This window comes from Paenibacillus sp. RC84 (assembly GCF_041260495.1).
GTDB lineage: Bacteria > Bacillota > Bacilli > Paenibacillales > NBRC-103111 > Paenibacillus_F.
Window position 1 is genome coordinate 346,028 of sequence record NZ_JBGBYL010000002.1, and the last position, 115,343, is coordinate 461,370.

The following is a 115,343-nucleotide window of genomic DNA, read 5'->3' on the forward strand; positions in this document are numbered from 1 at the left end:
TAAGAAAAACATTTTCACATTCATTCTAAAATATTTTACCCTCAACATCAATAGGAAGTCCTAGTGAAAAGCGGAGGAACACCGGAAAAATTTTCCGCGGTCCAAGTTGACAAGCCCGGCACGGTTTGCCATCCTTAAAAAGAAAACCTTTAGGATGTGGAGTCCAGCTATGAATCAGTCCCCTACACCGCAAGCGATGCTTTTTGATTTGGATGGAACGCTCTTCAAAACGGAAACGCTTCTTCTGCCGGCTTATCATGCGGCTTTCGACGCGCTTCGCCGCGAAGGAGTTTATGAAGGGCCGACGCCGTCTGACGAACGTATTCTCGGCGGGCTCGGCATGCTTCTCGAAGAAATCTGGGAGCGGGTTCTGCCCGATGTCCCGGCCGCGGTCCGCAGCCGCGCGGACGAGCTCCTGCTCGCCGAACAGATGGACCGGCTGCTCCAGGGAGAAGGTGTGCTCTACGATGGCGTCGAGGAAACGCTGCAGGCGCTTCATGCCCGCGGGATCCGGCTTTTCGTCGCGAGCAACGGTCTGGAGGATTATGTCCGGGAAGTGATCCGGATGAAGGGGCTGGCGCCTCTATTTACTGGGTTGTACAGTGCGGGCGAATACGCAACGAAGTCCAAAGTGGATCTTGTCAAACTGCTCCTGGAGCAGCACGGCTTACAAAGCGCCTGGATGGTAGGGGACCGCTCTTCCGATGTGGAAGCGGGTCACCGCAACGGGCTTAAGGTGGTCGGCTGCGATTATGCGGGTTTCCGCACCGAGCGTGAGCTCGACGAAGCCGATGTGCGGATTACTGCATTTCCGGAGCTGCTGGGCCTTCTTCCCCGAGACGAAAACTGATCAGACAAGCCATCTTTAAATCAGCTGAATAAGGAAAATCCCCGGCGGGACAAGTTTGTCCACCTGCCGGGGATTTTTGTTTCTTGGCGGAAGTTATTCGGTATATATAGGGTAGACCGTCCCGCGTTCCCCTATTTATTTTTTACGTAAAATTGACCGGACGCAGCATGGCCGTTGACGTTTCTCGGGTATGCTGGTACGACAGGAAGAGCGGCTGCTTGAACGGAATTTCTTATCAATCCTTAAGAAATGAAACCTTTTTAATCCGGTCTCCGTTAAAGGGACAGGAAGAATACGGTAAAGTTGGAGGAGGAAGAAGAGCGTGGGTGCATCCCGGTTATGGAAAAAAATGATGATTGTGTTCGTTCTGGCTTTTGCGCTCGGCCTGAGGCTATTCTACGTACTGGGAGAACAATACGAGCCTGTGGAATACGATCAAAAGAACTATACGACGATGGCGGTACAAATGCTTGAAAAAGGGATTTACGGCTATAACGAGGCCAAGTCCAACACGTTAGTGACCCCCGGCTTCCCCGTATTTCTGGCGGCGATTCTGGCCGTATTCGGATACACGGACATAGAACGAACGTTTATGGTGGTACGGGTTTTACAGGTTTTTATCTCGCTCGGGGCCATCTGGTATATCTACAAGATCGGGCTGAGGCTTTTCAACCGGACGACCGGCCTGATTGCGGCGTTTTTCGCTTCCGTATACGGAACCTTCATTGTCGTGAATTCGTTGATCCTGACGGAGGTCATATTCCTGACGTCGTTTATGGCGCTCATTTATTATCAGGTCAAAATCGTACAGGAAAACCGTACCAGGGATCATCTCCTTGCCGGACTGCTCCTTGCCCTGGCCGTTCTGATCCGCCCGAATACGCTGGTGGTGGCGCCGGTTCCTTATGTTTTCCTGTGGTTTCAGCACAAGAAGCCTTATTTTAAAGAAATCAGCTTCGGGGTCCTCGCTTTTGCGCTGGGGATGCTTCCTTGGTGGATACGCAATGCGATCACCTTTCACGAAATTATTTTCATTTCCAAAGGAGGAGCGGGAAATCCGCTGCTAGGCGGAACCGATCCTTATTACCGGGGAACGCTGGACTGGAGCAAAATCGACTTTAACAACCAGCAGGGAGAGGCGATTAAACGCATCAAAGAAGGGCTGCAGACCGATCCGGCCCTCTGGATCCGCTGGTTTACGGTGGGCAAAATGAAAGAGATGTTTCTGAACAAGCTGTACATAGGAGATTACGGCTCCTCGGTGCCTGCCTGGTATGCGCCCTGGATTCCTAGATTTCACAAGTTTCTGGTCTATGCGGGAATGGGAGGCTCCCTGATTTCCTTCTTTATCCATAAAAGCTATCGGTACCTGATCACCGTATTTATTATCCTGCTGGGGACGCAGCTTATGTTTATCCCGGAAGCACGTTACACGATCGGCATGATGCCGTTTCTTATGCTGATTATTTCCGCGCTGCTGGTTCAGGCGGTTTCCTACGCGGCAGGGCTGGTCCGCGGCCGCAACAAGACGGGAGGCGGAGTCCTGAAGGATGTCCGTTCGGAAACGGACGGAAGTAAGGCTGTCTGAGGCGATGTTGCCGCAAGGACCCTATTCTGTCAAGAGAAAAACCCAGACCGGCGAACTGCGGAGGGTCATGCCGAGATTCCGGTTCGTACCTTCTGCCGGAAAAAGAAAATTAAAAAAGCACTCGCATGGAGTGCTTTTCATTACCTTGGGAGGGCGGCAGCTCTCCGCCCCCCATGTTGATTGATTCCGGCGGGGAGACGATCAGGCCTCGTCCGGCTCGTCTTCCTTGGCGGCGGCGATGGCCCCGGCTGCGGATGCGGGTTCCAGCTCCGCGGTCAGGGGCGCGGGCTTCGCTGCCGGCTTGGCGCTCCTCGACGTCAGGCCTTTGATAAGCTCCTCGACGTCGATTCCGGAGACGTTCTTGAGCATCTCGGGCGCGGTAGCCATCAGCGAGGTGACGTAGTTGCTGATGCGCGCGGCCCCTTCGCCGTGGCCCGTATCGACAACGGTCAGCTTGTCGATGCCTTTGATCGGTTCGGCGACCTTGCCGGCCAGCTCCGGAAGCATCTTGACGATGATGTCCAGCACGGCCGCTTCGCCGAACTTCTCGAACGCCTCGGCGAGCCGCTGTTTCGCTTCGGCCTCGGCCAGACCGCGCAGCCGGATGACGTCGGCTTCGGCCGTACCGCGGGCCCGCTCGGCATCGGCAAGGGCCAGACCGTCAAGCCGCTTCTGCTCGGCCATCGCTTTGGCCTCCGCTTCGATGCGGAACTGGAGCGCTTCCGCTTCGAGCATTTTGCGCGACTTCTCGGCTTCGGCGGCCTGCACGACCGAATACCGGTCCGCGTCGGCTTTCTTCTTCACCTCGGCGTCGTACTGCTTCTCGCGGCGCAAAATCTCTTTGGTTTCGAGGTCGATTTCGCGCTCTTTCCGCACGAGTTCCACGCGCATCTGCTCCTCGACTACGCTTTGCTTGGAGCGCGCTTCCTGGATGTGATAAGCCTGATCGGCTTCGGCCTTGGCCATGTCCTGGTCTTTCTTGAAGGCCGCGACCTTCAGTTCCTTCTCCTTGCTGGCCTCGGCGATGTTCGTATCCCGCAGAAGCTCGGCTTTCTGCCCTTCTTCTTCGGCTTTCGCCTTCTGGATACGGGCGTCCCGCACGGCTTCCGCTTCGGCGATATCCGCATCGCGCTTTACGGCCGCGATTCTCGGTTTCCCGAGGGCATCGAGGTAGCCGTGCTTGTCGCGGACGTCTTTGATCGTAAAGGAGACGATCTGCAGGCCCATTTTTTTGAGGTCCCGCGCCGCAACGCCCTGTACTTCCTGGGCAAACCGGTCCCGGTTGCGGTACACTTCCTCGACCGTCATGGAGCCGAGGATAGCCCGCAGGTGGCCTTCGAGAACCTCCTGGGCTTCGCTTTTCAGCGCTTCGGTCGGTTTGCCGAGAAACTGCTCGGCCGCGGTCGCCACATCTTCGACGGAACCGCCGATTTTAATGATGGCGACGGCATCCGTCATAACCGGCACTCCCTGCTCGGTGTACACTTCCGGCGTCATGACGTCCAGTTTGTGGGAGAGCAGGGAAAGGAACTGAGACTGCTGGAAGATCGGCAGAATAAACGCCCCGCCGCCGCGTACGATTTTCATTTTGCGGCCGGAATCGTCAATGCTGACGTTTTTGCTCCCCAGAAAGGATCCTGTGACGATCATGGCCTCATCGGGGCTGACCGTTTTGTAGCGGGCCCAGAAGGCAATACCGAGAATAAGGATGACGCCGACTACGATACCGGGGATGAGCAGTACATCTGTGTTCAACATGGGCAAAACTCCTTTGCTTGGTTAGTTAAGAGGATCGGAATCCAGCGGGGAGACGAGCAGCACGCTGTTCTTGACCTCCACGACGACAACACGGAGGTGGCCCGGGATACTCCGTCCGTCGAAGCTTTCCGCGATCTGATTGGTCACTCCGCCGCCGGTCCGCACCATGACCTCACCGTAGCCGGAGGCGGGCACGGGCACGGTGACTTCACCGATTTTGCCGACCAGCTCCTGCAGCGAGAAGGCGACCGAATTTTCGCTGTTTTCCATCGGTTTGACGTAGACGAGGTACACGAGGACGGATAAAACGGCGGCTATCAGCAGAGAAAGCCCTCCGCTCTGCCAGGAAGTGAGTTCCGTGTACCTGGAGAGCAGAATGCCGGCCCCTCCGAAGGTTGTAATTCCCCCGACGAGAACCGCCGGCTGCAGGAATGGCAGGTGGTGTCCGGAGGCGGAGTCGAGCATACCCGAGAGATGGCCGAGAACTTCGCCGAAAATGAGGGTAGCCAGGGCAAAAAGAATGCCGGCTATAAAAAGGCCCCAATACCAGGATTCCATGTCGTCCCTCCCTTATCAAATACTGGATATTGGTTATGGGATTCTATACGGGCAAGGCGGAGAAGGGTTTCGGTCCGGAATTAACGGGGTTAATGATTCAGGGGTTGTCCTTTCCAGCAGGAGGGATATCCTTTATACTGAATAGAGCTGATTTTGAACAGAATGATCGGGATGTTAAACCGTAGAGATTTCAATTTAACCGACTGCATAAAATAAATGAACAGCTGGACAAGGTGATTGAAAAGCAATGAAGGAGGAAGCAAGAGGTTATGTCCAGACAAAGTGATGTACTCATTATTATTCCGGCCTATAATGAAGAAGACGCCATCGAACAGACCGTCGATCATTTGCGGAAACACGTTGAGTACGATTATCTGATCGTGGATGACGGCTCCAAAGACCGCACGGCGGCGATTATCCGGGAGCGGGGTTACAACGGTGTGCGTCTGCCCGTCAATCTCGGCATCGGCGGAGCCATGCAGACCGGGTACCGCTATGCCGCGAGACACGGCTATAAATATGCGATCCAGCTTGATGCGGACGGGCAGCACGACGCCCGGGACATAGATAAGCTGGTGCGGGAGATCCGCGAGTCCGGCACCGATATGGTGATCGGTTCCCGTTTTGTCGAGAAGAGTTCTTACAAAAGCAGCCTGCCCAGACGGATCGGCATCTACTATTTCTACATGTTGATCCGCATTCTTACAGGGAACCGGATCTTCGACCCGACGTCGGGATACCGGATCGTCAACAGCAAGATCATTGGGGAATTCGCCACTTATTATCCGGTTGATTATCCGGAAGTGGAAATTCTCGTCTCCATGGCCCGCAGCAAATACCGGATCAAAGAAATCAGCGTGGAAATGAAAAAACGGCAGGGCGGCGTCTCGTCCATTAATCCGGTCCGTTCCGTGTATTACATGCTGAAGGTGACCATGTTTTCGATCATCCGGAGAAGCTTCTAGGGAGGGCAATCATTTTGATTCAGGTTATTACGATCGGAGTTACGGTCATTTTCTTGTTTCAGATTCTTTACTACACCAGCAAGCATAAATTAAGAGACCGCCATGCGTTCACCTGGATTATGATCGCCCTGGCGGGACTTGTCACGGGCATTTGTATCCCGCTGCTCAACCGTTTCGCTCTCTGGATCGGCGTGTCGTACATGCCGTCGCTGATCTTCCTGATCGTGATCGTGGTCACCCTGAGCCTGCTCGTCCATCAGACGATCCTGCTGTCCAAGCAGCAGGAGCAGATCAAGACGCTCGCTCAAGAGCACGCGTACCTGGAGAACGAAGTAATGCTGCTTAAGGAACAAAGCCGAAACCAAGATAGTTACACAGGAGCGGGGAGACGGGAAGCGCCATGAATCCGTTACATATCGGACTGATTTTACTGAATACGCTTATGCTGGTAAGCGGTCAATTTTTGTGGAAATTCGGGCTTTCGCGTAAAGCGGACTCTTTCGAAAGCCTGCAAAGTATCATTCATCTTATGTTTTCCCCGTTTATTCTGGGGGGGCTTTTCATTTACGGGCTTGCAACGGTTTTATGGCTGTTTATCCTGAATAAAGTGGATATCAGCATCGCCTACCCGATGCAGAGCATCGCTTATCTGATTACTGTCATCGGTGCGTATTATATTTTCAACGAACAAATGTCGGTACTTAAAATCGCCGGTTGCGTAGTGATCCTGATCGGCGTGGGAATGATCGGTTTATCGGCGCGTTATTCGTAACGCGCTTTTGATTTTTTTGCGGAAGGCGGGGAATGCATCATGCCGCATAGGCTTCGATCTATACCGGTCCGGGGCTGGCTCTGGATTGTCGTGCTGCTCACGACACTGCTGAAGCTGGCGGTGGTGTTTACACACGGTTCCTCCTACAACTTGGGATCGGACGACCAATCTTATCTGGAAACCGCGCGAATCTGGCTGGAAAAAGGAATGTTTACCTACAATGACCCGTCGAAGCCGACGGTGTTTATTACGCCCGCTCTTCCGGCTTTTATCGCCCTGTTTATGAGCGGACTCGGAACGGGGTACGTGCTGGAGCAGACGATCCGGGTCGTTCAGGTCGTCATGGTTTCTTTCTCGATGATTCTTTTGTTCAAAATCGGAATCCGGCTGTTTAACGAGAGAACCGCGCTTATCGCCGTCGTTTTGACGGCCGTTTATCCGCCGATGTGGAACATTTCGTTTTATATTTTGACGGAAGCCTTGTTTGTGCTCGCTCTGATGCTTCTGGTGCATGGCGCGTTGAAAGCGATGGACAAGCCGACCGCGGGAAATGCCGTCTGGTTCGGGCTGGTGTGGGCGTTTGCCGTTTACGTAAGGCCGACGATCGCGCTTTGGCCGGGTTTTTTTCTGTTGCTGCTCATTTACTGGCGGACGATCCCGTGGAAAAAACTGGCGGCTTGCCTGGCGGTCTCCGCTCTGGTATTTGTCCTCTGCCTCATGTCATGGTGGGTCCGCAACTACGAAGTGTCCGGAGGGCAGTTTATTCCGCTGACGAAATCCAGCGGCAATCCGCTGCTCCTCGGCACGTTTCCTTACGGGCCTCCGCCTGTAGCCGAACAGCGGACGTGGCACGCATCAAGCGATCTGTGGGTCAATGACGCGTTCGACACGCAGTGGGCAAAGGAGCGGATCCGGACGGGCTTTGCGGAGCAGCCGCTGTACTACCTCCAGTGGTATACGATCGGGAAGTTTGCGACCTTCTGGGGGGACGTGTACTATTGGAACGCTGTAAATTGGGCTAGTCTCATTCTGCCCGTAGGGATTCACTATACGATTCTCGGGTTCGGCATCCGGGGAATCTGGCTGGCGAGAGAGAAGCGGCTGGCTTACCTTCTGACCGTGCTGTTCGCCTACATGTCTCTGCTTCATATGATTTATTTGGCGCATTCGCGGTATTCGGCTCCGCTGATGCCGTTTATGGCTCTTTTTGCCGGCTATGCGATTCTCCAGGCGTGGGAAGGCAGAGGAAGAACAGGCGCGGCAGTCGGCCGCAAACATCAAAAACCATCCCTTCCGTAAAGTGAGGGATGGTTTTTTTGTGGGTTCATTTGGTCTTGTTTTTGTTTGCCAGATGCACGCTGTACCCGATAATGCGCGCCAGCGACTTTTTGCGAATGTGGGGTTCGTCGAATTTCATCGGTTTGGAATTGGCTTCGAAAAACCAGATGCGTCCGTCGAGATCGACGCCCAGATCCATCGACATCTCTCCAAGCTTCTGCTTGGAGGTCTGTTCTACGCTGCTTGCCATAAGCAATGCGGTGCTGCGCGTCCTCTGGAGAATCCGCTTGGCCTTGAGCGGCCCGAATGATTTCTCCAGCAGCCGTTCCGGATCGTCGATGGAGCCTCCCCGAGGCACATGTGTCGTAATGCTCTGCCTGCCGGCGACTCTGGCTCCGATTCCGGTTACGCTCCACGTGCCTTTCGACGTTTTCTGAAGAAGTGCTCGCAGATCGAAAGGACGTTTGTTAAAGCTTGAAAGGCGGATCCCCTGCTGAATGATGTAGCTTTCGTCTTTTTTGATCTCGGCAATCCGGTTCCAGACATCGGATAAGTTCGTGAATAACTCGTAATGCGAATTCACAGTTTCCTGCATGGTCAGCTTGTAAGTCTGCGCTCCGCTTTTCTTCGTGATCCGTTCCAGGCGCATGATCCCCTTGCCGGCTTTCCCTTCAACCGGTTTGAGGTAGATGAAAGGGAACCGTTTGAGCATCGACTCCAGGACGGCCTGGCTGCTCAACTGCTTCGTAACCGGCACGTATTTGCGGATTTCGGGAGACTGATCGAGCCATTCGAAGAGCGTCCATTTGTCGAAAAAGAACGGATTGAACAAGTGAACCTGCTTGCTGCGGATGCAGGCCTGGATCGTCCGCTGAACGTCACTCTGAATTTCCAGCCGGCGTGTCGGGATCCGGTTGTAAATGACGTCGGGAAGAGGCATCAGCTGTTTGTTCCATTTTTTCGCGGCCAACTGATAGCAGTAGGCCTGAACATGCTTGCCGCTCAATTTCAGGTCGGATGTAGTGACTACATAAACGAGAGCACCCTGTTCGTAGCCGGCTTTAATCAAATCAATGAAATTTTCACGATTTCCCGAGAATCGGCGTTTTGGATCGGGTGTTGTTAAAATTCCGATGCACAGAGGCTGCTGCTTTTTATGGGCGCTTACGTCCACTAACCATCCCTCCTCGCACGAAAGCGGCTTAAATAGACGCAGTGCTCATAGATATAGTTAAGGGAAGCTTTATCCTGGGCTTTCAACCCCGGGTGTTTGAAGATGGAACGTCCCGGCTTCGCATTGGCTTCGAACATCCACGTTTTCTCGTTCTGGTCGATGCCGAGGTCGAATCCGAGCTCGCCCAGACGGTGATTGTAATTTTTTTCGATCGCTTCCGCAAGCTCGATAGACGTCTCTTTCATCCGGGACAAAACAGCGTCGCTTCTGCTGCCGTACACCTGTTTCAGCGCCTGCTCCGCCGTCATCAGCTGGCCGCCGTTGCGCAGATGGGTCGTGACGCTTCCCTTGCCGGCTTTTTTAGCGCCGATGGCGGCGACGACCCACTGATTGCTTCCGTTCTTGGTCAGATGGAAGCGGAAATCAATGGGGCAGCCGTCGATCTCGATCAGCCGGATTCCCTGCTGGGTCACATAGCTGGTCAGCTTTCCGCGGTTGATGCCGAGCATTTTGACGAGCCCTTCGAATTTGTTGAAGCGCAGCAGTACATTTTTGCCGTTGCGGCGGTAGCGTACGAAATATCCGCGGTCCGTCGAATACGTAATGCGGTAAATGCCGATGCCGAGGCTTCCGGCCGTTGGCTTCAGATAGATAAATTTGTGGCGGGTGAGAAGGTCCTTCAACTGATCCGCCGAAGGATCCAGGACCGATTCCGGCACGTATTTGAAGGCCGGATCGTTTTCAAGAAGCCGGTACACATCCCATTTATCGAAGAAAGCCCAGTTGAATAAAGGGATATTCCGTTTGACGAAGCGCTGCTTGAAGTCCTCCATGGAGACCAATTTCTCCGCTTTGCGGCTGGGAAGACGGTTGTAAACCACATCCGGAAGCGGAACGGTTTTACGGACCCAGCCTCCCTGCGGTTGAAGCATATAGCCGTTTACAGTGCCCTGCTGCCAGTTGACATCCTTAGGCGAAAAGGCGATGTGGAACGATTTGCGTTCCCCCGGCTGCATCAGCGAGCGGATAAACGGAGTTCTCGTTCCGAAAGGACCGGACGTGGTGCTGGCCACATTCGTCAGAATTCCGATTACGGGACCGAGCCGGATATCTTTGCCGCTTCCGCTCACTGCCAGGCACGGACCGATCCGCGGAAGTTTCACGGAAGTAATGACGGACTGGGGCAGATAGAGGTGGAGTCCGCTTTTTTTGATATACCGGGCCGGGAGTGTAATGGATTTGGAGCCGACCTGGAGCTGCAGCGTCTTGCTTTTTGACAAGTGCAGCGCCTTGGCCAGTTCACCGGATACCAAAATATTTTTTTCCTGTTTGGAATTTACGTGAACCGTGCACGTCGTCAAACTCATTGGGTTACCCTCCTAAACTTGTTGCCCCTGCCGGTTCCCGCTGCGTTCTCAGCAAATAGGCGGCGTACCGGACCGGATTAGAGGCGGCTGAGCGGGCGGTTTTCCCGCCGTCAATGCTCTGGAAGGCTGCTCTGCCTGGCTTGGAATTAACCTCCAGAATGTGGATGCGTCCATCCCGGCAAACGCCGAAATCGATGCCCAGCTCGGCCAGACGCCCATGCGACGATTCCAGAATAAGCGCAATTCGATGGGACAAAACGGACAATGTCTTCATCAGCCTGCCGGACGTTCCGCCGGGAAATTGTTCCTTCAGAAAAGCTTCGGCCTCGCAGGCGGTGCCGCCGCCGTGGAGATTGGACGTCACGCTCCCCGGACCGCCCGAGCGCACAACCATCCCGGTCAACTTCCAAAGGCCGTGTCCGTCTTTCTGCATAAGAGAACGAATATCGTAAGCCGTACCGTCCGGTGTAGTCAGCGGCAGGTACTGCTGGAGCAAATAGCGGCGTTTGCCTATGAAACCGCGGATCCAGCGCCGCATCTCCGGCGCCGTGTCGAAATCCCGCTGCACCGGACGGTTTGCCCGGTCGCGGCCGCGTACGCTCCAGGAAAAGTCCGGACCGGGACTGCGGTAAACATGCAGGGCGCCTTTGCCGTGCATGCCTGCTTCGGGCTTCAGAAAAGCGGCCCCGTGCAGCTCAAGCCACGGTTCAAGCTGGTGCGGCGCAGTCAGACGCCGGGTAAGCGGCAAATGCGGGGCGAGAGCCGGGTCGGCCGCCAGCAGGCGCTGGACGTCCCATTTGCCCCGGAGGCCTCCGCCCAGAAACCGGATCCCGGGCAGCTGGTGAAGCCGGTTCAGCTGCCGGCGGTAAAGCCGCTGTTCTGCGTAATTGGAGCAAAAGCAGCGGTCATAAAGGACGGCGGGAAGAGGGAAGGTGCCTTCTCTCCAGGCGGAATCCGAGGGACTGTACAGGAAGCCGTCCACCGTCTCGTACTCGAAAGAGATTCCGTCCGGGCTGAACACGATGACCTCGATTCCTTCGGCCGCCCCGTTCTGGCCCAGCTTCCGGAAAAAGGGTTCGGAATCTCCGGCGGGCGCCGCTTTACCCGGCGAGGCCAGAACGCCCAGACATCGATTCACTGCATAATCCACACAACCCACCGCCTTCTTGTTCTACATAAAGCCGGACAAATAAACGGCATAGTCAAGGAGACGCCGGACGGACGGCCGCACAAGCGGTTCCTCAGCCGCAGAGGGAAGGGAGAATTCCTCGCGGGAAGGCTTGGAGTTCACTTCCAGCAGTTTTACCTGCCCGGCCGCGTCCAGAGCCAGATCCACGCCGAGCTCCCCGAACGTTCCCTTCACGTTCCTGCTGATGGCCTGAGCGACTGTCAGCGCCGTACTTTTTAAAGTACGCTGAATGCTCCCTTTGCGTGAGGCCAAAGAAGTCCCGGCCAGCGCTTCCTGGACGGCCGTCATCGTTCCGCCTCTCGCGAGGTTGGATACGAAGTGCTGCTCCGCCGCGATCCGGGCCACGATGGAGCTCAGAACCCATTCTCCTCCCCCGTCTCTCTGAACGAGGGCACGGAAATCGACGGGGCGGCCGCCGATCGTCAGCAGCTCCAGGCCTTCCTGGATCTGATAAGCCTGTGTCCGGATTTTTCCCGCCATATGGGAGTAAGCCTCGAAGAGATCGGGATAGGGAAGAACGACGGTCCCGCTGAGCGCGGAGAACCGGACTTCACAGCTGCCGTCCTCCAAGACGTGCAGGCGGAAAATTCCTTTGCCGAGACTGCCGGAGGCCGGTTTTATAAATAAGGTCCGGTATCGGCTGGACATGGCCTTCAGCATGTGATAGTTGGAGAACGGATGAGATTCCGGCAGGCAGTCCTGAAGAGCGGTCTCACTGCACAGGGCGGAGAATACGGCGTTCTTATCCAGGTATTTATCGTTGAAAATGTGCGTCTGGTGACGCAGTTGAACGGCTTTGAGGAAATGCTGGATTTCCGGTTTGTTTTCGTATTTGCGTGAAGTCAGCCGGTTATAAATAACGTGCGGGACGGGAAAAATCCCTGTTCTCCATTCCTCGTCGTAATACAGCCCTCCCAGATCGGGAAAAGTGTGTATTTCTTCGGGAGAGAAAAAGAACAGGCTGACCCCGGCTTCCTCGCCTGCTTTGGTCAGCTCCCGGCAGAAGGTTGTCATGGAGCCGAACGGCATTTCCTGAGACGAATAGACCCTGCTGAGCAGAACCCCGACGAGCGGACCCGCGTAAAGCGTGGCGGCGGAAGGCTGATAAACGAGCGAGAGCCTGCATCCTCCGCGAATGCCGAGCCGGCGCCCCAGCGCCGGATGAAGGCATAGCTCTTCGTCCGGACTCGCCCCCGGTTCCGCAGCCGTCCGGACCACCGCTTCGCAGGACGCGGAACCGAAGCGGAGCTTGACGGCGCTGTCCGGGGCCAATCGGTACGCCCGCATTATCCCCGCGCTCAGCTGAATGGTCCGTTCGTCTTCGTAGAGAGCGGGATCGAGGCTGCGGACATGGAAGATGCGGGTCATAGGAAAGCTCCTTCGCTTCGCGGTACCAGCGGTACCAGCGGCTGCAACTAAAGAATTACTTCATCATATGAGGACATATATCCCTTGGTGCAAGGGCGAATGCGGGGTTTCGGCCTTACGTTCGGCATGACTTAGCGGCAGGGGTAAATCCGGCACTAGATGACAAATATGGACAAAGTGTTAACAAAAGGATTGACGAGAGACTAAAGTCCTTGTAAGATGTAAGTAATTTCAATATTATCTTCATCCCGACAACTACATACCCAAACTTTAACATGTTACCGAAAGGGCATAAGTTAAAGAAGTGATTTTGCTTCTTTGACTATGCCCTTTTTTTGTTCTCTCGGGACCACTAAGGAGGTGAGGAACTCCCGGTAAGAAGGCGTTGGTTGACAAAGCATCAGGGGGACCGCTTCAGTTTGTAACCGATTACAAAAGAACCTTTAAGGAGTGTTTGTACACATGAAAAGAAACAAATGGCTCAACATGGGAATTTCTTTGATGATGGTATCCGCAATTGCGGCAGGGTGCAGCAAAACGAACACAACGACTACGCCGGCAGCTACTCCGGGAGCGTCCTCGAACGCGAATTCGGGAGAAGCGGGCGGCAAGAAACTGACCGGCGAGTTCGAGATCCAGTATTTTGTCGGCGGATACGGAGATACCTGGTGGAAAGCGGCGATCGACGAGTTCCAGAAAGCTAATCCCGATCTGAAAATCAAGCAGTCCGCGGGAGCCAAAATCAACGATCAGATGAAACCCCGCTGGATTCAAGGCAATCCGCCGGATGTGGTTTATATCGATGGAGCGGGCGCCAACGCGAGAACCATGTTTCAGGATGGCCAGCTCATGGACATTACCGACTGGTTGAAAACCGCCAAAAACGCGGACGGCAAAAACATTATGGACCTGTTCATTACCAAGCCGGAAGAGTACGAAGCAGGCAAATACTACGATGTTCCGCTCGTTTTCGGATCGTGGGGAACGTTCTGGGATCGTGCCGAGTTCAAGAAAAACAACTGGGAAGAGCCGAAAGACTGGGAGAGCTTCCTTGCGGTAGGCGACAAAATCAAAGCTTCCGGCAAAATGAGCGTCTACATTCACACCGGCGTATACCCGTACTACATTAACGGGGCGTTCCTGGATTCCGCAACCGTGGCGGCGAACAACTACGATACGTCCATTATTAAAAAAATCAACAACATGGAAGAAGGCGTATTCAAAAGCGAACCGGTTATGAAAGCGCTTGACAAGATCATTCAAATGCGCGATAAGGGCTTCATCGACAAGGGTTCCGTCGCTTTGAACCACACGGACTCCCAGACGCAGTTCCTTCAGCACAAAGCGGCCTTTATTCCGAACGGCCTCTGGGTAGAGAACGAAATGAAAAAAGACGTGCCGCAAGGCTTTGAATTCGGATTCATTCCGTCCATTGCCCAGGAAAAAGGCGGCAAAAGCGTAGCCATTCCGACTACGGCCACGATGGGTATCGCAAAAAAAGCGAAAAATCCGGAAGCGGCAAAAGCGTTCATCCAGTTTATTTTTACGGAGAAGCAAGCGGGGAAATGGGCGGAGGCGACAGGCGCTCTGCTTAACGTGAAAACGAATCTCGACAACACGTCCGCAAGCACCTTGGCAAAAACGGCCATCAAATCCTACAGCTCCCCGGAAACGGTTGTAGCACCGGAACCGGTTATCCCGGAAGACCTCAAAAAAGTGCGTAACGATTCCACGCTGGCTCTGACTCAAGGCACGATCACCAAAGAAGAGTGGGCGAAACGTATGGAAGACGAAGCAGCCAAGCAGCGCGCCAAATTGAAAAAATAAGCACCCATATCTCCGGAGTGATAATAAGGGAATGCGAATTCCCTTATTGTCGTTCCCAGGAAAGCGGAGGTTCACGCATGAAAGGAACACCTGTCACTAACCCGGCCGGAGCCATCGTGGCGAAAAAGCCGAAGAGCGGACGCTCCAAGGTAAGACGCAATCTGTTTATTGCTTCTTTTATCCTTCCGACTCTGCTGCTCTATCTCGTATTCACCGTTTACCCGATGCTGAAAGGCATCTATCTCAGCTTGTTCGACTGGTCCGGCGGCTCCATGGATTACAATTTTATCGGGCTGGACAATTTTAAAGAAATGTTCAAGGACCCCATTATACCGAAGGCCCTGCTGAACGATTATTTTCTGGTTGCGGGTAAAGTGATCGGCTTTATGGTGCTTGCCCTGTTTTTTGCAGTCTCGCTTACCCGTCTTAAAATCAAAGGCTCCGGGTTTTACCGGGCTATTTTCTTCCTCCCGAACGTGATTTCCGTCGTAGTCGTCGGCGTGCTGTGGCGCTACGTCTACAACCCGAACCTGGGCTTTCTGAACTCTCTGATCGGTGCGATCAAAAAGGAGGATTTCATATTCCCGTGGCTGGGAGATGCGGCAACGGCGATGTGGGCGCTCCTTCCTCCTTCGATCTGGGCCGGCGTCGGTTTCTGTACCCTGCTTCTCATCGCGGGAATTTTGAGCATCCCGGACTCGCTGTACGAAGCCGCAGGGCTCGACGGCGCCACACAGTGGCAGCAGTTCTGGCACATTACGCTTCCGCTGACATGGGAGCAGATTCAAACCTCCGTCATCTGGATCGTGATGACTACGCTCAACGGCTCCTTTATCATCGTCTCGATTATGACAGAGGGCGGGCCGGACAATGCGACCCAGGTACTGGGCTCCTACTTGTACCAGCAGGGCTTCAGGCAGTATCACCTGAGCTATGCGGCGGCTATCGGCGTATTGACGCTCTTTGTTTCTCTAATCACGACGGTTGCCTTGCAGCGCATTATGAAAAGAGAACCGTTAGAAATTTCGTAGAGGGGTTATATGCATGAGTGATGGACTGAAAAACCCGTTCTGGCGCATAGTCGTCAACCTGCTTTTAATCGTGTGGGCGATTATGGTGCTTTACCCGCTCGTCTGGACTGTCCTGGGTTCCCTGAAGGATAACCAGCAGTTTTTCCAAGGTGACCCGTGGGATCTTCCCAAATTTCCGCTGCTGTTCTCCAACTTCAGTTACGTTTGGGATAAATACCAGTTCGGCGGCTATTTTATGAATTCGATCATCGTTACGGTAGTCAGTGTCCTGGCGGGTCTCGTGCTTTCGGCAATGACGGCGTACATTCTGGCCCGGTTTGCCTTCAAGGGAAGCGGCGTCCTCTATTACGTGTATATCGCTTCGATGATGATTCCCATGTTCCTCGGGATGATTCCCCTGTTCTTCCTGATGAGCGATATGGGATTGACCAATTCCCTTCTTGGGCTTATCATCGTATACACAGTTTCTACCATTCCGTTCAGCGTGTTCGTCCTGGTCGGATTCTTCAAAACTTTGCCGTCCGAAATCGAGGAAGCGGCCATGATGGATGGCGCCTCTTACTACGGCATTTTCTTCCGCATTATGATGCCTCTCGCCAAGCCGGGACTCATTTCCGTTAGCATCATCAACGTGCTGAACACGTGGAATGAATACATTCTCGGCGTCGTACTCAACAGTGAACCTTCCAAATACACCCTTCCTGTGGGCATTGCCGTTATGCAGGGGGAGATGCAGTACCGGACGGAATGGGGTCCGCTGTTTGCGGCGCTTCTCATTTCCATGGTGCCGGTCATGATTTTCTATCTCATTTTTCAGCGTCAAATTGCCAGCGGAATTACAGCGGGTGCGGTTAAATAACGGCCCGCCGCTTTTTCCGCAAGATGAAAAAGGTGAGCAAACATGCTGCATACGCTTCAAAAAATCGGCCGGTCTCTCATGATACCGATTGCCGTCCTGCCGGCCGCCGCAATTTTGCAGCGGCTCGGCGCTTTTACTTTCCAGGATCCGTTTCTGATCTTCATCTCGAAAATATTCAGCACAGGCGGCAATGCCATTGTGGATAACCTTCCTCTGCTGTTTGCGATCGGCATCGCAATCGGCATGACGTCCGGTCAAGGAGTGGCGGCGCTCGCGGCTACGGTAGGGTACGTCGTGTTTGTGAGAGCGCTTGCGACTTTTGAAAGCGTACCCGTAGAGCAGACGACGCCTGGAGCCCATCTGGATATGGGCGTTCTCGGAGGGATGATGACGGGGCTTATCACCGTGATGCTGTTCAACCGGTTTCATAATATCAAGCTTCCGGATTACCTCATGTTTTTCGGGGGCCGGCGTTTTGTGCCCATCATTACCTCGCTCGTTATGGCAGGAATGGGAGGGATTATGGGCTTGATCTGGCCTCCTGTACAGGATGTGATCCGGGATGCGGGCCTCTGGATCGTGGATGCGGGGGGAATCGGCGTATTCATGTACGGCTTTCTGAACCGGCTTCTCCTGGTCACGGGTCTGCACCACATTCTGAACAGTATCGTGTGGTTTCAGGTGGGGGAGTTCATGACAAATGCCGGAACTTATGTTCATGGCGATATGACCCGCTACAACGCGGGCGATCCGAGCGCGGGCATGTTCATGAGCGGCTTTTTCCCGACGATGATTTTCGGCTTGCCTGCTGCCGCTTTGGCGATGATCAAATGCGCGCTGCCGGAGAAGCGGAAGAAAGCGGCCGCTCTGCTTTACAGCGCCGCACTTACCTCGATGCTCACCGGGGTGACGGAACCGCTTGAATTTTCGTTTATGTTTGCGGCGCCGCTGCTGTACGGAGTGCATGCAGTTCTGAACGGTCTTGCGATGCTGCTCATGCATCTGTTTAATATTAAGCTCGGTTTCAGTTTCTCGGGAGGATTTATCGATTTATTGTTGAATTGGAAATTAAAGGAATTTCCTTTTACGTTTCTGATTATAGGAGCTGTCTATTTTGTCGTCTACTACGGGTTGTTCCTGCTTCTGATTAAAGCCTTTAAATTGAAAACCCCGGGCAGGGAAGAAGACTTCCCCGGTTTGACCGCGGCGATCGTATCTTCGGCCCCGCCCCCGGAGGAAGAACGGATTACGGCTATCGTGAACAGCGTGGGCGGCATCGGCAATATCATTAAAGTGGACTCCTGCATAACCCGGCTGAGGCTGTGGCTTAAAGAGGCTGAAGAAGTGGAGGAAGAAAAACTGAAGGAACTGGGTGCATTCGGAATTATGAACATGGGAAAGGGACACGTGCACGTTATTTTCGGGACGGACTCGGAACTGATTAAGGAATCCATTGCCAAACGTTTAGCCGCCTAGATGGAGGAGAACCTTTATGATTCAAAGAAAAATCATTCACGTGCTTTCCCATAATGTAGTCATGACGAAGCTTTCGACCGGCAAAAATTCAATTGCATTCGGTAAAGGAATCGGATTCAAAAAGGAACCGGGCATGATTATACAAGACGCCGATATTTCACAGGAATTTCTGCTGCATACCTCGGAAGTGCTGGAGCACTACGAGCACATTCTTCATGCCGTGGACGTCAAAATTATCGGGATTACGGAAGAAGTGATCGCTTACGCGCAGGGGCATCTGGAAGGGGAATTTTCCGAAACGATCCACGCCGCGCTGGTCGATCACATCAACTTTGCCGTGGAACGCTGCAAGCGGGGGGTTCATATCCTTAATCCGTTCGCTTACGAAATCAAGCACTTGTACGAGGAAGAGTACCGGATAGCCAGCAAGGCGATCGATTTTCTGAATCAGCATCTGGATGTGAGGCTGCCGGACGATGAAATCGCTTTTCTCGCGATGCATTTCCATACCGCCCGGACCAAGGTGGAAAAAGGAACGGCGCTTGCGGTCGTCAGACTGGTCGCCCAGGTAATCGAGAGAGCCAAGGAACTCGGTCTGGATTTTGACAATTCGTTTTCGACCGTTCGTTTTATTTCTCATTTAAAAGCGCTTATCGACCGGATCATGGAACAAAAAACGATACGGAATCCCCTGCTGGGTAAAATCTGCGAGGAATATCCCCTGGCGTTTCAAAAAGCGGTCCTTTTGGCGGAGCTGCTCAAGGCGAATCTCCAAAAACCGATTCCGATGGATGAGATCGGCTTTCTGGCTCTTCACCTCGAACGGCAGATGCAGCGCTCCGGGATGGACTAAACCGCTTCTCTGCTGCCGTAGGGAAAGTGGCGGGCTCCGGTCGGAAGCGGCACCCCGCATTTTCTCGACGGCAGCAATCGTGATAAGATCGGAATGAGGAGGGATGAAGCATGACAGATTCCACATTCCGTGCCTTGCAGGTCGATAAGACCAGGCAGGGCGTTTCACTGGGTATACGCGAAATGAAGGTGGAGGAGCTCCCTGAAGGCGAGCTGCTGGTGAAGGTTGCCTACTCCGGCGTCAACTTCAAGGACGGTCTTGCCTCCACGCCGGAGAGCAAGACCGTCCGTTCTTATCCGATGGTGCTCGGCATCGATTTGTCCGGCACCGTCGTCTCATCGGCCGATCCGCGCTATAAGGAAGGGGACGAAATCCTCGTCACCGGCTACGCGCTCGGGACCGGGCATTTCGGCGGCTACAGCGAGCTGGCCCGGGTGCCGGCGGACTGGGCGGTGCCCGTACCGGACGGCCTGACGCCGAAGGACGTCATGGCGCTCGGCACCGCGGGCTTCACGGCCGCTCTCTCCATCCAGCGGCTGGAAGACAACGGCCTGCGCCCGGGCCAGGGTCCCGTGCTTGTCACGGGAGCTACCGGCGGCGTGGGCAGCACCGCCGTCTCCATGCTGGCGGGTCTCGGCTACGAGGTAGCCGCCAGCACGGGCAAAAGCTCCGAGCACGCATACCTGCGCGGGCTCGGAGCAAGCGAGGTGCTGCCGCGCGAAGCGCTTGCGGCAGAAGACGGCAAACCGCTCCGCCGCGAGCAGTGGAGCGCGGCGGTAGATCCTGTGGGCGGCGCGTCGCTTCCGTACGTGCTCGGCACGGTACGGTACGGCGGCTCCGTCGCCCTCAGCGGGCTCACCGGCGGCGGGGCGTTTCCCGCCACCGTGTACCCGTTCATCCTGCGCGGCGTGAACCTTCTGGGCATAGACTCCGTCTACTGCCCGGCCGATTTGCGCAGGAAGCTGTGGGAGCGGCTTGCCGGCGACCTCAAGCCGCGCAGCCTGGGGGACATGATCCAGCGGGAAATCACGCTGGAGGAAGTGCCTGCGGCGCTGCAGGACATCCTGGCGGGCCGCATGCGCGGACGCGTCGTGGTGCGCCTGTAGCGCACACGGGCCGATGCGGCGATGCTCGCCGCGTATCATCTGCAGGGGTGTGGGCCTAGACGCTCCGCCAAACGGCGGAAGCCCGTTAAAAAGCAGTCAGATGCGGATTCCCGCGGCTGACTGCTTTTTTGTCTATTTATCTTTCTTGCACGGCGGGGCTGCTCCCGTACAGCGCCGTTAGAGGCTCTATGCCACAAGCACATATCTCCCCTGGGATAAAATACACCGCCCGGCGCTGCCGCTCCTCCCGAGCTCAGCGTCTTTTTTTACGGCCGTTCGTCCGCGGAATCCCGGAGACCGCTCTCGTTAACGGTTCTATCTCCCTCGTCATGCGCTTCCTCGCCGGCTCTCTCCCTTAAGAAAAGATGACGGTAATCGACCCATCCCTGGCGGTCTACGCGAACGCCTCCGATCGAGGAGTGAACGGCGACCCGGAACGTTTTTTTTAATAAAAAAAGCAGAGCCGTTTCCGCGTGGAGCATGTCCTCGATTTTCAGCAGCTCCGCAGCCTGCCGTTCAAGGGAGGCCTCACGCTGGATTTGTCCCACCGCGTTTTGTATGCGGCTTTGGAGGGCGGAGCTCATATGCCTGTGGATATAGTTGGTCGTCTGAAGGAGATAGCCGAGAAAACCTAGCGGAGAAGCTGAGACCGGCATGAACATGCACATGTCTGCCTGATGGACATAGTCACGGTCCGTAAAAGCGGCGATAGGCATCGTTTCGACTTTCACGCTCAGGCCGGCTTCCGTAAGCTTTCCGGCTATCCAGCGGGCATCTTCATCGTGCTGGGCGTACGCAAGGAGCAGCAGCGTCTCACCGGCGTATCCCGATGTCCGGATCAGCTCGTCCACGGACAAAGACGCGTTGTCACGCGCATAACCGGCGTTCGAATCCGGCCCTTCCGGACGCCGGGAACCTTGCCGGAGCCGGAAATCCCGCATGATGCCGGACGAAGGCCCGACCCGGTTATCTCCGAGCTCCCGCGCCATGGCTTGTCGGTCGATAAGCCGGTCGATAGCCTGGCGGAGGAGCCGGCTGCGGCACGGACCGCGTCTGGCGTTGAATGTGAGTACAGTGCTTCCGTCGAATAGATGCTCTTCTTTGGCAAGAAAACCTTGATGTTTATATTCTTCCGCAGGCATCGGGACATCCCCGTGGGAGACGATGAGCTTATCTTTCCCTTTCGGACGATAGGCGGCAAGCTGTTCCGGTAAAATCCACATCTCGATCACGTCCAGATGAGGCCGTACGCCGTAATAGCCGTCAAAGGCATGAAGCCGGCAAATATATTTGTCATAAAACTCCATCCGAAAAGGTCCTGTACCTATAGGGGAGCGCCCGAAAAGGGAGGGACTGTCCCGGACGATATCTTCCGGCACGATAGAAGCCGCGGGAAACGTCAGGAAGAAAGGCAGCAGATGATTGGGCCGTTTGAGCACGATCCGAAGCATGTAAGGGGTTATGGGAGTGAGAGACACCACATCCTGGATGAACCAGGACCAGCTGGAGCCGCTGGCGGGATCGGCAAGCCGTTCCAGCGAGTATTTCACATCCCCCGCATCCATTTCCCGGCCGTGATGGAAGTACACTTTTTTGCGCAGATAAAAGGTCCATTCGGTGCCGTCCGCACTGCATTCCCAATAATGGGCAAGCTGGGGGAGCAGATTTCCCGTTGCGGGATCGAGTTCGAGCAGCGTCGAGAACACATGGCTGATAAGTTGGCAGTCCGTGGCAAAAATGGCATGGGCGGGATCGAGCGAAACGGGGTGCCGGAACAAGGGCAGACGCAGAGTATCCAGGACGGCTCCCTCGGAGGAGGCGGTAGTAAAGCCGAAATATCCGGACATCCAGTCTAGAAAACTGTCCTTAAGGGCATAGTGGCGCCCGTAGGTGTGGATCAGTTCGACGGCGGCTTTGAAGTCGCCTTTACGGGTCAGGTCCATCGCGGTCCGGGAGATGAGCTCCGGAGCCGGGATCACGAAAGTAAGCAGCGAAGAACGGCCGCGTCCGCAGCCCGGCTGCCAGCGGATCCAGTCCAGCTGGGTCATTTTCTTAAGCAGCAGCTTCACATTCCGTACGGTGCAGAACCAGTGGCCGGCCAGCAGGTCCAAGGTGATCGGAACCGGCTCGCCTTCGCGCGCGTGCGGCTGGCTGACGCGCAGCTGCAGATAATAATCATAAAGCTGCATAAAGTCCGGTCTCCTTGTAGTTATAAAAAGGGGAAAATATTAAAGGTAATTATACTCTTTTTGTTCCTCTTATTCCATCTATAATCAAAGGTAGCCGGCCGCTTCACACAAAGAAAGGGGTTTGACGCATGTATCCGCAACCATATTATCTGGAAAAAGAAATGGAACAGCACAACCGGGACCTGGATCGCAGACTCCGGGACTATACCAAATTCGGACGTTTTCTCTGCTCGAAGCTTATGAGCAGCAAGGACGGAACGAAGAACGCCAGTACAACCGCTAAATCCGCCGTATAAAACGTACTCATAAAGCTCCTGAGCCTGTCATAGGATGTAGTACAGGACGGCATGTCCTTCAAGCTGCCACGGGCAGAGGCTCGAGGGCGGGATGCCGTCACTTCAGGGGGAGCGTGAATAGCCGTGAAAGGATTCAAAAACGTGATTTTTATGAGCCTCGCGCTTGGTATGCTGCTGTACTCCGTACCGCAGCTTGATATTGGGGGAGGCTTTACCCTGCCGACGGTGTTCGGCGCGATTTGGATCTGTTTCGCCCTGCTTATCATCGCGGCTCATCTGCACGAGCTTCTCGGTGTCGATGAGGAGACCCGGCAGGAGATCGTCCGCGTCAAGCGGATGAAGCGCTGGCGGATGGAGCAGCGGCTGCAGGGGAAGAAAATGCTGGGCCTGCGCAAGTAAAGTATCCGGCGGGCCCGGCGACGGGGTACCGCGAATACCGCAGACACCGTAGACACCGTAGACACCGTAGGTCCCGTGAACACGCGGAGATGATACAGGCAGCGAAGAAAAACCAGACGGACGGCGCTTTCCGCGCTTTTCGTTTGGTTTTTCTTCGTCTATAATAAACTTAACAGACTAATACAGCGAATCGGACGGGGGTAGTACAGTTGGATGAAATGGGAACAGAATCGTTAACGAAGCACGAACAGATTCTTCGCCATATCGAGAGCCTGAAGATCGGAAGCAAGATCAGCGTCCGCAAAATTGCGGACCAGCTCGAAGTGAGCGAAGGCACCGCTTACCGCGCCATCAAAGAAGCGGAAAATCAGGGCCTCGTTTCCACGAAGGAAAGGGTCGGCACGGTCAGGGTCGGCAAGCGGGAACGCCGCAATATCGATAAGCTGACCTTCGAGGAAGTCGTGAACATCGTGGACGGCGAAGTGCTCGGCGGCATGAACGGTCTGGAGAAGACGCTGCACAAATTCGTGATCGGGGCCATGGAACTCGATGCGATGATGCGTTATGTGGAGGCGGGCTCGCTCCTTATCGTGGGCAACCGGGAGGAAGTGCACAGGCTGGCTCTGGAGCAGGGTTCCGGCGTACTGATCACGGGCGGCTTTCACACCAGCCCCGAGATGACGAAGCTGGCGGATAAGCTGGAGCTTCCCATCATATCGAGCAGCTACGATTCCTTCACCGTGGCTTCGATGATTAACCGGGCCATTTACGACCGGCTGATCAAGAAAAAAATTCTTCTCGTCGAGGATATTTTGACGACGAATCCGCATGTGTTCGCTTTGAAAGCGAACAGTTCGGTCAAGGAATGGCGCGCGCTGGTCGAAGAGACGGGGCACAGCCGGTTTCCCGTCACGGACGAGTGGAACCGCGTTATCGGGCTTGTGGCCCCGAAAGATATGCTGGGCGCCGATGCCGGCCAGACCGTCGACCGCCTGATGACGCGGAATCCTCTGACGGTCAGCCCGCAGACCTCCGTCGCTTCCGCCGCCCATATGATGGTGTGGGAAGGGATCGAGCTGCTGCCGGTCGTGGACGGCAACCGCAAAATGCTCGGCGTGATCAACCGCAATGACGTGCTCAAGGCGATGCAGTATATCCAGAAGCAGCCGCAGAACGGGGAAACGTTCGAGGATCTCATCTGGGGAAGGTTCGAGGAATTCCGGGACGAACAAGGGAACGTGGTGTTCCGCGGAACGATAACGCCCCAGATGACGAATCACCTGGGGACGGTATCGGAAGGGGTCCTGACCACTCTCATGACGGAAGCGGCGTACCGCGTCGTGCAGACCGTCAAGAAGGGGGACCTCGTGATGGATAACATGTCGACGTACTTTATCAAACCGGTGCAGATCGAAAGCGAGATCCAGATCCGGCCCAACATTCTGGAAGTGAGCCGTAAATTCGGCAAAATCGATGTGCAGATCTACCATGCGGGCACTTTGGTGTGCCGGGCGATGCTGACGGCCCAGTTTATCGACGGCGTCTGATCAGCGGGACATGCGGGAGAAGTACAAATAATTGCGGATTCCCGCAAACAGATTAAACAGTCCGAGCAGCAGGCAGATCGTCCCGAATATTCGGCGCACCGGCGTGTCCGAGAGGAAGAAAAGCTGCGTCACGGCAATAAGAATAAGCATCAGCCCCATACTGATATTCATCAGCGCGGCGTTGGTGCCTCTTTGCTTTGGATCGGTTTTCCGGCGGGAGCGGAAGCTGAAGACGACCGAGAAGAGCAGGGTAATAAAAATAAGCGTAGACAGTACGATTTGAACCGTTTCTAACATGTACGGAAAGCCCCCTACAGATTGTTTTGCCTTAACTGTACCGATTTTTCCTGGAAAAAGCAACGAAGCCGGGGCCTCCAAGGGCAACCGGCTATCATGAGTAAAGAAGGGATTCAATTCTTTCTGTCGAATACATGTCCTGATTATTAAAGAAGACACAACACGGGTTAGTTGCTTATCTCTAATTTCTGCTGCAGTTTCTCCCAGGAGGATTCCAGCTGCAGCCGTGGTACTTCCACAGTTTCGAACTTTTCGATCAGCGTATCTTTGAGAAGATCTTCAAAAAAGTTATCGAATTGGTACTGGGTCATAAATAACACTCCTAAGTTCTGGTCTATGGATAAAAATGTATACTTTTATATTATCTTTAAAACCTTACAGATTCAGCGCAATTTTGTTTCGCAAGGATGCAAAATAATTTTCACTGATGCGCAAGAAAGAAGGATAATAATGGAATAAAATAACGCCTTATTTAAAGACGTATATAGGAACTTATGTCTTTAAATAAATTCTGATATGACGGTTCTATGCTCTCCCGTGAACAAGTACGCAAACGGGCTTGCGCAGTTGTGCAGTCTAGTGCAGATGAACCATAAAAAAAGATTGCATATCAGCAGTGGGCTGATATGCAATCTTTTTGTTTTTTGCTATGATGTGGATAGGTTTACCACATCATATATCTAACTTCCGGTTTCTCGCTGGAAACCGCTTTTTGCAGTGATTCTACTTCGAGTTTGGACAAGGATGCGGAGGATACGGGAGCCGCTTTGGAACTTACAGCTTCTTTAACAGCTTGCTTCAGTTCACGGGACCATAGTACTGCCGTTTGCATGACAGACACCTCACTTTGAAATTAATATAAAACTTATTTCCTATATTACCTTAAAAACTTGCACTCGAAAAGGTGGATTTTATGAATTCCAAAAAAAAATGGATGATATTGTTTTTTATAGGCATCATCTTCCTTCAGTTCTGGTGTTTAAGGGTAGCTTACCGGTATCCGTACCTGGGTATTATCGTGGATCAGAACCCCAAGCAGGAATGGGTGATCACCCAACTGGAGCGGGTCAGCATCGGTTCCAAGATCGGCTTTAAGCCGGATGACAAGATCCTCAGCGTAGACGGGAAAAGGCCCGAGGAGCATCTGACGGTCAAGAAATATTACAGTATCGAGCAGGCGGACGTCATTACCGTGCTTCGCGGAGACAAAGAATTGACCTTTACGACGAGAGACCATGCCACGTCCATGACGGTCGATATTTTGTCCCTACTGGGCGAGATCATTGCTTTTGTTTTCGCGTTTCTGATTTACAGCCGGCTTTCCAAATCCCGGTCGGCCCTTATGCTGTCCGCCGTATTTCTGAATATCGGGCTTATCTTTATGTGTCTGGGCGCATCGACCCGAACCGATATTCTAGCCAAGGGAATGACGACAAGTCTGGTAGCGTGCCTGCCCTTTCTGTTCCTGCAGTTTCTCATTATGTTTTTCCAGGAACGGTCCAATTTCACTTTCTCGACCCGCTACATGAAATACGTGTACGCCGCCATCGGGTTATCTTCTCTGCTGCAGCTTAGCATGTTTTTCCCGGAGGCCAATTTCAAGTTCTACAAAATCATTTATTACGGCACGATGAGTTTCTTCATAGCCGGGTTTATTATGAATATTTATCTGCTGGTCCATTTATACAAGAAATACAGAAAATCGAACGATTATTTATTTACCATTATTAAAACGATTATATTTTGCTTGGGCCTGTCTTTCTGTCCGCTGGCGTTCCTGAACTTTATCCCGAGGATTCTGTTCCAGACGGAACTGGCATTTTCCTATTACAGCGGCTGGTTCATTCTCTTCTTTCCCGTCACCTTCGGTTATCTCATTATGTCCAAGCAGCTTTACGACCTGGACATTATTTTGCGGCGGGTTTTCTACACGGCTGTGATCTCCGTTCTGCCGAGCGCCGTGCTCGTAGCCGTCAATTATTTTATTTTCCAGAAAGACGCGACGCTGAAACATATGGTGATCAGTTTTACGACCACGATGGTCGTGTTGACGTTCGTCACCTACTCCCTGGAGTATTTCGCGACCCGGCTGGAGAAAATTATGTTTCCCAGGAAATATTACCTCCAGCAGGCGCTCAAGAAAATCGCCGGCGCCCTTGGCAGCATTACGAATTTCCGCGAACTCAGGGATATCGTGCTGGTGGATATCGTGGATATTTTACAAGTATACGGCGGGGCCATCGTCATTCAGTATGCGTCCGGTACTCTCGAAATCATCAGCGAGGGAAATATCGACGAGCAGGATGTAAAAAGGCGGTTCCTTTCCGGCGACTGGTTCGACTCCGAATATACGCGAACGTTGATCAAAGGGCACGAGGAGTACGTGAGCTACCTGGTCATGGCCAAAAAGAAGACCAATACGTTTATGAACCGGGAAGAAACCCAGTGGTTGAGTCTCATTATCTCGTATTTGTCCGTCAGCCTGGAAAACCTGTATCTGATCCGCAGGCTGAACATGAAGCTCCTGGAGCTGGCCTCGGAGCTTCCCAACCAGGAAGGCAGCGAAGAATACGTCTGGTTCCGCAAGACCATGTTCGATCTGCAGGAAAAAGAACGGACGCGGATCGCGACCGATTTGCACGATACGACTATGCAGGATATTTTCTTCGTTCAACGGAAATTGAAAAATCTTCAGAAACAGCTGCTTAATCCCGATGACCACCGGCAGCTTAAAGATATTTTGAACCACCTGGAACTGATCAATATGAATTTGCGGCAGTGCTGCTTCGAACTGAATCCTTATCTGCTTAAAAATATCGGGCTTGTCCGGGCCCTGCAGAATCTCGTGGATACCGAATCGAGTCTCGGCGATTACGAAATTCAGTTCGTGACGGAAGGAAAGACGACGGCGATGGAGAATCTCGATTATGAGGCGAAACGCCATATTTTCCGAGTCATTCAGGAATTGATTACAAATGCGAAGAAACATTCGCAAGCCAGCCGGCTTTTCATCCGGCTTGTCGCAAGCGGAAGCGAGGTTAGCATTCACTATGAGGACGATGGTATCGGGTTTAGACCGAATTCGTCGTCAGGCAAGACAGTCGGCCGTTCCGGTATGGGCCTGGAGCAGATGAAAGGCCGGGTCCTGCATTTAAACGGGCAGTTCACGATGGAGTCCATGACGGGTAAAGGCGTTGAAGTCAGAATTCAGATCCCTATAAAGGAAGGCATACCGACATGAACAAAATACAACATATCCTAATAGTTGATGACCACCCCGCCATGGCTTACGGCACGAAGTTTATTCTGGAGCAGGAGGAGAATATTCAAGTGGTCGGCGTCGCGACGACGGGGGAAATGGGCGTCGAAATGATGGTGCAGTTGAATCCTTCCATCATTTTTCTCGATTTTCACCTTCCGGATTTAACGGGCATGGAAGTTGCCGTCAAGATGAAGGAATTGAATAAGGACGTTCAGATCGTGATTTTTACGGGCATTGATTATATGCCGATTCTGAACAACCTTCTGGAGCTCGGCGTTTGCGGCATCATGTCCAAAGACTCGAGCGAGGATCAGATCCGCAACATGATGCGGGCCTTGAAGGAAGGCCAGTCCGTCATTCCGATCTCCCTCCTGCATCAGATGAGGCTCAGCCACCCGGACGATGATTTGTCGAGCTTGACCGACGAGGAAATCAACATCATGAACCAGATCGTTAAAGGCGCCACCAATGAGCAGATTGCCGATGAGATTCATATGAGCAAGCGATCGGTGGACAACTACGTGCGCAAGATCTACGACAAGTTCGGGGTGAAATCCCGGGCTCAGGCTATCGAGAAGTTTTTACAAATCAAGCGTTGACCAATCCCTAAAAGGCGGTGCAGCATGAAGGCTGAAGTTTGGAGCGATATTCAGAATCTCATTGAAACTTATTTTACCGTACCTTCCTTGAAAGAACTGCTGTTAAAAAGCGTGGCGGACAAGAAAGAAGAGCACTCCATCTGGGGAGAGCTCACCTGGAGTGTTCACGATCTGCTTGGCGGAAGCAATCCGGCCATTCACCGGGCCGCCGCATTGACCGAGCTTATGCTGCTTGCGCTGGATATTATGGACGATCTCCAGGATCAGGACAATACGGAGAAGCCGTGGATGACCGTGCCCCAGGAGCAGGCGCTGAACGTATACACGGGACTCGTGACGGCGTCCGTCTCCGAATTGGGAGCCCTCCGCCGCCAATACCCGGCCTCTCCTCTGCCCGATCCCGCCAAAGTATGCGAATTCATTACGGAGGCGATTAACGGACAGCATCTGGATGTGACGAATGCCGTGCAGACGGAAGAAGACTACGTGGGAATGGTTCAGCGCAAATCCGGTACGCTGGTTCAGCTGGCTTTGTACATGGGCTATGCCTGCACGGATGCGAACGCCGATGAAGATACCGTCGGCAAGCTAAACCGTCTGGCCGTCTATATGGGACTGATGGCTCAGCTCGACAACGATTTGAGCGATCTGCTCCGTTTCGACTACAAGAACGATCTCGTTCAGAAAAAGAAAACCATCCCGGTCCTGTTTCTTCTGGACGAGGAAGATACGGAATTCCCGGTTATCCAGCAGTATTACAACGGTGAAATCGACCAGCCCCAATTTTTAAAACATAAGCCGCAGTGCGTCCAGTATGTCGTGGACTCCGGCTGTATCGAATACACGCGCACGATTCAGAACTTGTATCTGCACCATGCGGACGAGCTGTTTGCCGAAATTCCGGCCGCTTCCGCGAATAAAGAGGCTTTCCGGGAGATCGCGCTGGCCCGTTTCGAGCTGTAACGCCCGGTTTCGGCCTTTCCCTACCTATTTTAATAGGAAGGGCTAGTAAGAGCCGTTGAAGGCGTCATGATCCGGCACGATCGTTCCTTTGTCGGGAAGAGCCTGCTTCTTCGGTTCGTCCGCCGTAATCCACACGGTCAGCTCCGATTGTACGAGCGTCATCGCTTTGACATTGACGATGTAGTCTTTATCGATTACGCCATAATACGTTTTGCTCGCGATGAGGCGTTCATACAATTGGGGCGAATCCCGGATTTCCCCCAGCTTCTGTCCTTCGACGATTTTCAGATCCCTTTTGACCCGGTCCTCCAGCGCTTTCTGAACATGGCTTTCCAGCGGATGCTGAATATCATTGTACAAATGGACGGTCACACGCGTGATCAGTCCTTGTTTGTTCTTGAATTTGTTCAGCGTTTCGATATCCAGTTGAAGCCCGTTGTTTTCTTTTTTCAAATTCCAGTTCTCGATCACGAGCACGTTGTAGGTATGATGATACAAGCTTAGAAACACGGCGCTGCCCACAATCCCTCCCGCCAAAAAAAGCCCGATACCCGCGAGGAAGCGGGGATAACGGTCGAAGCTGGGCATTTTCAAGACTGCCCGCCCCCCTTGCAGATCAGCTGGATGAGCGATGTACCCATGTGCGCCCCGATATAGGCGCTGATGATCAGCAGAATTTGCTTGAAAGCGGGAGAAAGCTGCCCGTCCTGAAAGTTGTCCTGGATCATCCGGATGGGGTCGATCGTGCCCCCGATTGCGGCGACCATCGCCCAAATTTTAATGTTCTCGGCGATAAGCAGCATCTTATAGGTTGGGGGCTGGAGCGACAGAACCGAGCCGATTCCCGCCAGCATGCTGCCTCCCATAACGACGCCGAAAGCTACGAAGAAATTGAGTATCGCGGAAGTGACAAAGCCCGTCACCTGATTCCCTTCTTTCTTTTTTGGACTTCTGTGCGGTTTTAATAGGGTCCCTTTGGTAAAGTCTATGAAGTTCCGTGATCGTTTATGATAGAGAAAAGAGACAAAGCCCGCGATTCTTGCAGAACGGGTCCAGTCTCTATTTTTTTGCTAGAATCTCCGGAAAATTGCGTTATACTGATTAAAAAGAAATTTCACCGGAGATCAAGAGGAGCAAAGGAGGCAGGTTTCTTGTACGCCAAAGCCCACATTCGCAGCATGGCTCCCTACATACCCGGCTTTCAGCCGGAAGCGGAGCAGCAGGTCATCAAGCTCAATTCCAACGAAAATCCTTATCCGCCCTCACCCGATGTGAGGAAGGCGCTGGCCGATTTCGATTACGCTCTGCTGAGGCGCTATCCCAATGCGACGGCCGAGCCCGTAAGGGAAGTGCTGGCGGACATCTACGGTGTGAACCGCAATCAGGTATTCTGCGGCAACGGTTCCGATGAGATCATTTCCCTCCTGTTCAAAGCGTTTCTGGAGGAGGGAAGCACCATCGCCCTGCCGTATCCGACTTATTCGCTTTACCGGACCGCGGCGGACATCCACCGGGTGCACTGCGAATTCGTACCGACCCGGGAAGATTTCAGCATCGATACGGAAGCTCTGCTCGCCGTGCCTTCCCAGGCCATCATTCTCGTAAATCCCAATGCCCCTACGGGATTGCTGGTGTCCGTGGATGCGATCGAAGAGCTTGCCGGCCGTTACAAAGGGCTTCTGATCGTCGATGAAGCCTATATCGATTTTGCCGATGGAGAAGCGAGCGCCTTGAGGCTGATCGGCCGCTGTCCGAATCTGCTGATTCTGCGCACGTTATCTAAATCGTATTCGCTTTGCGGAATTCGCTTCGGCTATGCGTTTGCGGACGAGGCTCTGATCGAGGCGCTCGACAAATGCAAAGATTCCTACAATGTGAGCATGCTCACGCAAACAATCGCGGCCGCCGCGCTGAGAGACCGGTCCTATTTCGGCGAAACCGTCGGCCGTATCCGCGCGTCCAGAAGCAGCTTAGGCGGCAGTCTTCGCAGCCTCGGGTTTGCCGTTCCCGATTCGGAGACGAACTTCCTGCTGTGCACGCCTCCGGCCGGATCGGGTTTATCCGCACGAAGGATTACGGAGTGGCTCGCGGAGCGGTACGTGTACATCCGGCATTTCGAATCCCCGCTGCTTGAGGACAAAATCCGAATCAGCATAGGCACGGAAGAGGAAAACCTTAAGCTGCTGACACTCCTTAAAGAACTGCTTAACAGGCCGGAGGATGAAACGGTTCCATCGGGGGATTAAATCTTCTTTTCGTTTACAAAAATAAAATGTACTAAAGGAGCAACGCTATGACATCTCCAGCGAAAGGCGCAATTTCTGAAAAACTCGCAGGCCAGCTTGAAAAGGGCTCCTGGATCCGCAAGCTCTTCGACGAAGGGAAGCGGCTGATCGACATTTACGGAGCCGATGAAGTGTATGATTTCTCGCTTGGAAATCCGGTAGTCGAGCCGCCCGAGGCTTTCCTGAAAGCACTAGCCGATACGGTAAACAGCGGCGAGCTGGGCAAGCACCAGTACATTCCGAACCAGGGGCTGCCTTCGGCAAGGCAGAAAGTGGCGGACTATCTCAACGGCCGGTACGGGGGCAGCGTCAAGCCCGAACATATCGTCATGACGGTCGGAGCGGGCGGAGGGCTGAACGTAGTCCTGAAAAGCATCCTGAATCCGGGCGATGAAGTGATTCTGCTGACGCCTTACTTCGTGGAATACGACTACTATGCCGACAATCACGGCGGCGTCGCGGTTCATGTTCCCCTCGCCGACGATTTCAGCGTCGATACGGAACGTGTCGCCCGGGCGATCACGGAGAGGACCCGCGCGATCATTATCAACACTCCGGGCAATCCGACCGGCACGCTTCTTACGCAGGACAATTTGAACGAACTGGGAAAAGTGCTTGCCGAAGGCGAGAAAAAACACGGCGGCCTGATCTACATGGTGTACGACGATCCGTACAGCCAACTGGTTTACGACGCGGTCCCGCCGAACCCGTTTGCCGCATACGGGCGTACGATCCTCGTCAGCTCGTTCAGCAAAGACCTCGGAATCGCCGGGGAGCGTCTCGGTTATGTCGCGGTCGACGCTTCGGCAGACGATGCGCAGCTGCTCGCCCAGGCGTTCGTTTTCAGCAACCGCACGCTCGGATTTGTCAACGCGCCGGTTATGATGCAGCGTGTCATTACGCGTATGGATACGCTCGCCGTCGAGCAGCAGGAATACCGCAAGCGGCGTGATCTTATGGTCGGCGTGCTGCAGGAGGCCGGGTATGAATTCACCGTGCCGCAGGGAGGCTTCTTCATCTTCCCGAAGACACCGATTGCAGACGACGTCGAGTTCTGCCTGAAAGCGGTGCAGGAGCATCGTCTTCTGATCGTGCCGGGAAGCGGCTTCGGACGGGGCGGGCATTTCCGTCTGTCCTACAGCGTGCCCATCAAGCAGATCGAGCGCTCCGGCAAAGTATTTAAGGCGCTTCTGGATTCTTACCGGTAATCAAGCGGCGGGAGAGAAGAGTACGGAGAAAGCGGGAGAGGCAGGCTGCTAGCCGTTTCCAGCGTGCTCGGCCGTCGGGTGCGCATTCCGGCACGTATTGCCGCGCGATCGACCCCCAAGCAAAGAGAAGCTCCTGCTGCTGCATGGCAGCAAAAACAATACATAACCGTCTGTGTCCCTACGGGTGCCAGGCGGTTTTTTTAAGATAAAAACGGGCCGGGGGCGAGATTTTTTCGGGGCGAACGCATTTTCGCCTTTTTGAAAATTGTGATAGAATAGAAGAAAGGAAGTTTCGGAGGAGTAATGGCCATGAATTCGTTTATACATCTGCATGTTCACAGTGAATACAGCCTGCTTGACGGGGCCGCCCGCATTCAGGACCTCGTGGAAACCGCCTCGCAGCTGGGTATGAAGTCACTTGCGCTGACGGATCATGGCGTCATGTATGGGGCGGTACCGTTTTATAAGGCGTGCCGGGCCAAGGGCATCAAGCCTATTCTGGGCTGCGAAGCTTATTTTACGGAAGGGACGATCCGCACCAAGGGAACGCGGCAGGAGCAGCCGATCTATCATCTCATTCTGCTGGCCAAAAATATGCAGGGCTATCAGAACCTGATGAAGCTGTGCTCGGTCGGTCATCTGGAAGGATTCCACTATAAACCGCGCATTGATCACGACCATCTCGCCCGTTATTCGGAAGGGCTTGTTTGTCTGAGCGCATGCCTGGGGGGAGAGGTGTCCCAGCATCTGCTCCATGACCGCAAGGAACAGGCGAAAGCGGCCGCCGAGCGGTATCGTTCTATTTTCGGCGAGGACTTTTACCTTGAAATTCAGGATCACGGTTCCATCGAGCAGAAAAAAGTCATGCAAGGCATGATCGAGCTCAGCCGGGAGACGGGCATCCCGCTTGTAGCCACCAACGACGTGCATTACGTCAGGGAACAGGACCATGTGGTGCAGGATGTGCTTCTGTGCATCGGAACCGGCAAGACGGTGGACGATCCCCAGCGCCTTAAGTTCGAGACGAGCCAGCTTTACCTGAAAAGCGAAGACGACATGCGCAAACTGTTTGCACATGTACCCGAAGCGCTTGACAACACGCTCCTTGTGGCGGAAAAGTGCGAACTGGCTTTGAATTTCGACCAGTCCATTTTGCCGAAATTCAAACCGATCCCCGAGGGGCTCGGCGCGGGAGAATACCTCAGGGAGCTGTGCACGGAAGGTCTTGCCCGGCGCTATGAGAACCAGCCGGGCTGGAATGACCTGCAGGGGGAATACCGGCAGACGCTGGAGACGAGGCTTTCATACGAGCTTGGCGTTATCGAGAGCATGGGCTTCTCGGATTATTTTCTCATCGTCTGGGATTTTATCCGTTTCTCGCACGAGCACGGTATTATGACGGGACCCGGAAGGGGGTCTTCGGCAGGAAGTCTCGTTGCGTACGTGCTCCGGATTACCGATGTGGACCCTATTCGGTATAAGCTGCTCTTTGAGCGTTTTCTGAACCAGGAGCGGATCACGATGCCGGATATCGATATCGATTTTAACGACGAGCGGCGGGACGAAGTTATCGATTATGTCGTGGCGAAGTACGGGCAGGAACACGTCGCTCAGATCATCACGTTCGGGACGATGGCCGCCAAGGCCGCCGTACGCGATGTGGGCCGGGTGCTGAACGTTCCGTACAACGAAGTGGACCGTGCCGCGAAAATGATTCCGGGGCAGCTCGGCATGACGCTGGAAGCGGCCCTGAAGGTAAATCCGGATTTGAAGGAGCTGGCCGCGAAACAGCCTAAAACCGCAGAACTGCTGAATATGGCGAAACGTGTCGAGGGTATGCCCCGTCATGCTTCGACACATGCCGCGGGAGTTGTCATTTCGCGCGAACCGCTGACCCATTATGTTCCCTTGCAGGAGGGAACCGGCCAAACACCGCTGACCCAATATTCGATGGAGCATCTGGAAGCCATCGGTCTGCTGAAGATGGATTTTCTCGGTCTGCGGACCTTGTCCATCATCGAACGGACCTTGAAATCCATTGAGGAGCAGGAAGGCATCAAACTGGATTTGGCGAAGCTGGACATGGATAACGACCCTCTAACGTACGAGCTTCTCGGGAAAGGAGAGACAACCGGTATTTTCCAACTGGAGTCTCCGGGAATACGCAAGGTGCTTCGGGATTTGAAGCCGTCGGGATTTGAAGATATCATTTCCGTTAACGCCTTGTATCGTCCGGGTCCGATGGAGTTTATCCCCCGGTACATCGAATGCAAGCACGGACTGACGGAGCCGCAGATTCCGCATGAAGCGCTGGTGCCGATCCTTAAGGATACGTACGGCATTATCGTCTATCAGGAGCAGATCATGCAGATCGCTTCGGTCATGGCGGGATTTTCGCTCGGCGAAGCGGACCTGCTCCGGCGTGCCGTTTCCAAGAAGAAGCGCGAAGTGTTGGATGAGCAGCGCGCACACTTCGTGGAAGGCAGCGTCAGGTTAGGCTATAAGGAGGAAGAGGCGAACGTCGTCTACGACATGATCGTTCGGTTCGCGGATTACGGGTACCCGCGTGCGCATGCAACCGCTTATGGCGTACTGGCTTTCCAGACAGCGTACTTGAAGGCACATTATCCGCGGCATTTTATGGCTTCCATGCTGACGGCCGTCGTCGGTAATCACCGCAAAACGGCCGAGTATGTCGACGAATGCAGACGGATGAAGCTTGAAGTGCTGCCGCCGGATGTGAATGAGAGCGGCGTTAATTTTACGCCTGTCGCTCCTAAAGCATCTTTGCCGGCTGCAGAAGGGGCAGGCGAAGGGCATGCAGGGACGGACAACGGAGATAAGGACCGCGAGGAAGCCGCCGTTACGGCCGAAAGCATTCGTTCTAAGGGAGAAGACCGGATAATTGGGGATTCCGGGGAATCCGCCAAGAACGATGCCGGCGCTTCTCCCGGCGGTAAGGGTGCCATCCGCTTCGGCCTGGCCGCGATCAAAAACGTCGGCACGAACGCTATCGAAGCGATCCTCAAGGAGCGGCGTGAGAAGCCTTACGAGAGTCTGCTCGATTTCTGCCGGAGAGTGGATCTGCGCGTATGCAACAAACGCGTGATCGAATCGCTCATTCAAGGCGGGGCGCTTGACGGCTTTCCCGGTCACCGAGCCCAATTTGTCGCCATGCTGGACGATACGGTGGAGGCGGCTGTGAAATGGAGGAAAGAGCGGGATGATCTGCAGCTTCACTTATTCGGCTTCGTGGAGGAACCGAACTGGGAAGTGGAGATTCCGGAGGTTGCCAGACTTTCCCGCACACAGCAGCTGGAGTATGAACGTGAACTGCTGGGACTCTATATATCCGGTCATCCGCTCGATGACCATCAAGAGCTGCTGCAGGAACTGGAAGCGGACCCTCTGCATTATTTGCAGGATTATGCCGATAACAGTGAAGTTATCGTGGCGGGTATGGTTGTCTCCAGCAAAACGATCGTTACGAAGAAAGGCCAGCCTATGGCCTTCATGGATCTGGAAGATCGGATAGCGCGGGTCGAAGTGGTTTTATTCCCCGAAGCGTGGAAAAAACATGCTCCGCTCGTGCAGAAAGGCAGCGTCGTGCTTGTCAAAGCGAAGCTTCAGCTGCAGGACGAAGACCCGCCGAAGCTGCTGGCGGAGGCAGTGGCCGCGCCGGACGATCCGGCCGTCCGCCGCTGGCAGCGCCGTCCGCTGCGTCCGGGCGGCCAGTCCGCCTCCGGCGGCAGTGCGCCGCGGGGAACCGGGGCTGCGCCGCAAGGAGGGCGCGCCGGAGAGCGCGGCTCTGCGGCCGGGAACGCCCGCAGCGGGCAGCCGGGCGGAAGCCCGGGAGCAGGCAGCGGCGCGAACGTGAGCCCGGGCGCAGGCACGCGCCCCGGCGGAGAAGCCGGCGCCCGAGCGGGCGTAAGCGGCAGCGCACGGCCTGCCGGAGGCAGCAGCCGGGCGGACGCGGCCTCCGGACGCGCGCAGGCGCCCGGCCGTGCCGCAGGCTCTGCGCGCGGCTCCAGCGTGGTGCGCGAGACGCGCCGCGGTGCCGCTGGCTATGGCGCCGGAGAGCCCGGGCCTGCAGCCGGAGAAGCCCTCAGCGGGCAAGACGGAGGCCCGCGTCCGGGCGGCGAAGCCACCGCCCACGCTGGCTCGTCCGGCCGTGCCGCAGACCGCGGCAGTGCGACTCCGCAGCGCTCATCCGCAGCCAAGTCTACGGATGAGTCGCGGCGCCCCGCCGCGCAGGGCACACCCGCCGGGGCGTCCCGGCAGCGGGTGTATGTCAAGATCGCGGCTCACCTGGAGGAGCCGCACAACCTCGTGAAGCTGCAGGAGCTGCTGCAGCTTCATGCGGGGCCGCTGGAGGTCGCGCTGTTCTACGAGCGCACCCAGCGGCTGCTGGCTTTGAGCGGCCAGTACCGCGTCAAGCCTTCTCCGGAACTGTTCCGTTCGATCGAACAGCTGATGGGCAAAGATTGTGTAAAGGTGAAATAATCCTCCTTTTTCCGGCATACATTTGTAAAACCGCCAAAAGCGGCAGCCTGTCCGCAGCTGCGCGGTAACAGCCGGATAAGGGAGGAATGAAGCATGAGTACAGAGCTGGTGCTGCAAATGCTGCGGGAAAGGGGTGTGACCGCGGAGAGTGTTGCCGAAATTGTTCTCCAGCTTCAGAAGCCGTATAACAAGGCTTTAACGATAGAGATTTGCCTGGAGAGCGTGATGACCGTGCTTGCCAAACGCGAAGTGCAGTACACCCTGATGACCGGTATCGCACTGGACGAGCTGGCGGAACGCAAGCTTCTTCCCGAACCGCTGCAAAGCATTCTGGAAGCGGACGAGCCCCTCTACGGGGTGGACGAGACGCTGGCTTTGGGAATTGTACATGTGTATGGTATGATCGGGCTGACGAGCTTCGGTTATCTGGATAAGCAGAAAATAGGCGTGATCCGCGATCTCAACGACCATCAGCGGGAGATTCACGTGTTTCTCGACGATCTCGCGGCCGGGCTGGCCGCAGCGGCATCCGCCAGAATCGCTCATCAAAACAAACCCGTTTCGACTTATTTCGAGGAACTTTGCGAAACTGGCGTGGATACGAAAGAGCCCGCATAGCCCGGCTTTTATCTGCGGCAGGCGTTCGAACGGTCAGGCGCCGTCTCGGCGAATCGGTCGGGACCGCGGCGATAGCGTCCGCGTGTCCGATTCACAAAAACTTCACCAGCCCGTGGGCGTGGGAAGTTTTTTTTGTCGGGTCGATGCGGTCCAGGGAATATTTTACAGAGGAAATGCCTTGGTATCCGGGCGGCGGAAAGCGGTTCGCGGCATGCTCCATCCTTCTTTTTCCATGTTTAATCTCAGGTGTCAGCGGAGCGGAAGCCTCTTAGGGAAGACAACCCTTCCTTGCGGGAAAATTAGAGGTTGTGTTATCATTATTCCATTGTATAGAACTTGAGAGAACGGAAAGTGAAGGCTAGAGATACGCTGCCGCGTCATTTTCATTTTGGCGCTATCCATTTTACCCGGGTACTGTTGAGGAGGTATATCCCCATGTGGACCGTGATTTATATTGCCCCCACCGCCAAAATTGCGGAGCGTATAAAGCAACGCCTGTCGGAGGAGGGGTTTCTGGTCCAAATTCGAGCAATCTCCATGACCAAGAACCAATTTGAAATCGTGGTTCCCGAGGGTGAAGTGGAAGAGGTTCAAGAAGTACTCAACACCATTTTACATCGCTGACCGCAGCGGTTGCGAAGGCGTGTTTTACGAAACCTCCGCAGCGAGACGGCTGGAGCGGAAATTGTAAGCCAGAGAGGTGCAAATGTGCTAAAGGATCTTTTTCAGAAACGCAAATATGCAACGATCCCTTCCGAGAAAGCGAAACGCGATATACCCGAAGGGCTGATGAATAAATGTCCGCGCTGCGGAACTATTCAATACAGTAAAGAGCTTGAGAAAAACTTGAAAGTCTGTACGTCTTGCAATTATCATTACAAATTAAATGCGATGGAACGTATGACGATGACCCTCGATGAAGGGCGTCTGTTCGAGTATGACGAGAATATGATTTCGGAAGACCCGCTCGGATTTCCGGATTACGAGAATAAAATCACCAAAGCGAAGGACAAGACCGGCCTGAAGGATGCCATCGTTACCGGTGAAGGTACGGTCGGCGGATATCCGGTCGTCTTTGGCGCGATGAGTTTTGACTTTATGGGCGGCTCCCTAGGCTCTGTCGTAGGCGAGAAGCTGACGCGCGCCATTGAGAGCGCCATCCAGAAGAAGTATCCGCTCATTCTGTTTTCGACTTCGGGCGGCGCCCGCATGCAGGAGAGTATTCTCAGTTTGATGCAAATGGCAAAAACGAGTGCGGCTATTCAGAAGCTTGACTCGGAAGGCGGCTTGTTTGTCTCCGTCATTACCGATCCGACTTTCGGAGGGGTTTCGGCAAGCTTTGCCATGCTCGGCGATATTATTATCGCGGAACCCGCGGCATCGTTCGGCTTCACCGGCCGACGTGTCATCGAGCAGACGATCAAGCAGAAACTGCCCGACAACTTCCAAACCGCGGAATTCAACCTTCTGCGCGGACAGGTGGACAAGGTTGTGGCACGCAAAGACATGCGGACAACGCTGATCAAACTGCTTGACATGCACGTGATGAAAGGGGATGCGAATTATGGCGGGTGAATTGTCATTTGAGCAGCCACTGACTGAGCTTCGCAGCAAAATTGACGAACTGAAGCGTTTCGGTGAAGAGAAGAAAATCGATTTCACGGATGAAATCAGACGTCTGGAGGAACGGTATGCCGAGCTGCAGCAGGAATTGTATTCGACGATGTCCGCATCGGAGAAAATGCAGTTGGCCCGGCATCCGCAGCGTCCGACGACCATCGACTATATAGAGAGAATCTTTACGGATTTCGTAGAGCTTCACGGAGACCGTCTGTATGGGGACGACCTCGCCATTATCGGAGGCGTCGCCAAGCTGGACGGGCTTCCCGTTACGGTCGTCGGTCATCAGAAGGGCAAGGACACGAAGGACAACATTGCCCGCAATTTCGGCTGTCCGCATCCGGAAGGCTTCCGTAAAGCGCTTCGTCTGATGAAACAGGCGGACAAGTTCGGCCGTCCTGTCATTACGTTCATCGATACGAAAGGGGCGTTTCCCGGCAACGCCGCCGAAGAGAGGGGCCAAGGGGAAGCGATTGCGCGCAATCTGCTTGTCATGGCCGGTCTTCGCGTGCCTGTCGTCTGCGTCGTGATCGGCGAAGGAGGCAGCGGCGGAGCGCTCGCGCTTGGCGTCGGCAACCGGGTGCTGATGCTTGAGAACGCCATTTACTCGGTTATCAGTCCCGAAGGGGCCGCATCCATTTTGTACAACGATGCATCCAAATCCCTGCATGCCGCGGAAGCGATGAAAATCACCGCCAAGGATATTGCGGAATTGGGCGTTATCGATAGCATCGTCTCTGAACCGCAGGGTGGTGCCCATCGTGATCTGGAGCTCCAGTCGGCGAATATTAAAGCGGCCGTTCTGGAGCACATGCAGCCGCTGTTAGCGATGTCGGAAGAGGAACTCAAAGAAGACAGGTACCTCAAATTCAGACAAATAGGCAGATATACATTTACTCAGGAGGGTAACCATGCGTAAGACAAAAATTGTATGTACGATCGGACCGGCAAGCGAGTCCAAAGAAAACCTCAAGAAGCTCGTAACGGCAGGAATGAACGTGATGAGACTGAACTTCTCTCACGGCGATTTTGAAGAGCACGGCGGCCGGATCAAAAACCTCCGCGCTGCCTGCGAAGAACTCGGAGGCCGCAACGTATCCATTTTGCTGGATACGAAGGGGCCTGAGATCCGTCTCGGCAAACTGAAAGAAGAACCGATCGAATTGGCCGCAGGCGAGATGATTACCCTGACGACCGAAGAAATTCTCGGAGATCGTGAACGCGTGTCCGTGACCTATGAAGGCCTGGCGGAAGACGTTAAGCCCGGCGACACGATTCTGATCGACGACGGTCTGATCGGCCTGACGGTTGAAGCCGTTCAAGGAAACGATATCAAATGCCTCATCGTGAACAGCGGTCCGATTAAAAGCAAAAAAGGCGTGAACGTTCCGGGCGTCAGCATCTCGCTGCCGGGTATTACGGAAAAAGACGCTAACGATATCGTATTCGGTATCGAGCAGGGCATCGATTTCATCGCCGCTTCTTTCGTCCGTAAAGCAAGCGACGTGCTTGAAATCCGCGAACTGCTTGAGCGCCACAACGCTTCTCATATCCAGATCATCTCCAAGATCGAGAACCAGGAAGGCGTTGACAACCTGGATGAAATCCTGGAAGTTTCCGACGGCCTGATGGTTGCCCGCGGCGACCTTGGCGTGGAAATTCCGCCGGAAGACGTGCCGGTTGTACAGAAGCAAATGATCAAGAAGTGTAACCTGGTCGGCAAACCGGTTATTACCGCTACGATGATGCTTGACTCCATGCAGCGCAATCCGCGCCCGACCCGTGCCGAAGCAAGTGACGTGGCCAACGCCGTGTTCGACGGCTCCGACGCGGTTATGCTGTCCGGCGAGACGGCTGCCGGGAAATATCCGGTTGAAGCGGTAGAAACCATGTCCCGCATCGCACAGCGTGCGGAAGCGGCTCTGGAATACCGCGAGATTTTCCTGCGTCAAGCGCACGCGCTGCAAACGACGGTAACGGAATCCATTTCCCAATCCGTCGCGAACGCCGCTCTTGAACTGGATGCCAAAGCGATCGTAACCGCTACGGAAAGCGGTTATACCGCAAGAATGGTATCCAAATACCGTCCGAAGGCGCCGATTGTTGCGGTAACACGCAACCCGCAGGTTATGCGCCGTCTGAACCTCGTCTGGGGCGTGCAGCCTGTCCTTCTCCACGGGGACGCGCAAACGACGGACGAGCTGTTTGAGCAAGCGGTCGACGGAAGCATCCGCGAAGGCTATGTGGATCTCGGCGATATCGTCGTGATCACGGCCGGCGTGCCGATCGGAAGCTCCGGTACTACGAATCTGATGAAAGTTCACCAGGTCGGCGAAATGATCGCCAAAGGAACCGGTATCGGCACCCAGCACGCGAAAGGCATTGTCGTGACGGCCGAAACAGCCGAAGAAGCCGTCAGCAAAATGAAAGACGGCGCTATTCTGGTCACCAATACGACCGACAAGGAATATATGCCGGCTATCGAGCGTGCGGCGGGTCTGATCACGGACGTGGGCGGGATCACATCCCACGCCGCGGTAGTAGCTCTCAGCCTGGGCATCCCGGTTATCGTCGGTGTTGAGCGCGCCCTTGACCTGATCAAGGACGACATGGAAATTACCTTGTTCCCTGAAGTAGGGATTGTGTACTCGGGACGTGCGCGCGTCCTGTAAGCGATTCGGATAAGAAAGGAGTGAGTCCGCCTGGTGCGGGTTCACTCTTTTTTTCAAACTATAAGGACAGAGCCTCGAAACCGTTGAAACAAAAGATAGGAGGATGAATCTTGCCGAATGAAGCAACGAATGAGCGCGAATGGTTTCCATACGGCGTCCGGGTCAGGTATCAGGAAACCGACCAGATGGGAGTCGTGTACCATGCCAATTATTTGACCTGGCTGGAAATCGCCCGCACGGAATATATCCGGGACAGAGGATTTCCGTACAAGAGGATGGAGGAGCTGGGACTGCTGCTGCCGGTCGTCGGTGCCGAACTGAAGTATGTGCGTCCGGCCCGCTATGACGACGAGCTTACGATTCTGACCCGCGTTACAAGCTACACGACGGTGAAACTGGAGTTTGAGTACGAAGTGCGGCGCGGAGAAGAACTTCTTGTTACGGGCATCACGAGGCATGCTTGGGTGAATCTTTCCTGGAAGCCTGTACGTATAGATAAAGAAGTGCCTGAATTATACGAATGGCTGCAAAGGGGTGGATAGCCGGTGTTACGCATTGCGCTTGCCGTCTTTATTATTGTTCCGGTCCTTGAGATCGCATGTATCATCGGTATGGCCCATCTGATAGGGGGCTGGATGACGTTCGGGCTGATTCTGCTGACGGGTCTTCTGGGGGCTCTTATCGTGAGAAAGGAAGCGTCCCGTTTCCTGCCTTACGCCCGCAATCAGCTGTCTATGGGCCAGAATCCGACGGATTCCGTGCTGGACAGCGTCTGCGTCTTTGTCGGCGGACTGCTGCTGATCGTTCCGGGCTTCCTTACCGATTTGGCGGGTCTGCTTCTGGTGCTCCCATTTACACGTTCCTTGTTTAAAATGGGGCTGCTCGTCCTGCTGCAGAAGCTGATGAGAAACGGTCGGTTCATGTTTATTAACCGCAGGTAAAACGAAAAACGAAAGCGTCGAAACAGCAAACGGTGCCGTTTCGACGCTTTCGATTAAGCAGGTCGAAGAAAAGCCCGGTCAGCGAACCTACGTGTTCGCGGCCGGGCCATTTTTTATGTAACGGGCAATATCGTGGAAGACGTTCGCTTTATAGACTGCCGTCAGGACCACCATGAGCACGGGGCCGAGGATAAGTCCTACGACGCCGAACAGCTTAAGTCCCACAAACAGGGCAATCAGGGCGGCGAGCGGATCCAGCCCTACACTTGAGGCGAGCACTTTGGGCTCCATTATCTGCCGCACGATGACGATCAGACCGTACAGGACGGACAGTCCGATTCCGAGGAAGAGGTTGCCTTTGAAAAAGCAGTAAATGATCCACGGAACGAGGACGGCGCCGGTGCCGAGATAAGGCATCAGATCGCACAAGCCGATCAGAAGGCCGATGGTGACGGCGAAATCCACACGCAGAATGACCAGTCCGATAATGACCGCGACCGTTGTCAGGGAAATCAGAATAAGCTGAGCGCGCATAAAACCGAACAGCGCCTTCTGCAGATCGCTGGAAATGAGACGGGTCGCTTTGCGGACGGTTTCCGGCACCAGTACGGTGTAGCGCATCACGAGACGGTACCAGTCTTTGCTAATAAAGAAGGTCGCCATCAACACTATAATCGATACGGTCGCGATGTTAGGCAGGGACTGGATGATATGAATCAGCGAGTTGACGATATATTTCAAGGCATTGGAGCTGAAATCGGCAATCGTTCCCGTAACGGAGCTGAGGTTGCTGCTGAGATCCAGATTGTTGGCTCTCATAAAATCATTAAGCTGTCCGACAATCCCTTGAAACCAGGCCGAATTCAAAAATCCGGTCGCCTGATCTTTCCAGCCATTGATCATACTTTGTAAATTTTCAGCCAGTGTTCCCAGCTCTACGATCACTTTCGTCACCAGCAGGGTCATGGCTGTAACCGTGATGGCGATCAATAGAAGGATGACCAGCGTGGCGGACAGCCAACGCGGCATTTTGGCCTTCCGCTGCAGCATGTTGACGATCGGATTGAGCACATAGGCCAGCAGCCAGCCGATGATAAAGGGATAAATCAGCGGGGACACGTACCGCAGCAGCAGCCAGCCCGCCACGAGGCACAGCAGGACCAGAGCTCCCCGGAAAATTTTGTGCAGCAGGTACGGATTGAACACTCTCATAGGCTTCCTCTTTCTCGCTCGAAATGAGTTTACTACAGGACGGGATGAATCCCTAAATCACAAGGAGCAAGTATAGTGTTTCTCTGAACTTCCTTGATTATAGGACCGTGCCTGCCTTAAGTTCTGACTTAAGTTCTGAGAACCAATACCCGCAATAAGCCTCTGCTGAATCTGCCGGCCGCCTTAGACGAAGGACATCGTGAGGTTTCCGGCTCCTCCCGACGCTTTAACTTTCGCAAAAGCTCCGTTCACGAGAGTCAGTTGGGGAGGGACGTGCCCGATGTCGAGGTCATAAAGTACAGGGATGCCGAGCCCGTCGAATACGTGATGAAGCGCATCCTTAAGAGCGAAATTTTTGACGGGGCCGTAGCCGGCGGGTCTTCCGATCAGGATGCCTTTTGCGTGCTCGAACCACCCGCACTGCTTCATCTGCCACAGGTGCCGGTAAATGTCGGCCGCGTTCATTTCACAGCTTTCCAAGTACCAAAGCACGCCTTCCTCGCGGCAGTAGCTCCGGACGAACGGCCGGACGGGAGCGTAGGGAGTGCCGGCAAGGATGGACAGCGTGTCCATGCAGCCTCCCAGCAGACGGCCTTCGAGACTTATCTCATAAGCGAGATCGTCTTCGCTGCCGAGTATTTTCCAGGAAGTCGGGGTATCCAGTTGAAAACCGGGTTTGGAAAAATCCCAGGCCGACTGGAATTTCTCCGACGAGGCTTGTTCCACCGTTTCCCCCTCAGCCGTGCTTAAAACCGCCTCCCATCGTGCGGATGTCCCGTCCAGTTGTCCGGAACTCATGTCGATATAGTTCGTCCCGTGCGCGGTGGCGTGTCCGGTCAGCAGCGTGTACGCAAACATAAACGTGCTGATATCGGAATAGCCGAGAACCCACTTGGGCTTCCGGTTCGCCTTCAATAAGTTCCAGTCCAGCAGTGGCAAAATGTCCATAAGGAACTCACCGCCCCACGGGGGGATTACGGCCGCAACCGTATCGTCCAGCAAAAAGCTTTGAAGCTCATGGGCACGTTCTTCTTTCCCCGTGCTGACGCACTTGTCGTTGGTCCGGATAGTTTGACCCTCCAAAACACGGTATCCCGAATGTTCGAGCGCTTCCTTCGATGCCTTGAGAAGATGATGGAGAGGCTCCTCCACTCCGCTGGAGGGGGCTGTCACGGCGATGCGTCCGCCTTTTTTTAACGGCTGCGGATAAACTATGCGCTTTTTCATACGGATATCTCCTTTCTTGTCGTTTGTTTTGCCTGAAAAAAACCGTAAAGGCTCTGCTTCGTTCTTTTCGCCGTTACCGGAGTAAATCCTTGCCTGAACGCCGAAACGGGCGAATTTAATACGGGGAAAACATTCCGCGAAACTTTTACATAAAATTAACAAAGCAAAAATACAGCGCAAACATGCCCCCCGAACAACCCTTGTACAATAGAGGTATAGAATAGAAATTGCAGATAAGTGGGAGCTGGGGTTTCGTGGAAAACAATCAAAAGCCGGAAGGCGTTAAAAGCAACGATTGCTATAAGTATGTAAACCGTGATTTGAGCTGGATTGAGTTTAACCGCCGCGTGCTGGAAGAAGCTCAGGACCCGACGGCTCCGCTGCTGGAAAGAGCAAAATTTCTGTCCATCGTATCCAGCAATCTGGATGAGTTTATGAGTGTAAGGGTAGCGGGAATTCTGGATCAGATGAAAGCCGGCTATCATAAAAAAGATTTTACCGGCTATACGCCGTCCGGTCTGCTCAAACGCCTGCTGAAGAGAGCGAACCGCATGGTGGCGGACCAGTATAAAGCTTTTCGCGATTTGACGCGCCAACTGGCCCGCGAGGGAATTTTTTTCCCTTCCTACGATGAACTCAACAGCACTCAGCAGAAGGAAATGGACACCTATTTTCATGAAATCGTGTTTCCCGTACTGACGCCGATGGCCGTGGACCAGAGCCGTCCTTTTCCGCTGGTGCATACGCAGTCCAATTATTTGGCCGTCGTTCTGGAAAGCTGTGTGCCGACGGACCTGCGCACGTATTTCGCTATTGTGAGAGTTCCGCTTAATCTGGGCAGGCTTGTCCGGGTGCCCGTGCGCACCAACAGCAAGAAGCTGGAATTTATCCGGATGGAGGAGCTGATCAAGCATCATATCGAGTCTTTGTTCAGCGGGTATAAGCCCATCGCCGTCAACGGCTTCCGGCTCACACGCAATGCGGACCTGACTCTGAACGAGGAAGGCGCGGAGGATCTTCTGGAAGAGATCGAGAAGGAGCTCAAGCAGCGCAGATGGGGGGCGCCTGTCCGGCTCGAGGTGGAGAAAGGAATCCACCCTTATGCCCTGGAGCTATTGCGGGACGAGTTTGAAATCGGAGAAGGCTGTTTCGAAATCGACGGCCCGATCGATTTGACCTATCTGATCAAGCTGCCTCAGTTGGTCGGCGGGCGCGCCCATTTGTACTACCCCGCCCTGGAACAGGTTTACGCCGAAGAGTTTGAGCATACGGACGATTTTTTCGAGGTGATCCGGGAGCGGGATGTGCTGCTTTATCATCCGTACGAGTGCTTCGATACGGTGGCGGATTTTATTTTGCAGGCGTCCGACGATCCCTTTGTGCTTGCCATCAAAATGACGCTGTATCGCGTCAGCGGCAATTCCCCGCTCATCGGGGCGCTGGCCAGAGCGGCCGAATCGGGCAAGCAGGTGACGGTCGTCGTCGAGCTTAAAGCCCGTTTTGACGAGGAGCGGAATATCGCCTGGGCCAGGAAGCTGGAAAAGTCGGGGTGCCACGTCGTGTATGGTTTGGTCGGACTCAAGACCCATGCCAAAATCACGCTGGTCGTCCGGCAGGAGCAGGAAAGCCTCCGGAGATACGTCCATGTCGGAACCGGCAATTACAACGACAACACGGCCAAACTGTACACGGATGTGGGTTTGTTTACGAGCCACCAGGTGATGGGCGAAGACGCTTCGGCCTTGTTCAACGAAATGACCGGCTATTCGTCGCCTCATGACTGGCAGGCGTTTATCGTCGCCCCCGCGGACATGAAGACGCGGCTTATCGAGCTTATCGAAAGAGAAGGACGCCACGCGCTTGCGGGCAAGCCTGCCCGTATCGTGGCCAAGATGAACTCGCTCTCGAACCAGGAAGTGGTGGACGCGCTGTACGAGGCTTCGCAGGCGGGCGTGAAGATCGACCTCATCGTGAGAGGAGTCTGTGTCCTTCGTCCCGGCGTTGCGGATCTGAGCGAAAACATCACCGTGCGGAGTATCGTCGACCGTTTTCTGGAGCATTCGAGACTGTACTGGTTCGAGAACGGAGGCAGTCCCGACGTCTACTTGTCGAGCGCCGACTGGATGACCCGCAACTTGACGCGGCGGATTGAACTGATGTGCCCCGTCCGGGATGAGGAGCTGCAGCAGAGTGTGATCAATCTGCTTGAATTGTGTCTGCGGGACAATGTAAAAGCCCGTTTCCTGCAGCCCGGAGGAAATTATATCCGGGCGGCTGAAAACGGGCCTAAGGTGAGAAGCCAGTTCGATGCGATGACTATTAATCGGTGGAAAGTGCGGAAGCGTGAATATACGCGGTAAAGGACCAGTATTTTCCGGTCTCCTCCGCGGTTTCTTCGATCGTTCCGATTTCCGACGGGTCCTGGTCTTTGCAGAGCAGATGCAGGTGCAGCTCGCCCGGAACGGAACGCACGTCCAGTTCGGCGACGTTCCCGTTCTCGCCGTAATCCAAGGAGGTGGCCAGGCGGAGAAGAGAGCCGAGCTTGGCCGCGATGTCTTCATCGGACCTGTCCAGCACGTTTGCGTAAGGAAGCGCCTGCTGACGGGTCCGGTTTTTGTTTTTGAAGGTGGCGATCAGGGCGCAAAGCACGATCTCCCGGTGGGTAAGGCCGTCGATACGGGATTCCGTGATGAGGTGGAACGTATGGCGCCAGTGCTGGTAGCTGCTCACCGTGTAGCCTATCCGCTGCAGCAGCGCTGCGGCGTGAAGAAGCGAGCGGTGGCGCGGCTGCAGCTCGGGCGCGCTATCCGCGAGCACATCGTACAAGGCTGCCGCATGGGCGGCTGCGCGACGGAGATGATCGTGCGGCAGAGGCGTATGCAGCTTCAGCATGTTTTCCACGCTGAATTCCAGCACATCGGTGATGGGCAGCCGGTCCGGCATGGCCGTTTCGTAGAACAGGCCGTCGCGGAGCCCCGCACTGCTCACGATAATCCGTGAAGCGGCCGTCTGCCGGTAAACGGAGTGAAGGAGGACGACTCCGGCAACAATAATATCGGCGCGTCCCTTGGACAGGCCGTCGAGCTTTTTGCGCTTCTCCACGGGAAGGGACGGGAGAAGGTCCATGTAGCTCTGGAGGTCGTTTTCCTCCAGCTCGTAGTTGTGCATCACCGGGAGCGGGTAATCCACACGCTTCTGGTTAAGCTTCGCCAGCGCCCGCCCGGCGCCCCCCAGGCTGACCAGGGGCAGCTGCGCATGCTCCCGGATCCAGGGGTGAAGGTCGATCGTATCCCGGACGAGCGCCTTGAGCGCCTCGATCCGTTCCGGCCGGACGATTCCGCCCGGAGTGTACTCGCGGGCAGCCGTCACGGCGCCGAACGGGAAGGAAACGCTGTTCACCCGTTTGCGGTCCAGGAAGAGGGTGATCTCGGTGCTTCCGCCGCCGATATCCACGATGAACCCGTCCCGGACGTCGAGCGTGCTGACCACGCCTTGAAACCCGAGGCGGGCTTCTTCTTCGCCGGAGAGGATGTCGATGACGATGCCTGAGCGCTCCGCAAGCTCCCGCGCGATATCTTCGGCGTTCGCGGCATTGCGGATAGCGGCCGTAGCGGCGGCCTTCACCGAATCGACGGAATAGGCACCGCATATCCGTTTGAAACGGCGCAGCAGCGGCACGACGGACAGGATGCCGTCGTGAGTCATCGCTCCGTCTTCGCCGATGCGCTCGGACAGCCGGGCCGTCTCTTTCGTTTCATGCAGAATCCGGTAGGCGCCCGGAGGCGTCACTTCGTAAATGACCAGACGGACCGAGTTCGATCCGATGTCGATAATGGCGTAGCGGCTGCTGTTCATATGCGTTCGGGCTCCTATTTACGAGAAAATTTGTGAATAATATGGTATGATGAATGAATGGCCGATTTTGTTGGCTGCTCTGGTTCCTATTGTACCAATACCGAGTATAGACCACAAACCGGGCGAATGTGCACGAATGATGCAAGAAAGTTTATTTATTGTACTGATAATGAAGTTTTATGGGCTTTTGTTTCACATAATGGTCAAAATCCTTTATTATTAGTAAGAAAGCTACCGCAGTTTTTGTCAATCCAGTGAAATAAGGAGAGGTTTCCATGACAGCTACCAAAGGCTTGGAAGGTATTGTTGCGACAACATCGTCGATCAGCTCCATCGTGGACGGTGTGTTAACTTATCGCGGATTAGATATCGATGATTTGGCTGAGAATGCCTCCTTTGAAGAAGTCATTTACCTGCTCTGGTTCGGTAAATTGCCCAACCAGGCCGAGTTGGACCAGCTCCGCAGCGATTTAAATGCGAGTTCTTCCATTCCGGATCAGGTTCTTGAACAAATTAAATTGTATCCTTCCGATACAAACGCGATGGCAGCGCTCCGTACGGCTGTATCCGCTCTTGCTTTGTATGATAAAGAAGCTAACGAGATGAGCCGCGAATCCAACGTTCGCAAGGCCATCAAGATTCAAGCTCAAATTCCGACGATTATCGCGGCTTTCGCCCGCATCCGTGAAGGCAAAGAGCCTCTTGCTTCCAAAGGATACCCGTCCCTGGCTGCAAACTTCCTCTACATGCTTACTGGAGAAGAGCCGGATGAAACCGCTATCACCGCTTTGGATAAGGCGCTTGTGCTTCATGCCGACCATGAGCTCAACGCTTCCACGTTCGCGGCACGCGTAACCGTGGCGACGCTGACGGACATCTACTCCGGCATCACTTCCGCAATCGGCACCCTCAAAGGGCCTCTGCACGGCGGCGCGAACGAAGCCGTAATGGCGATGCTCGAGGAGATCGGCGAAGTGGAAAACGTCGTTCCTTACATCAACAAGAAGCTGGAAAACAAAGAGAAGATCATGGGCTTCGGACACCGCGTTTACAAGAACGGCGATCCGCGCGCGAAGCATCTGCAGGAGATGTCCCAGCAGCTGACGGAATCGACGGGTCTTGGCAAGTGGTACCAAATGTCCATTCAAATCGACGAGCTTATTACGAGCCTCAAAGGTTTGAAGCCGAACGTTGACTTCTACTCCGCTTCCGTTTATACGTCCTTGAAAATCCCTCGTGATCTGTTCACGCCGATTTTCGCCATCAGCCGCGCATCCGGCTGGACTGCTCACATCTTGGAGCAATACGACAACAACCGTCTGATCCGTCCTCGCGCCGAATACACAGGCCCTACGAATCAGAAGTACATTCCGATCGAAGAACGTTAATTAAGCAGGGCCGGCAACGAAGACGGGCGGCAGCGGAAGAAATGGCTGAGCCATCCCCCGCCCGGACAATCCGGCTTTCTCTTTGCGTGCGCCCGCGGTTAAACCGGGTGCGCAACTATGACCTTATAATCGATTAGGAGGATTTTAACATGCCGAAATTTGAAAATTATGCACTGCCTACCGAAGGACAAGCGATTACGATTGAAAACGGTAAGCTGAACGTTCCGAACAACCCGATCATCCCGTTCATCGAAGGTGACGGCACAGGTCCCGATATCTGGGCAGCTTCCCAACGCGTTCTTGACGCTGCTGTCGAGAAAGCCTACAAAGGCGAGAAGAAAATCGCATGGTACGAAGTATTTGCCGGCGAAAAAGCGTTCAACACCTACAACAGCTGGCTGCCGAACGATACGCTCGAAGCTATCCGCGAGTACATCGTAGCCATCAAAGGACCTCTGACTACACCGGTAGGCGGCGGTATCCGTTCCCTGAACGTAGCGCTTCGCCAAGAACTCGATCTGTACACTTGCCTGCGTCCTGTTCGCTACTTCAACGGTGTGCCTTCCCCGGTAAAACACCCTGAGCTGGTTGACATGGTTATTTTCCGTGAGAACACGGAAGACATCTATGCGGGTATCGAGTATCAAGAAGGTTCCGCAGAAGTGAAAAAAGTGATCGAGTTCCTTCAAAACGAAATGGGCGCGAACAAAATCCGTTTCCCTGAAACTTCCGGTATCGGCATCAAGCCGGTTTCCAAAGAAGGTTCCGAGCGTCTGATCCGCGCGGCTATCGAATATGCAATCAAACACGGCCGCAAGAGCGTTACCCTCGTTCACAAAGGCAACATCATGAAATTCACCGAAGGTGCTTTCAAAAACTGGGGTTACGCGCTTGCCGAGAAAGAGTTCGGCGATAAAGTATTCACATGGACAGAATATGACAGAATCAAAGAAGAGAAAGGTACCGATGCTGCTAACCAGGCTCAAAAAGAAGCCGAAGAAGCCGGCAAAATCGTCGTAAAAGACGCGATTGCCGACATCGCCCTGCAGCAGGTTCTGACTCGTCCGACTGATTTTGAAGTTATCGCAACGCTGAACCTTAACGGCGACTACCTGTCCGACGCTCTGGCGGCACAAGTTGGCGGTATCGGTATCGCACCTGGAGCGAACATTAACTACATGACTGGCCACGCTATTTTCGAAGCCACTCACGGTACGGCTCCGAAGTATGCCGGACTTGACGTGGTTAACCCGGGTTCCGTTATTCTGTCCGGCGTTATGATGCTTGAGCACCTGGGCTGGCAGGAAGCGGCCGACCTGATCTATAAAGGCATCGAGTCCGCAATCGACGCTAAAACCGTTACTTATGACTTCGCACGTCTGATGGACGGCGCGACTAAAATCAAGTGCTCCGAGTTCGGCGACGAAATCATCAAGCACATGGGCTAATTGTTTATGAATAAAAGGACCAGCCGGGCTTGCCCGGCTATTCCTTCTTGTTCCGGCTCCGCTAGCGGAACGGCAGGTAAGGCTGTTTTTACATTTTCCTAAAAACCATGCCCGCTTGTCCAAAGCGTGCAACCATGACCAGGAGGTAACTAAAAATGGCTATCCGCCGCAATAAAATTACGGTTGTAGGTGCAGGTTTCACAGGAGCGACAACGGCTCTTATGCTGGCTCAAAAAGAACTGGGTGACGTTGTCCTCGTTGATATTCCGCAGCTGGAAAACCCGACAAAAGGTAAAGCGCTGGATATGATGGAAGCTAGCCCGGTCCAAGGGTTTGACAGCAACATCGTAGGTACTTCTTCTTACGAAGATGCTGCCGGCTCCGATATCGTGATCATTACGGCAGGCATCGCCCGCAAACCGGGAATGAGCCGTGACGACCTCGTGAATACCAATGCGGGAATCGTAAGATCCGTTTGCGAAAACGTGAAAACACACTGCCCGGATTCCATCGTTATTATCTTGAGCAACCCGGTTGACGCCATGACTTACGTGGCTTACGAAGCACTCGGCTTCGAGAAAAACCGCGTAATCGGCCAATCCGGCGTTCTGGATACAGCCCGTTACTGCACGTTTATCGCGCAAGAACTGAACGTATCCGTAGAAGACGTTCGCGGCTTCGTGCTTGGCGGCCACGGCGACGATATGGTTCCGCTCGTTCGTTACTCCAACGTAGGCGGTATTCCGATCGAGAAGCTGATCCCTTCGGAGCGCATCGAGGCAATCGTACAGCGTACACGTACGGGCGGCGGCGAAATCGTGAACCTGCTCGGCAACGGCAGCGCATATTACGCTCCGGCAGCTTCTCTGGTTCAAATGGCTGAAGCTATCCTGAAAGACAAAAAACGCATTATTCCGGCTATCGCTCTCCTCCAAGGCGAGTACGGCTACGAGAACTTGTTCATGGGCGTACCGACCCTGCTGGGCGCGGGAGGCATCGAGAAAGTATTCGAGCTGGAACTCACAGGAGAAGAGAAAACGGCGCTGGACAAATCCGCGGACTCCGTTCGCAACGTAATTAAAGTCGTAACAGGCGCTTAATTTAAGCCCGGTTAGCGCATATAACCCGAACATTCAAGAAAAGAGCCGATCCGGCTCTTTTCTTCTGCCCGGGTTCAAACGGGTGGAATTCCGGAAGGATGGGTCTTATTGTGCTTTTACTGCAAACTCTATTGTTTTTGCACGTGACAGGAGCTATTACGCTGGGCTTCTATCTGCTGCTTCCGCTTCTGCTGCATTCCAGCCTGAAGCAGAAGGAGGACGCCAGGCTGGGGCAGCTCCGACTGATCCGTCACTTGAACCGGATCGGCCAGTATATTCTGCTTGCGCAGCTTGCGACAGGCGGTTACCTGCTCAGCCTGGGTACCTACTCTACAGCCTGGATGACAGCAGTCATAACGCTGTTTATCGTGGTCGGCGCCGCCGGAGGGATGCTTGGTGTGGCCCTCCGCCGCGTCATCAACGGGCGGGCCGAAGCGATGCGCCAGGCTTTCTGGTACAGCGCGGCCGCGGGGCTGGCTTTTGTGCTGCTTCTGGTGCTGAAGAAGTTCCCGCAGATTTTGTGAGAGACCGGCCGGCGATGAGGCGAGAGCGAGGCCCAAGCAAAAAAACGAGCTGTCCGGCTAACTAATCGGACAGCTCGTCTAGGGTTTTCTCCAGGCTCGGAGCGAGACGCGTCAGGAAGTACTCGACTTCCGGCATGTTCAGCTCCGTGATGGACTGCTCGATCTGCTTCTTGGCGGTGCCGAACTCCCGGTTGCCCGCCGACAGCTCGGCGGTGCATTTGAGGTAGGCATCCAGCAGATCTGCGGCTTTGACAATCCGCGCAAGCTCGGGGTCCGCCGGGCCGAGTATAAGCGGCTCGTAAGCATGCCGGAGCTCGTCCGGGATCATCTGGACGAGCTTGTCGGCCGCCAATTGCTCCAGCTCGCGGAAATTCCGCAGAATGTGCGGGTTGTGATGCTTCACCGGCGTAGGAATATCGCCGGTGATGACTTCCGTCGCATCATGGAACAACGCCATGGATACGACGCGGTCGGTCGGCCAGCTTCGGCCGAACACTTCGTTGCCGATGGTGCAGAGCACGTGGGTGAGAAGAGAGACGTGGAAGGAATGTTCCGCCACGTTCTCCCGCACCGTGCTCCGCATCAGGCTCCATCTTTCTATGTAGCGCATCCGGTACAAGTAGGCGAAGAAATGATGGTCCATCTTACGGCGTTCCTCCCTGATGACGCTTACTGTCTTGGGACGTCAGGATTCGGGGTTCCTGCCGCCAATAGATCTGGCCGGTAGAGCGGTTGTAGGTCACTTCGCGCCCGAGCAGCCGCTGGAGATCGGACAGGCTGATGACCAGCTCGCCGTGCTCGCGGCGCACGGGTTCGGACAGTTCAACGACGGAGGCGGCGGTTTTGAACCGGCGGCTGCCCACCGAACCCGAAAAGACGCGGTCGTCCGAGCGGATCGTCACCGACTGCCCGTCGTCGGTAACGGTACCTCCCAGACGGTCGACGGCATCGGACAGAAGGACGGAGCCGGACGTCTGAGGCTGGGCGACAGCCCGCCGTTTGAGTGTGGTATGCAGCCGTTCCGGCGTGATCCACGGGCTTCCCGCATTGATGCGCGGAATGTGCATCCGGTTGGCATCGCGTGTCGCCATCTGCGGAATGATCGTAAAGCCGTAGCGGAAGCCGGCTTTGCTGTACATCTCCGCGCCTTCATCGGCGATGATGCCGTAAGGATAGGCAACCGTATCGACGGGGAGCTCCTGCAGCGGAGACAGGTTAGACGCGCAGGCGGCGGCATCGTTATAAATCCGGCTGCGGTACTGCTCGTCCGTTTCCTGAACGCCGTTTACCGTATCGCGGCCGACGAGGGCGGCTTCCCCGCTGTCCAGCTTCCGGTGGGAAGCATTGGTGTGGCACTGATTTTCGATGAAATTCGTCTCGTGCGACATTCGGGTCAGTTCTTCCTTGGACATGGACGGAATCATGGTCGCTTTGGGATCGGCCAGCGTTTCGGTAATGATGAAATTGACGGCGGAAATTTTCAGTTCCTTCAGTACGGGGTAGGCATGCGAATACACGCTCTCATAACCATCGTCGAAAGTGACGAGAACGGCATTATCCGGGACGCTCGCACCCGCCAGATACTGTTTGAATTCCTGCAGTGTAATAAAATGATAGCCTTTGGCGAGCAAATAGTTCATCTGATCGCGGAACAGCTTGCTTGTAATGGTGCTGCTGCTTGTGTCCTGATCATGGATGTGGTGGTACATCAGTACGGCTACCTGATCCCTGTACCACAGTTTGTACCGGTCGGCACCGGTCGGTATCAGCAGCGCGCTAAGCCCGAAGACGGCAAGCAGCAGCGCGCTCAGAAGTCTTTTGTACATGAATGGCCATGCTCCTTGTATCATATTTCCGTGGTAACAAGCGGCGTGAACGGTGTGTTATAATTAAAGCATAGTAAGAATAGCGGTGACTACCACAGAAATCACGGTCTTACGGTTGTTCTGATGCGACAAGAGGAGAGGAGACTAACACCATGCAGCATTTTCTACAAAGTGTATATGATTTGATTGTGGAAACGTCCACTAACCTTCCGGCCGACGTCCGCCGGGCGATCCGCAATGCCCAGTCCCTGGAGGATAAGGGTACTCGTGCGGCGCTTTCGTTAAGCACCATTGCGCAAAACATCGAAATGGCGGAAACGAACGTATCGCCGATTTGCCAGGATACGGGAATGCCTACGTTTATTATACACTGTCCGGTCGGAGCTGACCAAATCACGATGAAGCGTCAAATTCGTGAAGCCGTCGCTCAAGCGACCAAAGACAGCAAATTACGGACGAATTCGGTCGATTCCCTGACAGGCGCCAACACGGGCGACAACCTGGGTCCCGGAACCCCGGTCATTCATTTCGAGCAGTGGGAACGCGACGATATCGAAGTCAAGCTCATTCTGAAAGGTGGCGGCTGCGAGAACAAAAACATCCAGTACAGCCTTCCGGCGGAAATCCCCGGCCTGGGCAAAGCGGGACGAGATCTGGACGGAATCCGCAAATGCGTCATGCATTCCGTGTATCAGGCGCAGGGTCAAGGCTGCAGCGCGGGTGTGATCGGAGTCGGCATCGGGGGCGACCGCACGACCGGCTACGAGCTGGCCAAGCATCAGCTGTTCCGTTCCCTGGACGATGTGAATCCGAACGAAGATCTCCGCAAGCTGGAAGATTACGTGATGGAGAACGCCAACAAGCTCGGCATCGGCACGATGGGTTTCGGCGGCCAAGTTACGCTGCTCGGCTGCAAGGCCGGTGTGATGAACCGTCTTCCCGCAAGCTTCTTCGTTTCGATCGCGTATAACTGCTGGGCCTACCGCCGTCAAGGGGTTGTCCTGAACGCCCAAACCGGCGAAATCCAGGATTGGGTGTACGAGCGCGGTTCCGACCAGCCGATGAACGAGGCGGCTCAGCCGGCAGCTGCAGCGGAAGCTTCGCAGCCGGAGGCCGTAGCTGCCGCTCCTGATGCCGACGAATCTGACGAGCGTCGTGAGATCGTTCTGCAAACGCCGATCAGCGAAGAGCAGATCCGCCAGTTGAAAGTGGGCGACGTGGTCATCATCAACGGAATGATGCATACCGGACGCGACGCGCTTCATAAATATTTGATGGATCACAACTCGCCGGTCGATCTGAACGGTGCGGCCATTTATCACTGCGGGCCGGTTATGAGTCAAGATCAAGCGGGCAACTGGAAAGTGAGAGCGGCAGGCCCTACCACAAGTATCCGTGAGGAGCCTTACCAAGGAGATATTATTAAAAAGTTCGGCATCCGCGCCGTCATCGGCAAGGGCGGTATGGGTCCCAAAACGCTGGCTGCCTTGAAGGAGCATGGCGGTGTTTATCTGAATGCGATTGGCGGAGCCGCGCAATACTATGCGAGATGCTTCAAGAAAGTCGAAGGCGTGGACTTTATGGAATTCGGGATTCCGGAAGCCATGTGGCATCTGCAGACCGAGGGTTTTGCGGCCATCGTAACGATGGATTCTCACGGAAACAGTCTTCATGCGGATGTAGAGAAAAATTCGCTGCAAAAGCTGGAGCAGTTCAAGGAGCCTGTTTTCGCCTAAGTTTATCCGTTGGGCGGGCAAGCAATGCCGGTTCGTTCCCGAAAGCGAACGAATCGGGTGAACGGTACGCGAGGATTGCTCAGAATTGTTCGTGAGTTTATGACATTCATAAACGGACTTATTTCGCGGGTGGAAGCCTTCTGCCCGCCGGGCCGGAGGCGGGGAGCCTCCGGTTTTTTTTGCATGCTTATACTGCCGGTCCTCCGGGATTCCTTTACATAATCTTTACTTTTTTTACGTGCGGGGGAAGCGTACACTAAGGATTGATCTCCTGAAGAAAACCGTTATGATGACCTCATGTTTGGAGTGAAGGTAAACTTATGCTCAAATTCAGAGCCCGCTTGACGCTGATTCTTATGCTGATGATCGGAGTTTCCATGCTGATCGCCGGTATTTTCATGGCAAAGCTGCTGGAAGATTCACATATTAAAGAGCTGGAATCCAATCTGGTGCGCGAACTTCGCGTGATCGAGATGACCGGCGACTGGAACAAGGCCGGGGATTTGGCTTTCCTTGTGCCGTATTATACTTCCCAGACAAAGCGGCTGAAGGAATTTACGGATGCCCGAGTGACGTATATCCGGGAAGACGGCAAGGTGCTGGGAGATTCGGATGAAAATCCCGAAGAGCTGGACAACCACGCGGGCCGCAGCGAAATTCAACAGGCAAACCGGGAAGGCGTCGGGTATGCGATCCGGTACAGCGACACACTTAAACGCAACATGCTGTATGCGGCTATCCCGGTACAGACAGCGGGCGGAGAGAAAACGGGATATCTGCGTCTGGCCATGAGCCTCGAGCAGGTGGAGAATACGATCCGCCATTTATGGCTGTTCCTTCTTATCGGTCTGGGTATCCTGTTCCTTATTGCGGGTGCGACCAGCTACCGGATTGCCAAAGGGCTGACACGGCCGATCGAGAACATAACGAATGTGGCGAAGCAGATTACCAACCGCAACTATAAAGCGCGTGTGGAAACGAAAAGCCTGGACGAAGTAGGCCAGTTGGGTCAGGCTATCAACCGGATGGCGGACAGTCTGCATATGCAGATGAACCGGATTCTGGAGAATGAAGGCCGCCTCAAAGGCGTGCTGGAGAATATGGGAAGCGGTATTCTGATGGTAGACCGCGACCAGAGAATCGTGCTCGTCAACCGTTCGGCCGAAGATATTCTCGGTTTTTCTTCCAATGAATTGTACGGAAAAAAGTACGACGAAGCGAAGCAGCAGTTCGAGCTGACGCGGCTCATTCAGGAATGCATCGAAACGAACGAGCATATCCGCGAGGAAATCATTTTCTATTACCCGTCGGAACGGATTCTGGAAATCAACTTGAGCCCCATCTCGCAAGCGGATGGAGAATGGTCGGGCGCGCTCGTCGTTCTGCATGATATTACGGCGATGCGCCGGCTGGAACGGATGCGCAGCGAATTTGTCGCGAACGTTTCCCATGAGCTGAAAACGCCGATTGCCGCGGTGAAGGGCTTTTCCGAAACGCTGCTGGCCGGAGCGCTGGATGACAAGGAAACGGCGAGATCGTTTCTGCAAATTATTTTCGATGAAAGCGAGCGGCTCAACCGGCTGGTCGGGGATATTCTGGAGCTGTCGAAAATCGAATCGAAGCGCATTCCTCTGCAGCTGTCGCCGACTCATCTCCAAAGCATTATTCAAAAATCGCTTCACATGATGGAAGCGGAGGCGGACAAGAAGAAGATCGCGCTCAGCATGAATGTGGATGAAGCGCTGTTCCTGGAAGCGGATGAAGACCGTCTGAGGCAGATTCTGATCAATCTGATGGCGAACGGAATCAACTACACGCCGGAAGGCGGCCGGGTCTCGGTCGCGGCGGAACTCGCGGGATCGGGAACCGAAGGAGAGGACGAGCGGATCCGGATATCCATTAAAGATACGGGAATCGGAATTCCTAAAAAAGATCTTCCGCGGATTTTCGAAAGATTTTACCGGGTGGACAAAGCGCGCTCCCGCAGTTCAGGCGGAACGGGCCTAGGTCTGTCGATTGTGAAGCATCTGGTTGAGATGCATCACGGAACGATCCGGGTCGAGAGCGAGGTCGGCTACGGCACGGAATTTATTATCGAGCTTCCGGTGATTCATCCGTAACGACGGAGGAATTTCATTTTTCGGACAAGTTTACGCGGCGTTAATATTTTATTTACATTCGATTTACATTCCACTGCTATGATAAACTTAAGATAGTAGTATAAGACGTTCAAGCGTGGGGGACACGATGTCACAAAAAATTTTGGTTATCGAGGACGAGCCTACGTTAGCGAGGCTGCTCTCTTATAATTTGACTCAGGAAGGTTACGAAACGAAGGTCGTGGATCACGGGGGAGACGGTCTGCAGGCGGCTATGCAGCAGCCGTACGATCTGATCATTCTGGACATTATGCTTCCGGGGTTGAATGGGTTTGAGGTGCTATCCAAACTGCGGCAGAAGGGCAATGCGACGCCGGTGGTGATTCTGACGGCCCGTAATGCCGAGGAAGAAGTCGTGCAGGGACTGAAGCACGGCGCGGACGACTACATTACGAAGCCGTTCGGCGTCGCCGAGCTTCTGGCGCGCGTGGCGGCGGTTCTGCGCCGCACGCAGGCGGACGAGCCCGGCGGCGAAGGCAAGAAATCGACCGACAAGGTGATTGCGGTCGGCGATCTGCAAATCTTCCCCGAGAAGTACGAAGTCTATCTCGGAGAAGAATCCATCCCGCTGCGCCCGAAGGAGTTCGAGGTGCTGCTTTATCTCGTGCAGCGCCCCGGAGTCGTGATTACGCGGGATGACCTGATGAACATCGTCTGGGGCTTCGATTATATCGGAGGCCAGCGGACGGTGGATGTTCATGTAAGCTCGCTTCGCAAGAAGCTGGAGATGAACCAGCAGTCGGTTCAGATCGAATCCATCCGCGGCGTGGGGTACAAGCTCGTTGCCCACCAGGGCCGCAAGGTGTAGACGGGACCGGTGCGGCTAAGCGCCGCCGGTCTTGAGATCGCGCCGCGCGAGCGATGCGATGGCGCGGCCGATACGGAAAGCCCCGGGCTCTTGCCGGGGCTGTTCCGCGCAGCGGCGCAGCAAGAAGAAAGGCAGGTCCCTATGCGGGCCTGCCTTTCTTCGGTTTGTCTGCGGCGCGCTGGGCGGCTGTCCGCAAATGCCGCGGTTCTGCCGATCCGTGGAGACGGCTGCGTGAAAGCGGCGGGTCCAGCCGAGTGTCGCAGCCGCAGAGCGTGGCATGAGGTAGCCCCGCTGCGGGAGGCGGAGACGCGCGTGGGGCCGGCCGGTAAGTGCAGGGGCGCAGGCTTGACCTGTGCGGCTCCGTTAGGGGCGTCCGGCAAGCTCCCAAACGCCTGGGTTAGTACCAGCCGCATCAAGCGAGCTCTCATTCTGCGTTGCTTCAGCATGACGGTGAGCAACCACGGCTTGCCCGCCTGAAAGCCCATATCCGCCCTTATCGGTTCCACTCCAGCATTTTTTTGCGGAATTCATGGGGGGAGCAGTGGTTGATCTTTTTGAAGGTTTTATAAAAGTGAGCCATGTTCGGCATGCCGATCTGTTCGCCGACCTGGGCGACGCTGATATCCTGAGTCAGCAGGATTTTCTCGGCTTTTTTGATTTTTTTGAAATTCACGTAATCGAGGAAAGAAATGCCGAGTACTTTTTTGAAATATTTCACAAAATAGTAATAGGAAATGTTGGCCGCCTTGCTGGCTTCATCCACGTAAACCTTGCCGTCGATATTCCGGTCGATGTACTCGAAAACCGGCTTCAGCCGGATCAGATCGGCGCTGTTGCCGTAATCGAGCAGGCGCTTCTCGTCGCTGCGGAGCAGAGAGAGCACGATCTGTTTCACGAGGATGGAGATGGCGATTTCATAGCCGACTTTTTTGCCGGCGTACTCGGTATAAATGTTGCGGATACACGCAAATACCTCGTCGCGGATAGCGGGATTTTCCCGGAAAATATAATTCAGCTTGCTTAGCGCGGACTGGGTCTCCGAAAAATAACGCAAATAAGCGATCCCGCTTTCGTCAAAGTAATGCTCCAGGTCGAACTGGAACACATAATAGACGAGTGTGGTATCTGCCGACGAACGGTCCCGGTGGAGCTCGGAGGAACCGATCAGGATAACGTCTCCGGCTTTCAGGCTCACTCTTTCATTTTCAAGGTAAACGTCGAGTTCTCCTTCGACAATGGCAAGCATTTCGACTTCTTTGTGGTAATGCCACGGACTCATCCGCTCGTCGTCACGACGGGCTTGAAAGACCCGCATGGACAAAAAAGGGTTTTCATAATTAATCTGTTCGTTATAGATTTCCACCAGCTCTGCCCCCGAATGACAAAATCGCATATAAGTATCGCCATATCTGTGATTTTATTTTGGCGAGGTATCTTCTATACTTTATTGTAGTACGATCGAGCAGGCAGGGGAAGCCGCTAAATTTTAGAACGCGCGTACATTTTGCCGCCATCCTGTCTGATTGTTAGTTACATATCCATGTTTACCCATTTGAAGGAGGAACTGCAATGTCACAAAAGTACCGGATCGGAATTATCGGATGCGGAGGGATTGCAAACGGCAAACACCTGCCGAGTCTGGCGAAACTGCCTAACGTTGAATTGGTCGCATTCTGCGATATTGTCATCGAACGGGCGGAAAAAGCCAAGGAACAATACGGTTCCGGCGATGCTTGCGTTTACCAAGATTACCGTGAACTGCTGAAAGATTCCTCCCTTGATATAGTTCATGTCTGCACACCGAACGATTCTCACGCGGACATTACCATCGATGCACTGGAAGCCGGCAAACACGTCATGTGTGAAAAGCCGATGGCTAAAACGTCCGTGGACGCCCGCCGCATGGTGGACGCCGCCAAACGGACCGGCAAGAAACTGACGATCGGATATAACAACCGTTTCCGCTCCGATTCCCAGTATTTGAAAAAGCTTTGCGAAGACGGCGAGCTTGGGGAAGTTTACTTCGCCAAAGCACACGCTATCCGCCGCCGGGCCGTTCCGACTTGGGGCGTATTCCTGGATGAAGAAAAGCAGGGCGGAGGCCCGCTGATCGATATCGGGACTCACGCGCTCGACCTCACGTTGTGGATGATGGACAACTACAAACCGAAGGTTGTGCTCGGAACCTCGTACCACAAGTTGTCTCACCGGGCGAACGCGGCGAATGCTTGGGGCCCTTGGGACCCGGCGAAGTTCACGGTTGAAGATTCCGCTTTCGGTATGATCACGATGGAAAACGGCGCGACTATCATGCTTGAATCGAGCTGGGCGCTGAACACCCTTGAAGTCGACGAAGCGAAATGTACGCTGAGCGGAACCGAGGGCGGAGCCGACATGAAGGACGGCCTGCGCATTAACGGCGAGAAAAACAGCCGCCTGTACACGCAGAATATCGAGCTTTCCAGCGGCGGCGTAGCCTTTTACGAGGGTGCTTCCGAGAACGCGCCCGATCTGGAGATGCGGATGTGGATCGACGCGATCGAAAACGACAAAGATCCGGTAGTCACGCCGGAACAGGCACTTGTCGTATCGGAGATTCTCGAAGCCATCTACGAATCGGCGAAAACCGGCAAAGCGGTTTACCTGAACGAAGAGAAGTAAGAGCGGCCGCAGTCTGCTTACAACAAAAAAGTCCGCCTCGTTTTACGGGGCGGCTTTTTCATAAAGTGTCCAACAAAAATAAGCTCGTTTCCATTAGCGGAGAACGGGCTTTTTTGCCGTTTGGAAGGAAGAGGCATGCACGTCAAACAGGAGAGAGTGGACAGAAGAAACGGGGTGTCACATTCATGGGGACCGCACGAGGGTTACTTATTCTTCCTTCTCGTCGGCTGCATCGTCTTCAAACGGTTCGCGATCTTCTTCGTAGTACATCTAGTCGGCACCTCCTTCCGGTAATCTATTCTTACATACTAGTTTATGATCGTTTTCTGCAAATTATCACCATGTAAGCGGCAGGTAAAATAAAAAAGGCGATTCTCTTACGGGAATCGCCTTTCTTTTCGCGAGTGATAAGAAGGGTATGGCTGATCGGTACGGTTAAAGCAGAGAAGGTTCAGCGCATACGCTGCGGACGATCGCCTTCCGGCTCGTCCGTGACATCTTTGGCGCGGGGCGCCCACAGAAACAAGAAGAGCAGCGAGACCGCAACGACAATCGGAGGAGCATACATGATCATAAAATGTTCCACGGCGTCTTCATCCTTTCTTATCCCGGTTTCCTTGAACATAGCTGGCATCAAACAGGAACAGTCTCATCAGCAGAACAAGCGAAGGAATGAGAATCAGCAGGCCGGCGATAAAAGCGATTATAAGCGCCGTGCCCATGGCGGGATTGGTGAAATTTTCATGAATCGTGATGTACGGATACAGAATGTAAGGCAGATGGGAGGCCCCGTACCCGAAAAAAGCAAAGGCGAACTGGAGCAGGACGAAGGTGAAGCCGAGGCCCAAATGTCTTTTTTTCCAGACGGTGTAGACGGCAATCAGGAAGCAGAGGAACGAGACGACGAACATCCAGGCGAGATCGAGCATTTTTGTGAAATGTTCGGGGTTATGCCGGGAGATCGCGAAAAAGACGAGTACGCTGGCCAGAATGGTCGGAACGCTCCAGAAAAGCGCATACCCGCGTACGATTTCAAAAGCGGCCTTGTCCTTCGCTTTATGCGCATAGTAGGCCAGGAACATGGCGGAGATGTACAGCACGCTGACGACAGCGAGCAGCACGACCGACCAGGTATAGACGCTGCCCAGGAGAGCGCTCCAGTCCAGCGTGATTTGGCCGGCGGTTTCCACGATCAGGCCGCCTTCCGAAATGGCCAGCACGGTCGATAAAGCGGCGGGGATCAGCAGCCCGGTAGCTCCGTAGATCAGCATGTACCACCGGTTGTCTTTGGACCCGTACGTGCTGAACGCGTAGTAGGAACCCCGCAGAGCGAGAAGAATGAGCGCCAGGGACCCCGGGACAAGCAGTGCCGTGCCGTAATAGCGGGCGGTTTCCGGAAAAAATCCGACCAGGCCGATGTAGAAGAAGACAAGAAACACATTGGTGACTTCCCAGACGGGAGAAAGATAGCGCTCGATGATGCGGTGCGTGATATTTTTACTGCCCGTAACGACGGAATAGTAGCTGAAAAAACCGGCTCCGAAGTCAATGGAAGCCACGATCAGGTAGCCGAACAGAAACACCCACAGAACGGTAATGCCGAGCAGCTCCAGATTCATTCCAGCGGCCCCCTTTTCTCGAAAACGCCGAATGCGATCAATTCATCCGCGACGTCGTTGTTTTTGAACAGCTTGGACAGCACTTTTATCGCGGTCAGCCCCAGGACGAGATACAGCAGACAGAACAAGAGCAGCATCTTGTCCACATGGGCCGACGTCGTGGCCGCTTCGGCCACTTTCATGTAGCCGCGGAGAATCCACGGCTGCCGGCCTACCTCGGCATAGAACCAGCCGAGCCAGATGCCGAGCATGGAGAGCGGTCCGCAGGCGACGATCACCCGGAGCAGCCAGCGCGGAGCCGGCTTCGAGGCGCGTTTGCTGCGGCTGAGCCACAGGTAGAGAGCCGCGATCACGATGGTGAACATCCCGATGGTGACCATGCCGTCGAAGAAGTAGTGCACATAGAGCGGAGGCTCCAGCTCATCGGGAATCTGATCCAGTCCTTTGACTTCAAAGCCGGGATTGCTGCCGGCGAGGATGCTCAGGGCGTACGGGATTTTCAGCCCGTATTTGATTTCTTTGTCCTCTGTCAAAATTCCGCCGAACACCAGCGGAGCTTTGGTCTGCGTCTCGAAATGCCATTCGGCCGCAGCCAGCTTCTCGGGCTGATAAGCCGCCAGAAACTTGCCCGAGAGGTCGCCGATCGCAGCCGTTGCCAGCGCGAACACAAGGCCTGCGGATAGCGTAAGCTTGAGCGCCTTCTTGGCGTAAAGCCGGTCTCCTTTGCGGCGCAGCAGCGAGAAGGCCGCTATGGCCGCGAGAATGAACGCGCACGTCATGTAAGCCGATGCGAGGACGTGGGAAACTTTCGTGGGCGTCGCCGGGTTGAACATGGCCGCAATCGGGTCCACGTTCGTGATTTTGCCGTTTTCAAGCGTAAAGCCTTGCGGCGTGTTCATAAACGCGTTCACGGTCGTAATGAAAAAGGCCGAGGCGGAAGACCCGATGGCGACCGGGATGAGCAGCATCAGATGCCGCTTCGGTTTGAACCGGTCCCAGGTATACAAATAAATGCCGAGGAAAATCGCTTCGACGAAGAACGCGAACGTCTCCATAAACAGCGGCAGCGCGATGGCCTGCCCGGCGATTTCCATAAAGCTTGGCCACAGCAGGCTCAGCTGTAGACCGATGGCCGTTCCGGTCACGACGCCGATGGCGACGGTGATGACGAAGCCGCGCGCCCAGCGGCGGGCCAGCAGTGTGTAGTACCGGTCGTTCTTGCGGATGCCCGTCCATTCGGCCAGAGCGATCATCACCGGAACGCCGACACCGATAGTGGCGAAAATAATGTGGAACGCGAGCGTGACTTCGGTGAGTATGCGGCTGTACAGTACAGGATCATAATGAAACACGGTGCACCAACTCCCCCTGGAATGTTCTTGTTTCGGGTACATGCAGGCTTAAGCAAATAATCTGCGCAAAAAGGAAAGCAGCATAACGGCGGCCACGACGAACATGAGAATCATCAGCCTTTTCTCCTGACGTTTAAACGGTTTCATGCTTTCACCGCCCCGGGAAATAATTGTAAAACGACGAGATAAGATCCTGGATTGCTCGAACCAAATCCTTCTATTTTATCTTACACACTTAGCTGTGATTATTTTCACAATATCTGTGAGTAAACGGTGAAGAATGGTTGACAAAATATTGACGGATGACGAAAAGAAGAAACACCGTCCGGAAGCACGGGAAACGTGCGTCTGAACGGTGTTTCTTTTTACAGCTACTCCTGCTCTTTCTGGATTTTAGCGGGATTGTTGATTTTGTAAGGCACGGGGTAGCGCGTCAGCTTCTTGGCCACGATCTTGGCTTCGAACGTGATCGTATCGCCGACTTCGAGCTCCAGCTTTTTCAGCGTCGCGCTGTGGCTGGACCAGGCGGTGCCGATATCCGTTTCCGGATCCACAATGGCCACATTTTCGTAAATGATGACCTCATCGTCGTTATCGGAAAAGTGATTGGGAACCGTCGTGAAATCCTGTACCTTAGCGGTCATCTTCACTTTTCCTTCCGGAAGCTGAAGCTTGGGCGCTTTTTCTTTCTTGGCCTTCGCCTTAGGCGCATCGACAGCTTCGGATGCGGCGTCGGGCTTGTCCCGATCGGCGGAAACGGCGGCTTGCCCAGGCTCTGCCTCCGTCTGTGACGTCAGCGCCGGCTCTGCGGCAGCCTGCTTCTGCGGGATGGCGGCTGACGTAGTCTCAGCGGCCGCATCCGCCGGAACCTCACCTGCAGGCTCCGCATTCCCGGCCGCATCGTTTCCTTCCGAAGCATCGGCTTCGGTGTCGTTTTCGCTGGAAGACCACTGTCTCTGCCCGTAGTTCGCCGCCTGCATTTCCTTCAAATAGGAAGGGTGGATGCAGTGCTGCTGCTTGTTGTCCAATTCGATGACAGCCGTCATTCTGTCGGTGTACCCGACGATGGTGCAGGGAACGTTCAAGCCGTTTCCCTTATAAAAAAAGGCTTTGGTTTTGATTGCCTTACCGGACAGCAGGCCCCATTCCTTGCATTGTTCAATCTGCTCCGCCTCGTCTTCGAAGGCGTGGTAGATACCGGGCTGAATCGTAAACGCGTATACCATCGCTTCTCCGCCTTTCTGTTTATCCCGTTTATTTTAACACTTTTCCGCCGTTATTTTCACCGGTTTCAGGGAAGGTGAGCACGAACGTCGAACCGGCGCCTTCCCGGCTCCGGACGGAGATCGTACCGCCGTGGGCTTCGACGATCGACTTCGTGATCGACAGCCCGAGTCCGGCTCCGCCATGTTTGCGGGTTCTGGAGGAATCGCTGCGGTAAAAGCGCTCGAACACATGTGCCGCGTGTTCTTCGGGGATGCCCGGTCCGTTGTCCTTGACCTTCAGCGCGATTCCGTCCCTGTCCGCGGATAAAATGACCGTGATGACGCCGGTTTCCGGGTCCGTATGCTGGACCGCGTTATGAAACAGATTCAGGATCACCTGTTTCATTTTATCCGGGTCGAAGGTTCCGCGTACGCCCGCGGTCAGGTCGATATGAACCGTGCGGGTACCCGCCAGCATCCGGAGATGGGGCTCCATCTCCAGAAGAAGCCGGTCCAGCCGCGTGTCCGAGAGCTGGAGCTGGGGAGCGCGGTCGAGCTTGGCCAGCGTGAGCAGGTCCTCGACCAGCTTCTTGATGCGGGTCGATTCGCCGTGCATGCTCGTCAAAGCGGCATAGAGCTGCTTCGGATTGTCCGCCGCCCCGCGGAGCAGCACTTCGAGAAAGCCGTGGATCGAAGTCAGCGGCGTGCGCAGCTCGTGGGAGGCGTCGGCGATGAAGCGCCGCATCTGTTCTTTCGCATCGCGTTCCGCGATGAAAGAAGTCTCCAGGCGCTGGAGCATGCCGTTGAACGATTTCGCGAGGGAGTCGATCTCCAGTTGGCCCTGCGTCTCGGGAAATCGTTCGTTCAGGTTGCCGGCGTCGGTCTGTTCGACGGCTTCGACCATTTTGTTCAGCGGCTGGAGCGTACGTCGGAGCACGGGAATATTCAGCGCGAGGCCGCCCGCCAGGGCAAGCACGATGAGTGCCCCGTAAATCCAAAGCTGCTGGAGCACGACGGCCTGGAGTTGGGCCGTGCCCGTTCCCATCTGGATAATACCGCCGAAGCTGCCCGACCGTTCCGCCGGCCGGAAGACGACGAGCTGCTCGGTTCCCGCGGCATCCTGCACGATTTTATAGGAAACGGGCCGCCGGGGAGCCATCTCTTCTCGGAGGGCGGTGTATTCCTCGGCCGGGAGCTGCGGGGAGATCATCCCGCTTTCTTTCGTCAAATCCGTGAAGGTTCCGTCGGGAGCGATATACGCAAGAGACGTATCCGGAAGGAACAGCACCGGACCGCGCGGGCGCTCCGATCCCGGCTGAACCTCTTCGTTTTTGCCGCGCCTTTCCGGAAGAAGGGACGAGTGGTCCAGCAGGTCGCGGGGCAGTCCGTTCAACTGAATGAACATCGTTTCGGCCCGGTTGCGGTACAGGAAATTTTTCATCCATATAGATTGAAGAGCGCCGACCAGGACCAGAAGCGCGGCCAAAATATAGAGCGACCGCGACAACAGCTGGAACTGAAGGGAGCGGGGGGCCAGCAGGCGCGCGGCGCGGGTCAGAGGCCGGACTCGTTTCATGACCAGTCGAGCCGGTATCCGGCTCCCCGGAGCGTACGGATCAACCGGTGCTCCTTGTCTCCCAGCTTGTCCCTCAGAGAGCGGATATACACTTCCACGATGTTTTCTTCCCCGCCGAAATCATACCCCCACACCTTGTCCAAAATCTTCGTCTTGCTGAGCACGATGCCGTGGTTAACGACGAGAAACTTCAAAAGCTCGTATTCCGTCGGCGAAAGCTCCAGCGATCTCTCTCCGAAAATAATTTCCTTCCTCGGGTCGTCGATCCGGAAAGGGCCGATGGCGATTTCCCGGAAAACGCCGGGAAACTGGTTGCGCAGCCTGGCCTCGATCCGGGCCAGAAGCTCCTCGAAGCTGAACGGCTTCACGAGGTAATCGTCCGCGCCTATGGTCAGTCCCTTGACGCGGTCCTCGACCTCGTCCTTGGCGGTCAGCATGATGACGGCGATATTGCTGCCGTTCTTCTTCAGCAGACGGCACACTTCGAAGCCGTCCATGCCGGGCATCATGACGTCCAAAACCACGACATGCGGCTGAAATTCCCGGACCAGATTAATGGCGCTCATGCCGTCCGGGGCCGTTTTAATTTGAAAGCCTTCATTGACAAGGCCGAATTCGAGAAATTGCAAAATGTGCGGCTCGTCATCGACAAGCAGGATACGGATGTCTTTACCATTTTTCATGCGGGATCACCTCTCGGGTCTTCTTTCTATTAGCTATACACGGATTATCCGTCACGAAACTGAATGGAATCTGAACGCAGCCTGAGCTTCCGCTTAATCATGGGGGCGCCCGCCGGGCTTTCAGCAAACATTCAGCCAGCCTTCAAGAAGGGTTCAGGCACAGCCCGCACAATACAAGCATATCCACTGACGAGCCGGAAGCGCTGCAAGAGGCTTCCGGCAGATCATTTGGCTGGCGCAGGCAGGCAATGGGCATGGCGCTTTTATTTCTTTCTCGATGGTAACGTTTTTGCCGGGGGATGTAAATTTCATTTTCGCAAGTGACAATTAAGGAGTGGAGAACCATGATAAGCACCAAACGATTCCGGGTCGATCTTCCGCTAGTTTTCATTTTACTGCTCGGCGTCTTTCTGAACACCTACAACATTTGGCTCGATACATACGCCAATACGTACTATACGACGGCCGTAGCGAGTATGCTGCAAAACTTCCACAACTTTTTCTTCGGTTCCCTCGATTCAGCGGGTTCCGTAACCGTCGACAAACCGCCCGTAACGTTCTGGATTCAAACGGTGAGCGCCTATATCTTCGGCCTTCACGGATGGAGCGTCATTCTGCCTCAGGCCCTTGCGGGCGTCGGGTCGATCCTGCTGATCTACCTGCTCGTTAAACCTTCCTTCGGAGCGGCGGCGGCTAGGATAGCGGCCCTCGTTATGGCGTGCACACCGGTTGCGGTGGCGGTCAGCCGGACCAACAACATTGATAGTATGCTTGTTTTTACCCTTCTTCTCGGCACCTGGTTTCTGTTCAGAGCCGTTAAACGAAACAGCGTCTTCAGTCTGCTTGGCGCATTTGCTCTTATCGGGCTCGGTTTTAATATGAAAATGCTTCAGGCTTATATGATTTTGCCTGCCTTTGTTCTCTTCTACTTATTCGCGTTTAAAAGCACCTGGAAAAAGAAAGCCGGCGTACTGTCCGGCGCAATCGCCCTTATGCTGATGATCTCCGTCTCCTGGGCGGTCATCGTGGATTCCATTCCGGCAAGCGAGCGGCCTTACATCGGCAGCAGCGAAACCAATTCCGTCCTGGAGCTGGCTTTCGGTTATAACGGCGTTTCGCGCTTGACGGGCAATCAGGGCGGCGGTCCGGGCGGCGGCGGTGACCGCGGCGGTATGCCGATGGGAGAGCGCCGTGCGGCTGACGATGGCGCCAACGCCGGGGGCGGCATGACGCCGGGGGCTGCGGGCTCGGACAGCGGCAGCGCCGGAACAACCGGCGGCCAGAGTGCCGCAGGAAGCGACCCGCTGCCGGGCGGGAGCGGAGCCAGCGGCGGCAGCGCGGCCGTGCCGAGTGGAGCCGACAGCGGCGGAATGCCCGGCGCACCGGGCGCTCCAGGCGCAGACGGCCAAGGCCAACCGCCGGGATTCGGCGGCGGCGGCCCCGGCGGCATGTTCGGCACGGGCGAGAAAGGCCCGCTGCGCCTGTTCCAGTCGGCGCTGTCCGGCCAGGCGAGCTGGATGATTCCTTTCACGGCCGTGGCGTCCGTCTCCCTGCTCGCCGGCCTGCGCCGGAACAACTTCACCCGGAAGCATAAAGAGAGCCTGTTCTGGCTCGCATGGCTTCTGCCGGGTATGGCCTTCTTCAGTGTGGCGGGCTTCTTCCACCACTACTATCTGATCATGCTGGCGCCTCCTATCGCCGCGCTTGCAGGTGCGGGATGGTCCGAGCTGTGGAGCGCGTACCGCGGCAAATCGGGGTGGCTCTCCTGGCTGCTTCCGGCAGCCGTGGCGGCGACGGCGGCATTTCAAGTGTTTATTATGGCGCCCTACAACGGCACAATCGGCAGCGGCTGGACCTATGGCGTCGGCCTGACCGGCGCGGCGGCGGCACTTGTGCTTATCGTCCTGAAATTCAGGACAACGCGCTTCTCCTATGCGGCAGCCGTGGCGGGACTTCTCGTCCTGCTCATCGGACCCTCGTATTGGGCGGCGACCCCGATTACTTACGGACTCAACAGTATGATTCCGCAAGCGGGTCCTTCCGGCGGCAATGACCGCGGCGCAATGGGTCAGGGACCGGGCGGCGGAATGATGCCCGGCGACGGCAGCCGCGATGGCGCAGGCTCCGGCTCGCAGAACGAGGACGGCGCAAGTCAGGGTACGGACCCGGGGGCTTTGGAAGCCGGGAACGGAAACGGCCCTGACGCCTCGGCGGACGGTACCGGCACGGGCAGCGAAACGGACCGCAGCGCCGGAGGCTGGGGAGCACCCGGTGCAATGGACGGCGGCATGGGAGGCCGGAGCGTGAACGAAGCGCTTCTCGCTTACATGAAGGCCCACATCGGCAGCACGACATACTTATTCGCAACATCCGACTATAATACAGCGGCGCCTTATATCATCGACAAAGGGGAAAAAGTCGTCACCCTCGGCGGATTCTCGGGCAACGATCCGGTTTACACAACGGCTCAGCTGGAGGACATGGTCAAAACCGGGAAATTAAAATATTTCCTGATTTCCGAAGGCGGAGGAGGACGAGGAGGCAATGCGGAGCTGGCTCAATGGCTCGCGCAGCACGGCAAGAAAATTTCGTCCGAAGAATGGCAGTCCGGGTCTGCTCAGACACAAACCGGCACTAGTGCGGCAAACGGCGGTGAGGGGGGCCGCGGCGGAAGCATGACTCTGTATGAAGTAACCATAGAGGATGGAGGGAACGCGTCATGACGCAGAAGGTAAAGTATTCCATTATCATTCCGATGTATAACGAGGAAGCGGTCATTCAGGAAACTTACAGGCGCCTGAAAGTGGTGATGAGCGGAACCTCCGAAACTTACGAGCTGATTTTTATCAATGACGGGAGCAGGGACCGGAGCGCTGAAATCATCAAGGAGTACGCCACCTGGGACGAAACGGTGAAGCTGATCGATTTTTCCCGCAATTTCGGTCACCAGATCGCGATTACGGCCGGTATGGATTACGCTTCCGGCGATGCGGTCATCATTATCGATGCCGATTTGCAGGACCCGCCGGAGCTGATTTTGCAGATGATCGGGAAGTGGGAGGAAGGCTATGAAGTCGTCTATGCGAAGCGGGTGAAGCGGAGCGGAGAAACCTTTTTCAAAAAATGGTCCGCCAGTTTGTTCTACCGCGTGCTGCGGGCCTCGACGGATATTCATATTCCCGTGGACACGGGAGATTTCCGGCTGATGGACCGGAAGGTTTGCGACGAGATGAGGAAGCTTCCCGAAAACAACCGCTTTGTCCGCGGGCTGGTCAGCTGGGTAGGTTTCCGTCAGACGGCGATCGAGTATGAGCGGGACGAACGCCTTGCGGGAGAGACGAAGTATCCGCTGAAGAGGATGATCAAGCTCAGCTTGGACGGCATTACGTCCTTCTCTTACAAGCCACTGAAGCTGGCCGGATATCTTGGGGTGCTGCTTTCGGGCTCGGGATTTCTCTACCTTCTCTATGTGGTATACCTCGCCTTGTTTACGGACGCGACGTTAAAGGGCTGGCCGTCGGTTGTCAGCATTATGCTCATTTTTAACGGATTTGTGCTGCTTATGCTGGGCATTCTGGGCGAATATATCGGCCGTATTTACGATGAAACGAAAGGAAGACCGCTTTATATCGTTAGGGAATGCCATGGTCTCCAAAAGCAGGAAGGGCCGATGCCCAAAAGGCTGGCCGGTTATGAGTAACTCTGGGAACCTTAGTAAGCAGGGCGGCCCGGGCGGACTGAGCAGTCCGGACAGATTAGGCAGCCGGGGTAACCGCCTTCTGCCGCTCGTGAAGTTCGGGCTGGTCGGTCTGTTGAACACCGGTGTCGATTTCGCAGCCTTCCTGCTCTTGACGGAAGCGGGCGTGCCCTATTTAACGGCACAGGTTATCGCTTTCCTGCTCGGGGTGCTGAACAGCTATTTTCTCAACCGGAGCTGGACTTTCCGCAGCCGGACGGGGCGAGGCACTCGGGAAATCGCAAGATTTTTCCTGATCAATCTGATTTCGCTGGCCGTATCGACCGTTCTGCTCCAGTGGGCGCACAGCGGGCTGGGCTGGCCGCTCGTAACCGGCAAACTGGGGGCAACATTCGCCAGCTCATGGATCAACTACGCGGGGAGCCGATACTGGGTTTTCCGCTTACCAACACCTACAGGGAGTGAAAAGTCATGACGATCAAAAAAGCGGTTATCCCGGCAGCGGGGCTGGGTACGCGTTTTCTGCCCGCGACCAAAGCACAGCCCAAGGAGATGCTGCCGATTGTCGATAAACCGGCCATCCAATATATTGTGGAAGAAGCGGTCCAGTCCGGGATCGAAAGCATTATCATCGTAACCGGGCGCAACAAGAAGTCCATCGAGGATCACTTCGACCGGTCGGTTGAACTTGAGCAGACTTTAAACGAGAAGGGCAAGATGAAACTGCTGAAAGAAGTGCAGGCGATCAGCGAGATGGCCAAGATCCATTTTATCCGCCAGAAGGAGCCGCTCGGACTCGGACATGCCATTCTGTGCGCGAAGCAGTTTATCGGCAGCGAGCCTTTCGCCGTTCTGCTCGGGGACGATATCATGGTTTCCGACCCGCCCGCACTCCGGCAGATGATCCACCTCTATGAGGAGACGGGCCGGCAGGTGATCGGGGTCAAACCCGTACCGGACTCTGAGGTGGACAAATACGGGATCATCGACTCGGCCGGAGGGAGGAACCGGATTCACCGCGTAGCGGGTCTGGTGGAGAAGCCGTCTCTCGGCAGCGCTCCCTCCAATGTAGCCGTCATGGGCCGGTACATTCTGGAGCCGACTATTTTCCCCATACTGGAAAATATCGAAAGAGGAGCCGGCGGCGAATACCAGCTGACGGATGCGCTGCATGAAATCGCCAAACGGGAGGAACTGCTGGCTCTGGAACTGGCCGGAAACCGCTACGATATCGGGGATAAGCTCGGTTATCTCAAGGCGGTGCTGGAAATCGGGCTGAAACGGGAGGAGCTTGCCGCGCAGCTTCTTCCCTATCTGAAAAATCTCGTGTACCAGCAGGAAGCCGAGGCTTGGAAGCTCCAACGCGAGCGGCGGAGGGCGTAAGAAGGTCCGAGGGAAAGACACCTAGCCGACAATCTATAGAGACATACGATAATGAAAAAGGCGGCAAAGAATTAACGGGTGCGGGAGACGTGAATCATGAAAAAGATAACTCTTGTAAAATTAACGCTCGATCTTGCCATGGCGCTTACGCTGGTCTTATTGTTTAATAAACGGGTTTTAGGCGGATTGACGTTTCACGAAATAGCGGGCTTGGCGATTTCGTTCGCCCTACTCACCCATATCCTGCTGAATTTGCAGTGGGTGAAAAAAGTAACCTTGCGCATTATGGACCGGAACCTGCCGGGAAAAACACGCTTCGGCTATCTGCTCAATGTTCTGCTGCTTGTCACGATGACCTTCATCATCGTAAGCGGCATCCTGATATCCGAAGTCGTATTCCGGGGGATACACCTCGGTGAGGAGCGCTGGTTCAAAATGGCGCATATCAGCATTTCTTACCTCGTGCTGGTTCTGATCGGCGTCCACGTGGGGATGCACTGGCAGTGGGTCATCCAGGTGACGGGCCGGATATTTCCCGGGAGAGTTCGGGGGAAAACTGGATCCGCGGTGGCTAAAATCGCGGCTGCGGCCATTGTTGCATTCGGAGCCTACGAGATGTACGCGACGAATTTTCTTGCCCGGCTGGAAGGAGTCGGCAGCGTGTTCGGCATCACGGCTGCTTCTTCACCGATGATGCAGGAGGGCGGCGGCCGGCAGCGTCCGCAAAACGGGGCCGACGGAGAGAGCGGTCAGCCGCCGGGCGGCTTTGACGTGGAGCGGCAGTCCTCGTCCACCGGCGACACCTCCGGAGCAGGCGAACCGTCCGGCGAGGGACGGAGCTCCGGTGTGAAGAAGCGCGGGGCGCCTCAAGGCGGAGGCGGTCCGGGAGCGGAGCGAGCGGTTCCGGGCGGCTTTCACCCCGGCGAAGGAAGAGGGGGCGGAGGCTTCGCAAGTCCGAATCCGCTGGGAGTCATCGCCGTTTATTCGGCCATGATGGGCGTATTCGTCGCCATAACGTATTACGCGGAGAAGCGGGGCAGAAGAAGGAAGCACGCGGGCAGCGGAACGGCGCAGTCTAAGCCGAAAGTGGTATGAACAGATATAGAGGACCGGAAGTCTTGAGGGGAAAACCTTCGGGGCGGCCGGTCTTTTCACTATTGCGGTATGTTATTTTTGTATTTAGATTTAAGATTTGTTTTCGACAAAATCTCCAAATGTTCTACCAAGAATTATTTTATATGATGGTTGTAAGGGGTATACCGCGATAATAAGAATAAAGAACTAAAGATTTGCGTTAGATTACGTGGAAATGGAGCGAATTAATGACGATTAAACATTTGGTACTGGAATTGTATTGCTCGCAAATTTGGTCTGATGCCAAAGCGGCTGCAACGCCTTCCTTTTGCAAAAATGGCGTAGGGGAGCCGGGATATCACTGTTTTGATAACCGCTGCAAGCACATCGGTTTTACCTACGCGCCTCATGAAATTGCATATGCAGGAGAATATGGGGAAGTACCCGATTCGGATGCATGGATTGGATTTGGCGGTGAAATGATTCCGGCTGACGTAGATGAAACCAGAATCTTAGAACTTAAAAAAATATGGGAAGAAGTTTGCTGGAAAAAAATTCATGAAGCATATGAGGAGTATTTAAAATTATTGGGGAACCAGCCTTAAAAATATGGAGGTAAAGAAGAATATGCTAACGGTTTTCTTATTACAACATAGCTATGAATGGAATCAAATCGAAAGTACGAAAGTAATCGGCATTTATTCTTCCAAAGATAAAGCCGAAGCTGTGATCAAGAAATATAAAGAATTGCCGGGCTTTAAAGAATTTCCTGATGATTTTTACATAGATGCTTATCAAGTCGATGAAAATGAGTGGACGGAAGGATTTATGTTTGAGTTATAATTATCGAGACAAGGTTAAGAACCTTCCCATCCTTTCACCGGACGGAAGGTCCTTTTTTTTACACACGTTTACTGTCTGGGCGGAAACTCCCCGCTTAAACAGATGATATAATTCATTGCAAGGAAAGGCTGCATGTTGTTATGCGGCTGGCTGCCGCCGGTAACGGAAAGATTGACCGGACTCATTTGTACGGTGGGAGTGGGATCGTATAGATTCCGCTGCTTTTCCCGGCCGGGACGGCCTTCTGCCGGAGATTGCGCCCAGAAATTACCGGTCGGGTTTGTGTCGCTGCCTACGGCATTCACCGATTGGGGAACGTGAGTATGCGAAGGGATTTCCGTCGTGAGCAGAGTTTCGGTAGGCGAACCGACGGACTGCCCGACAACGCGGGGAGTTAGTCCCTGCCCGGCGCCTTGGTGCATGGGAGCTTTGCCCATTAGATTCGGCAGGGCGAAAGTTGTTTTGCCGTCCCCGCCGTACTGCATACCCAAGATGGCGAAAAGGGCGGTATACTGTCTAACCTGCATAAGCTGCCCGTTGCAAAACGCCCAATCCCTTGGAGCATAATTACCTGCGAATATACGGATTTCTCCTAAGTAAGCGTCAGCCATAAAAGTAATGCTCCTTTCTTAGCTCCTTGAAGGATAGATGCCGACTAGGGCGATGGCATAATTAGCGACCAGATACGGCTGCATGTTGTTGTGCGGCTGACTTTGGCCGGCGACGGATATGGTGCCCGCATTCATCGGAACGGTAGGGTCCGAAAGCGGCTCGTACAGTGCCGTTTCATCGGCCCATACGTTGGCTGCGGGAGCAAAGGTGGAACCGGGATTCCCCGAAGCGGACACTTGATGTGTATGAGCAGGCATCTCGTTGACGGTAAGCGTATGAGCCGCCTCTCCTGCGGATTGGCCCAAAGGATTGGTAGGGCTTACGTGAATCGGGACACGGCCGCGAAGATCGGGAAGTTGAAAGTTTGTTCTGCCGTCGCCTCCGTAAACGGTGCCGATCAGAGAGTAAAGAGCCTGGTTTCCGTTAATGGACAGGGTTTGTCCCTCGCAAAACGCCCAGCCGCGCGGAGCGTAATTGTTTGCAAACAACCGGATTTCCCCCACAAATGGTTCGGACATAGTTAGTTCCTCCTTATATATCAACTGTGTTTAAGGCTGCGGCGGGAAGACCCCGTATAGAGAGATGATAAATGTAATAACAGCCGATGGCATCACATTGTCGTGCGGCTGATTGCCGCCGACGGAGGAAAGGGTCTGCGGATTCATGGGCGTTGTCGTGCCGGAAGTCGCATAGTTCTGGGTGATGGCGGTTGCCCAAGTGTTATTGGCCGGAGAGTTTGCCGTAGCGGGGCTTGCTGTCGCATAGGGGATATGGGTATGTTGAGGCAGCTGAGACTGGGTAAGCGTCACGGTTTCGGTGCCGGCTTTCGATCCCCGGATGTACCCTTGAGTCGGATGAACCGGGATGCGGCCCTGCAAATCGGGCAGCCCGAACGTGGTTTGTCCGTCTCCTCCATAGGTCGTGCCAAGCAAAGCATAAAGAGCCTCGTTCTCCGCAATGCTCAAAATCTGGCCGTTGCACAGCGCCCATCCTTGCGGCGGGTAATTGCCTCCAAACATCCGTATTTCGCCTAAATAAGATTCACTCATGAGCGGTCACCTTCTTTACAAGTTTCGTGATTCCATTCCATAGCCAGATACATGTCGTTCTCTCCCGCGTTATGAAAGCCCAGCCGTTCATACAGGGCCAGTGCTCTGCCGGTTCTAAGTACGGAAAGCCGGAGCGGAAGGTTTTGTTCGCGGGCTTCTTGCATAAAGGTTTGAAGCAGCTTTGTTCCGAATCCTTGATTCTGGAATTGCGGGAGGAGGGTAATATCCACAATTCTTATACAGTGGGGCGTCCGGTGGATCAGAATTCTTCCGGCCCGTTGACCGTCTTGGCAGACGATGTACGACTCCGCTTCGGGATACTGCTGCCGGTAAGAGCCGCTCTGGGCGCTGTACTGCATGTGAAGAAAAGACCGCAGGGTTGCTTCGTCCCAGCCCCAAGCCTGTACTTCCGCCATCCGGGAGCTGCAATAAAGCTCGAACAGAAACGGCTGGTCTTCCGGCTCGGACATTTTTTTTAACACAGGGGACCTTCCTCTTAAGGAGTTAAGAACTATTTTCCATTTCAGAATACCACAAGGTTTCTCCAAAATATATACATTTTGTGACATGCAATAGGCTGTTTGTCTTTATTTTTTTGGTGAGTTTTTCTTCTTTTTCTATTAAAATGTAATTAGGTCTCAAAACGAAGGCTTGTATTCCGATGAACTTATGGGGGGATGAAAATTATTAGCATTTTTAAACATCCAGATGACATATATTCAGTCACCATTTATAAATCGATATAGGAGGTTCACATGAGGGAGCTGGGTAAAACGGGATTTTGGGGCCGCTTTCTGCGGATAGCCCTGGTGTTCCTGCTCGTTGCCGGTACCGGCGGTGCGGGGAACTGGATTGGCAGAGCGGAGGCGGCAGGCACATGGGATAACGTTCCTAACAATGCGGGAACGGATTTAAACCAAGTTGCTTACGGAAATGGAAAATGGGTGGCCGTCGGTAACTTGGGTACGATTATGACGTCGTCAGACGGGCTGAGCTGGAGCAAGACAACCATTGCTCTTTCGTCGGCGGTAGGGGTAACCTATGCCGGAAGCCAGTGGATTGTTACGGGAGCGGGCGGTAAAATCGCGACCTCGCCCGATGCCGTAACCTGGACGGTCCGCTCGACGGGAACATCCGCCAATCTGAGTGCGGCTGCCTATAACGGTACCGTATGGGTCATCGCGGGGTATAGCGGGGTGATTCTGAGCTCTCCGGACGGTATCGCTTGGACCCCCAGGACTTCGGGAACTGCGGCCAATTTTTACAGCGTTACGTATGGAGGCGGTTTGTTCGCTGCGGTTGGGAGTGCAGGCACGATACGAACTTCTCCCGACGGGATCACCTGGACGACGCGTTCGGGCAGCCCGGAAGACTTGATGGGCGTTAATTACGGAGCCGGCCAATTCGTTGCCGGCGGGTCAAATCAGAGGGTGCTTACTTCCTCCGACGGAATCACCTGGACGCCCAGAACGGTCTCCGTGGCCGGGATGAATTTATACGGCATTGCTTATGGCGCGAACAAGTTTGTAGCCGTAGGCGATACAGGAGGGGGACCTGGAGCGATAGCCTCCTCTCCCGACGGCATTACATGGAGTGCGGAGAAAACGGGGCTCGGCGATTTTTTAAATCATGTGGGTTTTGCTAACGGAAGGTTTATCACCGTTGGGGGAGCCGGCGCTATGCTGACGCAGTATAACACGTTTTCCACGAACGCCAATCTGAGCAATTTAACGTTAAGTGCGGGAACGCTCAGCCCTGCGTTTGCATCCGGGACAAGCGGCTATACGGCCGATGTGTCATACGGCACGGCAAGCATTAATGTGACCCCGACGGTTGCAGACGGCACGGCGACGGTTAAATTAAACGGCAGCACGGTGGCCAGCGGCAGTCCGTCGCCCGTATCGCTGAACGTGGGTGCCAACACCGTCACTGTTCTCGTAACGGCGCAGGACGGCACGACACAGAAGACCTACACGGTCACGGTAACGCGAGCGGCATCCACTAATGCCGATCTTAATAATCTGACCCTAAGCGGGACGGCACTGGCTCCGGGATTCGCTTCCGGTACGACGAGCTACACGGCCAGTGTGGCAAACAACGTGACGGGCGTCGACGTAACGCCAACCCTTGCGGACAGCACGGCGACGGTTAAAGTAAACGGCAGCACGGTTGCCAGCGGCAGTCTGTCGCCCGTATCGCTGAACGTGGGTGCCAACACCATCACGATCGAAGTCATCGCGCAGGACGGCACGACAAAGAAGACCTACACGGTCGAGGTAACGCGAGCGGCGCCTCTATCCACGAATGCGAATTTGAACAACTTAACGTTGAGCGCCGGAACGCTCAACCCATCTTTCGCCTCCGGCACGACGAGTTATACGGCGAATGTGGCGGATAGCGTAGCGAGCGTCGACGTAACGCCGACCCTTGCGGACGGTACGGCAACGGTTAAAGTGAACGGCAATGCGGCCGTCAGCGGCAGTCCGTCGCCCGTATCGCTGAATGTGGGCTCCAATACCATCACCGTTCTGGTAACGGCGCAGGATGGCACGACGCAGAAGAGCTATACGATAACGGTAACGCGGGCGGCACCATTATCCGGCAATGCCGATTTAAGTAACTTGGTCCTGAGCGGAGCCACCTTAAATCCCGGATTTGCATCGGGTACGACTACATATACGTCCAGTGTGGCCTATGGAGTCACTACTCTTGACGTAACGCCTACAGTGGCGGACAGCCATGCTGCGGTTACAGTGAACGGCCATACTGTCGCCAGCGGGACTCCATCTTCCGTACCGCTGAATGTTGGACCGAATACGGTCACCCTTCTCGTTACGGCAGAGAATAGTACAACGAAGACTTATACGATCACGGTAACGCGTGCGGTGGGCTCCAATAACGCCAATCTGAGCGGAATCACGCTAAGCGGAGGCGCAACGCTCAGCCCCGTTTTTGCGTCGGGAACGACACTTTATACGGTTGATGTTCCGAACAGTGTCTTCGGTTTGGACGTAACGCCGTCGGTGGCGGATAGTACAACGACGCTTAAAGTCAACGGCACAGCAGTGGCGAGCGGCATTCCGGTTCCCGTCTCCTTGAACGTGGGAAGCAATACGGTTACGCTGCTCGTCACCGCGCAGGACGGTACGCCCAGAACGTATACACTGACGATCACCCGAGCGCCTTCAAGCAACGCGCTGTTAAGCAACTTAACGCTGAGCGCAGGCACATTGACACCGGTTTTCGCGTCCGGCACAATGAGCTATACGGCGCAAGTGGCAACCGGCGTATCGAGCATTGATGTGACGCCGGTAGTCGCGGACGGCACAGCAACCATGACCATGAATGGTCAATCGGTGCCAAGCGGCACGGCGGTTCCGATGTCGCTCAACGTCGGCGACAACACGGTCACCGTTATAGTGACGGCACAGGACGGAAGGACTAGCGAAACGTACACGGTGACGGTAAAACGCGCCGCACCGCTATCGGGCAATGCGGATTTAAGCTCCCTGGCCCTAAGCGCAGGCACGCTCAACCCGGCCTTCGCAGCGGGAACTACGGCCTATACGGCAAGTGTGGCCAACGCTGTGAGCACGGTTGACGTCACACCTGCGACAGCGGACAGCACGGCTTCCGTCAAGGTGGACGGAACACCGGTGACGAGCGGAACCGCTTCTGCCGTCTCGTTGAACGTAGGGTCCAATACGGTAGAAGTCCAGGTGACGGCGCAGAACGGGAGCGTCAAAACGTACATGTTGACGATCACCCGCGCCGTATCCGGCAACGCGGATTTAAGCAGCATCTCGCTCAGCGAGGGAACTCTGACGCCTGCATTTGATCCGGCGCAGATTAGCTACACGGCGGCTGTACCGAACGCTTCGGCCGGAATAGACATAACGGCCGTAACTGCGGATGTGGCCGCTTCAATCACCGTGAACGGAGACGCCGTAGTCAGCGGAACCCCCAAAGCGGCTGCGCTGAATGTGGGCGATAACCCGATCACGATTGTCGTTAAAGCGGCGGACAACACGCTTAAAACGTATACCGTGACGGTCACACGCGCGGCTTCAAGCAACGCGGATCTCAGCGCTCTAACGCTGAGCAAGGGAACGCTGACGCCTGCCTTCGCCGCAGGAACGAAGCTGTACACGGCTACTGTGGCATCGGATGTGTACGATCTGGATCTCGCCGCACAGCTTGCGGATCTTACCGCGACGATGACGATTGCCGGAAATCCCGCTGCGAGCGGGCAGACCGTCAATATCCCGCTGCACGTGGGGGCGAATCCGGTCACGATCGTTGTGACGGCGCAGGACGGAACGACGAAGACCTACACGGTCACGATCAACCGGGAAGCTCCGCCTTCCAGCAACGCGCTGTTAAGCGGGCTGACGATCAGCCCCGGCACGCTTAGCCCGGTTTTTGCCGGAACGCAGACCAGTTATACGGCGGATATCACCCACGATATAGCCGAAGTTACGGTAACACCGACGGCTGCCGACAGCACGGCATCCGTGTCGGTTAACGGACACGTCCTGACTGCCGGAAGCTCTGAAATCGTTCCGGTTGCAACAGGAACCAGCACCATTACGATTGAGGTTACAGCCCAGAACGGAACGAAAAATAGCTACGTGATCATCGTCACCCGAGCCGTTGCTCCGTCGGGCAATGCGGACCTCAGCGGTCTGTCCGTAAGCGCAGGTTCCCTGACACCGGCATTTACTCCGGCGGTGACGGCATACACGGCTTCCGTGAAAAATCCCGTGACGGAAGTCACGGTAACGCCGACGGCTGCGGATTCCACTGCTTCCGTATCGATTAACGGAGTTTCCGTACCGGCCGGCAGCGGCCGTCAGATCCCGCTGAGCGTTGGCGCCAATCCGGTGACGGTTGTCGTCACCGCACAGAACGGGACCGCCAAAACCTACACCGTTACATTTACACGCGAAAGCAGCGGTGGCGGAGGTGGCGGCGGCTCAACGGAGCGCCCGATCGACGGACGTATCGAGGTCGTTTCCTCTTCGGGAGAGGTGCTTAACGAGTCCTTCACCAAGCTAATCGGAGATAACTTGACGATGCTTGCGGACATTTACAGCGCCGACGGCGCTACGCTTTTCAAGCAAAACGTAAGCGTCAATACTTCTGGAAAGTTTACGCTGTACTCGCTTTCCGCCGGAACTTATAAAATGATTCTTTCCTTAACCGCTCCTAACGGCGAAAAGCTTGCCGGAACGGCAGGCACGCTTACAGTAAGCTCGGATACGGCCGTGTTCCGGACGCAAAAAATCGATCCGTTCGGCACGATCCGAGACTCGGCGACAGGCGCTGCGCTTGCGGGCGTTAAGGTTACCCTGTATTGGGCCGATACGGAAAAAAATCGTTCTGCCGGAAAAATCGCGGGAACGCCGGTTTCTTTGCCGGAACTTGCGAAAATGCTGCCGGGACAGAACAAGAATGCCCAAACCACTTCGAGTGACGGCCGTTACGGATGGCTCGTATATCCGGACGGGGCCTACTATCTGATCGCCGAAAAAGACGGGTATGAAACCTACGACAGCAGAAGCGACCGGGGCAGCGGAATCGTTGCGAAAGATTTTACTTCTTTAAAATTCGATATCGCTCTGAAAGCTTCGGGGACGTACCACGAACACAAGCCTTACATGGAAGGCTATCCGGACGGAACGTTCCAGCCGGGTAAAGGAATTTCGCGGGCAGAGCTGGCGACCATATTGGAGAGGCTCTTCGCTAAAGAAACTTCCGCAGCTTCCCAAAACCGGTTTGCGGATGTTCCGGCCTCGCACTGGGCTTCCAAGTCCGTTGCGGCTGTTTTCGACAGCAAGATTATGGACGGATACCCAGACGGTAACTTTAATCCGGAGCGCATCCTGACGCGTGCCGAAATGGCCACGATTCTCGTGAAGCTGAGACAGCTTCCGGGCGTGCAGGGAGCTTCCGCCTTCACAGACCTGCAAGGCCACTGGGCCGCCGAAAATATCCGGAAAGCCGAGAAAGCCGGGCTGCTTTCGGGATTCGAGGACGGTACGTTCAGGCCGGATCAGGCGCTTACCCGAGCGCAGGCGGTCGTCATTTTCAACAAGCTCCTCGACCGGAATCCGGATAGTGTTCCTGCCGGAACCCCGCAGGCATGGTCCGATGTTCCTTCCGACTTCTGGGGATATAAAGACGTGATGGAGGCTTCCATCTACCATGAGTACAAGAGAGCGAACGGCCGGGAAGTTTGGAAATAACAACCCGTAAATAAAACTCAGCCGGACGAATTCTCAGGATTAATCGCATCTTATTTATAAGATGCGGTTTTTTTTGCCGATGAAGTTTGCCGGGTTCCTTCCATGTTTCCGAACCTTTGGAGCGATTGGAGACGATTGGAGGCATACATGCCGTGTGCATGTTTAATGACGGTGCGTTATCATATAGAAGATAGCAGAAGCTCAAACTAAAAGTAGGGGATTACCGGATGCAGAAAAAGATTTTGATCGTGGAAGACGATATCCATATTTCCAACATCATTAAAATGAATCTCAACATCGTGAACTATGCGACGGCAGAAGTCTACGACGGTTTATCGGCGCTCGATGCGGTAAAACAAGACAAATTCGATCTCATTCTGCTGGATGTCATGATCCCTAAGCTGGACGGATTTGCGTTGATGGAAAAAATTCAGTCCTGCGGAATCCCGGTTATTTTTCTGACGGCGAAAAATTCGGTATACGACAAAGTCAACGGACTGAGGCTGGGGGCCGACGACTACATGGTCAAACCGTTCGAAGCCATTGAGCTGTTGGCCCGGATCGAAACCGTACTGCGCAGGTACGGCAAAGAAGAACGCGTCATAGAGTTTCAGAACCTTCAAGCGGACTTGAACAAAAGAGAAGTGACCCTGCAAGGGGAACCCGTCGAGCTGACGCCGAAGGAGTACGATCTGCTGATCGTGCTGTTGAGGAATAAGAACATCGCCCTAACCAGGGAACAGTTCATTGATAAAATATGGGGGAGCGACTATTACGGGGAAACAAGAACGGTCGATATGCATATCAAATCGCTGCGCAAGAAGCTTCACCTGCAGGATCACATTAAGACCATTTACAAAATCGGTTACCGGCTGGAGGATTAACCGATGAAATTTTGGCAAAAGATTTATTTGTTCTCGATTCTGGTCTTCGTCTTCATCTTTAATGCGGCTTCCGTTATGGTCATCGAGCGGAGTCACGGCAAAATGCTGGATCAGGAAATCAACGGCGCGTTAAGCCAGAACATGAGCATTCATTCCAGCGTCGATGCCATTGTTCCGATTCTTCGTATTTACGATTCCATCGATTATGAGAAAACGGTATTAACGAACATGGCCAATGAATTTGTGGCGAAGAATAGCGACCAGCGCATTTATTTGGAAATCTTGGACGATACGAACCGGGTCATTTTCAGCAACAACGATTTCGAGATGCCGGCGAACCGTGAAGAACTAAACAAGCTGGCCATGGATGAAATCCATTATATTTTACGGGATATCGGCAATCGCACCCTGTTATTTACATCGAACCATACGGAAATCAATCACAAGAACTATGTGTTCACCTACACGAAAGACGCGACTCCCTTATACCAGGATCGCATGGATCAATACGGTTTTTTCATTAAAGTGGACATCGCCGCCTGTTTGCTTTATATGCTCATCATGTTTTTCGTGAGCAGAGGATTGACCAAACCGATTGATCGTCTTAACCGGACGGCCCGGGTTATCGCACAGGGCGGCTTTTCGGAACGCGTCCGACTGAAATCGAAGGATGAAATAGGCGTTCTGGCACAAAATTTTAATGAGATGGCCTCGGCTGTGGAGGAAAAAATAAATGACCTGAATCGGCATAATGAAGAGAAGCAAAGGTTCATTGATAATTTTACCCATGAATTAAAAACGCCGTTGACGTCGATTATCGGGTATGCCAACTTCTTAAGGACCACCAAATACAACGAAGCGCTGTACTTGGACGGATTGAACGTTATTTATTCGGAAGGCAAACGCCTGGAGTCGCTTTCGATGAAGCTGATGGATCTGATTGTTCTTCAGGAGGATCATTTCCAATTGGAGGAGCATGATCTGGGAACCGTCGTTGCCGAAATCGAGCCTGCGTTGGTGATGATGGCCAAGGAACGCCGGGTTACGATCCTCACCGATTTGGAGGAAGGGAGGCTGCGGCTGGAAAAGGATTTGATTAAAATTTTGATTTTTAATCTGGTCGACAATGCGCTCAAAGCCTCCGCAGAACAACAGAGCATTACGATTCGGACTTACTGGCGGGACAGCCGCTGCATTCTTGAAGTGAGGGATCAGGGCATCGGGATTGCCGAAGAGCATCGGGACAAAATTTTTGAACCTTTCTATATGGCGGATAGAGCCAGAACAAGAAGCAGCAATGGAGCGGGCCTGGGCCTCGCGATTTGTCAAAGCGTAGCCGGTATTCATCATGCGGTGATCGAAGTGAGCAGCCTGGAAAACGAGGGCACGACAATCGGAGTCATTTTCGAGCGGACAAATCCGGAAGGCGGGATGAATCCATGAACAAGCTCATCCTGATTATTCTCTGCGCATTATTTCTGGGTTTGACGACAGGGTGCGAGGGATTTTTCAATACGGTCAAGAAAGACACGGTTCTGGTAAAAAAAATAACCCGGGAGCATAAAACGGGCGAAGTGAAATACGAAGGCGTTCTTGCTCAGGATACGGTGAAGACACTCAGCCTCAATGCGGTCAACAAGACCTACAACGAGAAGCTGAAGTTGGAAGAAGCCCGATTCGAACTGATGGCGGTGGACCGGAAGAAGCTCGAAGATCTGCTGAATAAGACGGAATACGGGGTCAAACCGATGCTGGATAAGAATCAGAAGTTAAAGATCGATTCCGAAACGGAATTGAATAAAGTCCCTGGCGGTTTATTTTATGTAACCTTGACCCACATAGCGGATCCCTCTGAAGTGTATGAACTTGTTCTGAACGCGAGAGACGGCGAGGTACTGAAAATTTCCAGTGAAAGCTCAAAGCCGGCCCCTGTTGAAAAGGAACCGAGCGTAATCCAGGACGGAGGGATCGAGATCGCTAACCGGTTTATTCAGGAAAAGGGAGCTTATGCCTTATCTGATCTGATTCCGGAAGTGAAAACAGTCCGGAAGGGCGTCGCTGCGGAAGTGTATTACAAGAGCAAGGAAACTCAATCGTTAGTCTACAGTGTCAGGGTTAATTTCAGAACGAACCAAGTGATCGGATTCAGCAAGGACATCATGGCTGTACTCGGTTATTTTTCAGAGTCGTAGGCCAGCGTATTACAGGCCGGCTGCAGAGGCAGCCGGCTTTTTTGTGCTGTCCTTTTTGTCTTTTTTACAAGTTCTATATAAGTCTATCTAACTTATCCTATATTCGCGTACTACACTGATGGAGTGCCGCCCGTGAGTGCAGGAGAACGACAGAGAAAATGGGAGTAAGGAGAGAGTATGAAAAGGAGCAGCAGAAAACAACTTCAGAACCGCAGAGCGATATGGATGAGCATAATCGTGTTAACGGGAATGGTCTGGTCGTTATATAAGCTGTCCGCGTCCCTGACTTTAGCGAGTGCAAGCCTACCTTTGACGGAGTTGGCCGTCTCGCCCGGCAAAAATCATGCAGCGCCGCAAAATGGGACAAGCCGCTATAAAATCTTGATCGATCCGGGGCATGGGGGCAAGGATCCCGGCGCTGCGGGAGCGAGCGGCAAGCAGGAGAAAGCGTACACGCTCGCGCTTTCTAAAAAGGTGTTCGACCAGCTCCGGCAGGATCCGGTATTTGAGGTGGTTATGACACGTACGGATGATACCTTCGTCGAACTGGAGGGTCGCGCCCAAATCGCGAATGAGCTTGATGCGGACGCATTCATCTCCATTCATGGGAACACCTACAAGGATCCCGATGTATCCGGCACCGAAACGTTTTATTATGCGGACGATAGTTTTGTGCTCGCGCAAAAGGTTCATGAGCAACTGGTAAAATCGACCGGATTCAAGGACCGCGGTGTGAAAAAGGAAGGCTGGAAGGTACTGAGAGACAGTAAACATCCGGCTGTTTTTCTGGAAGTCGGGTATCTCACGAACCGGAATAACGAAACGGATATGCTGAGTGAAGCCCATCAGATTCGAACAGCCCAAGCCATTGCGAATGGAATCAAGAACTATTTCGCGAGGTTTTAACTGCATATACAAAAGAAGGGAAGGATCCACATGAGAAAAGTTTCATTCATTTTAATCGCCATCGTCCTTATGGTTTCGGCCTCGGCTTGCAGCAGCCGTACGGGCAATGGAGAGGCTACCGGAACCCAAAACGGGGATAAGGTAGCACAAAGCCCAGAGGGGGCCAAAACGGAAGGAAAGAAATCCGACGGCGGACCGAAAACGATTGTGTTTTCTACATTTTTTCCGGATGATTTCTTTAAGGAAGCTAAAAAGAAATATGAAGCGAAGCATCCGAACATCACAATCGAGCTGAAATATGTGGAGACGGACGATGCACATGGAGAAGAGAATAGTGAAAAATTTATAAAAACGACGAATACCGCCTTATTATCCGGGAAAGGTCCCGATTTGATCGAAATGGATCTATTGCCCATCGGAAGTTATGTGAATAAAAAATTGTTGGCCAATATGAGCGAAATGATGGATAAAGATCCAACCTTTAAGAAAGATCAATATTTCACGAATATATTGGACAACGTTAAGTTAAACGGCGGGATTTATGGAATGCCCTTGAACTTCTTTACCTACGGATTCATCGGGAATGAAACGGCGATAGAGAAAAGCGGGCTGAAGATCGACGACAAGAACTGGGATTGGAGCCAGTTTACCGACGTTGCCAAAGAGTTGATGAAAAACGGGAATCAGAAGACTAAATCCGCGTTATATAGTACGCCGGAGTACTTGCTGAATGAAAGGGTTAAGGAGCAGTATGCCGCGTTTGTGGATCCGGTGAATAAAAAGGCAAATTTCGAGACGGCTGCTTTTACCGGGCTCATGAAGCAGGTGAAGTCTCTTTTCGATGACCAAATCGCCACGGAGAAGCCGGTTCAGGCTTTGTTTAATAATGTTTCGATCGTTTCGCCGGAATATTATATTCGCGATTTAAAGCAGAGCGAATATTTATCGAAAGGGTATGAGTTTACATCCAAGCTTTACGCTAAACCGCACGCGGAAGGACTGAAAGCCGGAGGATACTTCCGGACGTATAAAACCATCGGAATTAACGAAAAGTCTTCCGTGAAAGAGGAAGCATGGGATTTCCTTAAATTCATGTTGTCCGATGAGGTTCAAGAAGGGCCGGACCATGCCGGGTTTCCGATGAATAAATCCGTTTACGAGAAGCGAGTGAAGGAGCTGCTGAAAGTTGGGAAAGTGAAATCCGATCAGGAAATGGGAGCCCTAAAGGACAAAGTGTTCGACATCACGGCCAAGGATATTCAAGATTTGGACCGGTTCCTTTCCGAAGCGATTTATCCCGTCGAATTTAAGCCTTCCAAGATCGAAGAAATTATCTCGGAAGAGGCTAAATCCTATTTCAAAGGACAGAAATCAGCCGAAGCCGCGGCGAAGTTAATTCAAAACAGAGTGACCACTTTCCTGAATGAATGATCAAGATTCGAGGTGATAACATGGCGGACAAGCTTTATCGGAGCAACCCGTTTAAACGAAGGGGCAAGAATTGGATAGTCGTTTTTCTTTTCTTGGGTCCGAGTTTAACAGGGTTTGCGATTTTTTATCTGATTCCGTTTGCCATGGGGTTTTTCTACTCTTTTCAGGATAGTACGCTGGACGGCTCTTTTGTCGGTTTCGAAAATTATAAGGAATTGCTGGCGAGCGGATCTTTCCGCAATGCGGCAGCCAACACCTTTCTTTTTACCTTTGTAAGCGTGCCGCTGATCCTTGTCCTGTCCTTGGTAGTTGCTCTCTTGCTGAACCGGAAACTGTTTATCCGGAATTGGCTGCAGACGGCTTTTGTTTTGCCGCTGGTGGTACCCGCAGCTTCTGTCGTGATGATTTGGCAAATTTTATTCGACTGGAACGGTTCTGTGAACGCGTGGATGCAGAGCTTGCACTTGGAGCGGATCGACTGGATGAAATCGGACTGGTCCGTGGGGGTGCTGGCTGTCGTGTACAGCTGGAAAAATATCGGGTACAACATCATTTTATTTTTGGCGGGTCTCCAGAGTATACCGAAGGACTATTACGAAACGGCGGATATCGAAGGTGCGGGAACATTCCGCAAGACCATTCATATAACGCTCGTGTATTTGACTCCGACGATGTTTTTGGTCGTTCTGATGTCCATTATCAATTCGTTCAAGGTTTTCCGGGAAACGTATCTGATCGCGGGCGATTATCCGTATGACCGGATCTATATGCTTCAGCATTATATGAACAACATGTTTCTGTCCTTGGACATTCAGAAACTGACGGCCGCGGCAAGTTTAATGGTCGGCTGCATTCTCATCCTCGTGACCCTCATGCTTTTCATAGAACGGCGCTTTAGACAGTTCATTGATTAGATGCAAGGACGGTGATAACGTTGACTTTGTTCCGTAAGGTCTCGCTGACGCTCGTAATGGGAGTTATCGCCGCCGTGATGGTGTTTCCCATTGGGGTCACCTTTGTAAACTCGCTTATGACGGAGGGTGAAATCGCCCATAATTATGAGCTCATCGGCAAAATGTCCGATACCGCAGCAGGGGGGGAAGAAGGCTTTGTCAATCTGAAGCTGATTCCGGACTGGCTGTCGTTCCATCAATATATGGAAGTGTTGGTGTACAAGCCGGTGTTCCTCCAGATGTTCTGGAACTCCGCAGGGTTGGTAGCCCCTATCATCGCCGGGCAAGTTCTGGTCGCCTCTATGGCCGGTTACGCTTTTGCCAAGCTCCGGTTTTGGGGGCGGGATAAGCTGTTTGTCGTGTATATCATGACCATGCTGATGCCGTTTCAGGTTACATTGGTTCCCAATTATATGATGGCTCAGAAGCTTGGACTTTTGAACACGGCATCCGCCATTATTTTGCCGGGCATCTTCAGCGCTTTCGGGGTTTTTATGCTCAGACAATTCATGCTGCATATTCCGAATTCCTATATCGAAGCCGCCCAGATGGATGGGGCCGGGCATCTGAGGATTTTTTACAAAATTATTCTTCCGCTCATTCAGCCTGGAATTGCCGGGTTGATTGTCCTGCTGTTTGTGGACAACTGGAACATGGTCGAGCAGCCGCTTATTTTTCTGGAGGATTCGTTCAAACAGCCGTTATCTTTATATTTGTCGCGTATCAACGAAGGAGCCAGGGGCGTCGCTTTTGCCGCATCCGTACTGTATATGACTCCCATGGTGCTGCTGTTCTTATATGCAGAGTCCCATTTTATCGAAGGAATTCAGTTATCGGGAATTAAAGGATAGCCGGCACCTGCGAGTCCAAAGCTCCTTCTGAAATGTAAGAGGTGGTCCTAATGGAATTGCTGCATGCCGGGCAGGCGAGTGACAGACGCAAAAGAAAGATTCGCCTCTTCTCCGGTTTATTTATCGGCCTTCTGGTCGTATTTACGCTGCTCAGCAACACGTTCATGGCTTTGACTATTCCCAAGGTCGCGGTTGTAGTGCCGAGCCGGGGCCAGCTTGTTCATACGTTCAAAGGCAGCGGCGCCATCAAGTGGAGGGCTGAAACCGCCTTAACGAACAGCACGGGGTGGAAAGTGAAGAAGGTGGAAGTGAAGGAAGGGGATCACGTCAAGAAAGGGCAGACGCTGGTGACTTACGACAGCAAAGATGCGGAGCAGGAAATCCTGGACCAGCAAGCCGGTCTTAATAAGCTCAAGCTTACTATGGAAGAACTGCAGAGCCATTTTATTGAGGCGTCCCAGAACGGGGAAGAGAAGAGTATTGAGGACGCCAAGCGTGCCATGGAGATTCATAAAATCGATCTGGAAGTCCAGCAGCGGAAAATACAAAATCTTCAGGAAAAGTTGAAAAAGAACGTCAAATTGACGGCTCCGTTCAACGGAATCGTCACGAAGGTAAACGCCAAGGAGGGGTTTTCTTCCGAAAATGGAGGCTATGATGTCCGCCTATCCGACGAAAGCCTCGGTTTTGAATTTGAGCTGTTCGTCCCGGTCGATATCGCTGCCGCGCTAAAAGCGGGAGACAAGCTGGAAGTCCAAGTGGATGGTCCTGCTGCCGAAAAAGTCGAAGGTCAAATTTCGGAAATCCACGAGCCCGGTATCCCGGATAAAAGCAAGACAGATGAAGGCAGCGCCGGTGAGGGCGGTAATACGGCCATGAGTTTGCCGATGAAGCGTCTTCTGGTGACGCTGCAAGGTGCGGGCTTGAAGGAAGGCGCCGGTGTCCGGGTGGAACTGAACAGAGCGACAGATCCCGATGTACTAGTGGTAGCCAATAAAGCCATTCACGAAGATAACACCGGAAAATACGTCTTTACAATCGAAGAAAGAAACGGTCCGCTTGGCAACGCCTTTTATATCCGCAGAACATCCATCACCGTCACTGACTCGGATGATAAAGCATCGACGGTCACCCAAGGCCTATTCGAACAACAGCAAATCGTAGTCGAGAGCAGCGAGCCTTTGCAGGATGGCGATAAAGTGCGGATGCAATAAGGACGGATGAGGTTGAGATCCGGAGGTGCCGAAGAAACGGAATCGCAATCGTTAGAGGAGAGAGATCTTTAGGGATTCTCTCTTTTTTTGATTTAATTGACCTATGTATAATACTCATATATAAACAATACAAACATACTATTGTCTTTTATGACGTCATAAATTATAATTGTGATGTATTAATTAATCGACATTTGCGAATCATCTTATATTTCACCTTACAGAGGAGGAGTTAGCTTGTCACAGGCTGCAGGAATTAGAGGAATCGGGATCAGCGGAATGGGGAGAATCGGACGTCTTGTCGTTCGGAAAATGTTTTCGGATAAAGGGCAGACTTCTCCGCTCAAGACGATCAATACCATTTATCCGGCGGAGACGCTGGCTCACCTTTTAAAATACGATTCGGTCCACGGAAGATGGAATGCGGATGTGAAAATTGCCGACGGCTGCCTCGTCATTAACGGACAGTCTATCCAGCTGACGTACGAAAGGGAACCGGAGAACATTTTGTGGGGACAGATGGGAATCGATCTTGTCATTGACGCCACCGGTAAATTCAACGACCGTCAGGGTTCTCAGAGACATCTGGCCGCCGGAGCTTCCCGAGTTCTCATTACCGCGCCCGGCAAGCAGATGGATTTTACCGTCGTGATGGGCGTCAACGACCACCTCTATGATCCCATCAAGCATACCCTTGTATCCGCCGCATCCTGCACGACGAACTGCGTCGCTCCCGTGCTTCATATTCTGGATCAGGCGTTCGGCGTCCAGAGCGGATGGATGAGTACGGTGCATTCGTATACGTCGGATCAGAAGCACCTGGACAATCCCCACAACGATTTGCGGAGAGCGCGGGCGTGCACGGAGTCGATCGTTCCTACCACGACGGGAGTAGGTAAAGCGCTTACAGACGTCCTGCCTCACTTGGCGGCTCATGTTCAAGGCGTTTCTCTGCGTGTGCCTACCCAGGACGTTTCGCTGGTGGATTTGACGGTAAAAGTGTCCCGTCCGGCCGGGCTGGACGAGATTCAAGCGGCTTTCAAAAGCGCGGCCGCAGGCTCCATGTCCCCGTATGTCGCCTACTCCGACGAACCGCTCGTGTCCGTCGATTATGTGGGCTGCCCGAACTCCGCTGTCGTAGACGGTCTCTCTCTGATGGCGATGGGCGATCAGATCAAAGTGCTCGCCTGGTATGACAACGAATGGGCTTACGCCTGCCGTGTCGTGGAGCTGGCGGGGCTTATGCAGGAGAAAGCCAATGCCCTGCCGTCCCGTGATGCCGAGGTCAGCAGCATGTTCGCCTAACTTCCCGTGTTCTGTATGGTATACTAAAAAACAGAAAATAAATGACCTAAGTTCCCAAAAGCGGGAACTTTTTCTTTTGCGGGGAGTCTGTTTGTTCAGATATGAAAGGGGGGAGCGCGTGGACGACGAGTATTTGAAGTATGTGTCCGAACTTCATCCGTCCGATTTAAGAACCTTAATGGAACAGCACGGGGAAGATGTATGGAACTATGCGTATTTTTTAATGAAAAAACGGGATCTCGCCGACGACATCGCGCAGGATGTGTTTGTAAAAGCGTTCCGCAGCGTCGGTTCCTTCCGGGGCGAATGCAGCGTGAAGACCTGGCTGCTGAAAATTACCCGGAATACCGCGTATTCGTACCGGAGAAAAGCTTTTTTCCGGCGGGTGATTCTGGCCGATTACGTCCGGGGAGAAAGCCCGTCCGCCGAAAGCGAGTTTCTGGAACGCCACTTGGCCGATGAGGCATGGAAAATCGTGCTGGAGCTTCCCGCCCACTACAGGGAGGTGCTGGTGCTGCAATCGATGCACGGGATGTCGGTAACGGAAATAGCGGCCGCCCTGGAAATTTCGGAAGGGACGGTAAAATCCCGCATCCATAGAGCCCGCCGGAAAGCGGCTCAACTAGCGAAAGGAGGATTCCGGTATGAAGAAAACGGAAATTGAGACGGATCCGTTTGAGCTTTCGGGCAGGCCCTTTAACAAGCCGATGTTCGGAACGGAGTCGATGGATGCCGTGGAACGGAGGGTGTGGAACGGGGGAGGTCCTGAAGCGGGCAGGCCCGCAAATCGACGCAAGCGGCTCTATCTGGCGGGAACGGCTTTGACTGCCTTGCTCGTTTGTTGTGCCGTTCTGTTTATGGGGCCTCTCGGGGATAAAGCGAACGGAACGATCCGGGACTTAACGACACCCATGTATCCCCAGCGTGTAGAAGCGAAAGAAGGCTTGATGCTGGTAGACGATTATTCGATGAGCATGGTCGGCCAAAAAATGGAATACTACAGCGCCGGTTACGGGAGGTTAGTCGTCGATCCCCGGTTTAAGGCGGTACAGCAGTTTCGCCGTGGAGATATGCTGTATTACCGGCTGCCGGCCATTCCCGGATTTACGCCCAATCCCGAAATCAGCGGGTCGGATTCTCAAACAGCCCGTGTGGTCGGGCTGCCGGGGGAGAAGATTAAGATTGAGAAAGGCCGGGTTTACGTGAACGGGAAGAAACTGGATACGTTCTACGGACAGGCGAGGTTTGCTGGGCTGGACGAAGCCGCGTATCTCAAGAATATGGAAGCATCCGGCAGAAAGGATGCCTGTCCTCCGGACTGTGTGAAAGATACCAAAAACTATTTCAACACGAATATGGCGGAGACGACAGTGCCGGACGGGTCTCTCTTCGTCTTGGGAGATTTCTGGGCGAAGAGCCATGACAGCCGGGAGTTCGGCGCCTTGGCACAGGGGAACATTCAGGGAAAAGTGCTGGGATACGACGAAGCAGGAACCCGAAGTCCCAGCCAGATCTTCGCCTCCGGAAATTTGTGGTTTACCGGAATTTCGGGTAAGCTCGGCATCTTGAACGGTCAAATTCTTACCTCCCCCCCTAATAAAATCGTCTGGCATTTCTGGGGGGCTCGGGAAGAGTTCGAAGGCAAAAATTTGCGGATCGAAGGCATTCATACGAGTGACGGTGTTAAAAAACCGGTGCTGCTGCAGGAAGACGGCAGTGTCATATGGGAATACGAGTGGGGGCCGGCTTACGGTCCGTTAAACGGGGCGGATGCGAGCCTCCCCTCGCTTATCAAGCTGGACGAAAGCGGACAGTGGCGCCTCGATATTTATTTGGGCGGCAAATTTTTCGCAAGTATGTTTGTTAACGCCGAGTAGCTATGGAGATCATAGAAAGCACAGCATATATAAATGATGGAACCGAGAAACGGTAAACCATAAGCGGCAGGGATTAAAAGATTCTTCCGCCGATATCGTTCGCGTAAATTTGACTTACCGCGGACAGGCAACAAAAACAGAGAAGGAGCTGACGGCTGCATGGTGCCGGAGCTTCTTCTTTTCTTTGCTCGGAGGGAAGAAAAGCTGGCACACTCCCGCCGCGGGGGTTACGATAGGAGTAACTATCCGACACGTTGGCGACAAGGGGGGCTTCACGCCATGAACAAAACCGACCGCATGCTGGCTATCATTTTGCGGCTCCAGCGCAAGGGCACGCAGCGCGCGGAAGATCTCGCCGCAGCCTTCGAGACGAGCGTGCGCACGATCTACCGCGACATGCAGGCGCTCTGCGAAGCGGGTGTCCCGGTCGTCGGGGCGCCGGGACAAGGGTACTCGCTCGTCGAAGGCTACTTCCTGCCGCCGGTCAGCTTCACGGCGGAAGAAGCCGTCACCCTGCTGCTCGGCATCGAATTTGTCGAGCAGCAGTTCGACGAGGCTTCCCGCACTCAGGCGGGTGCCGCGCGGGCCAAGCTCGAGGCCGTACTCCCGGAGCGGGTGCGCCGGGAGTCCCAGAGGCACCGCGAGGGCATGAAGCTCCTCGCGGGCCTGGGAAGCGCCGCCGGGAACGGAACGGCGGCGCTGGCTCTGCTGCGCGGCGCGGTGCTGCAGGAGCGCACGGTGCGCTTCGCCTACGCGGCGAAGGATGCGGCCGTGCCGGGAGGCGAGCGGCTGACGGTGCGCGAAGCCGATCCTTACGGGCTGGTCTACGTGAACAGCTCGTGGATGCTGATCGCCTTCTGCCGGCTGCGGCAGGAAATCCGGCATTTCCGGCTGTCCCGGATCAGCGAGCTTGCGCTCCTGGAGACCACCTTCGAGAAGCCGAAAGAGTTCGACCTTCAGTCGTACAAGCCGGCGGATGACCGGCAGGGGCAGGTCCGCCTGCTTTTTCGCCGCGAGCTTGCAAACCGGGTTCGGGAAATGAACTACTATTATATAGAAGAAACGCAAAATGTGGAGCAGGGCCTGCTCGTTACATTAAAGGTCCGGTCGCCGGAGGAGATCCTCCATTGGGTGTTGAGCTGGGGGGCTGGCGTTGAAGTGCTGGAGCCCGAATCGCTGCGCGTCCGGCTGCGGGAAGAAATTCGGCGCATGGCAAAACGCTACTGACATACTGTTGTCAGCAGCGCTTTTGTATACTGGGTACAACTTCACCTTAAAGGAGAGAACGACCCATGCAAACGAACCAAAACCAGAACCAGAACCAGAACGAGAACTTGAACTTGAACTTGAACCAGAACCAGAACCAGAACTTGAACACGCTCGACGCTCTGAACCGCTTCGAGCAATTGGCCGAGACCTATATTCAGGAACTGGAAAATTACAGCTTGGAAGAGCTGACCCGCAAGCCCGATGAAGAACAATGGTCGCTGGGGCAAATGTATGTGCATTTGATCAAGTCGGCTTTATACCGGCATCTGCCTATTATGGAGGCCTGCCGCACTTCGTCCGGTTCGGACGAGGCGGCCGGAAAAACGGAGAGCGGCGTAGAAGCTTACGCCCGTGGCAGCTACCCGCCGATCCGGATTCAGGTTCCGCCGTCCAAGGAATACACGCCGCTTCAGCCGGAAAGCAAAGAGCAGCTCTCCGATGGTCTTCGTGACGTTATTCGCGCCATGCGAGCCATCCAGCCGGTACTGGCCGATATTCCACCCGCCCATACGGTGGAGCATCCCGGTTTCGGGGGATTGAACGCGGTGGAATGGTTCTCGCTGGTGGAGATGCACTACCGCCATCATCTGCGCCAGAAGGAGCGTTTGGACGCTTTTCTGCGGGAGACAAAGGAAGCTGCCGAGGCCTGATATCTGCGAGCTGTAGTGGAGGCGCCGTCATGCGAAACCGCATCCCCCGACAGGATCTCATCTTGTGGTGCGGAACCCGGGGTTCACATAAGCGGCGGCCGCCTGCCCATAAATAGGACGGACAATGTCCGAAGGCCGGATAAAATCAAAAGCTGCCTGTCGGCAGCGCAAGCAGCCCAAAAAGGAGCAGGCTCATAAAAGAGCTGCTCCTTTTTGGTATGGGGCGGCGTGGTTTATCGACTATGCTTGAGCCTCATCCCATGCCCTCTATGTACCTGGTCCTATGGATCCGAATCATGTACCCGGTGATGTACCCGGTCCTACGTATCGGTGCTTACGTCATCCCACTCCGCATCCATATAGCGGACCAGCCAGTTAAGAGCCCGGTGCCTCTCCATAACGACGCCGCCGTCCAGTCCGGCCGGGGCGGGATTGCCTTTGATCCGGGCATCTACGCAGGCCCAGTCATAGCGGTAAATCCGGTCCGCTTCCTCGAGAATGTCTGCTTTCGATCGGATTTTTGCCTGCTCATGGAACGTGTCAAAATTCCCGGCCAGCCTCAAAGCGTCCACGGCGGCCTGAACGTCGCATACGGAGTCGGGATAGCCCAGTTCTTCCACGTACCCGAGGGACCAGAGCAGAACCCAGTAGCATTCGTACATCCAGGCGAATTGGACGGCATCCGTCGGATCGGGCGAATCGCTTTCGAGGAAAGCCCGTTCTTTCTCCGTAAAGAAAGGGGAAGCGCCGTATAGCTCGATAACGCCTTCGATAAATTCTCTCGCTTCTTTGATGTCCGCGCCTTCGGCAAGATCCGCGCCGTACATGGCAATCATGCACAGAGCGGCTGCGCGCGCGGCGATTTCCTCCTTCGTCCGGATAGCGGCAAATTCATCGCCGTCGATGACCGGTAAATGCTCGATGACGGGCACGCCCTGTTCCGCCAGCAAAGCCATATTCCGTTCTTTCCGCGCTTCCGCGGATGGAGACGACTGGATATGGGCATCGATCAGATCCGTGCTGACCGTGACGGTGAAATCTTCTACTTCGGACTCACCCTGTGCGCTCAAAACCACCCGGCCCTCCGGATTCAGCAGCTGGCCGGTCGGCAGGAATAAAACGGCATGCACGCGGGACGCCGCCTCCAATATCCGGTTCATCGTCTCCGGATCGATTTCCTTGGAAGATACGATGCCGACAGCCGCGTTAAGAGCGGAGATCTGTTTGAGTACTTTGGCTTGAATGTGTTCGTGCGGCGTTTCGATCTGGCTGAAAAAGCCGTACATGCCCCGGATCATCGGCTCGAATTCGCCCGGATTGCTTTCCAGCGTCATCAGGGAAAACGTAACGGTCGTTTTGCTGAAAAACTTTTTGTCCACCACTGTAATCTGGTTTCCGTCCGGCGAAATCTGAACCTGCTTGTCCCCGAAGGCGGTGCGGATGGCCTCCGTTATTTTTTCGTACCCTTTTATCGAGATATAAAGCGTACATTGATTCATGCTGCACTTCCTCTCCACATGTCGTTAACCACCATCATCATACCGAAAAATCGGCAAAGTTGTAAAATGTGGTATTCTAGCATTAAACCTAGAAAGATAGGAAGGATTCAAGTGATTGGTTACCCTAAGCTGGACGAGCGGGACCCGCAGCCGCTGTATATGCAGCTCTACGTTCATATTAAGACCGGCATTATCCGGGGCGAGATCGCCGAACATACCCGCCTGCCGTCTATCCGCAAACTGGCCGGTTTTCTCGGGCTGAGCACGACACCGGTCGAATCGGCTTACCATCAGCTTCTTTCGGAAGGCTATATCGCGAGCAGGCCCAAGAGCGGCTATTATGTGGAAAAGCTCCCCGAGCCCTATGGAAAACTCGGCTCATTACCCGTGGCGGCGCCCCTGCCGGTCCAGGAGGAGGAGCCTCATGCGGCCAGGAAGCGCAAGTTCCGCTACGATTTTCATTTGTCGCGGAACGATTTTACCGCTTTTCCATACGGGATCTGGAAAAAGCTTGCGAACGAAATGCTCGCCCCGGATAACGAGAACCTGCTGTTCTTCGGGGACCCGAGAGGCGAGCGCGGGCTGAGGGAACAAATCGCCGGCTACCTCCGGCAGATGCGGGGCGTGGAATGTTCCCCGGGGCAGGTTGTCGTCGGAGCCGACCAGTTTAATCTGGGCGCCATCCTGAGCCAGATTCTGAAGCGGTACGGCGCGCGGCTCGCCATAGAGAACCCCGGGTACCCGCTGATCCCGTCGATCTTCGGCAGGGCGGGCTACGAGATTGTGCCGGTGCCGCTGGAGGCGGACGGCATCGACGTCGGGCGGCTTCACGCCACCGGGGCCCGTCTCGTCACCGTCACGCCTTCGCACCAGTTTCCCCGAGGGATGGTGATGCCGGTCTCCAAGCGGCTGAAGCTGCTCCAGTGGGCGCGCGATACGGACGGCTTCATCCTCGAAGACGATTACGACGGGGAATTCCGCTACCACGGGCGTCCCGTTCCTGCCATGCAGGCGCTCGTTCCCGGCGCCCCCGTCATTTATTTGGGCGGCTTCGGCCAAATTATGGCCCCGGCCCTCTGCGTCAGCTACATGGTGCTGCCGGACAAGCTCGTGCCGCTTTTCGACGCGCTGCGCAGAGAGATGATGTTCGAGCAGTCCGCCTCCAGGCTGCATCAGCATACGCTGGCTCTTTTTATGGAGCGGGGCTACCTGGAGAAGCATGTGCGCAGGATGCGCAAGCTTTACCGGAAAAAGCACGACAGGCTGACGGCAGCCGTCGGGCGTATTTTCGGCAGCCGGGCCGCGGTGATCGGCCGGGACGCGGGGTTCCACATCGTGCTCCGCGTGCGCAGCGATCGGCCGGAGGCAGAACTGCTCCGGCTGGCGGAAGCGTCCGGCGTTCATGTGTCATCGGCGGCGTTTTACTGGCCGGGGACGGTTCCGCCCGAAGGCGAGAAAGATTTTATGGTCGGATTCAGCGGGATTGCGGAAGAGGACATCGAGCCGGGTATACGGAAACTGAAAGAAGCGTGGTTCGGCGATGCGCATCTGTCGTCTTGAATTTTACAAATCTGCTCATTTTGAAATAGATAGTTTGCTGGTATAAATAAGGTACACATGATCTATGGAGGTTTTGAGAGTTATGAATAAATCTATGAATGAACCTGTAAAAGAATCCGTGAGCGATCCTGTGAATCGAACTGTGATTGGTCCTGAGAACGGACCAGTGAACGAACCAGTGAACGAACTTGGGAGTACCGAGCCGGACCGACAAAAAAGAGACTGCTCGAGCAAAGCCGGAGCCCGGGTGCCGGTACGTTTTCTGGAAGGGGAAAAGGTCTATTTGCGTCCCGTTGATACCGGGGACACGGAGACGTATTTTCGGCAGCTGTTTCAGCCGCAAACCCGCAAATTGACCGGCACGCAGAAACATTTTACAAGAAACCAGATCGAGCGATATATTGAAGGAAAGGCGCAGGACACGTCAAGCATTCTGCTGCTGATCGCCCTGACCGAAACCGACGAGGTGATCGGGGATATCGCCCTGCAGGATATCGACGGCTACAACCGCAGCGCGGGCATCCGCATCTCCATCGACAGCAGCAGAAATCAGGGCAAAGGCTGCGGCACGGAAGCGCTCAACCTTATGCTGGATTACGGATTCGGGATCGTGAACCTGCACCGGATCGAGCTGAACGTATTTGCCTATAACGAGCGAGCCCTCCACGTGTACGAGAAAATCGGCTTCAAAAAAGAAGGCGTGCAGAAAGAAGCCCTCTATTACAATCACAAGTACCACGACTCGATTCTAATGGCGATCCTCGAACACGAGTACCGGGAGCTTCACGGGCTGTAGAGCTTGGATTGGACTACTCCTAAAGAGTCTTCACCCTGTTTATGCCAAAAAAGATCCTTCTTCCACTAACCCCGGGTTAGGTGGAGAAGGATCTTTTTAACGGCTTAATTCGCCGGCTTTGTACGAAAGGAAACGGTTTTGTGACAGGGGATGCTATACTAGATGGAAGAACCTTGAAGCCGAGGAAAGCAGAGGTTTTAGAAAAGGGGAGTAGCATATGGCCGTATTTAGATGCGATTGCGGTAAAGGTTTATCCAATTCGAGATGTCCTAACGACATCGAATTGATTCTTTTTACGGATTACGAGTGGGATTCCATCCAAGAAAAAGTGCACGAAGGAGCGGACATCTATGATTTTGAACCTAAATACGACGTATGGAGGTGTCCCGAATGTGCACGCATTTATGTATTTAAGGGTGTGAGTTTGTTGTACCAATACAAATTGGAAAAGTAGGGTTAGATCCATGCAACTGAACGGGATCGACTTCTCAGCGGAAGAAATCGAGGAAATTGAGCTATTAAAAGAATTATGTGAGGGCATGACCGTCGACGGAGTTGAAATTGTCTGTTTTAAGGTGCTTTCGGATTTATTGAACAATCGTGTCAGGTTCGAAGACATTCCGAAGGAAGGACTACAGACTACGCAGCTTCAGATGAACGAATATGTTCATTTCTGGTCGGATGTCGATTGGTTTGACAGTCGGCTGGCTGAGAGTGTGGCTATAAAATTTAGTAAAATGTTAGGGAATTGAGGTCAGCCGGGAAATCCGGTTGGCTTTTTTTTATACTTCATCAAAAAATACTTCGTTTTTACAAAATGCGACAAAAGTTCCTAATGCTAAATGAAGCATTGTCCACTAACATTGTAGGTTGTTGGTTGTTTATTTTATTTGAGGCGGTGGGGGAGAAAAGATTCAAGGTCCATAGGGATGTACATCTCACATGATAACCAAAATATTTTTAATTTAAGGATGGTGGAAATTTTGAGTTGGTTTCGTAAACAAAAAAACAGAACTTTGAGGGTGTTGACTAGCTTTGTTCTGCTGCTGAACGCTTTAACCCTTGGAACAACTGCAGCATATTCACAAAGTATGAGCACAGTTGGGTTTGAGGGGGCCGCCAGTCTGTCCGATCATTTACTCACGAATCCGGTGAATCTTACTGACAAGGCGGTGCTGCCTGGAACAGATGTTCAAAGCAGTGTGTACGGGAACGTGTATTTGAATGGTTTTGCTAAAACGTTTGGAGCATCTTTTACGGTTACGCCGGCTGCGCCTATTCCGGTATTTCAGATTAGCCGGTATGGACAAAGTACCTTGAACGATGGGCGGATTATGGTAACTGTAGGAGAATATAATGGTAATTACAACCTTATTTATAATCCGCAGTTAAATTTGTGGGAATCAGCTGCTCCTATGCCTGTTAAAAGAAAAAATCATCAACAAAGTACTCTGAAAGACGGAAGGGTTCTTGTTACGGGCGGGTTTTTACCACAAGAAGATTATTTTGCTAGCCATACAGCCTATTTGTACGATCCTCAAACCAATACTTGGTCGGAAGCCGCGAACATGCCCCAAGGAAGAGCTGGCCATTCACAAAGTGTTCTAAATGATGGACGTGTGCTTGTAGCTGGTGGAGAAGCGATGCGAGATACACTCGATACAGCGTATATTTATGACCCAGTATCCAACACGTGGTCGAGGGTAGCAAATCTCCCGTTTGATCTTGCAGGTGCTGGACAAAGTACACTGCTAGATGGACGAGTTATGGTAGTAGGCGGAAGTTCACTTGACGATAAGGAATGGAGACCTTCTTCTAAAAAAAGCTTACTGTATAACCCTATAACCAATTCATGGTCATATGCGGAGAATATACCTATTCTTGGTGATAATGCAGGACGCCCGCAAAGTACTTTATTAGATGGTAGAGTATTAAATAACTCTAAAGGAAGTTATATTTACACCCCATCGACAAACAAGTGGACAAAAGCAGAAATTTTACCGACTGGATTTTACCCAATGGAACAGAGCTTGCTCCCTGATGGTAGGGTATGCGTTTCGGGACCTGACGGCAGGGGAGGAAACGCCGTTTACTTCATTTCCTTCAATACACCGCCCAAGCTCAGTGTAGATAACACCGATCAAACGGTTTGGAAAGAAGACGGACGAGGTGTCGTTACACTCTCCGGTAAAGTAAGCGATGTGAACAACGATCCGGTTACCATAAGCGCGACTATAGCAGGAATCACCAAGACAACGATTGTGTCCAATACATCATCTTCCCCGTCCTGGACGTTACAGTGGGATCTGAACAGCGACAAATTACCGGGCGGGACATACACGAATATTGCCGTTACGGCAAGTGATGGTGCAGAAGCGGTCACCTCTACCTATACAGGCTTGATTACGGTCAATCATGCACCGAATGCACCGACGAATATACAGCCGGGCAGTTTCTCACCCAGCAATCCTCAGATGATCGCTACGGGCGCGTCCGTATTGAGCTGGACATTTAACGATCCGGATGCGGGAGATATCCAAACTGCTTTTCAGGTTGTCATTTTAAGCGCGGATGGTAAGTCACAGATTTATGACTCGCAGTGGGTCATTTCAAGCGCAAACACGTTTACCGTTCCCGCTAATCTTATTAACAGAGGATCGGTTGCCGGTTGGTACGTGAGGGTGAAAGACAGCAAAGGAGCTGTTTCAAACTTCTCTCCATTAGCGTATGTTCGGATAAATAAAATGCCATCAGCAGAGTTGACTTCCTATACCGACGGGCAGACGCTGACAGATAACATGTTGACTTTTACATGGAAGTATAAGGATGCCGATCAGCAAGCGCAATCCGAGTATCAGGTTGTCGGAACGAACGACGGATGGAAAAATTGGGCCTACAACTCGGGAGAAATAAAATCCGGCTCAACTTCCCATGTGGCCGGACCGATTACGAGCGGGTCTTGGAATTTTGCGGTGCGAGTCAAGGACGGTCTGGAATGGTCGGAATGGTCTTTCCGGAACAATCTGATGCTGCCCAACGCGTATGAACCCAACGATACGTTCGAGCAGGCATTTTCCGTCAAAATGAACGAATCTTACGCATCCGCAATTACCACGGCCGCTGACGTAGACTTCTACAAATATACGGCAAAGGCTAATGGAGTGGACCGGTTAACCCTGAATGTACCGAAAGGACAGAACTACAATGTACACATCTACGACAGCAGTAAACGACTCCTTGCGGCAGGCATCCAAGAAACCGATATTCCGGAAAATGTTCTCTATGAAGTGACAGAGGGACAAACGTATTATTTTAAAATTTTCGGAGTCAACGGCGGTTTTAGCGAGTCTAGTTATTCGTTCTTACTCAGCAGCTTGACTTTCAGAAACGATACACGTTACGAGTATGATAACAACGGCAACCTGATCAAGAAATCCTCAACGGCTCAGAGCCAATAGGAAAAAGCCGATGAAGGCAGGAGGATATTCAATTGAAGAAAAGAAATAAAGGGATTTTCCCGCTTGTGATGGTATTGATCATCCTTTTAACGTGTGCCCAAGAATTGTTCATTCCTCATGCTTATGCCAAAACCGACGAAGCTAAGGCTAAAAAGGACAAGATTCAGAAATACCTGGATAAAGGCTTTAATTCCCAGGAGGTTGAGCAGGCTTTAAGCAAAAACATCAAGGAAGCGGATTTGGAAGAAGCGTTAACCAAAAGTAAGCCCGTAAATAAATCCAAAGAGGCTTCAAGCACCATCATTAATGAAGTCAAAGAGAAACCGGCTCCTTCTTTTCGAATGAAGGCGGCGGCAGCCGGTCCTGAACCGGTGCCCGACATTGTTGTCGTGAATACCAAACCGGATGAAGCCCCGTACAGTGTCAACCTGGAGCACGAAACGATCTCGACACTTTCCGGCAGTCTCTCCGTTCGGGAAACGGATATGGTATTGCGCGGGCGGAACGGGCTTAACTTTTCCCTGACACGCAGTTACGACAGCAGCTCGGCTCAATTTAACCAGATGGCTTCTTATCGGAGTACCGGTGAGAATGGGACCATTCCCTATGAAGAGAAAATGTTTCCGATCGGCAAGGGTTGGTCATGGGACATTTCTTCGGTGGAAAGGCACGGAGATACGAAGTATTTGCACCTTGCAGGTTCGGGAGTTTATAAGATTACGAGCAGCGGTCTTGAAGGATATCCTTGGAAAGATCTGACCATTACCGAGGAAAGCGGCAATCTTGAAAACAGATACGTCCTGAAATCAATTAACGGAACCAAACAGTATTTCAACTATGATGGAAAATTAGTTAAAATTGAGGACGACTATAAGAATGCGATCTATTTCAGGTACAGCGATGATCCGGTTTACAAAAACGTATTAACTTCGATTTCTAGTGACGTAGGCAATGCCATTACGATCAGCTACAGTCCGACAGCCGTCGTCCTGACAAACGGCAGCCAGACCGTAACCTACAACAAGTCGCTTCAAAGTTACATCGAAGTGCTAACCTCTGTAGTCGATCCTATTGGAAGAACGACTGTATATGACTATGCTTTGAAGTCGGCGAAATCCTATTTAGATTCACGATCCGTAATAGAAGCGGAAAATCCGTATTCCCTGCTTACCGGAGTTATGCACCCGACAGGCGCAAAGAGTGTATACAAGTACGAAGACGATCCGGTTGTCCGGAAGTTTGAGTACGGATATAACGGATTTTACCGTATCAAATCCAGAGAAGATCAGATTACGCTCCAGGACGGTACGTTACAGACCTATAACCGCAAAGATATTACGTATGACGGGGATATGGGCAGCTCGTACGATAAGGATATGGAGTTTGCAGTCACCGTAGACAACAAGCTGAACCAGACCACATTTAGAACGAAAAAGGATTTTATAGAAAGGGAGAAGCCTTCCTATTACTACAATACCAACATAACGGAAATAACATCGGTAGACGGCAAGACTCACCGTACTTCCACGGACCATGTCTATGATGAGAAAAGACATTTGCCGTCGCCCGATAAAACGACGATTACGAAATCCGTTGACGGCGCGGCTCCGGTCATTTTCACTCATTCTAAGGTGTATGACGATTACGGAAATATAACTTCATCGACAGATCCGGCGGGTGTTACGACAACCTTCGGATACAATGACAACCATCTGCTGACCAGTATTCTGGAGCCCAGGAGCTCTAGCCAGAGCAAGTATACGCGGTACACATGGGACAAGCATACCGTCATCTTGAAACAAGTGTTTGAAGGCAGCGCAGCGGGCGCTAAACTTTCCGAAACCGCGTATGAGAATACGGATGCGTACGGTAACGTCACTCAGATACGCAATAAGAACAGTGCCGGCGAAACCGTTATGAAGCTGGAATATTCATCCGACTATCAGGGAGCTTTTCCGACCAAAACGACCATGGCGGTAACGGATGCGGACGGGAACAAGTCCTCCATTGTCAATCAATACGAATATGATGCCATTAGAGGGCTTCTGACCAGGCAGACTGACGGCAACCAGGGCGTAACCACCTACCAGTACGATGCGCTCGGCCGTGTGATCAAAGCCGTTCAGCCTGACAACAGCTCGGTTAGTATCCAGTATCTTGACCTGCAAAACCAAATCCGGCAAAAAGATGAAACCGGCGTGGAAACCGTCACTACCTGGAACCCCCTTGGCTGGAAAACGGAAGAAGGCATCATGCAGGGCACGTACAAAGCCAAAGCTAAATACGGCTACGATACGTACGGCCGCCAAACTTGGAGCGAAGACGCCGTAGGGAACCGTACGCAGATCGGCTATGACGCCTGGAACCGGCAGAACCAGATCACCTATGCGGATCAGGCCGTCTCCAGAATCGCGACGGACGACTACAATCTGACCCAGACGACAACCGACCCGGAAGGCAACATATTCAGACAGACGGCCGACAAGCTTGGCAGAATCGTCAAGAAAGAGCAGATCGCTCCAACCGCCAAAGTGCTCGGAACGTATCAATACAACTTTGCGGGGAACGTCATTGCCAGCACGGATGCGAACGGCGGCACCACCGAATTCCGCTACGACCCTCTGGGGCAGCTGACCGGTGTAATCAATGCCAAGAAAGAGGAAACGAAATACACCTACGACCAGTTGGGACAAATGATCCGCATCACGTATCCCGACAACAACACGACGCAGAAAAAATACGATGAGCTGGGCCGTCTCATTCAGACCACCGATGCTACCGGTAAAGTGGAAAAGCTGTACTATGACGGCAACAACAACCAGATCCGGGCGACCGACCGGAACGGCACAGAGCTCAGCTACGTGTACGATGCGCGCAATTTTCTGATCGAGAAGAAAGCGCCGGACGAAACGATCCGCTACGCCTACGACCTTGCCGGTCGGCGCACCCGGATGACAGATAACACGGGCACGACGCAGTACACGTACCAGCCGTCCACGGGACAGCTTTCCAAGGTTGTCTACCCGGACGGCAAAACGCTCACGTACGATTACAACGCGCTGGGCCTGCGGAGTTCCTTGAACGATCCGTTCGGCCAAAACACCTATTACCAGTACGACTCGCGCAACCGTCTGTCGAGCGTGTCCTCTTCCCTCGCGGACGAGGAAGCGGCCTACAGCTATTACCGCAACGATCTCATCAAGCAGACCAAGCAGCGCAACGGAATTACGACCGGATACACCTACAACGGGCTGCAACTGCAAACGTTGACGCATAAGCAGGCGGACGGAACCGCGCTCAACACCTATGCCTACGAGTACGACGCCAACGAGAACGAAACCGCCAAAACCGAGAACGGCCAAACCTATCAATTCGGCTACGACCCGCTCAACCGGATCACTTCATCCAGCCAATACCGGGAAAGCTACGCGTATGATGCCCGCGGCAACCGGACTTCGTTCCAAACCAACCATGAAGTGAACAGCCCGGACGCCGACTACGTCTATGATAAAAAAGACCGGCTCTCCGCCGTGAAATTGAAGGACGGAAGCACCGTTTCGTACAAATATAACGGAGACGGTCTGCTGTACGAGCGCACAGACAAAGAAGGAACCGCGCGCTACTATTACGATGGAGACCAAGTCATCGCCGAAGGCGACGGCAGCGGCAGCCTCAAAGCCCGCTATGTGCGGGGAAGAGAGCTTGTAGCCCGGGAGAGCGGCGGGAGCAAAGCCTACTACCTCCACAACGGACACGGAGACGTCGTCGAGCTTCGCAGCGAAACCGGAACCCGGTTGAACCAGTACACCTATGACATCTGGGGCAACCCGACCGTAAGTGAGGAAAACATCTCCAACCCGTTCCGCTATTCCGGGGAATACTGGGATTCCGCAACCAAGCTTCAGTACCTCCGCGCCCGCTGGTACGATCCGAGCATGGGACGGTTTATTAATGAGGATACGTATGAGGGGCAGTTGGATAATCCGCTGAGTCTGAATTTGCATACGTATGTGATGAATAATCCGCTCACGCATGTTGATCCGAGTGGGCATGCACCTAGGCAATCTGCCAAGGCTATAGAAAGCTTAATAAATCAAGCTGTAGGTTCCAATCATGGAGATGCGGTTTACCACACAAGTAAAAGCACTTTGGGAGCAATTGCTCAAGTGTATATGCCAAGTAAAAATAATAATGATTTTATCTATCTATATCATTTGGCAACAGGCAATCATTATAATCCTAAAGAAAATACTTCGGAAAATAGGGAGTGGGCAAAAAAAGAACTAATTAAAAATTTAAGTTCCCCAGCATTAACCCAACAAGCGACCAATTTGTCTTCTAAGAAAGATTTTGACGCTCAAGCCAAGAATAATAAATTTAAGGCCACTGTTGCTGCTACTACTACCATTGGGACTAGAATGTTGCCTAGTCCATACAGTGATATAGGAACAGCCGCAGGTCTTGCAGATGCAGCATCCGGTTACTATAATGATACACAAGTATCAGCCGAAATAGCATCAAGTGCGATGTATGGACAGTTAATTAATACTTCATCAGTTAGTGTGCAAGGTGAAACATTGAGTGCAGTAATCCGTGATAATATTTTTAGGATAAATAATGTGAAAAATATTGTTGTTGATGCTTTTACACCAATTAAATCAGTCGGTCCTTCAATGACTGTTACAGAATCTGTATTTGGGAATTAATCGTTTAGGGAGGGGTAATTATCAAAAAAAAATGTAAGAACTGTAAAACAAAATTTGGATGGAAAAAAATTTTTAGAGCAATTTGGAGCAAAAGTAAAATAATATGTAATCACTGTAAGACAGAAAATGAAATTAGTTTATCTAGCAAGATTGTCTTTTTTTTAGTGGGCTTAGCACCTGTTTTCGCAAATTTCATTTTTTATGTGGTGAATGATTACTTTTTCCAAATTGGAAAATTACCTCTTACCACAACGTACATGATTTGGTATTGGTTTCTTTTATTAGTGTCGCCTTATCTGGTGAATCTAAAAAAATGAATTTACATTGAGGTTTCATTCTAGATGAGTATTATAAAAATTTAATTTAAGATCAATAATACAATTTAAAACTAACTTGTGTAAGGAGATGCTGTTTAGCTCTCCTTCTTTTTTATTCTCAAACACATCATTTTTCAGACGGCCGACAAGCTCGGCAGAATCGTCAAGAAAGAGCAGATCGCTCCAACCGCCAAAGTGCTCGGAACATATCAGTACAACTTTGCCGGGAACGTAGTTGCCAGCACGGATGCGAACGGCGGCATCACCGAATTCCGCTACGATCCTTTGGGGCAGCTGACCGCCGTAATCAATGCCAAGAAGGAAGAAACGAAATACACCTACGACCAGTTGGGACAAATGATCCGCATCACGTATCCCGACAACAACACGACGCAGAAGAAGTACGATGAGCTGGGCCGTCTCATTCAGACCACCGATGCCACCGGCAAAGTGGAGAAGCTGTACTACGACGGCAACAACAACCAGATCCGGGCGACCGACCGGAACGGCACAGAGCTCAGCTACGTGTACGATGCGCGCAATTTTCTGATCGAGAAGAAAGCGCCGGACGAAACGATCCGCTACGCCTACGACCTTGCCGGTCGGCGCACCCGGATGACAGATAACACGGGCACGACGCAGTACACGTACCAGCCGTCCACGGGACAGCTTTCCAAGGTTGTCTACCCGGACGGCAAAACGCTCACGTACGATTACAACGCGCTGGGCCTGCGGAGTTCCTTGAACGATCCGTTCGGCCAAAACACCTATTACCAGTACGACTCGCGCAACCGTCTGTCGAGCGTATCCTCTTCCCTCGCGGACGAGGAAGCGGCCTACAGCTATTACCGCAACGATCTCATCAAACAGACCAAGCAGCGCAACGGAATTACGACCGCATACACCTACAACGGGCTGCAACTACAAACGCTGACGCATAAGCAGGCGGACGAAACCGCGCTCAACACCTATGCCTACGAGTACGACGCCAACGAGAACGAAACCGCCAAAACCGAGAACGGCCAAACCTATCAATTCGGCTACGACCCGCTCAACCGGATTACTTCGTCTAGCCAGTACCGGGAAAGCTACGCGTATGATGCCCGCGGCAACCGGACTTCGTTCCAAACCAACCATGAAGCGAACAGCCCGGACGCCGACTACGTCTATGATAAAAAAGACCGGCTCTCCGCCGTGAAATTGAAGGACGGAAGCACCGTTTCGTACAAATATAACGGAGACGGTCTGCTGTACGAGCGCACAGACAAAGAAGGAACCGCGCGCTACTATTACGATGGAGACCAAGTCATCGCCGAAGGCGACGGCAGCGGCAGCCTCAAAGCCCGCTATGTGCGGGGAAGAGAGCTTGTAGCCCGGGAGAGCGGCGGGAGCAAAGCCTACTACCTCCACAACGGACACGGAGACGTCGTCGAGCTTCGCAGCGAAACCGGAACCCGGTTGAACCAGTACACCTATGACATCTGGGGCAACCCGACCGTAAGTGAGGAAAACATCTCCAACCCGTTCCGCTATTCCGGGGAATACTGGGATTCCGCAACCAAGCTTCAGTACCTCCGCGCCCGCTGGTACGATCCGAGCATGGGACGGTTTATTAATGAGGATACGTATGAAGGACAGCTCGATAATCCGCTGAGTTTGAATTTGTATACGTATGTGATGAATAATCCGCTGAAGTATACAGATCCGAGTGGGCATTGTTTTGATGATAGTTTGGCTTGCCGGTATATCAATAAAATGAAGCAAGCAACGGTAGATGCAATGCAAAGTGGGGTAGATGCAGTCTACGGAACAAGCAAGGCTATTGCTGACTTCATGTTCCTTGATGATCTACGGACTGTTACTGACGAAAACGCAAGTAATTTTGATAAGGGATTAGCAGCAGCAGGCTTCGTACCTTGGGGTAAAATTGTTAGAAGCGGCAAATTAATCATCCAGATGGGGAATAAGGCAGGAAAATATATTGAACGAGCATCTAATTTAACTGATGACAACTTAAAGTATGCTGAGAAATTAGCATGGAATTGTAATTGCTTTGTAGCAGGAACGAAGGTTCAAACAGACGAAGGGGAGAAGAATATCGAAGACATTCAAGTCGGAGATAAGGTTCTTTCTAAAAATGAAGAAACTGGCGAGGTAACGTACAAAGAGGTTACGGCAACGTTTAATCACGAAACGGATGAAATTTACAACATCCGTGTGAATGGTCAGACGATTGAATCAACCTTTAATCATCCGTTCTATGTGAAGGAAAAAGGGTGGACGTTTGTCAAAGACCTCAAAGTCGGTGACTTGCTAGTTAAAAGTGATGGGAATACACTAAAAATTGATAGCATCGAACTGGTGCATAAGCACGCCACAGTCTACAACATGACTGTTGATGAGTTCCATACGTACTTCGTCAGCGACCTTGGGATTTGGGTGCATAATACCAAGAAGTGTTATACTGATTTTGATAAAATTAAGCAGGGTGATAATTCCACATACAAGATACTGTCTGAAGAAACTGAATGGATGAGGGATCAAGGAATGGTTTCTAAAGGTACTATAAATGGCAGAAAAACTTGGTTTGATGGGAAGAACTATTACCAGTGGGATAGTCAACATGGTCGTCTTGAGATGTGGGATAAAAAACAAAAAAATCATTTGGGTGAATTTGACGCTGTAACGGGCGAGCGAACAGGAGACCCTATAAAAAGCAGAAGATGGGGAGGTTAATATGCCACACGGTACTAGGTTTATCGAAGAACATCCTCAAATTAATGAAGTTTTAGAAAAATTATATTTTAAGAGAGAACTAGACCAATGGTACGTAGAAATAAGCCGGAAAAACCTTGAACTTCCAAGAGAGATATTTGATATCGTCCAAGTTTCCGAAGTAAAAGTGCAAGATAGATTTTCTCCTTCTATACATGTGTATGTGAAACTAAAAGATAGGCACGGAGATGGAGGATTTGTCTTAAAGCAAGAAATTCAGTTAAAAATTTCTAAAATAGTGCCTGTATACGAATACTTGCTTTTCCACGAGGTGAAGCACAATGCTTTAATTGGTAATCTAGGATTGGTCGGTCCAGCAAATACTTTTGAACTAATCGAAGCAGAAGTGCAAGTCAATAAAATACTACAACAACATGGTTACATTCCATTAAGCCATGAATATGATTTGCATGATACTGTTTATGATTGGGGGCAATTAGAAGGAATTGACCCCGTGAACAGGAGATTGACTCTCAAGGATGCAGTGTTTGTTGATATTTTAGAATTATGTAATGATTAGTGAAAAGAAAACCTTGAGGGTGGCAATCCTCAAGGTTTTCTTTTCACCCCATCCCTCGAATGAATCGGGCGGCGTTAAGAACTTAATGGAGGTGATATACTAATGGATATTTATATCAAGCAGAAAGGATTTCAAATGCCCAGAAAGCTTGAAGGCTTGAATGCCGAATTATTTAAGACATGGGTACAAGAGGAAATTGAGAGCGATGAGGAATTAAAAATGCTGATTAGGCAGGCCAAAATGAACATTGCAGGCAACAAGACATACACGACCGAAGAAATCCTGGAGGCCATTGAAAAGAGCGACCTATGAACATCAAATGGACCAAGCAGCCAGGGATAGTTTAAAGCAAATCCAGTGTCAGCACTTCACGCGGGAAGAGACGAAGCGCTATCAGATTGAACTTGTCCGCAAAATCCAACATGAAATTCTTCTTCTGTCCACCGCGATGCCGACAAACGTGCCGTCGTGGACGGGTACATACCGCTTATTTATAGACCGCTAATATCGAAGCCCTACGACACCAACATCAAAAGTCAGACTAGCCAAGGCGGGGGTAGAACCCCGTCTTTTTGTTTTGCTTGGAACGCTTTATAAATTAGGATACGTATGAAGGACAGTTGGATAATCCGCTGAGCTTGAATTTGTATACGTATGTGATGAATAATCCTCTGAAGTATAGAGATCCGAGTGGGCATTGTTTTGATGATAGTTTGGCATGCCGGTATATCAATAAAATGAAGCAAGCAACGGTAGATGCAATGCAAAGTGGGGTAGATGCAGTCTACGGAACAAGCAAGGCTATTGCTGACTTTATGTTACTTGATGATCTACGGACCGTTACTGACGAAAACGCAAGTAATTTTGATAAGGGATTAGCAGCAGCAGGCTTCGTCCCTTGGGGCAAAATAATTAGAAGCGGTAAATTAGTTATCCAGATGGGGAACAAGGCAGGAAAATATATTGAGCGAGCATCTAATTTAACTGATGACAACTTAAAGTATGCTGAGAAATTAGCATGGAATTGTAATTGCTTTGTAGCAGGAACGAAGGTTCAAACTGACGAAGGGGAGAAGAATATCGAAGACATTGAAGTCGGAGATAAGGTTCTCTCGAAGGATGAGAATAACCCTGATGGAGAATTGGCCTACAAGGAAGTAACAGCTTTATACCGTAACCAACGTGATGATATTATTAAGCTACATGTTGGGGAGCAAATCATCGAGACGACCAACAACCATCCGTTCTGGGTTGAAGGTAAAGGATGGGTCTTGGCAGATGAGGTGCAAGAGGGCGATAAACTTCAAAAGGCTGATGGAAGTAATCTTACGATTGACAAAGTAGAGTTTGTAAAACTGGATGAGAAGGTTACGGTTTACAATTTTACGGTCGCGGACTTCCATACGTATTATGTAACGGATATTGGGATTTGGGTACATAATACTAAGGGACCTTGTAGTATTGATATTTCAGATTC

At 53.3% G+C, this 115,343-nt stretch carries 98 protein-coding genes (1 of these 98 cut by a window edge); 69 read left to right on the forward strand and 29 right to left on the reverse strand.

Translation table 11 applies throughout. The features are described from left to right. Positions 1-169 precede the first annotated feature (169 nt). Both ABH899_RS05280 and ABH899_RS05285 read left to right on the forward strand, forming a co-directional pair. The gene (locus ABH899_RS05280) at positions 170-850 is read left to right on the forward strand and encodes an HAD family hydrolase (RefSeq protein WP_369994590.1); all 681 of its coding nucleotides are present in this window, start codon (positions 170-172) and stop codon (positions 848-850) included. 322 nt (positions 851-1,172) lie between these two features. Beyond that, positions 1,173-2,438, forward strand: a complete 1,266-nt coding sequence (locus tag ABH899_RS05285; RefSeq protein WP_369994591.1) for an ArnT family glycosyltransferase — start codon at positions 1,173-1,175, stop codon at positions 2,436-2,438. 201 nt (positions 2,439-2,639) lie between these two features. On the opposite strand, the gene ABH899_RS05290 is transcribed toward ABH899_RS05285, so the two are convergent. Both ABH899_RS05290 and ABH899_RS05295 read right to left on the reverse strand, forming a co-directional pair. Next, positions 2,640-4,196: a flotillin lipid rafts scaffold protein FloT gene (locus ABH899_RS05290; RefSeq protein ID WP_369994593.1), complete on the reverse strand. Its 1,557-nt coding sequence runs from the start codon at positions 4,194-4,196 to the stop codon at positions 2,640-2,642. Positions 4,197-4,217: 21 nt separating this feature from the next. Further along, positions 4,218-4,754, reverse strand: a complete 537-nt coding sequence (locus ABH899_RS05295; protein ID WP_009674609.1) for an NfeD family membrane protein — start codon at positions 4,752-4,754, stop codon at positions 4,218-4,220. Positions 4,755-5,023: 269 nt separating this feature from the next. Here ABH899_RS05295 and ABH899_RS05300 point away from each other — a divergent pair, with 269 nt between their 5' ends. The 4 genes from ABH899_RS05300 to ABH899_RS05315 are packed head-to-tail and all read left to right on the forward strand — an operon-like array spanning position 5,024 to position 7,790. Continuing rightward, the gene (locus ABH899_RS05300; protein ID WP_369994595.1) at positions 5,024-5,719 is read left to right on the forward strand and encodes a glycosyltransferase family 2 protein; all 696 of its coding nucleotides are present in this window, start codon (positions 5,024-5,026) and stop codon (positions 5,717-5,719) included. Between the two features lie 14 nt (positions 5,720-5,733). Further along, on the forward strand, positions 5,734-6,123 hold the full coding sequence (locus ABH899_RS05305) for a DUF2304 domain-containing protein (RefSeq protein ID WP_009674611.1): 390 nt from the start codon (positions 5,734-5,736) through the stop codon (positions 6,121-6,123). After that, the gene (locus ABH899_RS05310) at positions 6,120-6,491 is read left to right on the forward strand and encodes an EamA family transporter (RefSeq protein WP_009674588.1); all 372 of its coding nucleotides are present in this window, start codon (positions 6,120-6,122) and stop codon (positions 6,489-6,491) included. Before ABH899_RS05305 ends, ABH899_RS05310 begins: the two co-directional genes overlap by 4 nt. A 39-nt stretch (positions 6,492-6,530) precedes the next feature. Further along, positions 6,531-7,790 (forward strand): ArnT family glycosyltransferase, encoded by a 1,260-nt coding sequence (locus tag ABH899_RS05315; protein ID WP_369994597.1) that lies wholly within the window; start codon positions 6,531-6,533, stop codon positions 7,788-7,790. A 25-nt stretch (positions 7,791-7,815) separates the two neighbouring features. Here the strand turns inward: ABH899_RS05315 and ABH899_RS05320 are convergent, their stop codons facing one another. From ABH899_RS05320 to ABH899_RS05335, 4 genes are read right to left on the reverse strand one after another with little or no spacing between them, the layout of a single operon-like run. Beyond that, entirely contained in the window at positions 7,816-8,943 is a 1,128-nt protein-coding gene (locus ABH899_RS05320; RefSeq protein ID WP_369994599.1) for a YheC/YheD family endospore coat-associated protein, read from the reverse strand. Further along, positions 8,943-10,310, reverse strand: a complete 1,368-nt coding sequence (locus ABH899_RS05325) for a YheC/YheD family endospore coat-associated protein (protein ID WP_369994601.1) — start codon at positions 10,308-10,310, stop codon at positions 8,943-8,945. The genes ABH899_RS05320 and ABH899_RS05325 overlap by 1 nt, the downstream gene beginning before the upstream one ends. A 4-nt stretch (positions 10,311-10,314) precedes the next feature. Further along, positions 10,315-11,460: a YheC/YheD family endospore coat-associated protein gene (locus ABH899_RS05330; RefSeq protein WP_369994603.1), complete on the reverse strand. Its 1,146-nt coding sequence runs from the start codon at positions 11,458-11,460 to the stop codon at positions 10,315-10,317. A gap of 21 nt (positions 11,461-11,481) precedes the next feature. Then, positions 11,482-12,867, reverse strand: a complete 1,386-nt coding sequence (locus tag ABH899_RS05335; RefSeq protein WP_369994605.1) for a YheC/YheD family endospore coat-associated protein — start codon at positions 12,865-12,867, stop codon at positions 11,482-11,484. Between the two features lie 462 nt (positions 12,868-13,329). Between ABH899_RS05335 and ABH899_RS05340 the strand changes: the two genes are divergently transcribed. From ABH899_RS05340 to ABH899_RS05365, 6 genes are all read left to right on the forward strand, one after another. Beyond that, positions 13,330-14,694: an ABC transporter substrate-binding protein gene (locus ABH899_RS05340; protein ID WP_218229256.1), complete on the forward strand. Its 1,365-nt coding sequence runs from the start codon at positions 13,330-13,332 to the stop codon at positions 14,692-14,694. Positions 14,695-14,771: 77 nt separating this feature from the next. Then, entirely contained in the window at positions 14,772-15,725 is a 954-nt protein-coding gene (locus tag ABH899_RS05345) for a carbohydrate ABC transporter permease (RefSeq protein ID WP_218229258.1), read from the forward strand. Positions 15,726-15,738: 13 nt separating this feature from the next. Further along, entirely contained in the window at positions 15,739-16,584 is an 846-nt protein-coding gene (locus ABH899_RS05350; protein WP_218229259.1) for a carbohydrate ABC transporter permease, read from the forward strand. Between the two features lie 42 nt (positions 16,585-16,626). Continuing rightward, positions 16,627-18,060, forward strand: coding sequence for a PTS transporter subunit EIIC (locus ABH899_RS05355; protein WP_369994607.1), 1,434 nt, complete (start codon positions 16,627-16,629; stop codon positions 18,058-18,060). A gap of 16 nt (positions 18,061-18,076) precedes the next feature. Then, positions 18,077-18,913, forward strand: coding sequence for a PRD domain-containing protein (locus tag ABH899_RS05360; protein WP_009674595.1), 837 nt, complete (start codon positions 18,077-18,079; stop codon positions 18,911-18,913). A gap of 110 nt (positions 18,914-19,023) precedes the next feature. Then, positions 19,024-20,019 carry an acrylyl-CoA reductase family protein gene (locus ABH899_RS05365; RefSeq protein WP_369994610.1) on the forward strand — a complete coding sequence of 332 codons (996 nt, stop codon included), beginning with the start codon at positions 19,024-19,026 and terminating at the stop codon, positions 20,017-20,019. Positions 20,020-20,285: 266 nt separating this feature from the next. Here the strand turns inward: ABH899_RS05365 and ABH899_RS05370 are convergent, their stop codons facing one another. Then, on the reverse strand, positions 20,286-22,208 hold the full coding sequence (locus tag ABH899_RS05370; RefSeq protein ID WP_369994612.1) for an ABC transporter substrate-binding protein: 1,923 nt from the start codon (positions 22,206-22,208) through the stop codon (positions 20,286-20,288). Positions 22,209-22,336: 128 nt separating this feature from the next. Here ABH899_RS05370 and ABH899_RS05375 point away from each other — a divergent pair, with 128 nt between their 5' ends. The 3 genes from ABH899_RS05375 to ABH899_RS05385 all read left to right on the forward strand — a co-directional run bounded on the left by ABH899_RS05375 (position 22,337) and on the right by ABH899_RS05385 (position 24,450). Further along, complete coding sequence (locus ABH899_RS05375) at positions 22,337-22,504, forward strand: hypothetical protein (protein ID WP_009674593.1); 168 nt, start codon at positions 22,337-22,339, stop codon at positions 22,502-22,504. 123 nt (positions 22,505-22,627) lie between these two features. Then, complete coding sequence (locus tag ABH899_RS05380) at positions 22,628-22,903, forward strand: hypothetical protein (RefSeq protein WP_218229266.1); 276 nt, start codon at positions 22,628-22,630, stop codon at positions 22,901-22,903. Between the two features lie 218 nt (positions 22,904-23,121). After that, positions 23,122-24,450, forward strand: a complete 1,329-nt coding sequence (locus ABH899_RS05385; RefSeq protein WP_369995136.1) for a DRTGG domain-containing protein — start codon at positions 23,122-23,124, stop codon at positions 24,448-24,450. Here the strand turns inward: ABH899_RS05385 and ABH899_RS05390 are convergent, their stop codons facing one another. From ABH899_RS05390 to ABH899_RS05400, 3 genes are all read right to left on the reverse strand, one after another. Beyond that, complete coding sequence (locus ABH899_RS05390; RefSeq protein WP_218229268.1) at positions 24,451-24,747, reverse strand: YtpI family protein; 297 nt, start codon at positions 24,745-24,747, stop codon at positions 24,451-24,453. It abuts the gene before it with no gap. A gap of 167 nt (positions 24,748-24,914) precedes the next feature. Continuing rightward, complete coding sequence (locus ABH899_RS05395) at positions 24,915-25,058, reverse strand: hypothetical protein (protein ID WP_009674608.1); 144 nt, start codon at positions 25,056-25,058, stop codon at positions 24,915-24,917. A gap of 353 nt (positions 25,059-25,411) precedes the next feature. Further along, positions 25,412-25,579, reverse strand: a complete 168-nt coding sequence (locus ABH899_RS05400; protein WP_326052339.1) for a hypothetical protein — start codon at positions 25,577-25,579, stop codon at positions 25,412-25,414. A gap of 81 nt (positions 25,580-25,660) precedes the next feature. Between ABH899_RS05400 and ABH899_RS05405 the strand changes: the two genes are divergently transcribed. Genes ABH899_RS05405 through ABH899_RS05415 form a run of 3 tightly spaced genes read left to right on the forward strand, consistent with a single transcriptional unit; the run spans position 25,661 to position 29,571 of the window. Further along, positions 25,661-27,988, forward strand: a complete 2,328-nt coding sequence (locus ABH899_RS05405; protein ID WP_369994614.1) for a sensor histidine kinase — start codon at positions 25,661-25,663, stop codon at positions 27,986-27,988. After that, positions 27,985-28,608, forward strand: a complete 624-nt coding sequence (locus ABH899_RS05410) for a response regulator (protein ID WP_009674584.1) — start codon at positions 27,985-27,987, stop codon at positions 28,606-28,608. The genes ABH899_RS05405 and ABH899_RS05410 overlap by 4 nt, the downstream gene beginning before the upstream one ends. 24 nt (positions 28,609-28,632) lie before the next feature. Then, complete coding sequence (locus ABH899_RS05415) at positions 28,633-29,571, forward strand: polyprenyl synthetase family protein (RefSeq protein ID WP_369994616.1); 939 nt, start codon at positions 28,633-28,635, stop codon at positions 29,569-29,571. Between the two features lie 42 nt (positions 29,572-29,613). Here the strand turns inward: ABH899_RS05415 and ABH899_RS05420 are convergent, their stop codons facing one another. Then, positions 29,614-30,159, reverse strand: a complete 546-nt coding sequence (locus ABH899_RS05420) for a sporulation membrane protein YtrI (protein WP_369995139.1) — start codon at positions 30,157-30,159, stop codon at positions 29,614-29,616. Between the two features lie 2 nt (positions 30,160-30,161). Further along, entirely contained in the window at positions 30,162-30,494 is a 333-nt protein-coding gene (locus tag ABH899_RS05425) for a YtrH family sporulation protein (RefSeq protein ID WP_009674587.1), read from the reverse strand. Between the two features lie 228 nt (positions 30,495-30,722). Here ABH899_RS05425 and hisC point away from each other — a divergent pair, with 228 nt between their 5' ends. The 10 genes from hisC to ABH899_RS05475 all read left to right on the forward strand — a co-directional run bounded on the left by hisC (position 30,723) and on the right by ABH899_RS05475 (position 43,418). Continuing rightward, positions 30,723-31,817, forward strand: a complete 1,095-nt coding sequence (gene hisC / locus ABH899_RS05430) for a histidinol-phosphate transaminase (RefSeq protein WP_369994617.1) — start codon at positions 30,723-30,725, stop codon at positions 31,815-31,817. Positions 31,818-31,864: 47 nt separating this feature from the next. After that, complete coding sequence (locus ABH899_RS05435; protein ID WP_218229274.1) at positions 31,865-33,064, forward strand: pyridoxal phosphate-dependent aminotransferase; 1,200 nt, start codon at positions 31,865-31,867, stop codon at positions 33,062-33,064. A 309-nt stretch (positions 33,065-33,373) separates the two neighbouring features. After that, positions 33,374-37,567, forward strand: a complete 4,194-nt coding sequence (locus ABH899_RS05440) for a DNA polymerase III subunit alpha (RefSeq protein WP_369994619.1) — start codon at positions 33,374-33,376, stop codon at positions 37,565-37,567. A gap of 93 nt (positions 37,568-37,660) precedes the next feature. After that, on the forward strand, positions 37,661-38,185 hold the full coding sequence (locus ABH899_RS05445) for a phosphatidylglycerophosphatase A (protein ID WP_369994621.1): 525 nt from the start codon (positions 37,661-37,663) through the stop codon (positions 38,183-38,185). Between the two features lie 435 nt (positions 38,186-38,620). Next, positions 38,621-38,809, forward strand: a complete 189-nt coding sequence (locus ABH899_RS05450; RefSeq protein WP_009676703.1) for a hypothetical protein — start codon at positions 38,621-38,623, stop codon at positions 38,807-38,809. Positions 38,810-38,893: 84 nt separating this feature from the next. Continuing rightward, the gene (gene accD, locus ABH899_RS05455) at positions 38,894-39,760 is read left to right on the forward strand and encodes an acetyl-CoA carboxylase, carboxyltransferase subunit beta (RefSeq protein ID WP_369994623.1); all 867 of its coding nucleotides are present in this window, start codon (positions 38,894-38,896) and stop codon (positions 39,758-39,760) included. Then, positions 39,750-40,724: an acetyl-CoA carboxylase carboxyl transferase subunit alpha gene (gene accA, locus ABH899_RS05460; protein ID WP_009676686.1), complete on the forward strand. Its 975-nt coding sequence runs from the start codon at positions 39,750-39,752 to the stop codon at positions 40,722-40,724. The genes accD and accA overlap by 11 nt, the downstream gene beginning before the upstream one ends. Beyond that, complete coding sequence (gene pyk / locus ABH899_RS05465; RefSeq protein ID WP_369994625.1) at positions 40,717-42,477, forward strand: pyruvate kinase; 1,761 nt, start codon at positions 40,717-40,719, stop codon at positions 42,475-42,477. The genes accA and pyk overlap by 8 nt, the downstream gene beginning before the upstream one ends. Before the next feature lie 110 nt (positions 42,478-42,587). Next, positions 42,588-43,019 carry an acyl-CoA thioesterase gene (locus ABH899_RS05470; RefSeq protein ID WP_009676667.1) on the forward strand — a complete coding sequence of 144 codons (432 nt, stop codon included), beginning with the start codon at positions 42,588-42,590 and terminating at the stop codon, positions 43,017-43,019. A 3-nt stretch (positions 43,020-43,022) separates the two neighbouring features. Beyond that, positions 43,023-43,418, forward strand: coding sequence for an FxsA family protein (locus ABH899_RS05475; protein ID WP_326054408.1), 396 nt, complete (start codon positions 43,023-43,025; stop codon positions 43,416-43,418). Positions 43,419-43,505: 87 nt separating this feature from the next. Here ABH899_RS05475 and ytvI read toward each other — a convergent pair whose 3' ends face one another. Continuing rightward, positions 43,506-44,630: a sporulation integral membrane protein YtvI gene (gene ytvI / locus ABH899_RS05480; protein ID WP_016423920.1), complete on the reverse strand. Its 1,125-nt coding sequence runs from the start codon at positions 44,628-44,630 to the stop codon at positions 43,506-43,508. Between the two features lie 183 nt (positions 44,631-44,813). Beyond that, positions 44,814-45,857 carry a S66 family peptidase gene (locus tag ABH899_RS05485; RefSeq protein WP_369994627.1) on the reverse strand — a complete coding sequence of 348 codons (1,044 nt, stop codon included), beginning with the start codon at positions 45,855-45,857 and terminating at the stop codon, positions 44,814-44,816. Positions 45,858-46,111: 254 nt separating this feature from the next. Between ABH899_RS05485 and ppk1 the strand changes: the two genes are divergently transcribed. Then, a complete protein-coding gene (ppk1, locus tag ABH899_RS05490; protein WP_009676704.1) occupies positions 46,112-48,217 on the forward strand; it encodes a polyphosphate kinase 1 in 2,106 nt (701 codons plus the stop codon). Here ppk1 and ABH899_RS05495 read toward each other — a convergent pair. Next, a complete protein-coding gene (locus ABH899_RS05495; protein ID WP_369994629.1) occupies positions 48,177-49,712 on the reverse strand; it encodes a Ppx/GppA phosphatase family protein in 1,536 nt (511 codons plus the stop codon). The genes ppk1 and ABH899_RS05495 overlap by 41 nt on opposite strands. A 275-nt stretch (positions 49,713-49,987) precedes the next feature. On the opposite strand from ABH899_RS05495, the gene citZ reads away from it, so the two are divergent. The 4 genes from citZ (at position 49,988) to ABH899_RS05515 (ending at position 54,172) form a co-directional block, all read left to right on the forward strand. Next, positions 49,988-51,100, forward strand: a complete 1,113-nt coding sequence (citZ, locus tag ABH899_RS05500; protein ID WP_369994630.1) for a citrate synthase — start codon at positions 49,988-49,990, stop codon at positions 51,098-51,100. A gap of 149 nt (positions 51,101-51,249) precedes the next feature. Next, positions 51,250-52,548 (forward strand): NADP-dependent isocitrate dehydrogenase, encoded by a 1,299-nt coding sequence (gene icd, locus ABH899_RS05505; protein WP_218229289.1) that lies wholly within the window; start codon positions 51,250-51,252, stop codon positions 52,546-52,548. Between the two features lie 155 nt (positions 52,549-52,703). Beyond that, on the forward strand, positions 52,704-53,648 hold the full coding sequence (gene mdh / locus ABH899_RS05510) for a malate dehydrogenase (RefSeq protein ID WP_009676688.1): 945 nt from the start codon (positions 52,704-52,706) through the stop codon (positions 53,646-53,648). Between the two features lie 110 nt (positions 53,649-53,758). Then, positions 53,759-54,172, forward strand: a complete 414-nt coding sequence (locus tag ABH899_RS05515; protein ID WP_369994632.1) for a hypothetical protein — start codon at positions 53,759-53,761, stop codon at positions 54,170-54,172. A 61-nt stretch (positions 54,173-54,233) separates the two neighbouring features. Here ABH899_RS05515 and yfbR read toward each other — a convergent pair whose 3' ends face one another. Together yfbR and ABH899_RS05525 are read right to left on the reverse strand one after the other, a co-directional pair. Further along, entirely contained in the window at positions 54,234-54,815 is a 582-nt protein-coding gene (yfbR, locus tag ABH899_RS05520) for a 5'-deoxynucleotidase (protein WP_218229292.1), read from the reverse strand. 1 nt (position 54,816) lies between these two features. Then, complete coding sequence (locus ABH899_RS05525; RefSeq protein ID WP_369994633.1) at positions 54,817-55,998, reverse strand: polysaccharide deacetylase family protein; 1,182 nt, start codon at positions 55,996-55,998, stop codon at positions 54,817-54,819. A gap of 152 nt (positions 55,999-56,150) precedes the next feature. Between ABH899_RS05525 and ABH899_RS05530 the strand changes: the two genes are divergently transcribed. The 3 genes from ABH899_RS05530 (at position 56,151) to ABH899_RS05540 (ending at position 60,701) form a co-directional block, all read left to right on the forward strand. Next, positions 56,151-57,734, forward strand: coding sequence for a fumarate hydratase (locus tag ABH899_RS05530; protein WP_369994639.1), 1,584 nt, complete (start codon positions 56,151-56,153; stop codon positions 57,732-57,734). Between the two features lie 320 nt (positions 57,735-58,054). Continuing rightward, on the forward strand, positions 58,055-59,854 hold the full coding sequence (pnpS, locus tag ABH899_RS05535; RefSeq protein ID WP_369994642.1) for a two-component system histidine kinase PnpS: 1,800 nt from the start codon (positions 58,055-58,057) through the stop codon (positions 59,852-59,854). A gap of 127 nt (positions 59,855-59,981) precedes the next feature. After that, positions 59,982-60,701: a response regulator transcription factor gene (locus tag ABH899_RS05540; RefSeq protein WP_009676698.1), complete on the forward strand. Its 720-nt coding sequence runs from the start codon at positions 59,982-59,984 to the stop codon at positions 60,699-60,701. Positions 60,702-61,194: 493 nt separating this feature from the next. Here the strand turns inward: ABH899_RS05540 and ABH899_RS05545 are convergent, their stop codons facing one another. Then, positions 61,195-62,064, reverse strand: coding sequence for an AraC family transcriptional regulator (locus tag ABH899_RS05545; protein WP_369994644.1), 870 nt, complete (start codon positions 62,062-62,064; stop codon positions 61,195-61,197). 206 nt (positions 62,065-62,270) lie between these two features. Here ABH899_RS05545 and ABH899_RS05550 point away from each other — a divergent pair, with 206 nt between their 5' ends. Both ABH899_RS05550 and ABH899_RS05555 read left to right on the forward strand, forming a co-directional pair. Continuing rightward, positions 62,271-63,362, forward strand: a complete 1,092-nt coding sequence (locus ABH899_RS05550) for a Gfo/Idh/MocA family protein (RefSeq protein WP_009676699.1) — start codon at positions 62,271-62,273, stop codon at positions 63,360-63,362. Between the two features lie 135 nt (positions 63,363-63,497). Then, the gene (locus tag ABH899_RS05555; RefSeq protein WP_369994647.1) at positions 63,498-63,656 is read left to right on the forward strand and encodes a hypothetical protein; all 159 of its coding nucleotides are present in this window, start codon (positions 63,498-63,500) and stop codon (positions 63,654-63,656) included. Positions 63,657-63,813: 157 nt separating this feature from the next. On the opposite strand, the gene cydS is transcribed toward ABH899_RS05555, so the two are convergent. The 6 genes from cydS to ABH899_RS05585 all read right to left on the reverse strand — a co-directional run bounded on the left by cydS (position 63,814) and on the right by ABH899_RS05585 (position 69,797). Then, complete coding sequence (gene cydS / locus ABH899_RS05560) at positions 63,814-63,948, reverse strand: cytochrome bd oxidase small subunit CydS family protein (protein WP_326054390.1); 135 nt, start codon at positions 63,946-63,948, stop codon at positions 63,814-63,816. 7 nt (positions 63,949-63,955) lie between these two features. After that, on the reverse strand, positions 63,956-64,981 hold the full coding sequence (locus ABH899_RS05565; protein WP_369994649.1) for a cytochrome d ubiquinol oxidase subunit II: 1,026 nt from the start codon (positions 64,979-64,981) through the stop codon (positions 63,956-63,958). Continuing rightward, positions 64,978-66,333 (reverse strand): cytochrome ubiquinol oxidase subunit I, encoded by a 1,356-nt coding sequence (locus ABH899_RS05570; RefSeq protein ID WP_009676672.1) that lies wholly within the window; start codon positions 66,331-66,333, stop codon positions 64,978-64,980. Before ABH899_RS05570 ends, ABH899_RS05565 begins: the two co-directional genes overlap by 4 nt. A gap of 371 nt (positions 66,334-66,704) precedes the next feature. After that, positions 66,705-67,559 (reverse strand): hypothetical protein, encoded by an 855-nt coding sequence (locus ABH899_RS05575; RefSeq protein ID WP_369994652.1) that lies wholly within the window; start codon positions 67,557-67,559, stop codon positions 66,705-66,707. Positions 67,560-67,587: 28 nt separating this feature from the next. After that, a complete protein-coding gene (locus ABH899_RS05580; RefSeq protein WP_369994654.1) occupies positions 67,588-69,114 on the reverse strand; it encodes a sensor histidine kinase in 1,527 nt (508 codons plus the stop codon). Beyond that, a complete protein-coding gene (locus ABH899_RS05585) occupies positions 69,111-69,797 on the reverse strand; it encodes a response regulator transcription factor (RefSeq protein ID WP_369994656.1) in 687 nt (228 codons plus the stop codon). The genes ABH899_RS05580 and ABH899_RS05585 overlap by 4 nt, the downstream gene beginning before the upstream one ends. Before the next feature lie 344 nt (positions 69,798-70,141). Between ABH899_RS05585 and ABH899_RS05590 the strand changes: the two genes are divergently transcribed. The 7 genes from ABH899_RS05590 (at position 70,142) to ABH899_RS05620 (ending at position 76,794) form a co-directional block, all read left to right on the forward strand. Next, a complete protein-coding gene (locus ABH899_RS05590) occupies positions 70,142-72,520 on the forward strand; it encodes a glycosyltransferase family 39 protein (RefSeq protein ID WP_369994659.1) in 2,379 nt (792 codons plus the stop codon). Continuing rightward, positions 72,517-73,497 carry a glycosyltransferase family 2 protein gene (locus ABH899_RS05595; protein WP_369994661.1) on the forward strand — a complete coding sequence of 327 codons (981 nt, stop codon included), beginning with the start codon at positions 72,517-72,519 and terminating at the stop codon, positions 73,495-73,497. Before ABH899_RS05590 ends, ABH899_RS05595 begins: the two co-directional genes overlap by 4 nt. Then, positions 73,490-73,969, forward strand: a complete 480-nt coding sequence (locus ABH899_RS05600) for a GtrA family protein (RefSeq protein WP_369994663.1) — start codon at positions 73,490-73,492, stop codon at positions 73,967-73,969. The genes ABH899_RS05595 and ABH899_RS05600 overlap by 8 nt, the downstream gene beginning before the upstream one ends. Continuing rightward, positions 73,966-74,877, forward strand: coding sequence for a UTP--glucose-1-phosphate uridylyltransferase GalU (gene galU, locus ABH899_RS05605; RefSeq protein WP_369994666.1), 912 nt, complete (start codon positions 73,966-73,968; stop codon positions 74,875-74,877). Before ABH899_RS05600 ends, galU begins: the two co-directional genes overlap by 4 nt. Before the next feature lie 96 nt (positions 74,878-74,973). Continuing rightward, positions 74,974-75,972, forward strand: coding sequence for a DUF4405 domain-containing protein (locus ABH899_RS05610; RefSeq protein WP_369994667.1), 999 nt, complete (start codon positions 74,974-74,976; stop codon positions 75,970-75,972). Positions 75,973-76,199: 227 nt separating this feature from the next. Continuing rightward, positions 76,200-76,556, forward strand: coding sequence for a hypothetical protein (locus tag ABH899_RS05615; RefSeq protein WP_369994668.1), 357 nt, complete (start codon positions 76,200-76,202; stop codon positions 76,554-76,556). A 22-nt stretch (positions 76,557-76,578) separates the two neighbouring features. After that, entirely contained in the window at positions 76,579-76,794 is a 216-nt protein-coding gene (locus ABH899_RS05620) for a DUF7336 domain-containing protein (RefSeq protein WP_218229316.1), read from the forward strand. Positions 76,795-76,862: 68 nt separating this feature from the next. Here ABH899_RS05620 and ABH899_RS05625 read toward each other — a convergent pair whose 3' ends face one another. The 4 genes from ABH899_RS05625 to ABH899_RS05640 are packed head-to-tail and all read right to left on the reverse strand — an operon-like array spanning position 76,863 to position 78,937. Continuing rightward, a complete protein-coding gene (locus ABH899_RS05625) occupies positions 76,863-77,405 on the reverse strand; it encodes a phage tail protein (RefSeq protein ID WP_369994672.1) in 543 nt (180 codons plus the stop codon). Positions 77,406-77,423: 18 nt separating this feature from the next. Next, on the reverse strand, positions 77,424-77,924 hold the full coding sequence (locus tag ABH899_RS05630; RefSeq protein ID WP_218229318.1) for a phage tail protein: 501 nt from the start codon (positions 77,922-77,924) through the stop codon (positions 77,424-77,426). A gap of 30 nt (positions 77,925-77,954) precedes the next feature. Next, positions 77,955-78,455 (reverse strand): phage tail protein, encoded by a 501-nt coding sequence (locus ABH899_RS05635; protein WP_009676692.1) that lies wholly within the window; start codon positions 78,453-78,455, stop codon positions 77,955-77,957. Beyond that, the gene (locus ABH899_RS05640; RefSeq protein ID WP_369994675.1) at positions 78,452-78,937 is read right to left on the reverse strand and encodes a GNAT family N-acetyltransferase; all 486 of its coding nucleotides are present in this window, start codon (positions 78,935-78,937) and stop codon (positions 78,452-78,454) included. Before ABH899_RS05640 ends, ABH899_RS05635 begins: the two co-directional genes overlap by 4 nt. 273 nt (positions 78,938-79,210) lie before the next feature. Here ABH899_RS05640 and ABH899_RS05645 point away from each other — a divergent pair, with 273 nt between their 5' ends. From ABH899_RS05645 to ABH899_RS05710, 14 genes are all read left to right on the forward strand, one after another. Further along, positions 79,211-84,703 carry a cadherin-like beta sandwich domain-containing protein gene (locus tag ABH899_RS05645; RefSeq protein WP_369994678.1) on the forward strand — a complete coding sequence of 1,831 codons (5,493 nt, stop codon included), beginning with the start codon at positions 79,211-79,213 and terminating at the stop codon, positions 84,701-84,703. Between the two features lie 227 nt (positions 84,704-84,930). Continuing rightward, entirely contained in the window at positions 84,931-85,587 is a 657-nt protein-coding gene (locus ABH899_RS05650) for a response regulator transcription factor (RefSeq protein ID WP_218229322.1), read from the forward strand. 3 nt (positions 85,588-85,590) lie between these two features. Continuing rightward, positions 85,591-87,030 carry a sensor histidine kinase gene (locus ABH899_RS05655; RefSeq protein WP_369994680.1) on the forward strand — a complete coding sequence of 480 codons (1,440 nt, stop codon included), beginning with the start codon at positions 85,591-85,593 and terminating at the stop codon, positions 87,028-87,030. Beyond that, positions 87,027-87,779, forward strand: a complete 753-nt coding sequence (locus ABH899_RS05660; protein WP_369994683.1) for a hypothetical protein — start codon at positions 87,027-87,029, stop codon at positions 87,777-87,779. Before ABH899_RS05655 ends, ABH899_RS05660 begins: the two co-directional genes overlap by 4 nt. A 177-nt stretch (positions 87,780-87,956) precedes the next feature. Continuing rightward, positions 87,957-88,685: an N-acetylmuramoyl-L-alanine amidase family protein gene (locus tag ABH899_RS05665; protein ID WP_369994684.1), complete on the forward strand. Its 729-nt coding sequence runs from the start codon at positions 87,957-87,959 to the stop codon at positions 88,683-88,685. 30 nt (positions 88,686-88,715) lie between these two features. After that, a complete protein-coding gene (locus tag ABH899_RS05670; protein WP_369994687.1) occupies positions 88,716-90,116 on the forward strand; it encodes an ABC transporter substrate-binding protein in 1,401 nt (466 codons plus the stop codon). Positions 90,117-90,136: 20 nt separating this feature from the next. Next, a complete protein-coding gene (locus tag ABH899_RS05675; protein ID WP_369994688.1) occupies positions 90,137-91,030 on the forward strand; it encodes a carbohydrate ABC transporter permease in 894 nt (297 codons plus the stop codon). Between the two features lie 20 nt (positions 91,031-91,050). Beyond that, positions 91,051-91,920, forward strand: a complete 870-nt coding sequence (locus ABH899_RS05680) for a carbohydrate ABC transporter permease (RefSeq protein ID WP_256123878.1) — start codon at positions 91,051-91,053, stop codon at positions 91,918-91,920. Positions 91,921-91,970: 50 nt separating this feature from the next. Then, positions 91,971-93,134 carry an efflux RND transporter periplasmic adaptor subunit gene (locus ABH899_RS05685; RefSeq protein WP_369994690.1) on the forward strand — a complete coding sequence of 388 codons (1,164 nt, stop codon included), beginning with the start codon at positions 91,971-91,973 and terminating at the stop codon, positions 93,132-93,134. 237 nt (positions 93,135-93,371) lie between these two features. Next, positions 93,372-94,439 (forward strand): type I glyceraldehyde-3-phosphate dehydrogenase, encoded by a 1,068-nt coding sequence (gene gap, locus ABH899_RS05690; protein ID WP_369994691.1) that lies wholly within the window; start codon positions 93,372-93,374, stop codon positions 94,437-94,439. Between the two features lie 118 nt (positions 94,440-94,557). Further along, on the forward strand, positions 94,558-95,103 hold the full coding sequence (locus tag ABH899_RS05695; protein ID WP_369994693.1) for an RNA polymerase sigma factor: 546 nt from the start codon (positions 94,558-94,560) through the stop codon (positions 95,101-95,103). Then, entirely contained in the window at positions 95,084-96,316 is a 1,233-nt protein-coding gene (gene lepB, locus ABH899_RS05700; RefSeq protein ID WP_369994695.1) for a signal peptidase I, read from the forward strand. The genes ABH899_RS05695 and lepB overlap by 20 nt, the downstream gene beginning before the upstream one ends. 279 nt (positions 96,317-96,595) lie before the next feature. After that, on the forward strand, positions 96,596-97,543 hold the full coding sequence (locus ABH899_RS05705; protein WP_369994697.1) for a helix-turn-helix transcriptional regulator: 948 nt from the start codon (positions 96,596-96,598) through the stop codon (positions 97,541-97,543). Positions 97,544-97,608: 65 nt separating this feature from the next. Then, on the forward strand, positions 97,609-98,235 hold the full coding sequence (locus tag ABH899_RS05710) for a DinB family protein (protein ID WP_369994699.1): 627 nt from the start codon (positions 97,609-97,611) through the stop codon (positions 98,233-98,235). Between the two features lie 320 nt (positions 98,236-98,555). On the opposite strand, the gene ABH899_RS05715 is transcribed toward ABH899_RS05710, so the two are convergent. Beyond that, positions 98,556-99,734: a DUF4272 domain-containing protein gene (locus tag ABH899_RS05715; protein ID WP_369994700.1), complete on the reverse strand. Its 1,179-nt coding sequence runs from the start codon at positions 99,732-99,734 to the stop codon at positions 98,556-98,558. Positions 99,735-99,845: 111 nt separating this feature from the next. On the opposite strand from ABH899_RS05715, the gene pdxR reads away from it, so the two are divergent. The 10 genes from pdxR to ABH899_RS05765 all read left to right on the forward strand — a co-directional run. Further along, positions 99,846-101,294, forward strand: coding sequence for a MocR-like pyridoxine biosynthesis transcription factor PdxR (gene pdxR, locus ABH899_RS05720; protein ID WP_369994703.1), 1,449 nt, complete (start codon positions 99,846-99,848; stop codon positions 101,292-101,294). Positions 101,295-101,376: 82 nt separating this feature from the next. Further along, positions 101,377-102,090, forward strand: coding sequence for a GNAT family N-acetyltransferase (locus ABH899_RS05725; RefSeq protein WP_369994706.1), 714 nt, complete (start codon positions 101,377-101,379; stop codon positions 102,088-102,090). Positions 102,091-102,554: 464 nt separating this feature from the next. Beyond that, on the forward strand, positions 102,555-102,842 hold the full coding sequence (locus ABH899_RS05730) for a hypothetical protein (protein WP_369994709.1): 288 nt from the start codon (positions 102,555-102,557) through the stop codon (positions 102,840-102,842). Positions 102,843-103,073: 231 nt separating this feature from the next. After that, a complete protein-coding gene (locus tag ABH899_RS05735) occupies positions 103,074-105,548 on the forward strand; it encodes a Kelch repeat-containing protein (RefSeq protein WP_369994711.1) in 2,475 nt (824 codons plus the stop codon). 32 nt (positions 105,549-105,580) lie between these two features. Then, complete coding sequence (locus tag ABH899_RS05740; protein WP_369994713.1) at positions 105,581-110,254, forward strand: RHS repeat domain-containing protein; 4,674 nt, start codon at positions 105,581-105,583, stop codon at positions 110,252-110,254. A gap of 20 nt (positions 110,255-110,274) precedes the next feature. Next, positions 110,275-110,571, forward strand: coding sequence for a TIGR04104 family putative zinc finger protein (locus ABH899_RS05745; RefSeq protein WP_369995141.1), 297 nt, complete (start codon positions 110,275-110,277; stop codon positions 110,569-110,571). 129 nt (positions 110,572-110,700) lie between these two features. After that, complete coding sequence (locus tag ABH899_RS05750; RefSeq protein ID WP_483312613.1) at positions 110,701-113,307, forward strand: polymorphic toxin-type HINT domain-containing protein; 2,607 nt, start codon at positions 110,701-110,703, stop codon at positions 113,305-113,307. A gap of 1 nt (position 113,308) precedes the next feature. Further along, positions 113,309-113,866, forward strand: a complete 558-nt coding sequence (locus ABH899_RS05755; protein ID WP_218229347.1) for a hypothetical protein — start codon at positions 113,309-113,311, stop codon at positions 113,864-113,866. 102 nt (positions 113,867-113,968) lie between these two features. Further along, positions 113,969-114,178, forward strand: a complete 210-nt coding sequence (locus ABH899_RS05760) for a hypothetical protein (RefSeq protein ID WP_218229348.1) — start codon at positions 113,969-113,971, stop codon at positions 114,176-114,178. A 308-nt stretch (positions 114,179-114,486) separates the two neighbouring features. Further along, positions 114,487-115,343, forward strand: the 5' portion of a protein-coding gene (locus ABH899_RS05765; RefSeq protein ID WP_256123881.1) for a polymorphic toxin-type HINT domain-containing protein. The gene runs 292 nt beyond the window's last position; only the first 857 of its 1,149 coding nucleotides appear in the window; its start codon is at positions 114,487-114,489; its stop codon lies beyond the right edge, outside the window.

What these genes read in the sequence shown, in the direction of transcription:
- ABH899_RS05590 (WP_369994659.1), top strand. Translation starts at nt 70,142, where the DNA reads ATGATAAGCACCAAACGATTCCGGGTCGATCTTCCGCTAGTTTTCATT.
- ABH899_RS05625 (WP_369994672.1), bottom strand. Translation starts at nt 77,405, where the DNA reads ATGGCTGACGCTTACTTAGGAGAAATCCGTATATTCGCAGGTAATTAT.
- ABH899_RS05300 (WP_369994595.1), top strand. Translation starts at nt 5,024, where the DNA reads ATGTCCAGACAAAGTGATGTACTCATTATTATTCCGGCCTATAATGAA.
- ABH899_RS05585 (WP_369994656.1), bottom strand. Translation starts at nt 69,797, where the DNA reads ATGAAAAATGGTAAAGACATCCGTATCCTGCTTGTCGATGACGAGCCG.
- ABH899_RS05725 (WP_369994706.1), top strand. Translation starts at nt 101,377, where the DNA reads ATGAATAAATCTATGAATGAACCTGTAAAAGAATCCGTGAGCGATCCT.
- ABH899_RS05375 (WP_009674593.1), top strand. Translation starts at nt 22,337, where the DNA reads ATGTATCCGCAACCATATTATCTGGAAAAAGAAATGGAACAGCACAAC.
- ABH899_RS05405 (WP_369994614.1), top strand. Translation starts at nt 25,661, where the DNA reads ATGAATTCCAAAAAAAAATGGATGATATTGTTTTTTATAGGCATCATC.
- ABH899_RS05655 (WP_369994680.1), top strand. Translation starts at nt 85,591, where the DNA reads ATGAAATTTTGGCAAAAGATTTATTTGTTCTCGATTCTGGTCTTCGTC.
- ABH899_RS05660 (WP_369994683.1), top strand. Translation starts at nt 87,027, where the DNA reads ATGAACAAGCTCATCCTGATTATTCTCTGCGCATTATTTCTGGGTTTG.
- citZ (WP_369994630.1), top strand. Translation starts at nt 49,988, where the DNA reads ATGACAGCTACCAAAGGCTTGGAAGGTATTGTTGCGACAACATCGTCG.
- ABH899_RS05415 (WP_369994616.1), top strand. Translation starts at nt 28,633, where the DNA reads ATGAAGGCTGAAGTTTGGAGCGATATTCAGAATCTCATTGAAACTTAT.
- ABH899_RS05280 (WP_369994590.1), top strand. Translation starts at nt 170, where the DNA reads ATGAATCAGTCCCCTACACCGCAAGCGATGCTTTTTGATTTGGATGGA.
- ABH899_RS05445 (WP_369994621.1), top strand. Translation starts at nt 37,661, where the DNA reads ATGAGTACAGAGCTGGTGCTGCAAATGCTGCGGGAAAGGGGTGTGACC.
- ABH899_RS05410 (WP_009674584.1), top strand. Translation starts at nt 27,985, where the DNA reads ATGAACAAAATACAACATATCCTAATAGTTGATGACCACCCCGCCATG.
- ABH899_RS05435 (WP_218229274.1), top strand. Translation starts at nt 31,865, where the DNA reads ATGACATCTCCAGCGAAAGGCGCAATTTCTGAAAAACTCGCAGGCCAG.
- ABH899_RS05485 (WP_369994627.1), bottom strand. Translation starts at nt 45,857, where the DNA reads ATGAAAAAGCGCATAGTTTATCCGCAGCCGTTAAAAAAAGGCGGACGC.
- ytvI (WP_016423920.1), bottom strand. Translation starts at nt 44,630, where the DNA reads ATGAGAGTGTTCAATCCGTACCTGCTGCACAAAATTTTCCGGGGAGCT.
- ABH899_RS05630 (WP_218229318.1), bottom strand. Translation starts at nt 77,924, where the DNA reads ATGTCCGAACCATTTGTGGGGGAAATCCGGTTGTTTGCAAACAATTAC.
- ABH899_RS05400 (WP_326052339.1), bottom strand. Translation starts at nt 25,579, where the DNA reads ATGCAAACGGCAGTACTATGGTCCCGTGAACTGAAGCAAGCTGTTAAA.
- mdh (WP_009676688.1), top strand. Translation starts at nt 52,704, where the DNA reads ATGGCTATCCGCCGCAATAAAATTACGGTTGTAGGTGCAGGTTTCACA.
- ABH899_RS05710 (WP_369994699.1), top strand. Translation starts at nt 97,609, where the DNA reads ATGCAAACGAACCAAAACCAGAACCAGAACCAGAACGAGAACTTGAAC.
- ABH899_RS05350 (WP_218229259.1), top strand. Translation starts at nt 15,739, where the DNA reads ATGAGTGATGGACTGAAAAACCCGTTCTGGCGCATAGTCGTCAACCTG.
- ABH899_RS05620 (WP_218229316.1), top strand. Translation starts at nt 76,579, where the DNA reads ATGCTAACGGTTTTCTTATTACAACATAGCTATGAATGGAATCAAATC.
- ABH899_RS05295 (WP_009674609.1), bottom strand. Translation starts at nt 4,754, where the DNA reads ATGGAATCCTGGTATTGGGGCCTTTTTATAGCCGGCATTCTTTTTGCC.
- galU (WP_369994666.1), top strand. Translation starts at nt 73,966, where the DNA reads ATGACGATCAAAAAAGCGGTTATCCCGGCAGCGGGGCTGGGTACGCGT.
- ABH899_RS05550 (WP_009676699.1), top strand. Translation starts at nt 62,271, where the DNA reads ATGTCACAAAAGTACCGGATCGGAATTATCGGATGCGGAGGGATTGCA.
- accA (WP_009676686.1), top strand. Translation starts at nt 39,750, where the DNA reads ATGGCGGGTGAATTGTCATTTGAGCAGCCACTGACTGAGCTTCGCAGC.
- yfbR (WP_218229292.1), bottom strand. Translation starts at nt 54,815, where the DNA reads ATGGACCATCATTTCTTCGCCTACTTGTACCGGATGCGCTACATAGAA.
- ABH899_RS05685 (WP_369994690.1), top strand. Translation starts at nt 91,971, where the DNA reads ATGGAATTGCTGCATGCCGGGCAGGCGAGTGACAGACGCAAAAGAAAG.
- ABH899_RS05450 (WP_009676703.1), top strand. Translation starts at nt 38,621, where the DNA reads ATGTGGACCGTGATTTATATTGCCCCCACCGCCAAAATTGCGGAGCGT.
- ABH899_RS05575 (WP_369994652.1), bottom strand. Translation starts at nt 67,559, where the DNA reads ATGGTATACGCGTTTACGATTCAGCCCGGTATCTACCACGCCTTCGAA.
- ABH899_RS05715 (WP_369994700.1), bottom strand. Translation starts at nt 99,734, where the DNA reads ATGAATCAATGTACGCTTTATATCTCGATAAAAGGGTACGAAAAAATA.
- ABH899_RS05340 (WP_218229256.1), top strand. Translation starts at nt 13,330, where the DNA reads ATGAAAAGAAACAAATGGCTCAACATGGGAATTTCTTTGATGATGGTA.
- ABH899_RS05610 (WP_369994667.1), top strand. Translation starts at nt 74,974, where the DNA reads ATGAAAAAGATAACTCTTGTAAAATTAACGCTCGATCTTGCCATGGCG.
- ABH899_RS05355 (WP_369994607.1), top strand. Translation starts at nt 16,627, where the DNA reads ATGCTGCATACGCTTCAAAAAATCGGCCGGTCTCTCATGATACCGATT.
- ABH899_RS05645 (WP_369994678.1), top strand. Translation starts at nt 79,211, where the DNA reads ATGAGGGAGCTGGGTAAAACGGGATTTTGGGGCCGCTTTCTGCGGATA.
- ABH899_RS05495 (WP_369994629.1), bottom strand. Translation starts at nt 49,712, where the DNA reads ATGAACAGCAGCCGCTACGCCATTATCGACATCGGATCGAACTCGGTC.
- ABH899_RS05540 (WP_009676698.1), top strand. Translation starts at nt 59,982, where the DNA reads ATGTCACAAAAAATTTTGGTTATCGAGGACGAGCCTACGTTAGCGAGG.
- ABH899_RS05395 (WP_009674608.1), bottom strand. Translation starts at nt 25,058, where the DNA reads ATGACCCAGTACCAATTCGATAACTTTTTTGAAGATCTTCTCAAAGAT.
- ABH899_RS05650 (WP_218229322.1), top strand. Translation starts at nt 84,931, where the DNA reads ATGCAGAAAAAGATTTTGATCGTGGAAGACGATATCCATATTTCCAAC.
- ABH899_RS05325 (WP_369994601.1), bottom strand. Translation starts at nt 10,310, where the DNA reads ATGAGTTTGACGACGTGCACGGTTCACGTAAATTCCAAACAGGAAAAA.
- ABH899_RS05290 (WP_369994593.1), bottom strand. Translation starts at nt 4,196, where the DNA reads ATGTTGAACACAGATGTACTGCTCATCCCCGGTATCGTAGTCGGCGTC.
- ABH899_RS05755 (WP_218229347.1), top strand. Translation starts at nt 113,309, where the DNA reads ATGCCACACGGTACTAGGTTTATCGAAGAACATCCTCAAATTAATGAA.
- ABH899_RS05390 (WP_218229268.1), bottom strand. Translation starts at nt 24,747, where the DNA reads ATGTTAGAAACGGTTCAAATCGTACTGTCTACGCTTATTTTTATTACC.
- ABH899_RS05525 (WP_369994633.1), bottom strand. Translation starts at nt 55,998, where the DNA reads ATGTACAAAAGACTTCTGAGCGCGCTGCTGCTTGCCGTCTTCGGGCTT.
- pnpS (WP_369994642.1), top strand. Translation starts at nt 58,055, where the DNA reads ATGCTCAAATTCAGAGCCCGCTTGACGCTGATTCTTATGCTGATGATC.
- ABH899_RS05615 (WP_369994668.1), top strand. Translation starts at nt 76,200, where the DNA reads ATGACGATTAAACATTTGGTACTGGAATTGTATTGCTCGCAAATTTGG.
- ABH899_RS05580 (WP_369994654.1), bottom strand. Translation starts at nt 69,114, where the DNA reads ATGAAACGAGTCCGGCCTCTGACCCGCGCCGCGCGCCTGCTGGCCCCC.
- ABH899_RS05730 (WP_369994709.1), top strand. Translation starts at nt 102,555, where the DNA reads ATGCAACTGAACGGGATCGACTTCTCAGCGGAAGAAATCGAGGAAATT.
- ABH899_RS05760 (WP_218229348.1), top strand. Translation starts at nt 113,969, where the DNA reads ATGGATATTTATATCAAGCAGAAAGGATTTCAAATGCCCAGAAAGCTT.
- ABH899_RS05420 (WP_369995139.1), bottom strand. Translation starts at nt 30,159, where the DNA reads ATGCCCAGCTTCGACCGTTATCCCCGCTTCCTCGCGGGTATCGGGCTT.
- ABH899_RS05310 (WP_009674588.1), top strand. Translation starts at nt 6,120, where the DNA reads ATGAATCCGTTACATATCGGACTGATTTTACTGAATACGCTTATGCTG.
- ABH899_RS05370 (WP_369994612.1), bottom strand. Translation starts at nt 22,208, where the DNA reads ATGCAGCTTTATGATTATTATCTGCAGCTGCGCGTCAGCCAGCCGCAC.
- ABH899_RS05385 (WP_369995136.1), top strand. Translation starts at nt 23,122, where the DNA reads ATGGGAACAGAATCGTTAACGAAGCACGAACAGATTCTTCGCCATATC.
- ABH899_RS05530 (WP_369994639.1), top strand. Translation starts at nt 56,151, where the DNA reads ATGCAGCATTTTCTACAAAGTGTATATGATTTGATTGTGGAAACGTCC.
- ABH899_RS05365 (WP_369994610.1), top strand. Translation starts at nt 19,024, where the DNA reads ATGACAGATTCCACATTCCGTGCCTTGCAGGTCGATAAGACCAGGCAG.
- ABH899_RS05670 (WP_369994687.1), top strand. Translation starts at nt 88,716, where the DNA reads ATGAGAAAAGTTTCATTCATTTTAATCGCCATCGTCCTTATGGTTTCG.
- icd (WP_218229289.1), top strand. Translation starts at nt 51,250, where the DNA reads ATGCCGAAATTTGAAAATTATGCACTGCCTACCGAAGGACAAGCGATT.
- ABH899_RS05595 (WP_369994661.1), top strand. Translation starts at nt 72,517, where the DNA reads ATGACGCAGAAGGTAAAGTATTCCATTATCATTCCGATGTATAACGAG.
- ABH899_RS05360 (WP_009674595.1), top strand. Translation starts at nt 18,077, where the DNA reads ATGATTCAAAGAAAAATCATTCACGTGCTTTCCCATAATGTAGTCATG.
- ABH899_RS05635 (WP_009676692.1), bottom strand. Translation starts at nt 78,455, where the DNA reads ATGAGTGAATCTTATTTAGGCGAAATACGGATGTTTGGAGGCAATTAC.
- ABH899_RS05335 (WP_369994605.1), bottom strand. Translation starts at nt 12,867, where the DNA reads ATGACCCGCATCTTCCATGTCCGCAGCCTCGATCCCGCTCTCTACGAA.
- ABH899_RS05705 (WP_369994697.1), top strand. Translation starts at nt 96,596, where the DNA reads ATGAACAAAACCGACCGCATGCTGGCTATCATTTTGCGGCTCCAGCGC.
- ABH899_RS05440 (WP_369994619.1), top strand. Translation starts at nt 33,374, where the DNA reads ATGAATTCGTTTATACATCTGCATGTTCACAGTGAATACAGCCTGCTT.
- ABH899_RS05315 (WP_369994597.1), top strand. Translation starts at nt 6,531, where the DNA reads ATGCCGCATAGGCTTCGATCTATACCGGTCCGGGGCTGGCTCTGGATT.
- ABH899_RS05675 (WP_369994688.1), top strand. Translation starts at nt 90,137, where the DNA reads ATGGCGGACAAGCTTTATCGGAGCAACCCGTTTAAACGAAGGGGCAAG.
- lepB (WP_369994695.1), top strand. Translation starts at nt 95,084, where the DNA reads ATGAAGAAAACGGAAATTGAGACGGATCCGTTTGAGCTTTCGGGCAGG.
- ABH899_RS05345 (WP_218229258.1), top strand. Translation starts at nt 14,772, where the DNA reads ATGAAAGGAACACCTGTCACTAACCCGGCCGGAGCCATCGTGGCGAAA.
- ABH899_RS05555 (WP_369994647.1), top strand. Translation starts at nt 63,498, where the DNA reads ATGCACGTCAAACAGGAGAGAGTGGACAGAAGAAACGGGGTGTCACAT.
- pyk (WP_369994625.1), top strand. Translation starts at nt 40,717, where the DNA reads ATGCGTAAGACAAAAATTGTATGTACGATCGGACCGGCAAGCGAGTCC.
- ABH899_RS05600 (WP_369994663.1), top strand. Translation starts at nt 73,490, where the DNA reads ATGAGTAACTCTGGGAACCTTAGTAAGCAGGGCGGCCCGGGCGGACTG.
- ABH899_RS05665 (WP_369994684.1), top strand. Translation starts at nt 87,957, where the DNA reads ATGAAAAGGAGCAGCAGAAAACAACTTCAGAACCGCAGAGCGATATGG.
- ABH899_RS05565 (WP_369994649.1), bottom strand. Translation starts at nt 64,981, where the DNA reads ATGAATCTGGAGCTGCTCGGCATTACCGTTCTGTGGGTGTTTCTGTTC.